Annotated in this window: 95 protein-coding genes and 1 riboswitch (1 of these 96 running past the window's edge); of the genes, 66 read left to right on the forward strand and 29 right to left on the reverse strand. The window is 69.8% G+C overall.

The genetic code is table 11. From position 1 onward, the window contains the following. The 9 genes from PXH83_RS23755 to PXH83_RS23795 form a co-directional block, all read left to right on the forward strand. Positions 1–2,374, forward strand: a 2,374-nt coding sequence (locus PXH83_RS23755) for an ATP-binding protein (RefSeq protein WP_274563024.1), incomplete at its 5' end; no start/stop codon positions are given. A gap of 244 nt (positions 2,375–2,618) precedes the next feature. Further along, the gene (locus PXH83_RS23760) at positions 2,619–3,305 is read left to right on the forward strand and encodes a response regulator (RefSeq protein WP_214929338.1); all 687 of its coding nucleotides are present in this window, start codon (positions 2,619–2,621) and stop codon (positions 3,303–3,305) included. Between the two features lie 194 nt (positions 3,306–3,499). Beyond that, a complete protein-coding gene (locus PXH83_RS23765; protein ID WP_274563025.1) occupies positions 3,500–6,262 on the forward strand; it encodes a DNA translocase FtsK in 2,763 nt (920 codons plus the stop codon). Positions 6,263–6,452: 190 nt separating this feature from the next. After that, complete coding sequence (locus PXH83_RS23770) at positions 6,453–7,283, forward strand: helix-turn-helix domain-containing protein (protein ID WP_274563027.1); 831 nt, start codon at positions 6,453–6,455, stop codon at positions 7,281–7,283. A gap of 176 nt (positions 7,284–7,459) precedes the next feature. Continuing rightward, positions 7,460–8,926, forward strand: a complete 1,467-nt coding sequence (rimO, locus tag PXH83_RS23775; protein WP_274563028.1) for a 30S ribosomal protein S12 methylthiotransferase RimO — start codon at positions 7,460–7,462, stop codon at positions 8,924–8,926. After that, positions 8,923–9,675 (forward strand): CDP-diacylglycerol--glycerol-3-phosphate 3-phosphatidyltransferase, encoded by a 753-nt coding sequence (gene pgsA / locus PXH83_RS23780; protein WP_274563029.1) that lies wholly within the window; start codon positions 8,923–8,925, stop codon positions 9,673–9,675. Before rimO ends, pgsA begins: the two co-directional genes overlap by 4 nt. Before the next feature lie 65 nt (positions 9,676–9,740). Further along, the gene (locus PXH83_RS23785) at positions 9,741–10,220 is read left to right on the forward strand and encodes a CinA family protein (protein ID WP_420803282.1); all 480 of its coding nucleotides are present in this window, start codon (positions 9,741–9,743) and stop codon (positions 10,218–10,220) included. A 109-nt stretch (positions 10,221–10,329) separates the two neighbouring features. Next, positions 10,330–10,710, forward strand: coding sequence for a helix-turn-helix domain-containing protein (locus PXH83_RS23790; protein WP_028814221.1), 381 nt, complete (start codon positions 10,330–10,332; stop codon positions 10,708–10,710). Between the two features lie 180 nt (positions 10,711–10,890). Further along, the gene (locus PXH83_RS23795) at positions 10,891–11,361 is read left to right on the forward strand and encodes a Dps family protein (RefSeq protein WP_274563033.1); all 471 of its coding nucleotides are present in this window, start codon (positions 10,891–10,893) and stop codon (positions 11,359–11,361) included. Positions 11,362–11,842: 481 nt separating this feature from the next. On the opposite strand, the gene PXH83_RS23805 is transcribed toward PXH83_RS23795, so the two are convergent. From PXH83_RS23805 to PXH83_RS23815, 3 genes are all read right to left on the reverse strand, one after another. Beyond that, entirely contained in the window at positions 11,843–12,607 is a 765-nt protein-coding gene (locus PXH83_RS23805) for an SDR family NAD(P)-dependent oxidoreductase (protein WP_274563034.1), read from the reverse strand. Positions 12,608–12,643: 36 nt separating this feature from the next. Continuing rightward, complete coding sequence (locus tag PXH83_RS23810; RefSeq protein ID WP_274563036.1) at positions 12,644–13,435, reverse strand: Fpg/Nei family DNA glycosylase; 792 nt, start codon at positions 13,433–13,435, stop codon at positions 12,644–12,646. Positions 13,436–13,987: 552 nt separating this feature from the next. Continuing rightward, complete coding sequence (locus tag PXH83_RS23815) at positions 13,988–18,622, reverse strand: ATP-dependent helicase (protein WP_274563038.1); 4,635 nt, start codon at positions 18,620–18,622, stop codon at positions 13,988–13,990. A 90-nt stretch (positions 18,623–18,712) separates the two neighbouring features. Here PXH83_RS23815 and PXH83_RS23820 point away from each other — a divergent pair, with 90 nt between their 5' ends. Genes PXH83_RS23820 through PXH83_RS23830 form a run of 3 tightly spaced genes read left to right on the forward strand, consistent with a single transcriptional unit; the run spans position 18,713 to position 20,656 of the window. Continuing rightward, on the forward strand, positions 18,713–19,585 hold the full coding sequence (locus tag PXH83_RS23820) for an AraC family transcriptional regulator (RefSeq protein WP_274563039.1): 873 nt from the start codon (positions 18,713–18,715) through the stop codon (positions 19,583–19,585). A gap of 49 nt (positions 19,586–19,634) precedes the next feature. Beyond that, positions 19,635–20,351 carry an AzlC family ABC transporter permease gene (locus tag PXH83_RS23825; protein ID WP_274565146.1) on the forward strand — a complete coding sequence of 239 codons (717 nt, stop codon included), beginning with the start codon at positions 19,635–19,637 and terminating at the stop codon, positions 20,349–20,351. Further along, positions 20,348–20,656, forward strand: coding sequence for an AzlD domain-containing protein (locus tag PXH83_RS23830; protein WP_274563040.1), 309 nt, complete (start codon positions 20,348–20,350; stop codon positions 20,654–20,656). The genes PXH83_RS23825 and PXH83_RS23830 overlap by 4 nt, the downstream gene beginning before the upstream one ends. A gap of 28 nt (positions 20,657–20,684) precedes the next feature. Here the strand turns inward: PXH83_RS23830 and PXH83_RS23835 are convergent, their stop codons facing one another. Next, on the reverse strand, positions 20,685–21,641 hold the full coding sequence (locus PXH83_RS23835) for a hypothetical protein (protein ID WP_274563041.1): 957 nt from the start codon (positions 21,639–21,641) through the stop codon (positions 20,685–20,687). Between the two features lie 79 nt (positions 21,642–21,720). On the opposite strand from PXH83_RS23835, the gene PXH83_RS23840 reads away from it, so the two are divergent. The 4 genes from PXH83_RS23840 (at position 21,721) to recX (ending at position 25,356) form a co-directional block, all read left to right on the forward strand. Next, entirely contained in the window at positions 21,721–21,915 is a 195-nt protein-coding gene (locus PXH83_RS23840; protein WP_274563043.1) for a DUF3046 domain-containing protein, read from the forward strand. Positions 21,916–22,054: 139 nt separating this feature from the next. Further along, on the forward strand, positions 22,055–23,161 hold the full coding sequence (locus tag PXH83_RS23845; protein WP_274565147.1) for an AI-2E family transporter: 1,107 nt from the start codon (positions 22,055–22,057) through the stop codon (positions 23,159–23,161). A 455-nt stretch (positions 23,162–23,616) separates the two neighbouring features. After that, entirely contained in the window at positions 23,617–24,756 is a 1,140-nt protein-coding gene (recA, locus tag PXH83_RS23850) for a recombinase RecA (RefSeq protein WP_274565148.1), read from the forward strand. 3 nt (positions 24,757–24,759) lie between these two features. Further along, positions 24,760–25,356 (forward strand): recombination regulator RecX, encoded by a 597-nt coding sequence (recX, locus tag PXH83_RS23855; RefSeq protein ID WP_274563044.1) that lies wholly within the window; start codon positions 24,760–24,762, stop codon positions 25,354–25,356. Positions 25,357–25,629: 273 nt separating this feature from the next. On the opposite strand, the gene PXH83_RS23860 is transcribed toward recX, so the two are convergent. The 8 genes from PXH83_RS23860 to PXH83_RS23890 all read right to left on the reverse strand — a co-directional run bounded on the left by PXH83_RS23860 (position 25,630) and on the right by PXH83_RS23890 (position 32,050). Continuing rightward, positions 25,630–26,031, reverse strand: a complete 402-nt coding sequence (locus PXH83_RS23860) for a rhodanese-like domain-containing protein (protein WP_338054757.1) — start codon at positions 26,029–26,031, stop codon at positions 25,630–25,632. Continuing rightward, a complete protein-coding gene (locus tag PXH83_RS23865; protein ID WP_274563046.1) occupies positions 26,028–26,558 on the reverse strand; it encodes a cupin domain-containing protein in 531 nt (176 codons plus the stop codon). Before PXH83_RS23865 ends, PXH83_RS23860 begins: the two co-directional genes overlap by 4 nt. Positions 26,559–26,663: 105 nt before the next feature. After that, positions 26,664–26,771, reverse strand: coding sequence for a putative leader peptide (locus tag PXH83_RS32550; protein WP_420803240.1), 108 nt, complete (start codon positions 26,769–26,771; stop codon positions 26,664–26,666). A gap of 11 nt (positions 26,772–26,782) precedes the next feature. Beyond that, positions 26,783–28,456, reverse strand: a complete 1,674-nt coding sequence (locus tag PXH83_RS23870; protein ID WP_274563047.1) for an FAD-dependent monooxygenase — start codon at positions 28,454–28,456, stop codon at positions 26,783–26,785. Between the two features lie 143 nt (positions 28,457–28,599). Continuing rightward, entirely contained in the window at positions 28,600–29,565 is a 966-nt protein-coding gene (locus PXH83_RS23875) for an amino acid ABC transporter permease (RefSeq protein WP_274563049.1), read from the reverse strand. Further along, positions 29,562–30,209 carry an amino acid ABC transporter permease gene (locus tag PXH83_RS23880; protein WP_274563050.1) on the reverse strand — a complete coding sequence of 216 codons (648 nt, stop codon included), beginning with the start codon at positions 30,207–30,209 and terminating at the stop codon, positions 29,562–29,564. The genes PXH83_RS23875 and PXH83_RS23880 overlap by 4 nt, the downstream gene beginning before the upstream one ends. Before the next feature lie 106 nt (positions 30,210–30,315). Continuing rightward, complete coding sequence (locus PXH83_RS23885) at positions 30,316–31,230, reverse strand: glutamate ABC transporter substrate-binding protein (protein WP_274565149.1); 915 nt, start codon at positions 31,228–31,230, stop codon at positions 30,316–30,318. Positions 31,231–31,264: 34 nt separating this feature from the next. Continuing rightward, positions 31,265–32,050 carry an amino acid ABC transporter ATP-binding protein gene (locus PXH83_RS23890; protein ID WP_214929313.1) on the reverse strand — a complete coding sequence of 262 codons (786 nt, stop codon included), beginning with the start codon at positions 32,048–32,050 and terminating at the stop codon, positions 31,265–31,267. Positions 32,051–32,310: 260 nt separating this feature from the next. Between PXH83_RS23890 and PXH83_RS23895 the strand changes: the two genes are divergently transcribed. Then, a complete protein-coding gene (locus PXH83_RS23895) occupies positions 32,311–33,015 on the forward strand; it encodes a response regulator transcription factor (protein ID WP_274563053.1) in 705 nt (234 codons plus the stop codon). A 6-nt stretch (positions 33,016–33,021) separates the two neighbouring features. Further along, entirely contained in the window at positions 33,022–34,419 is a 1,398-nt protein-coding gene (locus PXH83_RS23900) for a sensor histidine kinase (protein ID WP_274563054.1), read from the forward strand. A 10-nt stretch (positions 34,420–34,429) separates the two neighbouring features. Here PXH83_RS23900 and PXH83_RS23905 read toward each other — a convergent pair whose 3' ends face one another. Then, on the reverse strand, positions 34,430–35,425 hold the full coding sequence (locus PXH83_RS23905) for a TAXI family TRAP transporter solute-binding subunit (RefSeq protein WP_274563056.1): 996 nt from the start codon (positions 35,423–35,425) through the stop codon (positions 34,430–34,432). A 70-nt stretch (positions 35,426–35,495) separates the two neighbouring features. On the opposite strand from PXH83_RS23905, the gene miaB reads away from it, so the two are divergent. The 3 genes from miaB (at position 35,496) to PXH83_RS23920 (ending at position 38,088) form a co-directional block, all read left to right on the forward strand. Next, the gene (miaB, locus tag PXH83_RS23910) at positions 35,496–36,983 is read left to right on the forward strand and encodes a tRNA (N6-isopentenyl adenosine(37)-C2)-methylthiotransferase MiaB (RefSeq protein WP_274563058.1); all 1,488 of its coding nucleotides are present in this window, start codon (positions 35,496–35,498) and stop codon (positions 36,981–36,983) included. Between the two features lie 34 nt (positions 36,984–37,017). Continuing rightward, a complete protein-coding gene (locus PXH83_RS23915) occupies positions 37,018–37,242 on the forward strand; it encodes a hypothetical protein (protein WP_274563060.1) in 225 nt (74 codons plus the stop codon). 93 nt (positions 37,243–37,335) lie between these two features. Then, positions 37,336–38,088: a class III extradiol dioxygenase subunit B-like domain-containing protein gene (locus PXH83_RS23920; protein ID WP_274563061.1), complete on the forward strand. Its 753-nt coding sequence runs from the start codon at positions 37,336–37,338 to the stop codon at positions 38,086–38,088. 97 nt (positions 38,089–38,185) lie between these two features. Here PXH83_RS23920 and PXH83_RS23925 read toward each other — a convergent pair whose 3' ends face one another. Next, positions 38,186–38,440: an antitoxin gene (locus tag PXH83_RS23925; protein WP_274563062.1), complete on the reverse strand. Its 255-nt coding sequence runs from the start codon at positions 38,438–38,440 to the stop codon at positions 38,186–38,188. Between the two features lie 24 nt (positions 38,441–38,464). Then, complete coding sequence (locus PXH83_RS23930) at positions 38,465–38,725, reverse strand: hypothetical protein (protein ID WP_274563063.1); 261 nt, start codon at positions 38,723–38,725, stop codon at positions 38,465–38,467. A 183-nt stretch (positions 38,726–38,908) separates the two neighbouring features. Here PXH83_RS23930 and miaA point away from each other — a divergent pair, with 183 nt between their 5' ends. From miaA to hflX, 6 genes are all read left to right on the forward strand, one after another. Then, entirely contained in the window at positions 38,909–39,847 is a 939-nt protein-coding gene (gene miaA / locus PXH83_RS23935; RefSeq protein ID WP_274563064.1) for a tRNA (adenosine(37)-N6)-dimethylallyltransferase MiaA, read from the forward strand. Positions 39,848–39,954: 107 nt separating this feature from the next. After that, positions 39,955–40,392, forward strand: a complete 438-nt coding sequence (locus tag PXH83_RS23940; RefSeq protein ID WP_274565150.1) for a hypothetical protein — start codon at positions 39,955–39,957, stop codon at positions 40,390–40,392. Positions 40,393–40,474: 82 nt separating this feature from the next. Continuing rightward, a complete protein-coding gene (gene dapF, locus PXH83_RS23945; RefSeq protein ID WP_274563065.1) occupies positions 40,475–41,353 on the forward strand; it encodes a diaminopimelate epimerase in 879 nt (292 codons plus the stop codon). A 170-nt stretch (positions 41,354–41,523) separates the two neighbouring features. After that, positions 41,524–43,635 (forward strand): RelA/SpoT family protein, encoded by a 2,112-nt coding sequence (locus PXH83_RS23950; RefSeq protein WP_274563066.1) that lies wholly within the window; start codon positions 41,524–41,526, stop codon positions 43,633–43,635. 76 nt (positions 43,636–43,711) lie between these two features. Beyond that, on the forward strand, positions 43,712–45,172 hold the full coding sequence (locus PXH83_RS23955) for a M1 family metallopeptidase (RefSeq protein ID WP_274563068.1): 1,461 nt from the start codon (positions 43,712–43,714) through the stop codon (positions 45,170–45,172). A gap of 181 nt (positions 45,173–45,353) precedes the next feature. Further along, positions 45,354–46,853 (forward strand): GTPase HflX, encoded by a 1,500-nt coding sequence (gene hflX / locus PXH83_RS23960; protein WP_214929301.1) that lies wholly within the window; start codon positions 45,354–45,356, stop codon positions 46,851–46,853. Between the two features lie 84 nt (positions 46,854–46,937). On the opposite strand, the gene PXH83_RS23965 is transcribed toward hflX, so the two are convergent. Beyond that, the gene (locus tag PXH83_RS23965) at positions 46,938–48,116 is read right to left on the reverse strand and encodes a trypsin-like serine peptidase (RefSeq protein WP_274563070.1); all 1,179 of its coding nucleotides are present in this window, start codon (positions 48,114–48,116) and stop codon (positions 46,938–46,940) included. Between the two features lie 122 nt (positions 48,117–48,238). Beyond that, the gene (locus PXH83_RS23970; protein WP_274563071.1) at positions 48,239–49,456 is read right to left on the reverse strand and encodes a trypsin-like serine peptidase; all 1,218 of its coding nucleotides are present in this window, start codon (positions 49,454–49,456) and stop codon (positions 48,239–48,241) included. A 294-nt stretch (positions 49,457–49,750) separates the two neighbouring features. On the opposite strand from PXH83_RS23970, the gene PXH83_RS23975 reads away from it, so the two are divergent. The 5 genes from PXH83_RS23975 to PXH83_RS23995 are packed head-to-tail and all read left to right on the forward strand — an operon-like array spanning position 49,751 to position 57,774. After that, positions 49,751–51,163 carry a diaminobutyrate--2-oxoglutarate transaminase family protein gene (locus PXH83_RS23975; RefSeq protein WP_274563073.1) on the forward strand — a complete coding sequence of 471 codons (1,413 nt, stop codon included), beginning with the start codon at positions 49,751–49,753 and terminating at the stop codon, positions 51,161–51,163. Then, positions 51,160–53,061 (forward strand): IucA/IucC family protein, encoded by a 1,902-nt coding sequence (locus tag PXH83_RS23980; protein ID WP_274563074.1) that lies wholly within the window; start codon positions 51,160–51,162, stop codon positions 53,059–53,061. Before PXH83_RS23975 ends, PXH83_RS23980 begins: the two co-directional genes overlap by 4 nt. Positions 53,062–53,101: 40 nt before the next feature. After that, positions 53,102–53,827 carry a GNAT family N-acetyltransferase gene (locus PXH83_RS23985; protein ID WP_274563076.1) on the forward strand — a complete coding sequence of 242 codons (726 nt, stop codon included), beginning with the start codon at positions 53,102–53,104 and terminating at the stop codon, positions 53,825–53,827. Positions 53,828–53,887: 60 nt separating this feature from the next. After that, positions 53,888–55,747: an IucA/IucC family protein gene (locus PXH83_RS23990; protein ID WP_274563077.1), complete on the forward strand. Its 1,860-nt coding sequence runs from the start codon at positions 53,888–53,890 to the stop codon at positions 55,745–55,747. A 56-nt stretch (positions 55,748–55,803) separates the two neighbouring features. After that, positions 55,804–57,774, forward strand: a complete 1,971-nt coding sequence (locus tag PXH83_RS23995; RefSeq protein WP_274563079.1) for an ATP-dependent DNA helicase — start codon at positions 55,804–55,806, stop codon at positions 57,772–57,774. Between the two features lie 175 nt (positions 57,775–57,949). On the opposite strand, the gene lexA is transcribed toward PXH83_RS23995, so the two are convergent. Then, positions 57,950–58,735 carry a transcriptional repressor LexA gene (gene lexA, locus PXH83_RS24000; protein WP_274563081.1) on the reverse strand — a complete coding sequence of 262 codons (786 nt, stop codon included), beginning with the start codon at positions 58,733–58,735 and terminating at the stop codon, positions 57,950–57,952. 421 nt (positions 58,736–59,156) lie between these two features. On the opposite strand from lexA, the gene nrdR reads away from it, so the two are divergent. From nrdR to PXH83_RS24035, 7 genes are all read left to right on the forward strand, one after another. Further along, positions 59,157–59,675: a transcriptional regulator NrdR gene (gene nrdR, locus PXH83_RS24005; RefSeq protein WP_274563083.1), complete on the forward strand. Its 519-nt coding sequence runs from the start codon at positions 59,157–59,159 to the stop codon at positions 59,673–59,675. Positions 59,676–59,801: 126 nt separating this feature from the next. Then, positions 59,802–62,693, forward strand: a complete 2,892-nt coding sequence (locus PXH83_RS24010; protein WP_274563084.1) for a vitamin B12-dependent ribonucleotide reductase — start codon at positions 59,802–59,804, stop codon at positions 62,691–62,693. Between the two features lie 330 nt (positions 62,694–63,023). After that, positions 63,024–63,167: a hypothetical protein gene (locus PXH83_RS24015; RefSeq protein WP_274563086.1), complete on the forward strand. Its 144-nt coding sequence runs from the start codon at positions 63,024–63,026 to the stop codon at positions 63,165–63,167. A gap of 100 nt (positions 63,168–63,267) precedes the next feature. Beyond that, positions 63,268–64,395, forward strand: coding sequence for a tyrosine-type recombinase/integrase (locus PXH83_RS24020; protein WP_274563087.1), 1,128 nt, complete (start codon positions 63,268–63,270; stop codon positions 64,393–64,395). Continuing rightward, positions 64,392–64,718, forward strand: a complete 327-nt coding sequence (locus PXH83_RS24025) for a helix-turn-helix domain-containing protein (protein ID WP_274563088.1) — start codon at positions 64,392–64,394, stop codon at positions 64,716–64,718. The genes PXH83_RS24020 and PXH83_RS24025 overlap by 4 nt, the downstream gene beginning before the upstream one ends. Positions 64,719–65,635: 917 nt before the next feature. Then, positions 65,636–67,039, forward strand: coding sequence for a hypothetical protein (locus tag PXH83_RS24030; RefSeq protein WP_274563089.1), 1,404 nt, complete (start codon positions 65,636–65,638; stop codon positions 67,037–67,039). Positions 67,040–67,250: 211 nt separating this feature from the next. Then, positions 67,251–68,369: a hypothetical protein gene (locus PXH83_RS24035; RefSeq protein WP_274563090.1), complete on the forward strand. Its 1,119-nt coding sequence runs from the start codon at positions 67,251–67,253 to the stop codon at positions 68,367–68,369. Positions 68,370–68,480: 111 nt separating this feature from the next. On the opposite strand, the gene PXH83_RS24040 is transcribed toward PXH83_RS24035, so the two are convergent. Continuing rightward, on the reverse strand, positions 68,481–69,011 hold the full coding sequence (locus PXH83_RS24040) for a TerD family protein (RefSeq protein WP_274563091.1): 531 nt from the start codon (positions 69,009–69,011) through the stop codon (positions 68,481–68,483). Positions 69,012–69,193: 182 nt separating this feature from the next. On the opposite strand from PXH83_RS24040, the gene PXH83_RS24045 reads away from it, so the two are divergent. From PXH83_RS24045 to PXH83_RS24065, 5 genes are all read left to right on the forward strand, one after another. Then, a complete protein-coding gene (locus PXH83_RS24045; RefSeq protein WP_274563093.1) occupies positions 69,194–70,024 on the forward strand; it encodes an arylamine N-acetyltransferase family protein in 831 nt (276 codons plus the stop codon). A 67-nt stretch (positions 70,025–70,091) separates the two neighbouring features. After that, positions 70,092–70,697 carry a YdbC family protein gene (locus PXH83_RS24050; RefSeq protein ID WP_274563094.1) on the forward strand — a complete coding sequence of 202 codons (606 nt, stop codon included), beginning with the start codon at positions 70,092–70,094 and terminating at the stop codon, positions 70,695–70,697. 167 nt (positions 70,698–70,864) lie between these two features. Continuing rightward, positions 70,865–71,524: a histidine phosphatase family protein gene (locus tag PXH83_RS24055; RefSeq protein WP_274563095.1), complete on the forward strand. Its 660-nt coding sequence runs from the start codon at positions 70,865–70,867 to the stop codon at positions 71,522–71,524. 12 nt (positions 71,525–71,536) lie between these two features. Further along, positions 71,537–72,445: an ADP-ribosylglycohydrolase family protein gene (locus tag PXH83_RS24060; RefSeq protein ID WP_274563096.1), complete on the forward strand. Its 909-nt coding sequence runs from the start codon at positions 71,537–71,539 to the stop codon at positions 72,443–72,445. A gap of 176 nt (positions 72,446–72,621) precedes the next feature. Beyond that, the gene (locus PXH83_RS24065; RefSeq protein WP_274563097.1) at positions 72,622–74,337 is read left to right on the forward strand and encodes a DUF4153 domain-containing protein; all 1,716 of its coding nucleotides are present in this window, start codon (positions 72,622–72,624) and stop codon (positions 74,335–74,337) included. A gap of 101 nt (positions 74,338–74,438) precedes the next feature. Here the strand turns inward: PXH83_RS24065 and PXH83_RS24070 are convergent, their stop codons facing one another. Further along, positions 74,439–75,995, reverse strand: coding sequence for an MFS transporter (locus PXH83_RS24070; protein ID WP_274563098.1), 1,557 nt, complete (start codon positions 75,993–75,995; stop codon positions 74,439–74,441). A 121-nt stretch (positions 75,996–76,116) separates the two neighbouring features. Between PXH83_RS24070 and PXH83_RS24075 the strand changes: the two genes are divergently transcribed. The 3 genes from PXH83_RS24075 to PXH83_RS24085 all read left to right on the forward strand — a co-directional run bounded on the left by PXH83_RS24075 (position 76,117) and on the right by PXH83_RS24085 (position 78,213). Next, complete coding sequence (locus PXH83_RS24075) at positions 76,117–76,755, forward strand: TetR/AcrR family transcriptional regulator (protein ID WP_274563099.1); 639 nt, start codon at positions 76,117–76,119, stop codon at positions 76,753–76,755. A 49-nt stretch (positions 76,756–76,804) separates the two neighbouring features. Beyond that, entirely contained in the window at positions 76,805–77,515 is a 711-nt protein-coding gene (locus tag PXH83_RS24080) for a ribonuclease HII (RefSeq protein WP_274563100.1), read from the forward strand. 65 nt (positions 77,516–77,580) lie between these two features. Beyond that, positions 77,581–78,213, forward strand: coding sequence for a hypothetical protein (locus PXH83_RS24085; protein WP_274563101.1), 633 nt, complete (start codon positions 77,581–77,583; stop codon positions 78,211–78,213). 69 nt (positions 78,214–78,282) lie between these two features. Here the strand turns inward: PXH83_RS24085 and PXH83_RS24090 are convergent, their stop codons facing one another. Together PXH83_RS24090 and PXH83_RS24095 are read right to left on the reverse strand one after the other, a co-directional pair. Then, positions 78,283–78,912 carry a hypothetical protein gene (locus PXH83_RS24090; RefSeq protein WP_274563102.1) on the reverse strand — a complete coding sequence of 210 codons (630 nt, stop codon included), beginning with the start codon at positions 78,910–78,912 and terminating at the stop codon, positions 78,283–78,285. A gap of 215 nt (positions 78,913–79,127) precedes the next feature. Then, positions 79,128–81,287 carry a RecQ family ATP-dependent DNA helicase gene (locus tag PXH83_RS24095; protein WP_274563103.1) on the reverse strand — a complete coding sequence of 720 codons (2,160 nt, stop codon included), beginning with the start codon at positions 81,285–81,287 and terminating at the stop codon, positions 79,128–79,130. Between the two features lie 111 nt (positions 81,288–81,398). Between PXH83_RS24095 and PXH83_RS24100 the strand changes: the two genes are divergently transcribed. From PXH83_RS24100 to PXH83_RS24130, 7 genes are all read left to right on the forward strand, one after another. After that, positions 81,399–82,706, forward strand: coding sequence for a DUF4192 domain-containing protein (locus tag PXH83_RS24100; protein ID WP_274563104.1), 1,308 nt, complete (start codon positions 81,399–81,401; stop codon positions 82,704–82,706). A 107-nt stretch (positions 82,707–82,813) separates the two neighbouring features. Then, positions 82,814–84,820: a glycogen debranching N-terminal domain-containing protein gene (locus tag PXH83_RS24105; protein WP_274563105.1), complete on the forward strand. Its 2,007-nt coding sequence runs from the start codon at positions 82,814–82,816 to the stop codon at positions 84,818–84,820. Positions 84,821–84,918: 98 nt separating this feature from the next. Further along, positions 84,919–85,683, forward strand: coding sequence for an NUDIX hydrolase (locus PXH83_RS24110; protein ID WP_274563106.1), 765 nt, complete (start codon positions 84,919–84,921; stop codon positions 85,681–85,683). A 108-nt stretch (positions 85,684–85,791) separates the two neighbouring features. Then, positions 85,792–87,636, forward strand: a complete 1,845-nt coding sequence (locus PXH83_RS24115; protein ID WP_274563108.1) for an ATP-binding cassette domain-containing protein — start codon at positions 85,792–85,794, stop codon at positions 87,634–87,636. 120 nt (positions 87,637–87,756) lie between these two features. Next, positions 87,757–88,698, forward strand: a complete 942-nt coding sequence (locus PXH83_RS24120; protein WP_274563110.1) for a FadR/GntR family transcriptional regulator — start codon at positions 87,757–87,759, stop codon at positions 88,696–88,698. A 366-nt stretch (positions 88,699–89,064) separates the two neighbouring features. Then, positions 89,065–90,621: an RNA polymerase sigma factor gene (locus PXH83_RS24125; protein WP_274563112.1), complete on the forward strand. Its 1,557-nt coding sequence runs from the start codon at positions 89,065–89,067 to the stop codon at positions 90,619–90,621. 170 nt (positions 90,622–90,791) lie between these two features. Then, entirely contained in the window at positions 90,792–91,625 is an 834-nt protein-coding gene (locus PXH83_RS24130; protein WP_274563113.1) for a serine protease, read from the forward strand. 107 nt (positions 91,626–91,732) lie between these two features. On the opposite strand, the gene PXH83_RS24135 is transcribed toward PXH83_RS24130, so the two are convergent. After that, the gene (locus tag PXH83_RS24135) at positions 91,733–91,963 is read right to left on the reverse strand and encodes a DUF7455 domain-containing protein (RefSeq protein WP_214929404.1); all 231 of its coding nucleotides are present in this window, start codon (positions 91,961–91,963) and stop codon (positions 91,733–91,735) included. A gap of 432 nt (positions 91,964–92,395) precedes the next feature. Between PXH83_RS24135 and PXH83_RS24140 the strand changes: the two genes are divergently transcribed. The 3 genes from PXH83_RS24140 to PXH83_RS24150 all read left to right on the forward strand — a co-directional run bounded on the left by PXH83_RS24140 (position 92,396) and on the right by PXH83_RS24150 (position 96,750). Then, positions 92,396–94,516: a DNA gyrase/topoisomerase IV subunit B gene (locus PXH83_RS24140; protein WP_274563114.1), complete on the forward strand. Its 2,121-nt coding sequence runs from the start codon at positions 92,396–92,398 to the stop codon at positions 94,514–94,516. A gap of 141 nt (positions 94,517–94,657) precedes the next feature. Beyond that, positions 94,658–95,146 carry a DUF485 domain-containing protein gene (locus PXH83_RS24145; RefSeq protein WP_274563115.1) on the forward strand — a complete coding sequence of 163 codons (489 nt, stop codon included), beginning with the start codon at positions 94,658–94,660 and terminating at the stop codon, positions 95,144–95,146. An 11-nt stretch (positions 95,147–95,157) separates the two neighbouring features. Next, positions 95,158–96,750, forward strand: coding sequence for a solute symporter family protein (locus PXH83_RS24150; protein ID WP_274563117.1), 1,593 nt, complete (start codon positions 95,158–95,160; stop codon positions 96,748–96,750). Positions 96,751–96,793: 43 nt separating this feature from the next. Here PXH83_RS24150 and PXH83_RS24155 read toward each other — a convergent pair whose 3' ends face one another. The 3 genes from PXH83_RS24155 to PXH83_RS24165 form a co-directional block, all read right to left on the reverse strand. Then, positions 96,794–97,471: a response regulator gene (locus PXH83_RS24155; RefSeq protein ID WP_274563119.1), complete on the reverse strand. Its 678-nt coding sequence runs from the start codon at positions 97,469–97,471 to the stop codon at positions 96,794–96,796. After that, a complete protein-coding gene (locus PXH83_RS24160) occupies positions 97,468–99,144 on the reverse strand; it encodes a sensor histidine kinase (RefSeq protein ID WP_274563120.1) in 1,677 nt (558 codons plus the stop codon). The genes PXH83_RS24155 and PXH83_RS24160 overlap by 4 nt, the downstream gene beginning before the upstream one ends. Positions 99,145–99,212: 68 nt before the next feature. After that, on the reverse strand, positions 99,213–99,830 hold the full coding sequence (locus PXH83_RS24165; protein ID WP_274563121.1) for a DUF6082 family protein: 618 nt from the start codon (positions 99,828–99,830) through the stop codon (positions 99,213–99,215). A gap of 181 nt (positions 99,831–100,011) precedes the next feature. Between PXH83_RS24165 and PXH83_RS24170 the strand changes: the two genes are divergently transcribed. Continuing rightward, entirely contained in the window at positions 100,012–101,106 is a 1,095-nt protein-coding gene (locus PXH83_RS24170; RefSeq protein ID WP_274563123.1) for a CobW family GTP-binding protein, read from the forward strand. On the opposite strand, the gene PXH83_RS24175 is transcribed toward PXH83_RS24170, so the two are convergent. After that, positions 101,103–103,556: a DNA gyrase/topoisomerase IV subunit A gene (locus PXH83_RS24175; RefSeq protein ID WP_274563124.1), complete on the reverse strand. Its 2,454-nt coding sequence runs from the start codon at positions 103,554–103,556 to the stop codon at positions 101,103–101,105. The genes PXH83_RS24170 and PXH83_RS24175 overlap by 4 nt on opposite strands. 226 nt (positions 103,557–103,782) lie before the next feature. Here PXH83_RS24175 and PXH83_RS24180 point away from each other — a divergent pair, with 226 nt between their 5' ends. From PXH83_RS24180 to PXH83_RS24195, 4 genes are all read left to right on the forward strand, one after another. After that, positions 103,783–105,171, forward strand: coding sequence for a M16 family metallopeptidase (locus tag PXH83_RS24180; RefSeq protein WP_274563126.1), 1,389 nt, complete (start codon positions 103,783–103,785; stop codon positions 105,169–105,171). A 20-nt stretch (positions 105,172–105,191) separates the two neighbouring features. After that, positions 105,192–106,574: a M16 family metallopeptidase gene (locus PXH83_RS24185; RefSeq protein ID WP_274565151.1), complete on the forward strand. Its 1,383-nt coding sequence runs from the start codon at positions 105,192–105,194 to the stop codon at positions 106,572–106,574. A gap of 229 nt (positions 106,575–106,803) precedes the next feature. Then, a riboswitch (cyclic di-AMP (ydaO/yuaA leader) is annotated at positions 106,804–106,973 on the forward strand. 12 nt (positions 106,974–106,985) lie between these two features. Further along, a complete protein-coding gene (locus PXH83_RS24190) occupies positions 106,986–107,807 on the forward strand; it encodes a M23 family metallopeptidase (RefSeq protein ID WP_274563127.1) in 822 nt (273 codons plus the stop codon). Positions 107,808–108,003: 196 nt separating this feature from the next. Beyond that, a complete protein-coding gene (locus tag PXH83_RS24195; protein ID WP_274563128.1) occupies positions 108,004–108,693 on the forward strand; it encodes a GntR family transcriptional regulator in 690 nt (229 codons plus the stop codon). 154 nt (positions 108,694–108,847) lie between these two features. On the opposite strand, the gene PXH83_RS24200 is transcribed toward PXH83_RS24195, so the two are convergent. Then, the gene (locus tag PXH83_RS24200) at positions 108,848–109,129 is read right to left on the reverse strand and encodes an HPr family phosphocarrier protein (protein WP_214929412.1); all 282 of its coding nucleotides are present in this window, start codon (positions 109,127–109,129) and stop codon (positions 108,848–108,850) included. 158 nt (positions 109,130–109,287) lie between these two features. Here PXH83_RS24200 and PXH83_RS24205 point away from each other — a divergent pair, with 158 nt between their 5' ends. From PXH83_RS24205 to PXH83_RS24220, 4 genes are read left to right on the forward strand one after another with little or no spacing between them, the layout of a single operon-like run. Next, entirely contained in the window at positions 109,288–112,527 is a 3,240-nt protein-coding gene (locus PXH83_RS24205; protein WP_274563129.1) for a bifunctional acetate--CoA ligase family protein/GNAT family N-acetyltransferase, read from the forward strand. A 41-nt stretch (positions 112,528–112,568) separates the two neighbouring features. Next, positions 112,569–113,156: a DUF5998 family protein gene (locus tag PXH83_RS24210; RefSeq protein ID WP_214929394.1), complete on the forward strand. Its 588-nt coding sequence runs from the start codon at positions 112,569–112,571 to the stop codon at positions 113,154–113,156. After that, complete coding sequence (locus PXH83_RS24215; RefSeq protein ID WP_274563131.1) at positions 113,156–114,343, forward strand: alkaline phosphatase family protein; 1,188 nt, start codon at positions 113,156–113,158, stop codon at positions 114,341–114,343. The genes PXH83_RS24210 and PXH83_RS24215 overlap by 1 nt, the downstream gene beginning before the upstream one ends. 53 nt (positions 114,344–114,396) lie before the next feature. After that, positions 114,397–115,086: a thymidine kinase gene (locus PXH83_RS24220; protein WP_274563133.1), complete on the forward strand. Its 690-nt coding sequence runs from the start codon at positions 114,397–114,399 to the stop codon at positions 115,084–115,086. Here PXH83_RS24220 and PXH83_RS24225 read toward each other — a convergent pair. Next, positions 115,061–115,343 carry the end of a VOC family protein gene (locus tag PXH83_RS24225; RefSeq protein WP_274563135.1) on the reverse strand. 497 nt of this gene lie beyond the right edge of the window, so 283 of the gene's 780 nt are visible here — the last part of the coding sequence; the start codon falls outside the window, past its right edge; its stop codon occupies positions 115,061–115,063. The genes PXH83_RS24220 and PXH83_RS24225 overlap by 26 nt on opposite strands.

Raw genomic sequence — 115,343 nt, forward strand, 5'->3', positions numbered from 1 at the left:
GACCGAGTCCGTGAACGAGATGGCCGGGAACCTGACCCGGCAGGTGCGCGCGATCGCGGCCGTGGCGACCGCGGTCACCCGCGGCGACCTGAATCTCAAGATCGACGTCGATGCGGCGGGCGAGATCCAGGTCCTGCAGGACAACATCAACACGATGATCGCCAACCTGCGCGACACCACTCTCGCCAACAAGGAACAGGACTGGCTCAAGGGCAACCTGGCCCGTATCTCGGGTCTGATGCAGGGCCGCCGTGACCTCGACGACGTGGCCTCGCTGATCATGAGCGAGCTCACCCCGGTCGTCTCGGCCCAGCACGGCGCGTTCTTCCTCGCACTGACGACGCGCGGCAACTCCGAGGTGGGGGCGGACGAGGACAGCCCGTACGAGCTGCGCATGCGCGGCAGTTACGGCTACTCGGCGGGCTCGATGCCGACGTCCTTCAAGCCCGGTGAGACCCTCATCGGCACTGCCGCCGAGGAGAAGCGCACGATCCTGGTGGACAACGTGCCGCCGGGCTACCTCAAGATCTCCTCCGGTCTCGGCGAGGCTCCGCCGGCGCATGTGATCGTGCTGCCGGTGCTCTTCGAGGGGAAGGTCCTCGGTGTGATCGAGCTGGCGTCGTTCCAGCCTTTCACCCAGATCCAGAAGGACTTCCTGAACCAGATCGCCGAGATGATCGCGACGAGCGTCAACACCATCAGTGTCAACACGAAGACCGAGGTGCTGCTGGAGCAGTCGCAGGAACTGACCGAGCAACTGCGCGAGCGGTCGGAGGAGTTGGAGAACCGGCAGAAGGCCCTCCAGGCGTCCAATGCCGAACTGGAGGAGAAGGCCGAGCTGCTGGCCCAGCAGAACCGCGACATCGAAGTGAAGAACACCGAGATCGAAGAGGCCAGGCAGGTCCTGGAGGAGCGTGCCGAGCAGCTCGCGGTCTCGATGCGCTACAAGTCCGAGTTCCTGGCGAACATGTCGCACGAGCTGCGCACACCGCTCAACTCGCTGCTCATCCTGGCCAAGCTGCTCGCCGACAACGCGGAGGGCAATCTCTCCCCGAAGCAGGTGGAGTTCGCCGAGACGATCCACGGAGCGGGCTCCGACCTGCTCCAGCTGATCAACGACATCCTCGACCTGTCAAAGGTCGAGGCGGGCAAGATGGACGTCAGCCCGACCCGGATCGCGCTGGTCCAGCTCGTCGACTACGTCGAGGCGACCTTCCGGCCGCTCACCGCGGAGAAGGGGCTCGACTTCTCCGTACGAGTGTCTCCGGAACTGCCCGCGACGCTTCACACGGACGAGCAGCGGCTGTTGCAGGTGCTGCGCAATCTCCTGTCCAACGCGGTGAAGTTCACCGACACGGGGGCCGTCGAGCTCGTCATCCGGCCGGCCAGCGCCGACGTACCGAACGCGATCCGCGAGCAGCTTCTGGAGGCCGGTTCGCTGCGCGACCCGGACGGTGATCTCATCGCCTTCTCGGTGACCGACACCGGTATCGGGATCGCGGCGAGCAAGATGCGGGTGATCTTCGAGGCGTTCAAGCAGGCCGACGGGACGACCAGCAGGAAGTACGGCGGCACGGGCCTCGGCCTGTCCATCAGCCGGGAGATCGCCCGTCTCCTCGGCGGCGAGATCCACGCGGCGAGCGAGCCGGGCCGCGGATCGACCTTCACGCTCTATCTGCCGCTGAACCCGAGCGAACTGCCGCCCCAGGGTTACCCGCAGATCTCCCCCGGCGGTATGGAGCCGCTGCGCGGCAGCAGCTCCGACGACGCTGCGGCGCAGGGCGCGGTCCAGCAGACCGGCCCGGCCCCGCTGGCCTCCGACCCGCAGACCGGGCCCGCAGGGCTGTTCCGGCGGCGCCGCAAGGCGGTGGGCGGTACGGATCACCGGGCCGCGCTGCCGGGCCAGACGTCGGGGACGCCGTCGGCACAGGGCGGTCAGGAGTCCTGGACGCCGAACGGGCAGGAGACGGCGCCGGAGCCGCGTCGCGGCATCATGTTCAACAGTGAGAAGGTGCTGATCGTCGACGACGACATCCGCAATGTCTTCGCGCTCACCAGCGTGCTGGAGCAGCACGGGCTGTCCGTGCTGTACGCGGAGAACGGTCGGGAGGGCATCGAAGTCCTGGAGCAGCACGACGATGTGACGGTCGTACTGATGGACATCATGATGCCGGAAATGGACGGCTATGCGACGACCACGGCGATCCGCAGGATGCCGCAGTTCGCCGGGCTGCCGATCATCGCGCTGACGGCGAAGGCGATGAAGGGCGACCGGGAGAAGGCCATCGAGTCCGGCGCTTCCGACTACGTTACGAAGCCGGTCGATCCTGACCATCTGCTGACGGTGATGGATCAATGGATGCGTGGGGAGTGATCGTTGGCTGTACGTGTACCGGCGGGTTGCTGACTGACTGTGGCCGAAGGCGTGTGAGGCGGCGGGATACGGGGAACCTTCTGGTCTCCCACTGCGTTTCTGCTACGTGCACAGTGACATCGCGGTGACAGGGTGTGGCGACAGGCAGGGTGCGGCTACCATGACCGGCACAAGGACGGGCGACGCAAGAGAGTCGTCCCCTGGGGCGGCGCCCGGTGCACTTCCGGGGCGAGGAGGACGGGCCATGGTTCAGAAGGCCAAGATCCTCCTGGTCGATGACCGGCCGGAGAATCTGTTGGCGCTGGAGGCCATCCTCTCTGCGCTCGATCAGACACTGGTACGGGCATCGTCAGGGGAGGAAGCGCTCAAAGCGCTGCTGACGGACGACTTTGCGGTCATTCTGCTGGACGTCCAGATGCCGGGCATGGACGGTTTCGAGACCGCCGCGCACATCAAGCGGCGAGAACGGACCCGGGACATCCCGATCATCTTTCTCACCGCGATCAACCACGGTCCGCACCACACCTTCCGGGGTTATGCGGCCGGCGCCGTGGACTACATCTCGAAGCCCTTCGACCCGTGGGTGCTGCGCGCCAAGGTCTCGGTCTTCGTCGAGCTGTACATGAAGAACTGTCAGCTGCGTGAGCAGGCCGCGCTGCTGCGTCTCCAGCTGGAGGGCGGCGGCCAGGCGGGCGGCATGGGCGACGCGAAGGAGCCCGCGGGGCTCCTCGCCGAACTCTCCGCACGGCTCGCGGCGGTTGAGGAGCAGGCGGAGGCGCTCTCCAAGCAGCTCGACGACGACTCGGCCGATGCGGCGGCCGTCGCCACCGCGGCCCACCTGGAGCGGAAGCTGACCGGCCTGCGCCGGGCGCTGGATGCACTCGAACCGGGCACAAGCGGCAGCGCACCGCCTTTTCCGTCGCAGAACTGAGTTGCTGCGCCGAGTCGCAGGACTGAGGCGTAGAACCGAGCCGTAGAACTGAGCTATGGGACTGGGCCGTAGGACTGGGCGGGGCGTATGAGTCGCTGAGGGTGTGTCAGCTTGCGGCCCATGGTGCACGACACGAACGGGTGAAGCGGTGGGCACACGTGTCCACCCGGCCCCACACCGGTAACCTCACCACCATGGCCTCACGTACGTCCGGCAAGGGTTCCCAGGGCACGGCGGGCACCGCGAAGCCGCGCGCCGGCCGTACCACCGGCGCCGCGAAGAAAGCGGCGCCTGCCAAGAAGAGCACCGCGAAGAAGACCGCGCCCGCGAAAAAGGCGCCTGCGAAGAAGGCCGCCGCCAAGAAGGCGGCGGCCAGTTCCGCACCCAAGGCGGCGCCGTCCCCCACCGGGGGCGTGTACCGGCTTGTACGCGCCCTCTGGCTCGGCCTCGCGCACGGCGTGGGCGCGATGTTCCGGGGCATAGGCCGCGGCGCGAAGGGACTCGACCCCGCGCACCGCAAGGACGGCCTCGCACTGCTCCTGCTCGGTCTCGCACTGATCGTCGCGGCCGGCACCTGGGCCCAACTGCGCGGTCCCGTCGGCGACCTCGTCGAGATGCTCGTGACGGGTGCCTTCGGGCGGCTCGACCTGCTCGTGCCGATACTGCTCGGCGCCATCGCCGTACGGCTGATCCTGCATCCGGAGAAGCCCGAGGCCAACGGCCGGATCGTCATCGGGCTCTCCGCCCTCGTGATCGGCGTACTCGGCCAGGTGCACGTCGCCTGCGGGGCGCCCGGGCGCGGTGACGGCACCGAGGCGATGCAGGACGCCGGCGGGCTGATCGGCTGGGCCGCCTCCATGCCGCTGATCTTCACCATGGGCGACGTACTCGCCGTACCGCTTCTGCTGCTGCTCACGGTCTTCGGGCTGCTGGTGGTCACCGCGACGCCGGTCAATGCCATCCCGCAGCGGCTGCGGCAGCTCGGCGTCAAGCTGGGGATCGTGGCGCCGCCGCCCGGGGCGCAGGAGAGCGACGACGACCGGTACGACGAACAGTGGCGCGAAGCGCTGCCCGCGGGCGCGCGCCGTTCAACCGCGCGCCGCAGCCACGCGCCGGCGGACTATGACCCCGGTCAGGCCGAGGAGGAGGCGCTCGTCCAGCGCCGTCGGCCGCGCAGGCCCTCCGTGCAGCCCGCGCCCGCGCGCGCCATGGACGCCGTGGACGTGGCCGCGGCCGCAGCCGCCGCGCTGGACGGCGCGGTACTGAACGGGCTGCCGCCCTCGCCGCTCGTGGCGGACCTGACGCAGGGGGTCTCCGGGGAGCGGACGGCCGCCGTGCCCGGGGCACGGGAGGCGGACGGGGCGACGCCGACACCGGCCTCCGTGTCCGGGGCCCGGCTGCCCGTGGCGGATCTGACGAAGGCGCCCCCCGAGGAATCCCAGCCGCTGCCGCCCCGCGCCGAGCAGCTCCAGCTCGCCGGGGACATCACGTACGCCCTGCCCTCGCTGGACCTGCTGGAGCGGGGAGGCCCCGGCAAGACGCGCAGCGCCGCCAACGACATCGTCGTCGCCTCGCTGACGAACGTCTTCACCGAGTTCAAGGTCGACGCGGCCGTCACCGGCTTCACCCGTGGTCCGACGGTCACGCGCTACGAGGTGGAACTCGGCCCCGCCGTCAAGGTCGAGCGGATCACGGCACTGACCAAGAACATCGCGTACGCCGTCGCCAGTCCGGACGTACGCATCATCAGTCCCATCCCCGGCAAGTCCGCCGTCGGCATCGAGATCCCCAACACCGACCGCGAAATGGTCAACCTCGGCGACGTGCTGCGCCTCGCCGACGCGGCGGAGGACGACCATCCGATGCTCGTCGCGCTCGGCAAGGACGTCGAGGGCGGCTATGTGATGGCCAACCTCGCGAAGATGCCGCACGTCCTGGTCGCGGGCGCCACCGGCTCCGGAAAGTCGTCCTGCATCAACTGCCTGATCACCTCGGTGATGGTGCGGGCGACCCCCGACGACGTACGCATGGTGCTCGTCGACCCCAAGCGGGTCGAGCTCACCGCGTACGAGGGCATTCCGCACCTGATCACGCCGATCATCACCAACCCCAAGCGGGCCGCCGAGGCGCTCCAGTGGGTCGTACGGGAAATGGACCTGCGGTACGACGACCTGGCGGCGTACGGGTTCCGGCACATCGACGACTTCAACCAGGCGGTGAGGAACGGCAAGGTCAGCGCGCCCGCCGGCAGTGAGCGGGAGCTGTCGCCGTACCCGTATCTGCTGGTGATCGTCGACGAGCTGGCAGACCTGATGATGGTCGCGCCGCGCGACGTCGAGGACTCGATCGTGCGCATCACCCAATTGGCCCGCGCCGCCGGAATTCATCTGGTGCTCGCGACCCAGCGGCCGTCCGTGGACGTCGTCACGGGTCTCATCAAGGCGAATGTGCCCTCACGGCTGGCCTTCGCGACCTCGTCGCTCGCGGACAGCCGGGTCATTCTCGACCAGCCCGGCGCCGAAAAGCTGATCGGCAAGGGCGACGGTCTCTTCCTCCCGATGGGTGCGAACAAGCCGACTCGTATGCAGGGCGCGTTCGTGACGGAGGACGAGGTTTCGGCCATCGTCAGGCACTGCAAGGAGCAGATGGCGCCGGTCTTCAGGGAGGACGTCGTCGTAGGGACGGCGAAGAAGAAGGAAATCGACGAGGACATCGGCGACGACCTGGACCTTCTGTGCCAGGCGGCCGAGCTGGTGGTGTCCACTCAGTTCGGCTCGACCTCGATGCTTCAGCGGAAATTGCGTGTCGGTTTCGCAAAGGCGGGCAGGCTCATGGATCTGATGGAATCTCGGGGCATCGTCGGGCCGAGCGAGGGCTCCAAGGCGCGTGATGTCCTGGTGAAACCGGATGAACTGGATGGAATGCTCGCAGTGATCCGGGGGGAGTCTCACCCGTAAGAGAACGGCGAGCAACCGTTTCCCTTGTTCGTACGTCCAGTTGAGGGAAGGGAAGGACGCGATGGGCCCCACCATTGGGCCGTGTGGCGTTCTGATGGCGTACAAAGTCCGCCCTCCCGGTTGCCCCACCCTTTCGTACCCCCCCTAGACTGAACACCCAGCAGGTGGCTCACGCTCGAAAGGCGCCCCCGTGTCCATCGGCAACTCCCCAGAAGACGACCGGCCTTCGATTGAAATTGAAGACGACCGGCCTTCGATCGGTCGTGTCCTCCAGCAGGCTCGTATCGACGCAGGTCTGACGGTCGACGAGGTCAGCGCCTCGACCCGGGTGCGCATTCCCATCGTGCACGCGATCGAGGAGGACGACTTCAGTCGCTGCGGCGGCGACGTATACGCGCGTGGCCACATTCGTACGCTCGCGCGCGCCGTCGGAATCGAACCCGACGGACTGGTCGCTCAGTACGACGCGGCGCACGGCGGACGTCCTTCGCCGACGCCCGCGGCGCCTCTCTTCGAGGCGGAACGGATCCGTCCCGAGCGGCGTCGGCCGAACTGGACCGCGGCCATGGTCGCCGCGATCGTCGCCGTGGTCGGCTTCGTCGGCTTCACGCTCTTCAACGGCGGGGACGCCGGCACCGGCTCCAGTGTCGCGGAAGGGTCCACGCCCGCCGCCACCAAGCCGTCGACCAAGCCCTCGGCATCCAAGCCCGCCGACCCCAAGCCGGACCCGTCGGACAGCGCCATCGCGGCCGCCCCGCGGGACAAAGTGACCGTCGCGCTCACCGCGAAGGACGACAAGAGCTGGATCTCGGCGAAGGACCACAACGGGCGGCTGCTTTTCGACGGGCTCCTCCTCCAGGGCGAGTCCAAGACCTTCACGGACAAGGAGCAGATCGACCTCGTGCTCGGAAACGCCGGGGCGATGCAGCTCTTCGTGAACGGCAAGGAGGTCGCCGACGAGTTCCAGCCGGGACAGGTCGAGCGGCTTACGTACACGAAGGGTGACCCGGAGGTCGGCTGACCTCCGGGGCCCCGGACAAGGCTCTTTCTCAGGGAGCCCGCCCGAATTTTCCGGGCGGGCGCCCGCTGGGCGGTCGCTGGGGTCGCCCGCTGTCGGCAGGGCTCCGGGGCGAGGCGCCGGGCCGGGGCCAACCCTGGCGGCCGGGGTGCGCGCCGGGACAAAGTAGTCTTGAGCTCATGCCCGAACGCCGCACCGTCGCCCTTGTCACTCTTGGCTGCGCCCGTAACGAGGTGGACTCGGAGGAGCTGGCAGGCCGCTTGGCAGCGGACGGCTGGAAGCTCGTCGAGGACGCATCGGACGCGGACGTCGCCGTCGTCAACACCTGCGGATTCGTCGAAGCCGCCAAGAAGGACTCCGTCGACGCCCTGCTGGAAGCCAATGATCTGAAAGATCATGGCAGGACCCAGGCCGTCGTCGCCGTCGGCTGCATGGCCGAGCGGTACGGCAAGGAGCTCGCGGAAGCACTGCCCGAGGCCGACGGTGTGCTCGGATTCGACGACTACGCCGACATCTCCGACCGCCTTCAGACGATCCTGAACGGCGGCATCCACGCCTCCCACACCCCGCGCGACCGGCGCAAGCTGCTGCCCATCAGCCCCGCCGAGCGGCAGGACGCCTCGGACGTGGCGCTGCCCGGGCACGCGCAGGACACGCCTCCCGAGGACCTTCCCGACGGTGTCGCGCCCGCCTCGGGCCCGCGTGCGCCGCTGCGCCAGCGGCTCGGTAACAGCCCCGTCGCCTCCGTGAAGCTCGCGTCCGGGTGCGACCGGCGGTGCTCCTTCTGCGCCATCCCCTCGTTCCGCGGCTCGTTCATTTCGCGGCGCCCCTCGGACGTACTGGGAGAGACGCGCTGGCTGGCCGAGCAGGGCGTGAAGGAGGTCATGCTGGTCTCCGAGAACAACACGTCGTACGGCAAGGACCTCGGCGACATCCGGCTGCTGGAGACGCTGCTGCCCGAGCTGGCCGAGGTCGACGGCATCGAGCGGGTGCGGGTCAGCTACCTGCAGCCCGCCGAGATGCGGCCCGGACTCATCGACGTACTGACGTCCACGCCGAAGATCGCGCCGTACTTCGACCTGTCCTTCCAGCACTCGGCGGCCGGTGTGCTGCGCTCGATGCGGCGCTTCGGTGACACCGACCGCTTCCTGGAGCTGCTGGAGACCATTCGCAACAAGGCGCCGCAGGCCGGTGTGCGCTCCAACTTCATCGTGGGCTTCCCCGGCGAGAGCGAGGCCGACCTGGGCGAGCTGGAGCGCTTCCTGACGGGCGCCAGGCTCGACGCCATCGGCGTCTTCGGGTACTCCGACGAGGAGGGCACCGAGGCTGTCACGTACGACCACAAGCTCGACTCCGAGGTCATCGCGGAGCGGCTGGAGCACATCTCGCGGCTCTCCGACGAGCTCACCTCGCAGAGGGCCGAGGAGCGGCTCGGCGAGACGGTCGAGGTGCTGGTCGAGTCGGTCGACGGCGAGGACGGCGCGGTGGGCCGGGCGGCGCACCAGGCGCCCGAGACGGATGGCCAGGTGGTCTTCACCACGGGCCAGGGCCTGGCTGTCGGTCGTATGGTCGTGGCAAAGGTCGTCGGGACCGAGGGTGTGGACCTGGTGGCCGAACCGCTCGGTGCTGAGGAGGCGGCCAGATGACCGGAGTGCCGGCATCCGCGGCGGGCGGCTCCGGTAGGCCGGCGCCCGGCGGCAAGCTGGGCGCTGCGGCCGTCAATCAGGCCAGCCTGTGGAACATCGCGAACATACTGACCATGGTGCGGCTGGTGCTCGTGCCCGGCTTCGTCATGCTGATGCTGCAGGACGGCGGCTACGACCCGGCCTGGCGGGCCTGGGCATGGGCGGCGTTCGCCGTCGCCATGATCACCGACATCTTCGACGGCCATCTGGCGCGTACGTACAACCTGGTCACCGACTTCGGCAAGATCGCCGACCCGATCGCCGACAAGGCGATCATGGGTGCGGCGCTGCTCTGTCTGTCGGCGCTCGGGGATCTGCCGTGGTGGGTGACGGGCGTCATTCTCTTCCGGGAGCTCGGCATCACGGTGCTGCGCTTCTGGGTGATCAGGCACGGTGTGATTCCGGCCAGCCGCGGCGGCAAGATGAAGACGTTGCTGCAGGGCGTGGCGGTCGGGATGTACGTACTGGCGCTGACCGGGCCGCTTGCCACGGCGCGGTTCTGGGTCATGGCGGTGGCTGTGGCGCTGACTGTGCTGACCGGGCTCGACTATGTGCGGCAGGCAGTCGTGCTGCGGCGGGCAGGGCTCGCGGCGGAGCGGGCTGAGCAGGCGGAGCGCGCCGAGCAGGTCGAGCCGGCAGAGCGGGTTGCCGAGCGGACGGGCCAGGCTGAGCGGGCTGGGCAGGACTCTGCGGAGGAGTCGTCGCGGTGACTGCTGTTCCCGAGGTGGGGCCCGGGGCCGGGATCCGGGCCGTCGCGGCTGAGGTGCTTGAGCTGATGGCGGGGCGGGGCGAGACGCTCGCCGTCGCCGAATCGCTGACCGGTGGCCTGGTGGCCGCCGAGCTGACTTCCGTGCCCGGTGCCTCGCGGGTCTTCCGCGGATCGGTCACGGCGTACACGACCGAGCTGAAACGGGACGTACTCGGGGTCGACGGGGCACTTCTGGAGCAGCACGGCGCCGTGGACCCGGAGGTCGCGCGGCAGATGGCGGCCGGTGTACGGCGCGTGCTCGGGGCCGGCTGGGGTATCGCAACGACGGGCGTCGCCGGGCCGGACGGGCAGGACGGAAAGCCCGTCGGGACGGTGTTTGTGGCGGTTGCGGGGCCGGGCGGTACAGGGAATGTGGCCCCTTTGAGGTTGAACGGGGACCGGGCGGTAATCCGTATGGAGAGTGTACGAAGAGTGCTGACCCTGCTCTTCGGCGAACTGATCGAGAATGCGCGGGCACAGGATACGGAACAGAACGGGGGGAATTGATGTTTGCAGCCCTGAGTGAACACGACATCGCTCCCCGCACGGCCGCTGCGCAAGGCGGTACGGTGGGGCGTGAAGGATGCGGCTACGCGGTCCGAGGAGGGAGCCACCGATGATTCTGCTCCGTCGCCTGCTTGGTGACGTGCTGCGTCGGCAGCGCCAGCGCCAGGGCCGTACTCTGCGCGAAGTCTCCTCGTCCGCCCGAGTCTCACTCGGCTATCTATCCGAGGTGGAGCGGGGGCAGAAGGAGGCTTCCTCCGAGCTGCTCTCCGCTATCTGCGACGCGCTTGACGTACGGATGTCCGAGCTCATGCGCGAAGTGAGTGATGAGTTGTCGCTGGCTGAGCTGGCGGAGTCGGCGGCGAGCGAGCCGGTGCGTCCACCGGTACGCCCGATGCTCAATTCCGTGTCGGTGACGTCGGTGGCAGGAGTGCCACCGGAGCGGGTGACGATCAAGGCGCCCGCGGAAGCGGTGGACGTCGTCGCTGCGTGATCCGGCTTGAGAATTCTGAAGCTCTGAGGCTCTGAACTTTTGAGGTTCTGAGTTTAGGAAAGAGCCCCGATGGGTCCTCGTTAGGACTGTCGGGGCTCTTTCATGCCCTGGCATGACCGTTTTGCGTCATTTATGCCAAGGTGGTGGGAGCCGTGAAGCCGGACCCTGAGGAGGAAACGGATGTCTGTCGTGAAGAGCACCCTGCCCGAGGCGGATCTCAAGGTGGTGGGTGAGGCTCTGCAGGGGTCGCTCGTCGACCTCGTGGATCTCGCCCTTGTGGCCAAACAGGTCCACTGGAACGTGGTGGGCCCGCGCTTCCGGTCCGTACATCTGCAGCTGGACGAGGTGGTCGCCTCGGCGCGGCTGCACTCCGACACGGTGGCCGAGCGGGCCTCGGCGATCGGCGTAAACCCGGACGGGCGGTCCGCGAGTGTGGCGAGGTCGACCGCGATCCAGGAGGTGCCGCAGGGGTGGATCAAGGATGTCGATGCCGTACGGATCCTCGTGGACGCGCTCGGTGTTGTCGTCGGCCGCATGCGTGAGCGGATCGAGGCCACGGCCGACCCGGATCCGGTGACCCAGGACATCATCATCGGGCTGACCGCGGACCTTGAGAAGCACGCATGGATGTTCCAGGCCGAGAGCGTGTAGGGCGCGTGATGCGGCGGGACGCGCCGGTTGTGCTTCCGGCGCCCCTCCCGTCGGGTGATCGGGCCCGTCTAGCGTCGGCCGGAGGAGGCTGCCATGGCTTGGCGTGACTTCCGGGGACGTGGGGTGGTGCGGCGGGTGCGTCTGATGGGGTTTGTGTGGGTGCCTGCAAGGGAGCCTGTGCGAGTGCCTGTACGGGCGTCTCTACGGGTGCTTTTGCGGGTGCCTGTGCTTGTGGTGCTGCTTGTGGTGGGCGCGGTGTGGTGGTGGGCCGTGCTGCGGCTGGTGCTGGTGCCGGAGCGGGCGGGTGTCGTCGAGGGGGCGGTGGCGGCGGGGGGCTGGGGGCTGAGCCTGCTGCCGGTTCATGTGGTTTCGGCGGCTGGTGGTGGTGCTGGCGCTCCCGGTGCCTCCGGCGCTCTCGGTACCTCCGGTGCTTCTGGTGCGTCGGGTGCTTGCGGTGCCTCGGGTGCTCGCGGTGTTGGTGTTACCAGGGCATCGCGACGCCGCCGTTGGGGCGGAGGATCTGGCCCGTCGTGAAGAGGGATGCGTCCGAGGCCAGGTGGAGGACCGCGTGCGCGATGTCCTCGGGCTCTCCGACACGGCCGAGCGGGGACATGCGGACCATGGCGGCCTCGGCCTGGTGCTGGAGTGCCGCATCGTGGCGGTCGGTCATGGGGGTGCGGATCCAGCCGGGGGCTACGGCATTGACGCGGATGGAGTGCCGGCCGAGTTCGGTGGCGAGCGTCCTGGTGAGCTGGACGACGGCAGCCTTGGCCGCGCTGTAGCAGAGCAGGCCGGGGCTCGCGGCGTCGACGGCGCCCGATGCCATGGTGATGATGCTGCCGGGGGTTTTGGCGGCGATCATGGCGCGGGCCGCCTCCTGGCATGCGTACAGCACACCCTTGAAATTGACCGCCAGGACGCGGTCGAGGTCCTCGTCGCGGGTCTCCAGGACCGGGCTGGAGTGCATGATTCCGGCGATGGCCGCGAGGATGTCGAGCCGCCCTGCTGCGGCGACCGCCTCGGCGAGCCGGGCGCGGTCGGTGACGTCGAGGGGGTGGGGATGTGCGGTGCCGCCTGCCTTGGTGATCAGGGCGGTGGTCTCGTGGAGGCCGTTCTCGTCGCGGTCCGCGCAGTGGACGCTCGCACCGGCCTCCGCCAGGAGCAGCGCGCTCGCCCTGCCTATGCCGCTCGCGGCGCCGGTTACCAGTGCGGTGCGGCCGGTGAGGTCGTACGCCTTGAGGGGCATGGGGGGACGGTACGGCTGGACCTGACGGGGCGTCAACTATGGGGTAGGGCCCAACTGGCAGCGCGGGCACCAGTACGTGGGGCGGGCGCGGGTGCCGTCGCCCTGGTCGGCGACGCGGATCGGGGCGCCGCAGCGCAGGCAGGGGCGGCCTTCGCGGCCGTACACGTACAGGGGTGGGGTGAGGGCGCGGAGGGTGGTGCGGCGGCGGGGGCTGTCGCGGTTTGCCTCCAGGAGGCGCTTGGCGGCGGCGACGAGGCGGTCGGGGGCGGGGAGTTCGCCGATGGGGAGCCATGGGGTGGCGCGGGCGAAGAAGCAGAGCTCCGACTTATACACGTTGCCGATGCCGGCGAGGTTGCGCTGGTCGAGGAGGGCTTCGCCGAGGGGGCGGGCGGGGTCTTCCAGGAGGCGCCGGAGGGCTTCGTCGGCGTTCCAGTCGGGGCCGAGGAGGTCGGGGCCGAGGTGGCCGACGGCCTCTGCTTCGTCCTGGGTGCGGATGAGTTCCAGTACGGGGAGGCGGTAGCCGACGGCGGTGTGGTGGGCGGTGCCGAGGATGGCGCGGATCTGGTGGGCGGGGCCGCCGCGCCAGGGCTCTCCGGCGGCGTAGACCTTCCAGGCGCCGTCCATGCGGAGGTGGCTGTGGAGGGTGAGGCCGCCTTCGATACGGGCGAGGAGGTGCTTGCCGCGCGGGGTGACGTCCAGGACGGTGCGGCCGGTCAGGTCGGCGGTGGCGAATCGGGGGACGCGCAGGTCGAAGCGGGTGAGGGGGCGACCGGCCAGGGCGGTGTGCAGGCGATGGGCGGCCTGCCAGACGGAGTCTCCTTCGGGCATGGGTCCATGATGACCCCCTGGGATGCCAGACCCTGGGGCGCGGGCTTCCAGGTGCCTTGGGGAGGGCTCGGCGGGACTCCCTCGGGGTCTCCAGAGGCGCTCTTTGGGGCCGTTCTGGGGCGCCGGGAGACGCTCTGTGGTGGTGGGTGGGCTCGCGGGGTGGGGTGGCGGGCCCAGGGGCCCCAGGGAGGGCCCCGATGAGCGTTTGCGGGCGCCGCGGGAGTGCGCCGGGGCCTGGGTGGGCCCTGGCCGGCCCTGGAAACTCTCACCAGGCGGGCGGAGGCCTGGGAGGTCTCGGGTGGCCCGGGTGGCGAGCAGGGGCTAGAGCTGGCTACGGACTCGGGGCGGGCGCTGCACGGGTTCCGGCCGGGCGGGCACTCTTCCGGCTCTGGCCGGAGGCAGCTTTGGCTCCCGGCCACGGTCAGCGAGTGCCTGGGCTTTCGCCCCCGGTCAGGGCGGGCATTTGGTTCCAAGGCGAGTGCAGGGTGAGGCGCCGGATCCGGGCTCCTGGTAGTGGCGGTCGCTGGCTGGGCGTGTGTGGCGGGCGGGACGTTACGGGCGGAGGCGGAGGCCTCGGGGGGTGGCGTGGAAGCCGGCTGATTCCAGGGTTTGGCCCAGGGGGGACGTCAGGGCCGGGGTGCCGTTGGTGCGTTCTACCGTGATGGTGCCCAGGGCGCCTTCGCGGGCCGCCGTGGCCAGCGCTTCGGCCGCCGCGGTCATGCGGGGGTCCGGTGACGACGCGTCGTTCCGGTCGGTGGGCCAGGCCAGCAGCGTTTTGCCGCCGCGCTCCATGTACATGGTCAGTTCGCCGTCCACCAGGACAACCAGGGCTCCCGCCTTGCGGCCGGGCTTGTGGCCCGCTTCGGCGGGGGGATCGGGCCAGGGCAGGGCAGCGCCGTACGCATTGGCCGGGTCCGCCGCAGCGAGGACCACCGCGCGGTTCGGGGACTCCGCGTCTGCGCGCTCACGTGCGGTGGCGGCCGCGCGGAGGCGGTCGACCGCGCCGTCCATGGCGAACTGGGCGGCGCCGAGGCCCTCCACGACGTAACCGCGCCGAGCCTGCCCGCTGTCCTCGAAGGCCGCCAGGATGCGGTACGTCGCCGAGAAGCCACCCTCGACACCTTCGGCGGCGACCGCGCCTCGCGTGACCACGCCGTGCCGGTCCAGCAGCGTGCGGGCGAGGGCGTGGGCGCGGTGCGTCGGGTCCGGTTCGTGGGCGGGGAGCAGCGACCAGCGGCCGGAGACGGTGGGCGGGCCGGTGCGGGAGGCTGGGCGGGCGGCTGCGGTGAGCGTGCCGTAACGCCCGCGTGGCACCGCGCGCTTCGCCCGGTGGGCGGTGGAGCCCGCGGTACGACCGGAACCGAGGAGGGAGCGCAGTGGCGCGAGCGTGTCGTTGGTGAGCCGCCCCGACCACCCCAGGTCCCATATGACGTCGGCCAGTTGGGCGTCTGTGCAGTCGGGGTGAGTGGTGGCGCGGACCGTGTCGCCGATCTGGCGGAAGAAGAGTCCGTATCCCCCGGAGAGGGTGGTGAGAACCGATTCGTGGAGGGCGGTCAGTTCAAGAGGGTGCGGCTGGGACAGAAGCAGGGGCGCCGCGTCGGCGAGATAGAGGGAGATCCAGCCGTCCTTGCCGGGGAGAGCGCCCGATCCCGCCCACAGGACCTCGCCCGTGGTGGTGAGCTCGTCGAGCATGGAGGGCGTGTAGCCGACGACGCGGGACGGCAGAATCAGCTTTTCGAGCGCGGAAGCGGGAACGGAAGCTCCCTGCAGCTGCTCGATGACGCGCGCCAGCCCGTCGATGCCGCGCAGTCGATTGCTGCTGAAGTGCTGCCACTGGGGGAGGAACGTGGCGAGCGCTGCGGGCGGCACCGGCTCCAGCTCGTGGCGCAGGGCGGCGAGGGAGCGGCGCCGGAGGCGGCGCAGCACCGTCGCGTCGCACCACTCCTGGCCGATCCCGGCGGGGTGGAACTCGCCCTGAACGACACGGCTGTTCGCGGCAAGACGGTGCAGCGCACCGTCGGTGACCGCCGCGCCGAGGCCGAAGCGGGCGGCGGCGGTGGCTGTCGTGAAGGGGCCGTGGGTCCGGGCGAAACGGGCCAGGAGATCGCCGAGCGGGTCCTTGACCGGCTCGGTGAACGCTTCCGGTACGCCGACGGGCAGTGCGGTGCCCAGTGCGTCGCGCAGGCGGCCCGCGTCCTCGATGGCCGCCCAGTGGTCCGCCCCCGCGATACGGACACGGATCGCCCGGCGCGCGGAGGCCAGGGACTGCGCCCACTCGGGTTCGCCGCCGCGGGCCGTCAACTCGGCGTCTGTGAGCGGGCCCAGGACGCGCAGGGCGTCGGCCATGCCCTCAATATCCTTGATACGGCGGTCTTCGGTGAGCCACTGGAGTTCCTGCTCCAGCTCGGTCAGGACATCGGCGTCGAGCAGCTCGCGCAGCTCGGCCTGGCCGAGCAGCTCGGCGAGGAGCCGGGAGTCCAGCGACAGCGCGGCGGCTCGCCGCTCTGCGAGGGGCGAGTCACCCTCGTACAGGAACTGGGCGACGTAACCGAAGAGAAGGGACCGGGCGAAGGGCGACGGTTCGGTGGTGGTGACCTCGACGAGGCGGACGCGGCGGGATTCGATGTCGCCCATGAGCTCGGTCAGGCCCGGCACGTCGAAGACGTCCTGCAGGCATTCCCGTACGGCTTCAAGGACGATCGGGAACGAGCCGAACTCGGACGCCACCTGGAGCAGCTGCGAGGCACGCTGGCGCTGCTGCCACAGGGGCGTTCGCTTGCCCGGGCTGCGGCGGGGCAGCAGCAGGGCCCGGGCGGCGCACTCACGGAAGCGGGCGGCGAAGAGGGCGGAACCGCCTACCTGGTCAGTGACGATCTGGCTGATCTCGCCTTTGTCGAAAGCGACGTCCGCAGCGCCGAGCGGAGCCTGCTCACTGTCGAATTCCGTGCCCTGCCTGGACGGTTCTTCGTCGAGCAGGTCGAAGCCCATGAGGTCCGCATCGGGCAGGCGCAGCACGATGCCGTCGTCGGCGTGCATGACCTGGGCGTCCATGCCGTACCGCTCTCCCAGGCGGGTCCCGAGGGCCAGCGCCCAAGGGGCATGCACCTGGGCGCCGAAGGGGGAGTGGATGACGACGCGCCAGTCACCGAGCTCGTCGCGGAAACGCTCGACGACGATGGTGCGGTCGTCCGGGATGTGACCGGCGGCCCGGCGCTGCTCGTCGAGGTAGGCGAGGACATTGTCGGCGGCCCAGGCGTCGAGCCCGGCGGCGAACAGGCGCAGCCGCGCGTCGTCGGCGGTGAGCGAGCCGACCTCGCGGAGGAACGCGCCGAGCGCGCGGCCCAGTTCGAGGGGACGGCCCAGCTGGTCGCCCTTCCAGAACGGCAGCCGCCCCGGCACGCCAGGTGCGGGGGAGACCAGCACGCGGTCGCGGGTGATGTCCTCGATGCGCCACGAGGTGGTGCCGAGGGTGAAGACGTCGCCGACCCGCGACTCGTAGACCATCTCCTCGTCGAGCTCCCCGACGCGGCCGCCGCCCTTCTTCGGGTCGGCCCCTGCCAGGAAGACGCCGAAGAGCCCGCGATCGGGAATGGTGCCCCCGGAAGTCACGGCGAGGCGCTGTGCGCCCGGGCGGCCCGTGACCGTACCGGCGATACGGTCCCACACCACACGCGGGCGGAGCTCGGCGAAGGCGTCGGACGGGTAGCGGCCGGCGAGCATGTCGAGGACTGCCGTGAAGGCGGACTCGGGGAGCGAGGCGAAGGGGGCCGCTCGACGGACGACCGTAAGGAGGTCGTCCATCTGCCAGGTGTCCATGGCGACCATGGCGACGAGCTGCTGCGCCAGTACGTCGAGAGGGTTGGCGGGGACGCGCAGGGCCTCGATGGAGCCGCTGCGCATGCGCTCCGTGACGACCGCCGACTGCACCAGGTCGCCCCGGTACTTGGGGAACACCACGCCCGTGGAGACCGCGCCGACCTGGTGCCCGGCGCGGCCGACGCGCTGGAGGCCGGATGCGACGGAGGGCGGCGACTCGACCTGGACGACGAGGTCCACCGCGCCCATGTCGATGCCCAGTTCAAGGCTGGAAGTGGCGACGACGGCCGGCAGTCGGCCCGCCTTGAGGTCCTCCTCGACGAGGGCCCGCTGTTCCTTGGAGACCGAACCGTGGTGGGCACGGGCCAGCAGTGGTGGCGCACCCTTGGCGGCGCCCGACTCGGCCATGATCGAGGCAGGGGAGTGCGCTTCGGGCAGTGGCTCACCGGTGGCACGCTCGTACGCGATCTCATTGAGCCGGTTGCACAGGCGCTCCGCGAGGCGGCGGGAGTTGGCGAAGACGATCGTCGAGCGGTGGGCCTGGACGAGGTCGGCGATGCGCTCCTCGACATGAGGCCAGATCGACGGCGTGTCGCCCGCGTCGTCCCCCTTGGCGGGGGCGCCGCCCAGCTCGCTCAGGTCCTGCACGGGGACGACCACCGACAGGTCGAATTCCTTGCTCGACGGTGGCTGGACGATCGACACCTTGCGCTTCGGGGAGAGGAAGCGGGCCACCTCGTCCACCGGCCGGACCGTCGCCGACAGGCCGATCCGGCGGGCGGGCCGTGGCAGCAGCTCGTCCAGCCGCTCCAGGGACACGGCGAGATGCGCCCCTCGCTTGGTCCCCGCGACGGCGTGCACCTCGTCGAGGATGACCGTCTCGATGCCGGCGAGGGCGTCGCGCGCCGCGGATGTGAGCATCAGGAACAGCGACTCGGGCGTGGTGATGAGAATGTCCGGCGGCTTGGTCGCCATGGACCGCCGCTCGGCGGCCGGGGTGTCGCCCGAGCGGATGCCGACCCGCACCTCGGGCTCCGGCATCCCGAGCCGTACGGCCTCTTGGCGGATGCCGGTGAGCGGGCTGCGGAGGTTGCGCTCGACGTCGACCGCGAGGGCCTTGAGCGGTGATACGTACAGCACGCGGCAGCGCCGCCTGGCGTCGGCGGGCGGGGGCGTGGACGCCAGATCGTCGAGGGCGGCGAGGAAGGCGGCCAGCGTCTTGCCGGAACCCGTCGGGGCCACGACCAGGACGTCGGAGCCCTCGGAAATCGCCTGCCACGCGCCTTCCTGCGCCGCGGTGGGCGCGCTGAAGGCCCCCGTGAACCAGCTGCGGGTCGCGGGGGAGAAGGAGTCGAGCGCTGTCCTGGCCATGCCCCCCATCGTGCACCCGACCACTGACAACGGGTGTCCAGGACATGGACGCGCAGGTCAGCGGTGCTTGGGCGGGAGCAGAATGGCTCCATGGCTGACTCGGCGGCGGCAGACGGGAAGGACGAGTGGGCGCGGCACTGGCAGTACCCGGGCGTGCCCGGCCTCGACCTGCTGCGGGCCCGCTACGTGAGCCATTTTTTCTCGCGCCACAGTCATGAGGGATTCGTCCTGGGCGCGGTCTTCCGGGGAATCGAGGACGTGATCATGCCGCAGGGCACGATCCAGGCCCGTCCCGGCACCGTAGTCATGATCAACCCGGAGGTGCCGCACTCCGCCCGCGCCGGGGTTCCCGAAGGCTGGTCGTACGCCACGCTGTACCCGTCGGCGCACGTCATCGCAGGCATCGCCGAGGAGATGACCACGCTTCGCGGTACGGCAGGTTTCGCCGAGACCATCGTCGAGGACCCGGACACCGCGCAGCTCATCCGCGCGGTGCACCAGGCGGCCGAGGAAGGCAACGCCCTCGCCGCCGACAGCCTGCTGCGTATCGCAGTGGCCCGGCTCCTGCGCCGGCACGGCCAGTCGCTGCCCGCCCGTACGCCGGTCGCCACCGGAGCGCGCACAGCGTCCCTGGCCAAGAGCCTCCTCCAGGAGCGCATGGCCGAGCCGCCGTCCCTGGAGCAGCTGGCCCGGGAGCTCGGCACGGGCCCCTTCTCGCTGCTGCGCGCCTTCAAGGCGGCGTACGGCATGCCGCCGCACACCTGGCTCACCAATGCGCGCGTGCGCACCGCCCGCCGGCTCCTGGAGGCCGGGATCGCGCCCGCCCAGGCCGCGGCCGCAGTCGGATTCACCGACCAGCCGCACCTGAACCGGCACTTCACCCGCATCGTCGGGGTGCCTCCGGGCGCCTACCAGCGGGAGCGTGCAAGAACGTACAAGACCGGCGACGACGGTCGGCCGTAGTGTCCGGGCCGTGCCAGAAAAGACAGCATCCGCATCCACATCCGCAGGGATACGTGCAGAACCCGAACCCGAACCCAAGCCGGACAGTGCCGTCGTACGCGACGCACTGGGCGTGGGCGTCGCCGTCGGACTCTCCGGCTTCGCCTTCGGCGTGACCTCCGCGGGCGCGGGCCTCACTGTCCTCCAGACGTGTGCGCTCAGCCTCCTCGTCTTCACCGGCGCCTCGCAGTTCGCCCTGGTCGGCGCCCTCGCTGCGGGCGGCAATCCCCTCACCGCGGCAGCCGGCGCCTTCTTCCTGGGCGTACGCAATGCCTTCTACGGCCTGCGCCTGTCCCAGCTGCTTGCCCTCCCGCGCTTTGTACGCCCCTTCGCCGCGCACTGGGTGATCGACGAGACCACTGCCGTAACCCTCGCGCAGCCCACCCGCCGTAGCGCCCGGCTCGGCTTCACCGTCACCGGACTGTCCCTGTACGTGCTGTGGAACCTCACCACGTTGCTCGGGGGCCTGGGTGCGGAGGCGATCGGTGACACCGACGTGTGGGGGCTGGACGCCGCCAGTCCCGCCGTCTTCCTCGCCCTCCTCGCGCCCATGCTCCGTACCACCATGGAGCGGGCTGTCGGGGGCCTCGCAGTCGTCCTGGCCCTCGGGCTGCTGCCGGTCCTCCCTGCCGGAGTGCCGGTGCTGGTCGCTGCACTCGCCGCTCCGGCCGTCCTGTACGTCCAGGGCCGCAGGACACGCAACACCGTCACGGAGGAGGCACGATGAGCGTCTGGATCGCGATCGGCGCGACCGCCGTCGGGTGTTACCTCGTCAAGCTGCTCGGTCTGCTGGTACCCGCCGGGGCACTGGAGCGACCGCTCGTGAAGCGGCTCGCCGCGCTCCTGCCCGTCGCCCTGCTGGCGGCGCTCACCGCCCAGCAGACCTTCAGCACCGGCCAGGAGCTGATGCTGGACGCCAGGGGCGCAGGGCTCGCGGCCGCCGCCCTCGCTCTTGTCCTGCGCGCCCCTTTCCTCGTCGTCGTAGGGGCGGCCGTGATCGTCACTGCGGGGGTACGGGCGATCGGCGGCTGAAGCTCGGCAGCCGAAGGGGGCCGATGGATCAGCCGATAGGGCGCCCGTGAGCCCGCAGCGTCAGCAGCGCGTCGAGCGTCGCGATGGGCCGCGACTCCAGCGCGGTTCCCGGCGCCCACTCCCGCTGGGGGTGCCTCCCCTGCCGGGCTCCATGGGGGACGATCGGCCAGCCTCCGTCCTCCTGCTGCTCGGCCGCGAGGAAGTCGAGCGAGCGGTCCATCTCCTCGTCCGTGAACCAGCGGCGGGCCAGCGAGTGGGGCGTACGGACGTAGTCGTGCGGGAAGTCGTGCCTGCCCGGCGCGCACCCCGGCTCGTACCCTGGCGCGACCCGCCGGTCCCCGTCCCGCGCCGGATCCAGCACGGCGAGGCGCTGCTGCCGCACCAGCCGCCCCAGCCGGTCCGCCGCGGCCTCCGCCCGCGCCCGGTCGGGCACTCCGTCGAGGAAGGCGACCGCGGCCTGGACTTCGTACGGATGAGACTTCTCCAGGGCGTCGACTGCGGCCCAGCAGAAGTCCGTGGCCCTGAAGAGCCAGGCATGCCACACCTCGCTGCGGTGCAGCAGCCCCACCACGGGTCCCGTTGCCAGAAGTTCGCTGGGAGGGTCGTCGACGACCGGGAGGAAGGGCGCCGTCGGCCGGCCGCGCTGGGAGGGGTGCACGATGGGCAGCGCCCCGTCCTTCGTCGAGACGTCCGAAAGGTAGCGGCACATCCGCTCCACCCGCAGGCCCTCGCAGCGGCCGATGGAGTCGAGGACGCGCATCGCATGCACAGTGTGCAGCGGCTGGCTGACCGGTCCGCGCAGATCGGGTTCGAGCGCGTGACCGTAGCCGCCGTCCGCGCCCTGATAGGCAGCGAGCGCCGCTTCCACCGCGTCGGCGTCGCCGTCCAGGAAGTGGAACGCGAACCGCCGCTGTTCCAGCACGCGGGCCGTCAGCCAGATGAACTGCTCGGCGCGGGCGAGAGGGGATGCTCCAGATCCAGCCATGGGACGACCGTAGGGCGGAAAGCGCTGTCGGCAAGGTCTACGGACAGGGCTGCACTCTCAGGGGCGCGATACTGGAGTCATGCGGTTGACGATTTTCTGGGAGCGGATGGCGGACCACTTCGGTGCGGCGTACGCCGATTCCTTCGCCCGTGACCATGTGATGGCCGAACTCGGCGGCCGCACCGTGCACCAGGCCCTGGCGGCGGGATGGGAAGCCAGGGACGTGTGGCGCGGGGTCTGTTCCGCGATGAACATCCCCGCCGACAAGCGCTGACGCACAGGGCGCCCGGTCCGATGACACAGGCATGGGCCAGACTTACCCCGTGGCACCCACCGACGAGTCCGCCAAGGACGCAGCTTCCCTGACCGCGCCCCCGCCCTCGGCCCCCACGGCGGGCGCCGGCCCGGCTCGTATGCCCCGGTGGCTGCCGCGGGCCATGGTGATCGCCCTCGCCCTCTACGCCTGCTTCCAGCTCGGCAGCTGGGCCTTCCACCAGCTCGTCGGTCTGCTGATCAACATTCTGATCTCCTTCTTCCTGGCGCTCGCGATCGAGCCGGCCGTCGGCCGCATGGCAGCCCGCGGCATGCGCCGCGGGCTGGCCACCTTCCTGGTTTTCATGGGGGTGCTGGTCGCGGGGGCCGGCTTTGTCGTGCTGCTCGGCTCGATGCTGGCCGGCCAGATCATCGAGATGGTCGAGGACTTCCCCAAGTACCTCGACTCGGTGATCAGATGGATCAACGAGACCTTCCAGACGGAGCTTTCCCGGGTCGAGGTCCAGGACAGCCTGCTGAACTCCGACTGGCTGCGGAAGTACGTACAGAACAGCGCGACCGGTGTCCTGGACGTATCGGCGACCGTCCTCGGTGGGCTGTTCAAGCTGCTGACTATCTTCCTGTTCTCGTTCTACTTCGCCGCCGACGGGCCGCGACTGCGCCGCGCCCTGTGCTCCGTACTGCCGCCGTCCCGCCAGACCGAGGTGCTGCGCGCCTGGGAGATCGCGGTCGACAAGACGGGCGGCTACATCTACTCGCGCGGTCTGATGGCGCTCATCTCCGGAGTCGCGCACTACGTCCTGCTGGAAGCCCTCGACGTGCCGTACGCGCCCGCGCTCGCGGTGTGGGTGGGCCTGGTCTCGCAGTTCATCCCGACCATCGGTACGTATCTGGCCGGCGCCCTGCCGATGCTGATCGCCTTCACGGTCAACCCCTGGTACGCGCTGTGGGTACTCGGATTCGTCGTGGTCTACCAGCAGTTCGAGAACTACGTGCTGCAGCCGAAGCTGACCGCCAAGACCGTCGACATCCACCCGGCGGTGGCCTTCGGCTCGGTCGTCGCCGGAACCGCGCTGATGGGCGCTGTCGGCGCGCTGATCGCGATTCCGGCGATCGCGACGCTGCAGGCATTTCTGGGCGCGTATGTGAAGCGGTACGACGTGACGGACGACCCGCGGGTGCACGGCAGGCGCACGCCACGACGCGGCGCCTCTCTCCTCACACGTCTGCGGCGCCGTGAGCCGTAGGCCAGGAGCAGCACCGGCAGGTCGACGCTGCTGACCGGGAAGTACGCCGCGCAGCACAGCAGGGTGACAACCGCGACGGGGACCGGCCACCGACGCCGCCACAGGAGGGCGGAGCATCCGACGGCGATGGGTCCCAGCCGCGCAGGAGCTGGCCGGGTGACTCGTACGCGTCCCGGTCGCGTACCAGGGTTCCGACGACCGTGACCAGGGCGACACCGGCCCCGACGGCGAGGGTCACGGTGCGCTGGGGGAGGGCCATGACCCGAAGGATAGGTGGGAGCGAAGGCCTGGGCCGGTGGGCGTGGTGCGCTTGACACCGAAATCGAACATCCATTCTCATGGGTTCCGGCCCTGAAACCCCAAGGGTTTTCCACAGGCCAGACGGCCGCCGGGACGCATTGTCAGTGGCAGGGGTTAGCGTCATTGACGTGAAGCGATCGACTCAAGCAAATCGGGTGGAACCCATGGCAGCAGGCACCGACCGCGAGAAGGCGCTCGACGCCGCGCTCGCACAAATTGAACGGCAATTCGGCAAGGGCGCCGTGATGCGCCTCGGCGACCGGCCGAACGACCCCATCGAGGTCATCTCCACCGGGTCGACCGCTCTGGACATCGCGCTCGGCGTCGGCGGACTGCCGCGCGGTCGTGTGGTGGAGGTGTACGGACCGGAATCCTCCGGTAAGACGACACTGACGCTGCACGCCGTGGCCAACGCGCAGAAGGCCGGTGGCACCGTCGCCTTCGTGGATGCCGAGCACGCGCTCGACCCCGAATACGCCAAGGCACTCGGCGTCGACACGGACAATCTGATCCTCTCCCAGCCGGACACCGGCGAGCAGGCCCTCGAGATCGTGGACATGCTGGTCCGCTCGGGCGCCATCGACCTCATCGTCATTGACTCCGTCGCCGCCCTGGTGCCGCGCGCGGAGATTGAGGGTGAGATGGGCGACTCGCACGTCGGCCTCCAGGCCCGGCTGATGAGCCAGGCGCTGCGCAAGATCACTGGCGCGCTGCACCAGTCCCAGACCACAGCGATCTTCATCAACCAGCTCCGCGAGAAGATCGGTGTGATGTTCGGCTCCCCGGAGACCACGACAGGTGGCCGGGCGCTGAAGTTCTACGCCTCCGTGCGGCTCGACATCCGCCGTATCGAGACCCTCAAGGACGGCACGGACGCGGTCGGCAACCGCACCCGCGTCAAGGTCGTCAAAAACAAGGTCGCGCCGCCGTTCAAGCAGGCCGAGTTCGACATCCTCTACGGCCAAGGCATCAGCCGCGAGGGTGGCCTGATCGACATGGGAGTGGAGCACGGCTTCGTCCGCAAGGCCGGAGCCTGGTACACGTACGAGGGCGACCAGCTGGGCCAGGGCAAGGAGAACGCCCGTAACTTCCTGAAGGACAACCCCGATCTCGCCGACGAGATCGAGAAGAAGATCAAGGAAAAGCTGGGCGTCGGCGTCAAGCCGGTGGCCCCCGGAGCCGAGCCCGGCGCGGACGCGGCGGTCAGCACCACGGCCCCGGCCGACGAGGCGAAGTCCGTACCGGCCCCGGCGAGCAAGGCCAAGACGGCCAAGGCCGCGGCAGCCAAGAGCTAGATCGTGACCCGGAGAACGGACTGGCCGGGAAGCGAAAGCGCGGACGCAGAGGACAGCGGCAGCCCCGCCCCGTCGAGGGCCGGGAAGGGGTTGCCGCCTCAGGATCCGGCTGAGCAGGCGCGGGCGATCTGTCTGCGCCTGCTCACCGGGACCGCGCGCACCCGCAAACAGCTCGCGGACGCCCTCCAGAAGCGGGGCATCCCCGAAGACGTGTCGGACGAGGTGCTGTCCCGCTTCGAAGAGGTCGGGCTCATCAACGACGCGGCTTTCGCGGATGCCTGGGTGGAGTCCCGCCACCACGGCCGCGGTCTGGCCCGACGGGCGCTCGCGCGGGAATTGCGAACCAAGGGCGTGGACTCGGCCCTGATCGACGATGCGGTCGGGCAGCTCGACTCCGACCAGGAGGAAGAGAGAGCCCGGGAGCTCGTGGCCCGCAAACTGCGCTCCACCCGCGGCCTGGAGCGCGACCGCCGACTGCGCCGCCTGGCCGGCATGCTGGCCCGCAAGGGCTATCCCGAGGGCCTGGCCCTGCGGGTGGTCAGACGAGCCCTGGAGGAAGAGGGCGAGGAAACGGACGACTTGGGCTACGACCCGCTCTAGCGCGTGCGGCGGACCTCTTCTGCTTTTCAATCTTCCCCGAACTTCGTCCAGGGAAGCCCCAGGGGGCTGGAGGTGTCCAGTCTCTCCGGCGTTTGAGAACCCACCTGTAGGGCGTCCGGGGGCCGGTCCTGGGTGGGGCTAACCCCCGGTCGAAGACGCAGGTCCGCTCCAGTGCACAGCACCTTGTGCACAGGAGATTGCGTGCGCATGGCACAGGAACCCGGCAGTGACCACGCACGGCGGTAAGGGGTGTCCTTCCAGGGAGGGCACCCCTTACCGCATCTCCCATGGAGCCACCGGCAGCCCCGCCGCACGCCAGGCCTGGAAACCGCCGTCGAGGTCCGTCGCCCGGCGCAGGCCCAACTGCCGCAGTGACGCGGCCGCGAGGCTCGATGCGTAGCCCTCGTTGCAGATCACCACGACCCGCAAATCATGGCTGGTTGCCTCCGGGGCCCGGTGGCTGCCTCGCGGATCGAGGCGCCACTCCAGCTCATTGCGCTCGACGACCAGCGCGCCCGGAATCAGCCCGTCCCGCTCGCGCAGGGCGGCGTACCGGATGTCCACCAGCAGGGCACCGGCCTCGGCCGCGTCGTGGGCCTCCTGCGGCCCGATGCGGTCGAGGCCCTCGCGGACCCGCTCCAGGAGTTCGTCAATGCCTACAGGTTCGCCGCTCACTGCCACTCCTCCGGATGCTCGACGTGCTCCAGGCGGAGTACGGCGCCCGTACGGCTGTAGCGCCGCATCATCGGCAGCGGCGGGTAGTACGCGTGCACCGAGACGGCGTGCTCGTCCGTCGACTCGTTCAGTACCTGGTGCACGTGGTGGGCGCCGAAAGCCCGGCCCCGGCCGGCGGTCAAGTGGCGTTCCCGGTCCACCCCGTCGGCCAGTTCGAGCGTTTTCCAGCCCTCCGTCGGGATGCGCGCCGCGAGGGACTCCTCGCGCAGTGAGCCCGCCGCAGTGGCGAACGCACCCTGCGAGCCGCCGTGGTCGTGCCAGCCGGTGCCCGTGCCGGGCGGCCAGCCGATCAGCCAGGCCTCGCTCCCACCCGGGCCTTCCAGACGCGACCATGTGCGCCCCTGGGGATCGAGCGGAAGGGAGGCCACGAGCGCGGCGTCCGCTGCGGTACGGCGCACGAATTCGAGCAGTTCAGCGGCAGAGGGTGGCGCACTTCGGGCCGCACTTCGGGCCGCGGTTCGGGGCACGGCAGATGTACGTACGGGAGAAGACACAGGGGACCGTCCTGAGGCAGTTCGCAGGAACGCGCGGCCGGAAAACGGCACGGCACAGCGCGGGGAGAAAAGGGCGAATCAGCAGGACGGACGACACACGCAGCCCGCATAGCGGACGAGGTCCATATGGACCCTCCGCCACAGGCGCACATTGGTGTCGGTCACGCTCCGGAGTACACCATGCACGCCCGTGACGGTCAATTGATGTCCGCAGTCCGGTCGGTCCGGTCGGTCTGGTCCATTCGGTCCATTTGGTCGGAGGGCGTCGACTGCTCGGGCAGCCCCGTGCGCGGCGGAGCCTGTGCCGACGGCGCCGGTGAGCCCCCGCGCGCCGCGTCCGCCGCCGCGTACAGCTCGGCGGGCCGCACCCCGTGGAACGCCGCGACCAGATGCCCGTCGGGCCGTACGAGCAGCACCGTGTGCGCCGACGCCCCCGGGTAGCTCTCGGTCACCAGAAGCTCCGCCCGCACGGGCAGCGCCGTCACCGCCGCGGCCAGCCGGGGCATGACCCCCGCCGTCATCCAGTGCCGCCGGTCCCATACGCCCGTGCCCGGCGCGACCAGCGTCACCAGCAGTCGCCCGCGCCCCAGCCGGTCCCGCAGCCGCACCGTAGTGCCGTCGGGAGCCGTCGCCCGTACATCCGCTACGGGAGCCCCCAGGGGCGTGCCGACCAGCGTCTGCGCTTCGGCGTGCGGGGGTGCCAGAGGGGAGCGTGTGTACTCGGGGGGCGCACCCAGAGCGCCGCGCCCCAGGTGTCCGTCCGTCAGCAGGGAGTCGTGCCCCCGCGCCGTACCCGGTAGGTACGTTCGCAGGCCTCCGCTCCGTCGCAGGATCGGCAGCGCCTGGTCGGCGGCGCGCAGGCGTGAGGCGACCGATGTGCGCCGCTCCGCCTGGTAACTGTCGAGCAGCGTTTCCGACGCGCCCAGGTGCCAGGCCTGCGCCAGCTTCCAGGCCAGGTTGTCGATGTCCCGCAGCCCCTCGTCGAGCCCCTGCGTACCGAGCGCGCCGAGCAGATGGGCGGCGTCCCCGGCGAGGAACGCCCGGCCCACGCGCCAGCGGCGGGCCAGCCGGTGGTGGAGCGTGTACACGCCGGTGTCGATCAAGTCGTACGGAGGTGTCTCGCCGCACCAGCCGCCCAGCGTGTCCCGCACCCGCGTCACCAGGGCTTCGGGCGTGACGAGTTCGCCACGGGCGGGCAGCAGCCAGTCCAGCCGCCACACACCGTCCGGCAGGGGACGGGCACTGATTTCCTGGCCGCCCGTGCGCCACGGCGGCAGCCGGTGCAGCAACGCTTCGTCGGGCCAGGGCAGTTCCGTACGCAGTGCGGCTACGGCATGCCGTTCCACCGCCGTACGCCCGGGGAAACGGATGTCGAGGAGCTTGCGCACCGTCGACCTCGCCCCGTCGCACCCGACCAGGAAGCTGCCGCGCCACCAGGTCGCCCCGGGCTCGCGGGTGTGCGCGGTGACGCCGCTGCCGTCCTGCTCGATGGTGTCGAGGCGGCCCTGCGGCACGATCTGCACGAGCTCCTGCACCGCGGCAGCGGCGCGCAGCCCGCGCGTCAGGTCGTGCTGTGGCAGATGCAGGGGTGAGGGCTCGCCGCCCTCGCCAAATTCCACCTGTCTGACGTCCTGATTGCGCCGCATGGACCGCCATCCGGCCCAGCGCGCCCCGCCGTCACGGACAGTGGTGCAGCCGAGCCGCTCGACGAGGTCCGCCGTATCCGGCCGCAGGACGGCCGTACGGGCGGTACGCGGCTCCTCCTTGCCGGGCCCCTCGTCGAGGACCACAGAGGGCACACCCTGGGCGGCGAGGGCCAGGGACAGTGCCAGTCCGACGGGACCGGCACCAACGACGATCACCGGGTCCACGGCGCGTCCCCTCCTGTCCGTACGGACATCTGGGAAGTGGCAGGTGGAACCCGGTGCACGATCACAGAACGTATGCAACCCACTGCGGGTGCGTGCGTCAAGTGACAGAGGCAGCGGCGCGGTGGCCGCTGCCTCACATTTCGTCAGTTCTTCTTGCCGACAGGCCCGTCGGTCCCTTCGGGCCCGCCCTCGACGCGCGGTCCGAGCGGACCACCGCCGGCGTCGAGCACTCCAGGAGCCTCCAGCGGTTCGGCGGCCGCGGCCGGCGTGATGCCGGTCTTGGCACGGCGGCCGCGCTTCTCGATCCAGGTGGCGAGCGAGGACAGCGCCATGCACATCGCGACGTAGATGATGCCGACCACGATGACCACGGGCACGTACGGGTTTTCGTCGTTGACGATGGTGTTGTTGGCCAGCATCCGGGCCGCGAACAGCAGCTCCGCGTACGTGATGATGTAGCCCAGCGAGGTGTCCTTGAGGGTCACCACGAGCTGGCTGATGATCGTCGGCAGCATCGAGCGGACGGCCTGCGGGATGAGCAGCATCGTCATGACCTGCGACTTGCGCAGACCCAGCGCGTACGCCGCCTCGACCTGCCCCTTGGGCACGGCGTTGACACCGGCCCTGAGCACCTCGGCCTGGACGCACGCGTTGTAGACCGTCAGACCGATGACCAGCGCCCAGTACGCCGAACTCTCACCGATGAAACCGAGATCGTCCTTGTACGTGAGGAACAGGACCCACAGCGCGTAAATCGTGATCAGCAGCGGGATGGCCCGGAACAGTTCGATGAATCCGGTGGCCACCGCCTTCACCGGGCGGTGGTCGGAGAGCCGCGCCACAGCCAGCAGCGCGCCCAGGATCAGCGACAGCACCGCCGCCACCGCGAAGACCAGAAGGGTGGAGAGGATGCCGTCGCGGATCTTCGTCCGGACGCCGGCGTAGTTGAAGATGTCCCACATCTCGGGTGCGAAGTAACCCCGGTCCGCGAGCCGGAAGACCGCGAACCCGATCAGCCCCAGAACCAGCAGGGAGCCGACCACGGTGTAGATGCGGTTGCGTACCCGGGCGTTGGGACCCGGGGCGTCGTACAGGACGCTCGAACTCATCGTGCGACCTCCAGGCGCCGCTCGAGCAGCCGGAAGAGACCGCTGATGGTGAAGGTGACGACCAGGTAGCCGAGGGCTACCCAGAGGAAGATGGGGGCGATGGCGAAGCCCTTGTCGCTCAGCAGCTTCTGGACACCGAAGAGCTCGGTGACGCTGAAGGCGCCCGCGATGGCCGAGTTCTTGGTCAGGGCGATGAAGATGCTGCTCAGCGGCGGGATCACGGTGCGGGTTGCCTGCGGCAGGACGATCATGCGCAGCGTCTGGAAGAAGGTCATGCCCAGCGAGCGGGCGGCCTCGGCCTGGCCGAGCGGCACCGTACTGACACCGGACCTGACGGCCTCGCAGACGAACGCGGAGGTGTAGAAGCCGAGCGCCAGCAGAGCCTTGGTCCACGGGTTCATGCCGGAGCCGAAGACGGCGGGCACCACGAACCAGGCGACGAGGAACAGCAGCGTCAGCGGGGTGTTGCGGAAGAGCGTGACCCAGGCGGCGCCGAAGAACCGCAGAGGCGGTACGGGAGAGACGCGGAAGCCGGCCATCACGATGCCGAGCACCATCGCGAGCAGCGCACTGGCGGCGGTCAGCAGCACGGTTCCTATGAAACCGTCACGGAACTCCGGCAAGTGGTCGAGCAATACATTCACGGGGAAGTCCTCGTGGGCGGCAGCGGACGGGCAGGGGACACCGCGCCCCGTACGCTCCCCTCAAGCGCGTACGGGGCCCGGTAGGTCACCACCGAAGTCGGCGGTATCAGTAGCGCTCGAGCGCCGGCGGCTCGGTGAACGCGGAGCCGGACAGGCCGAGCGTCGCGTCGTACGCCTTCTTGTAGTCGCCGTTCTTGATGTGCGCCTCGAGGGCCTTGACGACCGCCTCGCGCAGCACCTTGTCGTCCTTGCTCATGCCGATGCCGTACGGCTCCTTGGTGAACGGCTTGCCGACCACCTTGAGCTTCGTCGGACGCTGGGCGGCGTAGCCCTTGAGGATCGCGTCGTCGGTCGTGACGGCGTCGACCTCGTTGTTGATGAGCTGCTGCACGCACTCGGAGTACTTCGACAGCTCGGTGGTCTTCGCGCCGTACTTCGGCTTCTTGATCTCCTGGAGCGGAGTGGAGCCGACGATCGAGCAGACCTTCTTGCCCTTGAGGGAATCGGGTCCGGTGATCGTCTTCTCGTCCTTGCGGACCAGGAGGTCGGCGCCCGCCATGAAGTACGGACCGGCGAAGCCGACCTGCTTCTTGCGCTCGTCGTTGATCGTGTACGTACCGACGTACAGGTCGACGTCACCCTTCGAGATGGTCGTCTCACGGACACCGGAGTCGACCGTCTTGAAGCTGATCTGGTCGGCCGAGAAGCCGAGGTCGGCGGCGACCATCTTGGCGATCTCGATGTCGAAGCCGGAGCGCTTGCCGTCGGTGTCCTCGAAGCCGAGGTACGGCTGGTCGTTCTTCGCGCCGAAGGTGATCTTGCCGGCCTTCTGGGCCTTCTTGAGGGTCGGCGAGTCGAGCTTGACGTCCTTGGCGACCGTGTAAGTCGGCAGCTTGGGGGCGTCCTTGCCGCCGGTCGGGTCCTTCGGCTTGTCACCGGCCGTACCGGACTCGCCGCCACAGGCGGTCGCGGTCAGCGCGAGCACAGCAATGGCAACAGCGGCGGTCTTGCGGAGCTTCATCGTGAACATCCCTTTTGTCGTAGGTCGTTGGTCGTCAGTGGTGAAGGATCTTCGACAGGAAGTCCTTGGCCCGGTCGCTGCGCGGGTTGCTGAAGAACTGGTCCGGCGTGGCTTCTTCGACGATCTTGCCGTCCGCCATGAAGACGACACGGTTGGCGGCCGAGCGTGCGAAGCCCATCTCGTGGGTGACGACCACCATCGTCATTCCGTCGCGCGCCAGCTGCTGCATGGCTTCCAGCACCTCGTTGATCATCTCCGGGTCGAGCGCCGAAGTGGGCTCGTCGAAGAGCATGACCTTGGGGTCCATGGCCAACGCCCGTGCGATCGCCACACGTTGCTGCTGGCCGCCCGAGAGCTGTGCCGGGTACTTGTCCGCCTGTGAGCCGACACCCACCCGGTCGAGCAGGGCGCGTGCCTTCTCCTCGGCCGCCTTCTTGTCCGTCTTGCGGACCTTTATCTGGCCCAGCGTGACGTTCTCCAGCACCGTCTTGTGTGCGAAGAGGTTGAACGACTGGAAGACCATGCCGACGTCGGCACGCAGCCGGGCGAGCTCCTTGCCCTCCTGGGGCAGCGGCTTCCCGTCGATCGATATCGCGCCCGAGTCGATCGTCTCCAGGCGGTTGATGGTGCGGCACAGCGTGGACTTTCCGGACCCGGAGGGTCCGATGACGACCACGACCTCGCCACTGGCGATGGTCAGATCGATGTCCTGGAGCACATGCAGCGCGCCGAAGTGCTTGTTGACGTTGCTCAGCACGACCAGGTCGTCGGCTGCGGGGGCAGCGTCCTCGGCGGCCTTGGTCACTGAAACTCCGCTCATCGGCTTCTTGCTCCGTCCTCCTCGGTTGGGGAGGACCCTAGTCAGCCGTTACGACCAGCGTCATTACATCTGAGCGGAAATTGAGCATAACGATCCGGCTGCAACCGGACACTCCGCGTGAACAGGACTCCCGCCGGGGATACGGCTCCATAACGGAACATGCCCGTAACGGGAAGGGCCTTGACTGGGCCGTGATGGATCGGCGTGGATGCCTTGAGAGCATTCACGAACAGTTCATCAACTTCACCGAAGGGGGGCTCTTGAGACTGCTGCTCGTCGAGGACGACAACCACGTCGCCGCGGCCCTCTCTGCCATCCTCGCCAGACACGGCTTCCAGGTCGTCCACGCCCGCAGCGGCGAGGAGGCCCTCCAGGCGCTGCTGCCTGCCGAGAAGGAACCGTTCGGCGTCGTACTGCTCGATCTCGGGCTGCCCGACCAGGACGGCTACGAGGTGTGCGGCAAGATCCGTAAGCGCACCGACACCCCCGTGATCATGGTGACCGCGCGGGCGGACGTACGCTCCCGCATCCACGGCCTCAACCTCGGCGCCGACGACTACGTCGTCAAGCCGTACGACACCGGTGAGCTGCTCGCCCGGATCCACGCTGTCAGCCGCCGCAAGACGACGGGCGACGTACCCGCGCCCGCCGCCGACCCTGCCGTGCGGCTCGGGTCCGTACACATCGAACTGCCCACGCGCCGCGTCAGCGTCGGAGGCAGCGAGGTCCAGCTGACCCGCAAGGAATTCGACCTGCTCGCCCTCCTCGCCCAGCGACCCGGCGTCGTTTTCCGCCGGGAACAGATCATCAGCGAGGTGTGGCGCACGAGTTGGGAAGGCACGGGACGCACGCTGGAGGTGCATGTGGCCTCCTTGCGGTCCAAGCTGCGGATGCCCGCGCTCATAGAGACGGTGCGCGGCGTCGGCTACCGGCTCGTCGCCCCGGCCGCGGTACAAGGCCCGTAACGGCACGTGCGCACCCGCCTTCTCCCCCTGCTCATCGTCCTCCTCGCGGGGATGCTCCTTGCTCTGGGCTTCCCGCTCGCGGTGAGCGTGGCCGCGGCCCAGCAGCAGCGGGTGGTCGTCGACCGGATCGACGACACCGCGCGCTTCGCGGCGCTCGCCCAGTTCGTCACCGAACGCAAGAAGAGCAGCCAGGACGAGCGTCGCAGGACGCTGGAGACCGAACTCGCCAGCTACAGCGAGGTGTACGGGATCAATGCGGGAGTCTTCTACCGCGACCGTCATGCCATGGCCAGCGCCCCCGTGAGCTGGACCGTCCCCAAGACCGGCGAGGGGGGCGACGCCTTCCAGGAGGCTCTCTACAAGCGCCGCAGCCACGATCCCGCACAGGTCTGGCCCTGGCAGGACGGACGCCTGATCGTTGCCTCACCGGTCGTACGGGACGGCGATGTGGTCGCGGTCGTGGTCACCGATTCGCCGACCGGGCAGATGCGCGAGCGGATCCTGCGTGGCTGGCTGGTGATCGCCGCGGGCGAGTTCGCGGCGATGCTGGTCGCGGTCGGCGCCGCGTTCCGGCTGACCGGCTGGGTGCTCAGGCCCGTACGCGTCCTGGACGCGGCCACCCACGACATCGCGACCGGACTGATGAACTCACGGGTGGCAGCCGGGAGCGGTCCACCGGAACTCCGACGCCTGGCCCGGTCGTTCAACGAGATGGCGGACAACGTCGAGGACGTGCTGGAGCAGCAGCGCGCCTTCGTCGCCGACGCCTCCCACCAGCTGCGCAATCCACTGGCCGCCCTGCTCCTGCGTATCGAGCTCCTCTCCCTCGAACTCCCCGAGGGGAACGAGGAGATCGCCTCCGTCCGTACGGAGGGCATGCGCCTCGCCCAGGTTCTCGACAGCCTCCTGGACCTGGCGCTGGCCGAGCACGCCCCCGCCCACCTCCAGCTCATCGACATCGGCGAGCTGGCCTGTGAACGGGTCGCCGCCTGGCGCCCTCTCGCGGACGACAAGGGCGTACGCCTCACACGCGAGGGCCCGGCGGCCGTCACCGCCTGGGGCGACCTCGTCGCGCTCTCCAGCGCCCTGGACGCGGTGATCGACAACGCTCTGAAGTTCACGCCGCAGGGCGAGGAGGTCACGGTCGCAGTCGCGTCGAACGGCGAGACCTGCACCATCACCGTCGCCGACGGCGGCCCCGGCCTGACCGAGGACGAACTGGAGCGCGTCGGAGACCGCTTCTGGCGCAGTACCCGTCACCAGAACGTCAAGGGATCGGGCCTCGGCCTCTCCATCTCGCGGGCCCTGCTCCTCGCGGTCGGCGGCACCATGTCGTACGCCCCGAACGAGCCCCACGGCCTGCGCGTCACTGTGACGGTCCCGCGCACGTCCCCTACGGCCTGACCGACTGCCCCTACGGCTTGACCGACTGGTAGTAGCGCTGAGCCCCTTCGTGCAGCGACAAGGGGTCCGTATAGATGGCGGTCCGCAGGTCCACCAGCTGCGCCGCGTGTACCTCATTGCCGATGCGGTCCCGGTTCTTTATGACGGTACGGGTGAGCTCCTCGGTGAGCTCCTCGTCCGTACGGTCCGTGGTCACCAGCAGATTGGCGACCGCCACCGTCGGCACAGCCTCCTTGTCCTGCGCCTTGTCATAGGCGTCGGCGGGCATCATGGCCGACCGGTAGTGGCGTGCCGTACCGCCCGCCGCATGCAGCTCGTCTATCAGGCCGCCCAGCGGTACGAGCCGGATCGCGAAGCGCTCGGACAGCTCCCTGACGGCGGTGGTGGGCAGGCCACCCGACCAGAAGAAGGCGTCGATCTCCTTCCTCTCCAGCAGCCCCGGCATGGTGTCGATGCCGACCGACACGGGGGTGATGTCCTTCCCGGGATCCAGGCCGGCAGCCGTGAGCAGCCGGTTCGACACCAGTCGTACGCCGGAACCGGCCTGGCCCACGGCCACCCGCTTGCCGCGCAGACCGGCGGCGGACCGCACCTTGGAGCTCTTGGGCACGACGAGCTGCACGTAGTCGTCGTACAGCCGCGCACAGCCGCGCAACCGGTCCGCGCTTTCCATGCCGTCCTGCTTGTACTGCGCGACGGCGTCCGTAGTGGCGATGGTGAAATCGGCCTCACCGTTCGCCACGCGAGCGAGGTTCTCCCGCGAGCCCTGGCTGGAGCGCAGCCGCATGCTCACGCCGGGCAGATCGACTGCCACCGCCTCGTCGAGCAGCTCGCCGTAGCGCTGGTAGACCCCGGTCGTCACGCCCGTACTGAAGGTGATCTTTCCGCGCGGCGATGACTCCCCCATCGGCACGAGCCACCACATCAGCAGCCCGGACAGCACAAGTGCCGCGACCGAGCCCTTGAGGGCGCGTCGGCGGCTGATACGGGGGAGGGCTTGGGGCATGCGCGCGATCCTGCCAGTTCACTCCCCTCGGAGACCAGGGGGTGCCGGGCCCCGTACCCTGGTGAGCGAGATGAGCGAGAAGACATACGAGGTGCGCACTTACGGGTGCCAGATGAACGTCCACGACTCCGAGCGGCTGTCGGGCCTCCTGGAGGGCGCGGGATATGTACGGGCGCCCGAGGGCGCCGACGGTGACGCCGATGTCGTCGTCTTCAACACCTGCGCGGTGCGGGAGAACGCCGACAACAAGCTGTACGGCAACCTCGGCCGGCTCGCCCCGATGAAGACGAAGCGGCCCGGCATGCAGATCGCCGTCGGCGGCTGCCTCGCCCAGAAGGACCGCGACACCATCGTCAAGAAGGCCCCCTGGGTCGACGTGGTCTTCGGTACGCACAACATCGGCAAGCTGCCGGTGCTGCTGGAGCGCGCCCGCATCCAGGAAGAGGCGCAGGTCGAGATCGCCGAGTCGCTGGAGGCCTTCCCCTCCACGCTGCCGACGCGGCGCGAGAGCGCGTACGCCGCCTGGGTGTCCATCTCCGTCGGCTGCAACAACACCTGCACCTTCTGCATCGTCCCCGCCCTGCGCGGCAAGGAGAAGGACCGCAGGACCGGCGACATCCTCGCCGAGATCGAGGCACTGGTCGCCGAGGGCGTCTCCGAGATCACCCTGCTCGGCCAGAACGTCAACGCGTACGGGTCCGACATCGGCGACCGCGAGGCCTTCAGCAAGCTGCTGCGCGCCTGCGGGAAGATCGAAGGCCTGGAGCGCGTCCGCTTCACCTCGCCGCACCCCCGCGACTTCACGGACGACGTGATCGCGGCGATGGCCGAGACGCCGAATGTCATGCCGCAGCTGCACATGCCGCTCCAGTCCGGCTCGGACACGGTGCTCAAGGCGATGCGCCGCTCGTACCGGCAGGACCGCTTCCTCGGCATCATCGACAAGGTGCGTGCCGCGATGCCGCACGCCGCCATCTCCACCGACATCATCGTGGGCTTCCCCGGCGAGACCGAGGAGGACTTCGAGCAGACGATGCACGTGGTCCGCGAGGCGCGTTTCGCGCAGGCCTTCACCTTCCAGTACTCCAAGCGCCCCGGGACCCCGGCGGCCACCATGGAGGACCAGATCCCCAAGGAAGTCGTCCAGGAGCGCTACATGCGCCTGGTCGCCCTCCAGGAGGAGATCTCCTGGGAGGAGAACAAGAAGCAGATCGGCCGGACCCTGGACGTCATGGTCGCCGAGGGCGAGGGCCGCAAGGACGGCGCCACGCACCGCCTCTCGGGCCGCGCCCGCGACAACCGACTCGTTCACTTCACGAAGCCGGACGAGGACGTGCGCCCCGGCGATGTGGTGACGGTCGAGATCACCTACGCCGCGCCGCACCACCTGCTGGCCGAAGGCCCGTCGAAGGCCGTACGTCGCACCCGCGCCGGCGACGCCTGGGAGAAGCGCAACACGGCCGCCGCCGCCAAGCCGGCCGGCGTCATGCTGGGCCTGCCGTCGATCGGCGCACCGGCGCCGCAGCCCGCGGCCACGGGTGGCTGCGGCTGCGACTGACCGTCGCGACAACCACACCACGGGGGGACTGGGCGTGGCCCGATGGGGACTGCTGCTGGACAAGCCGGCGCGGCACGGCGAGTACATACCGCTGGAGCTGCTGGCCACGGTTGACGGCACTCGGGAGGATGCCGAGGCGCACCTGCGTGAGCTGGTGCGCCTCTACCGGCCCAAGCATCCGATGCAGCCGAAGCGGACCCGGATATACCGCACGGTGGACGGCTGGGTGCTGATCGGCGACGGGGCCTCGGGCCAGTAGTTCCCGTACCGCTTCATGGCCTGTGAGCTGGAGTGGGACTCCGGCGCCACGGACTGACGGGCGTACGGACCGACGGGCGTTAGGCTGCCGGGCATGCTTGTCGCCGCCGCCGTATGCCCCTGTCCGCCGCTCCTCGTTCCCGAGGTGGCCGCCGGCGCCGCACCGGAACTCGACGCCGCACGGACCGCATGCGCCGACGCCCTGGGGGTGCTGGCAGCGTCCCGTCCGGACCTGCTCGTCGTGGTAGGGCCCGCTGGACAGGACGGCAGGGGGATCTACCCGCAGGGCGCTGCAGGCAGCTTCAAGGGCCTCGGTGTGGACCTCGCTGTGCGCCTCGGTACGGCGGCTCCGGAGCGCACGCGGCAGAGCGCCGGGGAGGGTGCCCCGGGGAGTGCCACGGAGCGCGAGCTTCCGCAGTCGCTGGCAGTGGGCTCCTGGCTGCTCGCCCGTACGGAACGGTTCGACGTCCCCGTCGAGGGGCTGGGCGTCGGAGAGCCCCTGGCGGGCGACCGGCGTGCGGAGACCGGGCGGGAGCTTGCCGGTCGCGCCGACCGGGTCGCCCTCCTTGTGATGGGCGACGGCACCGCCTGCCGGACGGTCAAGGCGCCCGGTTATCTGGACGAGAGGGCCGCCGGCTTCGACGCAGAGGTGGCCCGCGCGCTGGGCGCTGCCGACACGGCTGCCCTGATGGCGCTGGACGAGCAGCTGGCGTACGAGCTCAAGGTCGCAGGTCTTGGACCCTGGCAGGTCCTGGCGGGCGCCGCGGAGGGCGCGGGGCTGGCCGGACAGCTGCTGTACGAGGACGCCCCGTACGGGGTCGGGTATTTCGTGGCCGTCTGGTCGTAAGGACCGGCGTCTGGCCATAAGGCAGCAGCCCGGCACACGAGCAACGGCGGACGGCTGTGGAGCGACGTTGCTCCACAGCCGTCCGCCGTTGCTGCACTTACGGGGCAGGAGGAGGCGGCGGCGGTGGGGTGCCGCTGCCGTCGCCCTTGTGCGCGATGCGGTCCAGGGCGTGCTTGGCCTTGTCCGTACCGGACTCGATCCGACTGCTGTACTTGCCCTTGGTCCTGCTGTCGACCGCCTTGGCGGCCTTGTCCAGGCCGTGTTCAATCTTGCCCTCGTGTTGCTGGGCGAGGTTCGAGACCTTGTCCGTAGCAGGGGCAAGCTTGGCCTTCAACGAATCCAGGAAGCCCATGGAACACCTTCGCTCTTCGGAGGACTACTTACGGGCGCTCTCTCCGGCCTCACTGTCCGCCACTTCCTCCGCAGACTGCTGCTTCGGAATCTCCACACCCTCGGCGGCAGCGGAAGCGTCATCGGAGTCCTCGGCGGCGGCCTTTTCGGCTGCTTCTGCGGCTTCCGGTCCTTCCACTTCCGCTTCCTCGGCGGACTCGGCCGTCAGCGTGGCGGCCTGTGCCTCCTCGGTTGACGCCTCAGCGGCGTCCTTGGACTTGCGGCGAAACCTTGAAAAAACGCCCATATCTACTCCATTACCTTACTCGTGTGGGCGAAGTCCGCGCCTGTCCGGAGCGGCTCATTGCGTCGCCCGGGGGCACCGGTCCGTAAACCGGCGGTCGGAACCTCGCAACAGGCAACGAACCCGGACGCGTGCCGTCACGTCGCTCGTTCGGGGAGGGGCCCCGGGGTTTGCGAGACTGGGGCAGTGAGAACTGCAGCTCCCGCACCGCGGGTCATCGCCGTTGTCGGCCCCACGGCAGCCGGAAAGTCCGATCTGGGCGTCGCCCTTGCCCAGCATTTCGGCGGCGAAGTCGTCAACGCCGATTCCATGCAGCTCTACCGGGGGATGGATATTGGCACCGCCAAGCTGACGCCCGAAGAGCGCGGCGGCATCCCGCACCACCTCCTCGACATCTGGGACGTCACCGAGGCGGCGAGCGTCGCGGAGTACCAGAGGCTCGCCCGCGCGGAGATCGACCGGCTGCTCGCCGAAGGCCGTACGCCTGTCCTTGTCGGCGGCTCGGGGCTGTACGTACGAGGGGCCATCGACGCTCTCGAATTCCCCGGCACCGACCCCGCCGTACGGGCCCGCCTGGAGGACGAGCTGACGCTGCGCGGCCCCGGCGTGCTGCACGCCCGGCTCGCCGTCGCCGACCCCGACGCCGGCCGCGCCATCCTGCCGAGCAACGGCCGCCGTATCGTCCGCGCACTCGAAGTGATTGAAATCACCGGTAAGCCATTTACGGCCAATCTTCCCGGCCCCGACCCGGTGTACGACACCGTCCAGATCGGCGTCGACGTGGCCCGCCCCGAGCTCGACGAGCGCATCACCGTGCGCGTCGACCGCATGTGGGAGGCGGGGCTCGTGGACGAGGTGCGGACGCTGGAGGCACAGGGGCTGCGGGACGGGCGTACAGCGGCGCGCGCACTCGGGTATCAGCAGGTGCTGGCCGCTCTGGCGGGCGAGTGCACCGAGGAGGAGGCGCGCGCCGAGACCGTACGCGCCACCAAGCGATTCGCACGCCGTCAGGATTCCTGGTTCCGCCGGGACCCCCGTGTGCACTGGCTGAGCGGCGCGGCCGAGGACCGCGCGGAACTCCCGCATCGGGCGCTGGCGTTGGTCGAACGAGCGGTTACAGCCTGATCACGTGATGGCATCGGGACGCTCCGCCCGTCATCAGGGTGCCTGGGCCCGTGCCATCATCAAGCTTCGATCGACCAGTGGAGTCCAAGTTGGGAGGGCGCGTGGCGATGGAAGCCGGCCCTCGTGACAGAGCACAGGAAGATCCGGACCGGTTGAGCCCCGACGGGCCGGACGAGCAGGAAGTGGCGGCCGGGACCGATCCGGGTGCCGAGGTCGAGGTCGAACTGCGACCGCAGCGACGCCTGCGGATCTGGCAGCTCGCGCCGATCGTGGGGCTCGCCGCGATGGGCTCCCTGATGTTCGCCTTCCCGCTCGCCTTCGAATTCGGCGACGGCGGAGCGGTCGTCGCCATGCTGGGACTGCTGATCAGTTGCTGTGCCGCCGGCTGGGGCATGATGGCCGCCCGCCGCGTCGGACACACCTGGCCGGGCCTGCCGTCCAAGGACTCGGGCAAGCGCTCCGACTGGCGGATGATCGCGCTGTACGTCGCCGTGGGCGCGGGGCTTGTCGCGCTGGCCGTCTGGCGCGTGGCGCGGCTCCGCTGACCGGCTGCCCCGCGCACCGGCTGCCCCCCTGACGGCCTCACCGGCCGTCCGGCTGTCGTACCCGCCCCGTACGATTGACGCCGTGAGCACCTCGCCGATCGCCTTCCTCAAGGGCCACGGGACCGAGAACGACTTCGTGATCGTCCCGGACCCGGACAACACCGTCGACCTGCCCGCGTCTCTCGTCGCGAGACTCTGCGACCGCAGGGCCGGCATCGGCGGCGACGGTCTGCTGCATGTCGTACGGTCCGCCGCGCACCCCGAGGCGCGGTCGATGGCCGACGCGGCCGAGTGGTTCATGGACTACCGCAACGCCGACGGCTCGATCGCCGAGATGTGCGGCAACGGCGTCCGCGTCTTCGCCCACTACCTGCAGCGCGCAGGTCTCGTCGGTGAGGGCGACCTGGCGGTCGCGACCAGAGGCGGCGTCAAGCGGGTCCACATCGCCAAGCCGGACGCGGGCGGCGAGATCACCGTTTCCATGGGCCGGGCCGTGCTCCCGGAAGGCGACGTCACGGTCTCTGTCGGAGCCCGCGAGTGGCCCGCCCTCAACGTGAACATGGGCAATCCGCACGCTGTTGCCTTCGTCGACGACCTGGAGCACGCGGGCGACCTGCTCACCGCACCGCCCTTCACCCCCGCCTCGGCCTACCCGGAGGGTGTCAACGTCGAGTTCGTCGTCGACCGTGGCCCCCGCCACGTCGCGATGCGCGTGCACGAGCGCGGCTCCGGCGAAACTCGCTCCTGCGGTACGGGCGCCTGCGCCGTCGCCGTCGCGGCCGCCCGCAGGGACGGCGCCGACCCCTCCGCCACCGGTGCCCCCGTGGCGTACACCGTGGACCTCCCCGGAGGGCGCCTGGTGATCACCGAGCACCCCGACGGAGCGATCGAGATGACCGGCCCGGCCGTGATCGTGGCCGAGGGCACGATCGACCCCGACTGGCTCGCCCCCGCCCGGTAGGAAACACCTCAGGAAACGGGTGTCGCATAGAGCTTCGCTCGAATGGGTGATCCGGTTCACGCTGAGCAAGAGCGGGACTGCAGCGCGTGGTGGGCTCGGTAGCATCAAGCACCGGCTGGGGACGCGGGTCCACCCGTCCGCCACCGGTCGACGCCGCCCGGAGGTGCCCCATGAGTGCAGAGGCCACCAATCCTGGTGCCCCCAGCCGCATGCGCGCTCGCGCCAGGATCGACATCCGCAGACTCGGCCGTGTCGCCCTCGGCCCCACATCGCGGGACCGGCTGCCCGACGCCATCGGCCATGTCGCGGAGGCCCACCGCGCCCACCACCCCGACGCCGATCTCACCATCCTGCGCAGGGCGTACGTACTGGCGGAGTCCTCGCACCGGGGACAGATGCGCAAGAGCGGCGAGCCGTACATCACGCACCCGCTTGCCGTGACGCTGATCCTCGCCGAACTCGGCGCCGAGACCACGACGCTGACCGCGGCGCTCCTCCACGACACCGTCGAAGACACCGATGTGACGCTCGATCAAGTGCGGACGCAGTTCGGCGAAGAGGTCTGCTTCCTCGTCGACGGCGTGACGAAACTCGAAAAGGTCGACTACGGTGCCGCCGCCGAGCCCGAGACCTTCCGCAAGATGCTCGTGGCGACCGGCAACGACGTCCGGGTCATGTCCATCAAACTCGCCGACCGCCTGCACAACATGCGCACCCTCGGCGTCATGCGCCCCGAGAAGCAGGCCCGCATCGCCAAGGTCACCCGCGACGTCCTGATCCCCCTCGCCGAGCGCCTCGGAGTACAGGCCCTCAAGACCGAGCTGGAAGATTTGGTCTTCGCGATCCTCCACCCCGAGGAGTACGAGAACACCCGCGCCCTCATCGCCGCCGACGCCACCGCGGGGGACCCCCTGGGCGTCATCGCGGAGGAGGTCAGAGAGGTACTGCGGGATGCGGACCTGGCGGCCGAAGTGCTCGTCAGGCCACGGCACTTCGTCTCCGTGCACCGCGTCAGGCTCAAACGCGGTGAACTGCGCGGCACGGACTTCGGCCGCCTGCTGGTCCTCGTCGGAGAGGACGCCGACTGCTACGGCGTGCTCGGCGAACTGCACACCTGCTTCACACCGGTGATCTCCGAATTCAAGGACTTCATCGCGACGCCCAAATTCAACCTCTACCAGTCGCTGCACACAGCGGTCGCGAGCCCGGACGGCCAGGTCGCCGAAATCCTCATCCGTACGCACCAGATGCACAAGGTGGCGGAGGCGGGCGTCGTAGCCCTCGGCAATCCGTACGCGCCGACCGAGGGCCCCGAGCCCACTGTCGAAGGTGAGCGCGCCGACCCCACCCGTCCCGGCTGGCTCTCCCGGCTGCTGGAGTGGCAGGAGTCCACACCCGACCCGGACACCTTCTGGACATCGCTGCGGGCGGACCTGGCGCAGGACGGGGAGATCACCGTGTTCCGCTCGGACGGCGGCACGCTGGGGCTGCCGGCCGGCGCCAGCTGTGTGGACGCTGCGTACGCGCAGTACGGCGAGGCGGCGCACGGCTGCATCGGCGCGCGCGTCAACGGCCGCCTGGCGACGCTCAGCACCGTCCTCGGCGACGGTGACACGGTGCAACTGCTGCTCGCCCACGACAGCGGCTCAGGGCCCTCGCCCGACTGGCTCGACCACGCCCGTACGCCCGCCGCGCGAATCCCCATCACCGGCTGGCTCGCCGCCCACCCGGAGAGCGAATTCCGCACCTCTGGCGGGCAGCCGACGGCGCCCCGGACCGCGGGAGAGGCCGCTGCGACTGCGCCCCCCGTCGCCCATTCGGGGCGCCCGGCCGTCGAGAACGCCGTCGTGGACCTGCCGGACGCGACCGTACGGCTCGCGGGCTGCTGTACGCCCGTACCGCCCGACGCCGTCACCGGCTTCGCCGTGCGCGGCGGCGTCGTCACCGTGCACCGCGAGGAGTGCCCGGCGGTGGGCCGGATGGAGGCCCGGGGGCGGGAGCGTGTCGGGGTGCGCTGGCTGGCCACGGGCGACTGCCGCGTCACCCTGGTCGCCGAGTCGTTCGGGAGGCCCCGGCTCCTCGCCGATCTGACCGAGGCCATCGCCACGGCCGGCGCGGCCGTTGTCTCGGCCACCGTCGAGCCGCCGAGCGAGCAGCGCGTCAGGCACACCTACACCCTTCAACTCCCGGACGCGGGAGGCCTCCCGGGGCTTATGCGCGCGATGCGAGAGGTGCCCGGCGTGTACGACGTGAGCCGCGCTCAGCATCCCGCGACGGCTTGATCGAACGCGCCGCTCTTTCGGGTGGGTGCGATGAACGCCTCGCGTTCTGTGCGGCGCAAGTTGGTAGCGGTAATTCATGCTACTTACATCCCGGCGCCTGCGCGCCGCCCTGCTGACCGGCGCATCGGCCACCCTCATCGCCGCGACCCTGCCCCCGCCTGTGCCGCTCGGCATCGGCGATCCGCTCTTCCCTCACCTGGGAAACCCCGGCTATGACGTCCTCTCGTACGACATTGCCTTCACGTACGGCGGCAGCAACAGCAAGCCGCTGGACGCCGTCACGAAAATCGACGCCCTTGCCAAGGAACGCCTCGACCGGTTCAACCTCGACTTCGCGCGCGGCACAGTCACGTCGGTCGAGGTGAACGGAGACCGCGCAGACTTCAGCTCCACGGGCGAGGACCTGGTCGTCACACCCGCCGAGCCGGTGCGGCGGTCCGGGCCCCTGTCGATCACCGTGAAGCACACCAGTGACCCGGCAGCCAAGGCGGGCGGGGACAGCGGCTGGGTGCGCACCCGCGACGGTCTGGCCATGGCCAACCAGGCCGACGCCGCCCACCGCGTCTTTCCGTGCAATGACCACCCGGCCGACAAGGCGTACTTCACCTTCCGTGTCACCGCCCCCGAGGGCATGACGGCAGTGGCCAACGGCCTGCCGGCAGGGGAGCCCGTAAGCGCGTCCGGCCATACCACCTGGGCGTACCGGACAGGCCACCCCATGGCCACCGAACTCGCCCAGGTCTCTCTCGGCCGCTCGACCGTGGTGCACAGGAAGGGGCCGCACGGGCTGCCCGTACGGGATGTGGTGCCAACGGCGGACCGCGAGCTGCTCGAACCGTGGCTGAAGAAGACGCCGGGACAGGTGGAGTGGATGGAGCGGCAGGTCGGCCGCTACCCGTTCGAGACGTACGGCCTGCTCGTGGCCGACGCGGAGACCGGGTTCGAGCTGGAGACACAGACGCTGTCGCTGTTCGAACGGTCACTGTTCACGCGGCGCAGGTTCCCTGCCTGGTACGTCGACTCGATCATGGTGCACGAGCTGGCGCACCAGTGGTTCGGCAACAGTGTCACGCCGCGCACCTGGTCCGACCTGTGGCTCAACGAAGGACACGCCTCCTGGTACGAGGCCCTGTACTCCCAGGAGCATGCGGGGCGGTCACTGGAGGCGAGGATGCGCAGCGCGTACATGCAGTCGGACGGGTGGCGGGCGGACGCCGGCCCGCCCGCCGCGCCCAAGCCCCCCGCCCCCGGCCAGAAGATCAGCCTCTTCCGGCCGATCGTCTACGACGGCAGCGCCTTGGTGCTCTACGCACTGCGCCAGGAGATCGGGGAGGACGCCTTCGGGAAGCTGGAGCGGCAGTGGGTCCGTGACCATCGTGACGCCACCGCGACAACGCGCGACTTCACGGGGCTGGCCTCCCGGCTCGCGGGACGGGACCTGTCCGGGTTCTTCCAGAAGTGGCTGTACGGAGAGAAGACGCCGCCGATGCCGGGGCACCCGGAATGGCGGAGCGGGCAGGCGCCCGCGAAGGGCTGATGCCGCAGGGGAAAACCGGAGTGACGGCCCGGGGCGCACCGTGCCACTATCAACGGGTCGGCAGCGCGGCCGGGACGGTGGTGCGGGAGACCTCGGAGATCTTCGGGAATCTTCCGGGACCGTCACGCGTTGTGACTGCTGTAACGGACTTTTCTATTGACCCTATCGACGTAAGGATCCAATGACCTCCTCTTCTTCCCCTTCCAAGGACGCGCAGAGCTTCACGGAGAACCTGACCGAGAGCCTTCGGGCCGATGCCCTGATGGAAGAGGACGTCGCCTGGAGCCACGAGATCGACGGGGAGCGGGACGGCGAGCAGTACGAGCGCTCGGAGCGCGCCGCGCTGCGACGTGTGGCCGGCCTCTCCACCGAGCTCGAGGACGTCACAGAGGTCGAGTACCGGCAGCTGCGCCTGGAGCGTGTGGTGCTGGTCGGCGTCTGGACCTCGGGGACCGTGCAGGACGCGGACAACTCCCTCGCGGAGCTGGCCGCGCTCGCCGAGACGGCGGGTGCCCTGGTGCTCGACGGTGTGATCCAGCGCCGTGACAAGCCGGACCCGGCCACGTACATCGGCTCGGGCAAGGCACAGGAGCTGCGCGACATCGTCCTCGAAACCGGGGCCGACACCGTCGTCTGCGACGGTGAGCTCAGCCCCGGCCAGCTCATTCACCTCGAAGACGTCGTCAAGGTCAAGGTGGTCGACCGCACCGCCCTGATCCTGGACATCTTTGCCCAGCACGCCAAGTCCCGAGAGGGCAAGGCGCAGGTCGCGCTCGCGCAGATGCAGTACATGCTGCCGCGGCTGCGCGGCTGGGGTCAGTCGCTGTCCCGTCAGATGGGTGGCGCCGGCTCCGGCGGCGGTGGCGGCATGGCGACCCGTGGTCCCGGTGAGACCAAGATCGAGACGGACCGTCGGCGTATCCGCGAGAAGATGGCGAAGATGCGCCGGGAGATCGCGGAGATGAAGACCGGCCGCGACATCAAGCGGCAGGAGCGCAAGCGCAACAAGGTGCCCTCGGTCGCGATCGCCGGATACACGAACGCGGGCAAGTCCTCGCTGCTCAACCGGCTTACGGGCGCGGGTGTACTGGTGGAGAACGCGCTGTTCGCCACCCTCGACCCGACCGTGCGCCGCGCGGAGACGCCGAGCGGGCGGATCTACACGCTCGCGGACACCGTCGGGTTCGTACGGCACCTGCCGCACCATCTCGTCGAGGCGTTCCGCTCCACGATGGAGGAGGTCGGCGACTCCGACCTCATCCTGCACGTGGTGGACGGTTCGCACCCGGCGCCGGACGAGCAGCTGGCGGCCGTACGGGAAGTGATCCGTGATGTCGGTGCGACGGACGTGCCCGAGATCGTCGTGATCAACAAGGCGGACGCGGCGGATCCGCTCGTACTGCAGCGACTGCTGCGCATCGAGCGGCACGCGATCGCGGTATCGGCCCGTACGGGCGCGGGCATGGCGGAGCTGCTGGCTCTCATCGACTCCGAACTGCCCAGGCCCGAGGTCGAGATCGAGGCACTCGTGCCGTACACGCGCGGCGGTCTTGTCTCGCGGGCGCACGCCGAAGGCGAGATGATCTCCGAGGAGCACACCCCGGAGGGCACGCTGGTCAAGGTGCGCGTGCATGAGGAGCTGGCGGCAGAGCTGGCGCCGTATGTGCCAGTGGCCGGCTGAGAACTGAGCAAGGCCGAAGGCCCGCCCCCTCGTTGTGAGGGGGGCGGGCCTTCGGGCTGTGCGGCGCGCGATGCGTTGCGGCGGCTACTTGCTGCCGTACTTCTCGCTCATCGCGGTGAAGATCTGCTCGGCGCCCTTGCCCAGGCGCGGGCCTGCGAGCCAGCCCGAAGTGACCGGGCCGATCGAGGTGTTGGAGACCAGTGCCAGCTTGCCGTCCGGCTGAGTGGCGAACCAGCCGCCGCCCGAGGAGCCACCGGTCATGCTGCAGCCGATGCGGTGCATCGTGGGCGTGGCAGGACTGATCGACAGGCGGGTCGGACGGTCCACGCACTTGTGCATGATCAGGCCGTCGTACGGGGGCGCGGCCGGGTAGCCCCAGGCGCCCATCGCGCTGATCCGCTTGGTGTCGGGAGCGGCGAAGTTGACCGGCAGGGCGTTGCCGACGGTCTCCTCGAGGGACTTGCCGCCCTTCTCCGGCTTCACGTGCATCACGGCGTAGTCGTACGGAGCGCCCTCGCCGCCCGTCGGACCGCCGTCGTTGATCCACTCACCGGAGGTGGAGACCCAGTCGGCCCAGTAGATGCCGTACGGGGAGATCTCGTGCTGCTGGGCATTTTTCAGCGCGGCAGGTGACTTGCCCAGGTCGTTGTACGACGGGACGAAGGCGATGTTGCGGTACCAGCCGCCGCCCTGGCCTGCGTGGACGCAGTGACCGGCGGTCCACACGAGGTTGGACTTGCCCGGGTTCTTCGGGTCCTTGATGACGGTCGCGGAGCAGACCATCGAGCCCTTGGGGGAGTCGAAGAAGACCTTGCCGACCGGGGCCGCATGGTCGTGGTACGGGGTCTTCTCCCGCTCGGCCTTCACAGGGCGGGGCTCCGGGTCGGAGACGCCCTGACCGCCGGAGGCGTCACCGGCGGCCATCGTCTTGGCAGGGTCCTTCGCCGTCTTCATCCGCTCGGGCTTCCAGAGGCCCTCGATGACCGGATTGACGAAGTCCTTGGCCTCGCGCAGCCACTCCTTCTTGTCCCAGTTCTTCCAGCCGCCGTCCTTCCACTTGTCGATGTCGACGCCCTGTTCCTTGAGCCTGTCGGCCAGGTCCGCGGGAATGGCACCGTCGTTGTCCCCGGCGGGCGTTGAGGCGGCGGGCTTGTCGGCGGCGGCGCCCGCCGCCTTGTCCTCGCCGGGACCGCAGGCAGTGGCCGTCAGCGCGAGGGCCGCGGCGATGCCGGTTGCGGCCAGCAGCGGACGTATCGATCGCATGGAAATTGTCTCCTTGTAGTGCACAAATGATGTCTTGAACATGCCATGTTGACCGCCAAGGTGAGGGCCTCCGGCGCGTATGCCGAAGGCCCCTGACCCAGGGTCACTCTCCAGGCGATTTCCTAGCGGTTGGCGAACTTGTCGCTGACCGAGTCGTAGATCCCCTTGGCTTCTTTGCCCAGTCGCGGACCGGCCAGCCAGCCGGCCTCCACGGGGCCGATCGAGGTGTTGGACACCAGGGCAGGCTTGCCGTCCTGGCCCAGAGCCGTCCAGCCGCCGCCGGAAGAACCGCCGGTCATGGTGCAGCCGATGCGGTGCATCGTCGGGTCTCCGGCCTTGATGGACAGGCGGCCCGGCTTGTCGGCGCACTGGAACTTCTTCTGCCCGTCGAAGGGCGGGGCGGCCGGGTAGCCGGTCGCCGTCATGCCGTCGATCTCCGTGGCGGCCGGGGCGTTGAATTCCACCGGAAGCGCCGAACCGACCGTCTCCTCAAGAGACTTGCCATTGCCCTTCTCCGGGGTGACGTGCAGCACCGCGAAGTCGTACGGCGCACCCTCGCCGCCTGTCGGGCCGCCCTGGGCGATCCACTGATCGGACGTCTGCGCCCAGTCGCCCCACCACACGCCGTGCGGAGTGATCTCGTTCTTGGGTGCGCCCTCGATCTCCGCGGCCGCCTTCCCGTTGTCGTTGTACGACGGGACGAAGGCGATGTTGCGGTACCAGCCGCCCTTCTTGCCGGCGTGCACACAATGCCCGGCGGTCCACACCATGTTGGACTTGCCAGGATGCGCCGGGTCCTTGATGACGGTCGCCGAGCAGACCATCGAGCCCTCGGGGCCGTCGAAGAAGACCTTCCCGGACTCGGGAGCGTTCTCGCGGTACGGGGTCTTCACAGGCTGCGCCCGGACGGGAGCCGGTGTCGGGTCGGTGACGCCCTCGTCACCGGAAATGTCGTTGTCCACCGGCTTGTCCGGCTGCTCCGCGTCCCGCATCCGGTCCTTGTCCCACAGGTCCTCGATGATCGGGTTGATGTAGTCCTCGGCCTCGCGGAGCCAGTCGTCCTTGCTCCAGTCCTTCCAGGCGCCGTTCTTCCACTTGTCCAGGTCGACGCCGTGCTCCTTGAGCCGGTCCTTCAGATCGTCCGGGATGGTGATCTTGTTGTCGGCGGACTGGCTCGCGGAGGCGGTCGGCTCGCCGCCCGCGTTGTCCTCGCTCGGACCGCACGCGGTGGCGGTCAGCGCAAGGGCGGCGGTGAGGCCGACAGCAGCCAGCACAGGAGAGGTTCGGCGACGCGCACTCCTCCCACCACGTGCTGCGAAGGTCGGGCGAATGGGTCGCATGTCGTGATCCCCCTGGGACTTCGAAAACTTTTTCAGCGAACTCTTTGAACACGGCTTTGCGGCCCGGCGGCAGAGCTCCGGGCCGAAGGCCGGACCCCACTATGCCGGTGCCGATGGGGACGGCATGCGGCAGGGCCGTGGTTCCCCCGACGTAAGGATCTTCTGATTGCCCGTGATCCTCCGCCGTCGGCGTCGTTGGTACGTACGGGGGGCACAGGCTCAGTGTTCGCCCGGCAGGGCAACGGACTTACAACGAACTGCAACGGAACCGTCACCGCGGGAGGACCAGAAGACGTGGCCGTGACCGAACCTGGCGCTGCGGTGCTGCCCGCTGCTCACGAGGGCATCCTGCGGCGCCAGTCGCTGCGCGAATCCGCGGCCCGTACGTACGCACGCTCGCTGCCCATCGTGCCCGTGCGCGCGCGGGGCCTGACGATCGAGGGAGCAGACGGGCGGCGCTACCTCGACTGCCTCTCGGGGGCGGGCACTCTGGCCCTCGGGCACAACCATCCGGTGGTCCTGGAGGCGATCAAGAAGGTCATCGATTCCGGGGCGCCACTGCATGTGCTTGACCTCGCCACACCGGTCAAGGACGCCTTCACCACCGAGCTCTTCGCGACACTTCCCCGCCAACTCGCGGACAACGCAAGGGTGCAGTTCTGCGGCCCCGCCGGAACGGACGCGGTGGAGGCGGCGCTCAAGCTCGTGCGCACCGCGACCGGGCGCAGCGGACTGCTGTCCTTCACCGGGGCGTACCACGGCATGACGGCAGGCGCGCTCGACGCCTCGGGCGGTGCGCAGGACGTACGGGTGACGCGCCTGCCCTATCCGTACGACTACCGGTGCCCCTATGGGGTGGGCGGCGAACGCGGCGCCGAACTGTCCGCCCGCTGGACCGAGAATCTCCTCGACGATCCGAAGGGCGGGGTGCCCTCCCCGGCCGGGATGATCCTCGAACCGGTACAGGGAGAGGGCGGCGTGATCCCCGCACCGGACGCCTGGATGCGGAGGATGCGCGAGATCACGGCTCAACGCTCCATCCCGCTGATCGCCGACGAGGTACAGACCGGGGTCGGCAGGACCGGCGCCTTCTGGGCGGTGGAGCACAGCGGCGTCGTGCCCGACGTGATGGTCCTGTCCAAGGCCATCGGCGGGAGCCTCCCGCTGGCGGTGGTGGTCTACCGCTCCGACCTCGACGCTTGGAAACCGGGCGCCCACGCCGGTACGTTCCGCGGCAACCAGCTCGCCATGGCGGCCGGCGCCGCCACCCTGGCGTACGTACGCGAGAACCGGCTCGCGGAGCGCGCCGCCCTCCTCGGCGCGCGCATGCTGGGCCAGCTGCAGGGCCTGGCCGCCGACCATCCCTCCATCGGAAACGTACGCGGCCGGGGACTGATGATCGGTATCGAACTCGTCGACCCCGATGCGCAGGAGCCCTCGTGCACGGGCGTACCGCCGGCCGCACCCGCACTCGCCGCCGCCGTCCAGCAGGAGTGTCTGGACCGCGGACTCATCGTCGAACTCGGCGGGCGCCACGCCGCCGTTGTACGTCTGCTGCCTCCCCTCACCCTCACCGATGAACAGGCCACGGCGGTCATCGACCGCCTGGCCGACGCCCTGTCGGCCGCCGAGCGCTCCCTGCGCCACCGGCCGGCGGACCGGACTGCCGCACTGACCCCGGACACCATCACAAGGAAGACCCCGTGAACCCCACTCCCGCATCCGATGCGTCCGAGGCCGACGACCGTCTCACCGCCCACGACCTGGAGCCGGGCGGTACGCACGGCTGCCTCGCCGTCGAGCAGGTCACCGTCCCCCGCCAGGGCGGGGCAGGCCACGCGGAGCGTGCCCCGGGTCCCGGCACACGACCCTCGGCCACCACAGCGGACCTCCTCGGGCACCCCGACCCGCACACCGCGGCGGACGCGGCAGCCGTCGAAAATCTGCTGCGCTGCTGGGTCCGGGAGAACGACCTCGCCAAACCCGAAGGCACGACCCTGCGCATCCCGCTCGACGCCAGCGGCACCGCACTGCTCGTACCCGTCACCTACTGGTCGGCCACCGGATGGCATCGCTTGGGCATGCCGGCTCTCGAAGGCGGGCCGCACGGCGCACCCCCCGCCGACGCCGTCACGGTCGCAGCCCTCCTCGGCCGTGAAGGAGGGACGCGGGAAGGAGCGGACCTGGTCGGCCGGGTAGCCGACTCGGTGCGACGCACCGCCGAATTCATCGCCGACCGCCGCCGCCGCCGACCCGGCCCCGCCGAAAAGGCAGACCTCTTCCTCAGCGCGGAGCAGTCCCTCGTCCTCGGACACCCGCTGCATCCCACGCCCAAGAGCCGTGAAGGACTCTCGGAGTCCGAAGCGCGTCTCTACTCACCCGAGTTGTACGGCTCCTTCCCGCTGCACTGGATGGCTGTCGACCGGTCCGTACTCGCCAAGGACTCGGCCTGGACCGAGCGCGGCCGCACCATCCCGGTCGAGCAGCTCACGGTCCGCCTGGCCGAGGGGCTCCAACTGCCCGACGACACCGTGCCTCTGCCCCTCCACCCCTGGCAGGCCCGCGAACTCACCCACCGTCCGGCAGTCGCTGCGCTCCTGGAGGAAGGCCTCCTCCACGACCTCGGCCCTCACGGTGCCCCCTGGCACCCCACCTCCTCCGTCCGAACCGTGCACCGCCCCGGCTCGCCCGCCATGCTCAAGCTCTCGCTCGGCGTACGCATCACCAACTCCCGTCGTGAAAACCTCCGCAAGGAACTCCACCGCGGCGTCGAGGTCCACCGGCTGCTGCGCGGCGGACTCGCCGAGCAGTGGCAGGCCGCCCACCCCGGCTTCGACATCGTCCGCGACCCTGCCTGGCTCGCCGTCGACACGGCGGACGGCGAACCGGTACCCGGCCTCGATGCCCTGCTGCGCCACAACCCGTTCGGTCCCGGCGACGACGCCGTCTGCATCGCCGCCCTCACCGCCCCGAGGCCCTGGCCGGGTCGCACCGGCATGCACTCCCGCCTCGCCGATCTGGTCGCCAGACTCGCGGCCCGCACCGGCCGACCCACCGGAGCCGTCGCCGCCGAGTGGTTCCTGCGCTACCTCGACCACGTCGTACGTCCCGTGCTCTGGCTGGACGGCACGGCCGGGATCGCGCTGGAGGCCCATCAGCAGAACACCCTGGTCCTCCTCGACACGGACGGCTGGCCCATGGGCGGCCGCTACCGCGACAACCAGGGCTACTACTTCCGCGAGTCCCACCGCGCCGATCTCGAACGCCGCCTTCCCGGCCTCGGCGCCACCAGCGACACCTTCGTCACCGACGCCGTCACCGACGAACGCTTCGCCTACTACCTCGGCATCAACAACATTCTCGGCCTGATCGGAGCGTTCGGCGCCCAGCGCCTGGCCGACGAACGCGTCCTGATCGCCGCACTCCGCCAGTTCCTCGGGAAGAACACCGGCCTCGGATCCTCACTGCCCGCACAACTCCTGGAGACCCCCACCCTTCGCTGCAAGGCCAACCTGCTGACCCGGCTGCACGGCCTCGACGAGCTGGTCGGCCCGGTCGACACCCAGTCCGTCTACGTCACCATCGCCAACCCCCTTCGTAACTGAAGGAACATGACCCGCCCGAACTGCTGAGAGGAGCGTCGCCGTGCCTCCCACCGATGCGAGCACCGACGCCGGAACGAACTCCGCTCCTGGCGCCGGATCAGGCGCCGAGGACACCCTGGACCTGCGGCTGCCCGACGAGCTCGTCGCGCTGCTCGGCGACGACGGCCCGGAGACCGGTCCCGGGCCCGACTGCGACGACCTCCTCGACGCCCCCGCCGACTGGGGCCCCGTCACGACCCCGGTCGGCGTCTTCCAGCTGGTGCCTGTACGCATCGGGCGGGACCTGCCGCTCATCACCCGGTGGATGAACGACCCGGCAGTCGCGGCGTTCTGGGAGCTTGAAGGCCCCGAGGACGTCACCGCCGCCCATCTGCGCCTCCAGCTCGACGGCGACGGGCGCAGCGCACCCTGCCTGGGGGTGCTGGGCGGCGTACCCATGAGCTATTGGGAGATCTACCGGGCCGACCTCGACCCGCTGGCCCGCCACTATCCGGCCCGCCCCCACGACACCGGTATCCACCTGCTCCTCGGCGGCGTCCTGGACCGCGGCCGCGGTGTCGGCACCACCCTCCTCAGAGCCGTCGCCGACCTTGTACTCGACAGTCGTCCCACCTGCGCACGCGTCGTCGCGGAGCCCGACATCCGCAACACCCCCTCCGTATCCGCCTTCCTCAGGGCCGGCTTCCGCTTCTCCGCAGAACTCGACCTCCCCGACAAGCGAGCCGCGCTCATGGTCCGCGACCGAGCCCTCCGTAATCTGCTGTGAACGACCCGCTACTTCTCATACACCGTTCGCCCCGAACGGGTTCCACCCCAAGGAGTCCCCGTGCAGAAGCCCGCCGCCAATGACTTCGAGGATTCGCTGCCCCTGCTCGACCCGCCCGAGCTGAACCAGGGCACCTGGGACCTGGCCGCACGCCGCCTCCTCGCCAAGATGCTCGGCGAGTTCGCGTACGAGGAGATCATCGATCCGGTCGCACAACCCGCTGAGCCGGACGCGCCCGCATCGGAAGACGCCGCTGCGGAGCACTACACCCTCCCGCTCGACGACGACAGCACCCTCTCCTTCCGCGCCAGGCGCACCGCCTACGGCAGCTGGCACGTAGCCCCCGACACGATCGAGCTCCGCGACAACTCCGCCGACGGCACCGCCCACCCCTTCGGCGACCCGCTCGGCTTCCTCGTCCGCGCCCGCCGCCTCCTCGGCCTCGACGGCGCAACCCTCGGGCACCTCATCCGCGAGCTGACCGCCACCCTGGCCGCCGACGCGCGCCTCGACCACACCGCCCTCTCGTCAGCGCGCCTCGCCGACCTGGGCTACGCGGAACTCGAAGGCCACCAGACCGGCCACCCCTGGCTCGTCCTCAGTAAGGGCCGCCAGGGCTTCTCCGCCACCGACACCGCCCGCTGGGCCCCCGAGGCCCGTACGCCCACCACGCTCCCGTGGATCGCGGTCAGCACCGACCTCGCCGCCTACCGTGGGGTTCCCTTACTTGCCAAGCCCGAGCGCCTCTACGCGCGCGAGCTCGACGCCCCTACCCGCGAGTCGTTCGCCGCCGCCCTGCGTGCCCGCGGCCTGGCCCCCGAGCAGTATCTCTACCTCCCGGTGCACCCCTGGCAGTGGGACGAGGTGATCCTGCCGCTCTTCACGCCCGCTGTCGCACAGGGCGCGATCGTCCCGCTCCCCACCGACGGCGACGTGCGGCTGCCGCAACAGTCCATCCGCACGTTCCTCAACACGAGCCGGCCCGACCGGCACACGGTCAAGCTGCCGCTCGCCATCCTCAACACGCTGGTCTGGCGCGGCCTGCCGACCGAGCGCACCCTGGCCGCGCCCGCCGTCACCGCGTGGGTGCACGCAGTGCGCGACGGTGACTCCTTCCTCCGTGACGAATGCAGAGTGATCCTCCTCGGCGAAGTCGCGTCCGTCACCGTCGAGCACCCCCTGTACGACGGCCTTCCCGAGGTTCCGTACCAGTACAAGGAACTACTGGGCGCGATCTGGCGCGAACCGCTCACGGGGCGCCTGGCCCCCGACGAGCGCGCCCGCACCCTGGCCTCCCTGCTTCACACGGACCCCGAAGGGCGTGCCTTCACCACGGAACTCGTCTCCCGCTCGGGCCTTCCGCCCGCCGTCTGGCTACGCCATCTCTTCGCCGCCCTGCTGCCCCCGCTGCTGCACTTCCTCTACCGCTACGGGACCGTCTTCTCGCCGCACGGCGAGAACGCCATCGTCGTCTTCGACGACAAAGACGTCCCCGTGCGCCTCGCCATCAAGGACTTCGTCGACGACGTCAACGTCAGCGCGCACAAGCTGCCCGAGCACGACTCCATGCCCGACGACGTAAGGGAAATCCTGCTCACCGAGCCCCCCGCCTTCCTCACACAGTTCATCCATTCCGGTCTGTTCGTCGGCGTCTTCCGCTATCTCGCGCCCCTCTGCGACGAGCAAATCGGAGTACCGGAAAGCGAATTCTGGTCCCTGGTACGGGCCGAAATCCTGCGGCACCAGGCGCGCTTCCCGGAGCTCAAGGACCGTTACGAGATCTTCGACCTGCTCACCCCGCGGATCGAGCGCCTCTGCCTCAACCGCAACCGGCTGCACCTCGACGGCTACCGTGACCGCCCCAATCGCCCGCACGCCGCGGTGCACGGCACGGTCGCCAACCCCCTCCACCTCTCCTGATGCGCTCCCCGGTTGTGATCCGCGTTGTCAGTGGGGCCCCGTAGGCTGGTCGAGCTATGACGAAGCCCTCTCTCCCCGAGCTCCTCCATGCCGCCGTCACCGCAGTCGGCGGCACGGAGCGGCCCGGCCAGGTCAGCATGACCGAGGCCGTGGCCGGAGCCATCGACGACAACGCCCACCTGCTCGTCCAGGCCGGCACGGGCACCGGAAAGTCTCTCGGCTATCTGGTGCCCGCCCTGGCGCACGGCGAGCGCGTCGTGGTGGCGACTGCGACCCTGGCCCTGCAGCGTCAGCTCGTGGAGCGTGATCTTCCGCGTACGGTCGACGCGCTGCATCCGCTGCTGCGTCGGCGCCCGCAGTTCGCCATGCTCAAGGGGCGTTCCAATTACCTCTGCCTGCACCGGCTCCACGAGGGCGTGCCGCAGGAAGAGGAGGACGGCCTGTTCGACCAGTTCGAAGCGGCGGCGCCGACGAGCAAGCTCGGCAAGGACCTGCTGCGCATGCGGGAGTGGGCGGACGAGACCGAGACGGGCGACCGCGACGACCTCACCCCCGGCGTCTCCGACCGGGCCTGGGGCCAGGTCTCCGTCTCCTCCCGCGAGTGCCTCGGCGCGACGAAATGTGCGTACGGGGCGGAGTGCTTCGCCGAGGCGGCCCGGGAGCGGGCCAAGCTCGCCGATGTCGTCGTCACCAACCACGCCCTCCTCGCGATCGACGCCATCGAGGGCGCTCCGGTGCTCCCGCAGCACGAGGTACTGATCGTCGACGAGGCGCACGAACTGGTCTCCAGGGTCACCGGCGTCGCGACCGGCGAGCTCACCCCCGGCCAGGTCAACCGTGCCGTCCGCCGGGCGGCCAAGCTCGTCAACGAAAAAGCCGCCGACGCCCTGCAGACAGCCGCGGAGTCCTTCGAGCGGCTGATGGAGCTCGCCCTCCCCGGCCGCCTCGAGGAGATCCCGGAGGACCTCGGGTACGCCCTTATGTCGCTCCGCGACGCGGCCCGCAACGTCATCTCGGCCCTCGGGTCGACCCGCGACAAGTCCGTCCAGGACGAGGACGCCGTGCGAAAGCAGGCCATCGCCGCCGTCGAGACCATTCACGGCGTCGCCGAGCGGATCTCCAACGGTTCCGAGTACGACGTCGTCTGGTACGAGCGTCACGACCGTTTCGGCGCTTCCCTGCGGGTCGCTCCGCTGTCCGTGTCGGGTCTGCTGCGCGAGAAGCTCTTCAGCGACCGTTCCGTCGTCCTCACCTCTGCGACGCTCAAGCTCGGCGGGGACTTCAACGGGGTGGGCGCCTCGCTCGGTCTCGCCCCGGAAGGCACCGAAGGGGAGGACATCCCGGTCTGGAAGGGCCTGGACGTCGGCTCCCCCTTCGACTACCCCAAGCAGGGAATCCTCTACGTCGCCCGGCAGCTGGCCACACCCGGCCGCGAGGGTTCACGAGGCGACATGATGGACGAACTCGCCGAACTCGTCGAGGCCGCCGGAGGGCGCACGCTGGGCCTGTTCTCCTCCATGCGGGCCGCCCAGGCGGCGGCCGAGGAGCTGCGTGGCAGGCTCGACATGCCGATCCTGCTCCAGGGCGAGGAGACTCTCGGCGAGCTGATCAAGTCCTTCGCCGCCGACCCGAAGACCTGCCTGTTCGGCACGCTCTCCCTCTGGCAGGGCGTCGATGTTCCGGGGCCGAGCTGCCAGCTCGTCGTCATGGACCGGATCCCGTTCCCCCGGCCCGACGACCCGCTGATGAGCGCCCGCCAGAAGGCGGTCGAGGAGGCCGGTGGCAATGGCTTCATGGCTGTCGCCGCGACGCACGCGGCGCTGCTGATGGCCCAGGGTGCGGGTCGGCTCGTACGGGCCACGGGCGACCGCGGCGTCGTCGCAGTGCTCGACCCGAGGCTGGCCAATGCCCGCTACGGCAGCTACCTGCGGGCTTCGCTGCCCGACTTCTGGTACACCACGGACCGTAACCAGGTACGCCGCTCACTGGCCTCAATCGACGCTGCGGCCGACGCCGAGGGCCGTTGAGCCCCGGCCCTCTTGAACCCGAGCCATCAATTGAGCAACCCCGACGGAGAGCGACCACCTCCGCGAGAGCGGCTGGGGGCACCTCCCAGCCCGCCAGGGGGAGGTTTAGCCGCAAAAAGCAGAGCCCCGGGACCGGCGCAGAGGTCCCGGGGCTCGGTCCTTGACCGGCGGCACGTCACACCCGCCGCAGCACCGCCACCACCTTGCCGAGGATGGTTGCCTCGTCGCCGGGGATCGGCTGGTAGGCGGCGTTGTGCGGGAGCAGCCATACATGGCCGTCCTCGCGCTTGAACCGCTTCACCGTTGCCTCGCCGTCCAGCATCGCGGCCACGATGTCGCCGTTCTCCGCGACCGGCTGACGGCGTACCGTCACCCAGTCGCCGTCGCAGATCGCCGCCTCGATCATCGAGTCACCGACGACCTTGAGGACGAACAGTTCGCCGTCGCCCACGAGCTGCCGGGGGAGCGGAAAGACGTCCTCGACCGACTCCTCGGCGAGGATCGGACCGCCGGCCGCGATCCGGCCGACCAGCGGGACGTACGACGCCGCAGGCTTGCCCGCCGTGTCGGTGGGCTGTGCGCTCGGCTGGTCCGAGCCCCGCACCTCGTACGCCCGGGGGCGGTGCGGGTCACGGCGCAGGAAACCCTTGCGTTCGAGGGCCATCAGCTGATGGGCCACGGAAGAGGTGCTGGAGAGGCCCACCGCCTGACCGATCTCGCGCATGGACGGCGGGTAACCCCGCCGTTGCACAGAGTCCCTGATGACCTCGATGACCCGGCGTTGCCGATCGGTGAGGCCGGAGCTGTCCGCCCGGATCCCTGGAGGCCGGCCGGGCAGCGAGCGTGAGGGCTTGGGGCCCTCCGGGCTTGTAGCTGCTTCATTCATTGCATGCACCGGCTCGAGTCGGCTCTGGGAGCGGTTCTGGGCAGCGATAGTTGCACTGTCAGCGGTGGTGGTCACGTCGGCCCCTCTCGAGATGTTCTCTCCCTGGTTGGACAACGGTAGTTGCTTTCGAAAGGTTGCGCCAAACACACGTTCGAGTGAAAAAGCGCAGAATGCCTTTCCGGAACGCTGGGCGAGGTGTATGAGGGGCTGTTTTGGGCCAATGGCAATTCGGGCCATTACGGTAACCTTCGCGGCCGGCCGAGGGTTGGCGGGGGTGTCGTCAGCGTGTCGCCCGCGCGGCGGGCGCCGCGACACGCGCGGAGAGTTAAAAGCACGCAAACCCAAGATCTAGTGGTCACATGGCCGCAGTCGCCTACATGTGGCCCCCAGCGGGATCGGGAGCCCCACGATCGCCTATGCTTGGGGCTGCTTCGGAGGGGCCCCTGATGGGGCTGCCGAGGCTATTCAGTCGTGCTGTGAAGGAGGGTTGGGATCCATGCACTGCCTCTTCTGCAGGCACCCCGACAGTCGCGTCGTCGACAGTCGCACCACCGACGACGGAACGTCGATCCGCAGGCGCCGTCAGTGCCCCGACTGCTCCCGCCGTTTCACCACGGTGGAAACCGCCTCACTGATGGTGATCAAGCGCAGCGGAGTCACCGAGCCCTTCAGCCGTACCAAGGTCATCTCCGGCGTGCGCAAGGCATGCCAGGGGCGGCCGGTCACCGAGGACGCCCTCGCCAAGCTCGGCCAGCGGGTCGAGGAGGCGGTGCGCGCCACCGGCAGCGCCGAGCTGACCACCCACGACGTGGGACTGGCCATACTCGGCCCGCTGCAGGAACTCGACCTTGTCGCGTACCTGCGCTTCGCATCCGTGTACCGGGCGTTCGATTCGCTCGAAGACTTTGAGGCCGCCATCGCGGAGCTCCGCGAAGAGCGGCCACCCGCAAGTGATTGTGGCTGCGGGCCCGGCGTGACCCCTGAGGTCCCCGTGCCCGCCGCTGCCGCCGACTGACCGATCGGCGGAAACCAGGCCTGTTCCGGCCGCTGTTGTTCGGGCGTCCGGAACATCAGACACACAACGTGCCCTTGGGAAGAACTGGGCACGTCAGAGCGTTTTTGTATGTATATGGGAGGCGGCATGACAGAGACGGCGAGCGGCCCGGCTCGAGGTTCCCGTACCAAGGGGACCAAGGCGAGCAAGGGTCTGCGTATCGAGCGCATCCACACCACGCCCGGCGTGCATCCGTACGACGAGGTGGTCTGGGAGCGTCGTGACGTCGTCATGACCAATTGGCGCGACGGCTCGGTCAATTTCGAGCAGCGTGGCGTCGAGTTCCCCGACTTCTGGTCGGTGAACGCGGTCAACATCGTCACCAGCAAGTATTTCCGCGGGGCCGTCGGTACTCCCCAGCGCGAGACCGGTCTGCGGCAGCTGATCGACCGGATCGTGAAGACGTACCGGAAGGCCGGTGAGGACTACAACTACTTCGCCTCTCCCGCGGACGCCGAGATCTTCGAGCACGAGCTGGCCTACGCCCTCCTGCACCAGATCTTCAGCTTCAACTCGCCGGTCTGGTTCAACGTCGGTACGCCCCAGCCGCAGCAGGTTTCGGCCTGCTTCATCCTGGCCGTCGACGACTCCATGGAGTCGATCCTCGACTGGTACAAGGAAGAGGGCATGATCTTCAAGGGCGGCTCCGGCGCCGGCCTGAACCTCTCCCGTATCCGCTCCTCCAAGGAGCTCCTCTCCTCCGGCGGCAACGCCTCGGGCCCGGTCTCCTTCATGCGCGGCGCCGACGCCTCCGCAGGAACGATCAAGTCGGGTGGCGCCACCCGCCGCGCCGCCAAGATGGTCATCCTCGACGTCGACCACCCCGACATCGAGAACTTCATCGAGACCAAGGTGAAGGAAGAGGAGAAGATCCGCGCCCTGCGCGACGCGGGCTTTGACATGGACCTGGGCGGCGACGACATCACGTCCGTCCAGTACCAGAACGCCAATAACTCGGTCCGCGTGAACGACGAGTTCATGAAGGCCGTGGAGTCCGGCGGCAAGTTCGGGCTGCGCGCCCGGATGACCGGCGAGGTCATCGAAGAGGTCGAGGCCAAGTCCCTCTTCCGCAAGATGGCCGAGGCCGCCTGGGCGTGCGCCGACCCGGGCATCCAGTACGACGACACGATCAACCACTGGCACACCTGCCCGGAGTCCGGCCGGATCAACGGCTCGAACCCGTGCAGTGAGTACATGCACCTGGACAACACCTCGTGCAACCTGGCCTCGCTGAACCTGATGAAGTTCCTCAAGGACGACGGCAAGGGCAACCAGTCCTTCGAGTCCGAGCGCTTCGCCAAGGTCGTCGAGCTGGTCATCACCGCGATGGACATCTCCATCTGCTTCGCGGACTTCCCGACCCAGAAGATCGGCGAGAACACCCGCGCCTACCGTCAGCTGGGCATCGGTTACGCCAACCTGGGCGCCCTGCTGATGGCGACCGGCCACGCGTACGACAGCGACGGGGGCCGCGCACTCGCCGGCGCCATCACCTCGCTGATGACGGCCACGTCGTACAAGCGCTCCGCCGAACTGGCCGCGGTCGTCGGCCCGTACGACGGCTACGCCCGCAATGCCGAGCCGCACCAGCGCGTCATGAAGCAGCACGCCGACGCCAACGCCGTGGCCGTCCACATGGACGACCTGGACAACCCGGTCTGGGCGGCGGCCACGGAAGCCTGGCAGGACGTCATCCGCCTCGGTGCGAAGAACGGCTTCCGCAACTCGCAGGCGTCGGTCATCGCGCCCACCGGCACCATCGGTCTCGCGATGTCCTGCGACACCACCGGTCTTGAGCCCGACCTCGCGCTGGTCAAGTTCAAGAAGCTCGTCGGCGGCGGCTCGATGCAGATCGTCAACGGCACCGTCCCGCAGGCCCTGCGCCGCCTGGGCTACCAGGAGGAGCAGATCGAGGCGATCGTCGCCCACATCGCCGATCACGGCAATGTGATTGACGCTCCCGGCCTGAAGACCGAGCACTACGAGGTCTTCGACTGCGCGATGGGAGAGCGTTCCATCTCCGCGATGGGTCACGTCCGCATGATGGCGGCCATCCAGCCGTGGATCTCCGGCGCGCTCTCCAAGACGGTGAACCTGCCGGAGACGGCCACCGTCGAGGACGTCGAAGAGGTCTACTTCGAGGCGTGGAAGATGGGCGTCAAGGCGCTCGCGATCTACCGCGACAACTGCAAGGTCGGCCAGCCCCTCTCCGCCAAGAAGAAGGACGTCAAGGCGGAGGTCACGGAGAAGGCCGAGGAGACGATCCGGGCCGCGGTCGAGAAGGTCGTCGAGTACCGCCCGGTCCGCAAGCGCCTTCCGAAGGGCCGTCCGGGGATCACCACCTCGTTCACGGTGGGTGGCGCCGAGGGCTACATGACCGCCAACTCCTACCCGGACGACGGTCTCGGCGAGGTCTTCCTGAAGATGTCCAAGCAGGGCTCGACCCTCGCGGGCATGATGGACGCCTTCTCGATCGCCGTCTCGGTCGGTCTGCAGTACGGCGTTCCGCTGGAGACGTACGTCTCGAAGTTCACCAACATGCGCTTCGAGCCGGCCGGCATGACGGACGACCCGGACGTGCGGATGGCGCAGTCGATCGTCGACTACATCTTCCGTCGCCTGGCGCTCGACTTCCTGCCGTTCGAGACGCGTTCGGCGCTCGGCATCCACTCGGCCGAGGAGCGTCAGCGTCACCTGGACACCGGCTCGTACGAGCCGTCCATGGATGACGACGACATGGACGTCGAGGGCCTGGCCCAGTCCGCCCCGCGCCAGACCGAGACGCCGAAGGCGGTCCCCGCTCCCAAGGTGGAGGCCGTCCCGGAGCTGAAGCAGGCGCACACCTCGGCGGAGCTCGTCGAGATGCAGCTCGGCATCAGCGCGGACGCGCCGCTGTGCTTCTCGTGCGGCACGAAGATGCAGCGGGCCGGTAGCTGCTACATCTGTGAGGGCTGCGGCTCGACCAGCGGCTGCAGCTGATACCGGGCGGAATTGCGTCGGATGCAACATCCGACGTAGCTGAACCCGAAGCGGGATCTCTGTGAGGGAGGGGCGTCAGCCCTGGGCTGATGCCCCCTCCCTTTCTGCGGTTGGTACACCACGACTGCGTTCGGGGAGTGGGTGTCGCGCCCAAGGCGCGAGAAGAGATCGTTCCGGGGGCGCGAGCCCCTGGAATGACGAACGCCCAGCCTTGTAGGAGGCCGGGCGGTCGTTGCAGTCAGGAACGTAATGTCCTGCGCGTGTAGGAACCTGCATGACATCACGTTCCTGGGCTGCGATGCAAAAGCAACCAGGAAGGGAGTGATGAATATGACTAACAAGCGTCAGACCAGCAAGAAGGTCGCCTCGAAGGCCAGCAAGCAGCTGAACAGCCCGAAGGCGACCCCGGCGCAGAAGTCTGTGGCGGCCAGCGCGTTGTCGCAGACGAAGTCCGGCAAGACCAAGAAGAAGTGATACCTGGCCGCCCCGGGCCTACACCCGGGGCGGCCAGCCCCGTTTCTGCTGGCCAGGCGCGCGACCGTAACCGATTCAACGATGTTGCGTTGAATGCATCGTGAGTCGAGGGGTGGATCTGCCGGGTGCCGCGCACCTGGTGCTGGCCGACGGCGTCGTGCATCTGGAACCGGAGCCGGCGGTCTTCGGCGCGATGCTGGACGGCTGGGCCCGGCAACAGAGGACCCGTTTCCTGGACGAGGACGGGACGATCAAGCCGCGCTTGTCGGTGGTACGGCGGTTCGCGGAGTTCACCAACCAGTACCCGTGGCAGTGGGAGCCCGCCGAGGTCGAGGCGTTCATCAACCACCTGCGGTCGCGGCGGAAGAAGTTCGCCGTGTCCACCGGGCGGAACTACCAGAACGCACTCCGGATGTTCTGTGAGTACATCACCGACGCTCGCTACGGCTGGCCCGTGCGCTGCCTGGAACGCTTCGGCCAGGCGCCTGTGCAGATCCTGCACGAGTGGAACACGGTTACCCACAGCAGCGAATACGAGGGCGACCCCGGCCGGCGCCCTCTGACCTACGACGAGGTCCAAGCCCTCTTCGACGCGGCGGACGCACGAGTCGACGAAATCCGGGCCCGGCGCCGCAAGGGCTCGCTTGCCGCCCTTCGGGACGCGATCCTCCTCAAGACCGTCTACGCCTACGGGCTCCGCCGCCAGGAAGCCTGCGGACTGGACCTGGCGGACCTGCGGCGGAACCCGAAGATGCCGCAGTACGGCCAGTTCGGCGGCTTGTTCGTACGCTATGGAAAATCCTCCAAGGGCGGCCCACCCAAGCGCCGTACCGTCTTGACCGTCCCCGAACTGGACTGGAGCGTCGACCTCCTCGACCAGTACCTGGAGGAGGTCCGCCCGGCCTTCTCCCCGGGAAAGCACCCCGCCCTCTGGATCACTGAACGCCGTGGTCGGATGTCCACCCGACGCTTGGACGAAGCCTTCGAGGCCGCCCGCAAAGCCGCGGACCTGCCCGACGAAATCGACTTGCACGGGCTCCGCCACAGCTACGTCACGCATCTCGTCGAGTTCGGCTACCCCGAGCGGTTCGTCCAGGATCAGGTCGGCCACGCCTACGCCAGCACCACCGCGATCTACACCGGAGTCTCGGACGAGTACCGCAACCGACTGATGCAGCGGGTGTTGAAGGAACGCCACGGTGATCTCTGGGAGGACAACGAGACGTGATCAAGAAGATGGGCTACCGCTGGCACTTGCGGCAGATCATGGCCACACGGCAGATGTTCCAGACCACCGACTTGGTCGGGCCGCTCGCCGAACGAGGCATCACCCTCTCCCGCGAACAGGTCTTCCGCCTGGTCACCCAGCCTCCGCAGAGGCTGTCGATGGACACCCTCGCAGCGCTCTGCGACATCCTCGACTGCCAGCCCGGCGACCTCATCGAGGTCCAGGTCGTGAACGAGGAGATCCGCAAAACTGCGGATGACGCACCGGTCCGACCGCTGCCGGCTGCCCGTCGGACCACTATCCGCCGCCCCGAGGGACTATGACTGGCACCCGAGACCGTGAGCGAGCTGAATTGCGGCAGGCCGCCTTGGATCGCGTGATCACTGCCCTGACCGCTTCGCTGGCCGAACTCCACCAGGCGGAAGCCCTCCAGGCTGTCACCGAAGCAGGGGCCGCCCGGGGCATCTCGCTCCGTGACCTCGACCAGCACCTAGCCAACCACCCAGATGCCTTGATCTCCGGGGAAGCCCATTGCCCGCCCGTGATCGTGCGCCTCGCCAAAATCCTCCACGCGGCCGGACATACCGCCGTGATCCGCCCGTCCTGCACCGACTGCGGCCGATCCGACGTGGACCTCCCACGACGCGGCCCACGGGGACGCCTCTGCGTCAACTGCGCTACCCGCAGTAGCAAGGGCACCTGCGACAGATGCGGCCGCATCGGCACTCGGCTCGCCGCCCGGAGAGCCGAGGGGGTCATCTGCTACTCCTGCTACCGCGTCGACCCGAATGTCGTCGAGGAATGTGCTGCCTGCGGGCAGTTCCGCATGCCCGTCACCCGGCTTCCGGACAACTCGCCGCTCTGCACGAGCTGTTGGATTGCCCCTCAGCGCACCTGCACGAGGTGCGGATACGTTGGCCCGGCCGGGTCGAACGGCCCCAACGGGCCGCTCTGCGTTCCCTGTCACCACCGACAGCAGAGGCCCGTCCGAGAGTGCGGCCGCTGCGGTCAAGTGCAACGCATCGCCCGCCGGGCCAGCGGATCACGGCCGGATATCTGCGAGGACTGCTACAACGGGCCTACCAAGACCTGCTCTGTCTGCGGAAACGTCCGTCCCTGCCAGCGTGGGACTGGCGGCTCATGGGCCTGCCGAAGCTGCCGCCCGGGGCTAACTCAGGAGTGCTGCCGCTGCGGACAGTCCTGCCCCGTTCACACCTACTGGCCGATCGGACCGGTCTGCTTGACCTGTTACACGGCCGTACTGGACGCGGCCGCGACCTGCTCGGGTTGCAGCCGCCACCAGCCGCTGATCGGCATCACCGAGGACGGCACCGGGATCTGCGGCGCTTGCTCGGGCACTGCCTTTGACTACACCTGCCGCACCTGCGGCCTTGGCGGCCGCGCCTACGCCGACTCCCAGTGCGCCCGTTGCGTGCTTGTTGAACGCGTCCAGCAAGTGTTGTCCGGCCCCGACGGGTACGTCCCGGCACAGCTACAGCCGCTGCGGGATGCGCTGGCCCATGTGGACCGTCCCCGCAGCATCCTGGGCTGGCTCAAGCACAGCCCCAACGCCGCCTTGTTCGCCAGCCTGGCTGCCACCGGTGAACCAATCACCCACCAGCAGCTCGACCAGCTCCTGCCCAGCCGCCACCTTCACTACGTCCGGCACACTCTCGTCCACCTCGGTGTTCTCTCCGAGCGCGATGAGGAACTCGACCGCATCCCTGCCTGGCTGGACACGATCCTCGCCGACCGCTCCGCGAGACACGTCCAGCTGATCTGTCCCTACGTGCACTGGTACTTGCTGCGAAGGGCCCGGCGTCGTGCCGCCCAGAGACGCCGCCCGGCCGAGCCGGGCTCGTTCCTCCGCACCCGTGTCCTGGTGGCCCTGGAGTTCCTCACCTGGCTGGACGAACACGGCATCGCGCTGGGCGAGCTCACGCAAGGTGACCTCGACCGCTGGCTGGACACGGGCAACACCCGTATCTACACGATCCGCTACTTCCTGTCCTGGACCACCGACCGCGGCCTCACCGACAAGCTCAAGGTGCCCTCCATGCCACGGCAGCAGCCCAGCCAACTGATGGACGAAGACGAACGTTGGCAACTGTTGAAACGGTGCCTGACAGACTCGGCCATGGCCCTAGACACCCGGGTCGCCGGCGCTCTGATCCTGCTCTTTGGCCTGCACGCCTCCCACGTCCGGCACCTGACCGCGACCCAACTCACCGGCCGCGCCGACAACAGCTACCTCACTCTCGACCGGCACCCGATCCTGCTGCCGCCCTGCCTCGCTAAGCTCCTGCACCAACTGGCCGAGGCACCGCACACCCGTGCCGCCCTTACTCGCGTCGACCGCGGTGAGCCCTGGCTCTTCCCTGGACTGGTCCCCGGCCGCCCCACATCGCAGACGGGACTCAGCACGAAGCTCCTGGCTTATGGCATCAACACCCGGCCCGCCCGCAATGCCGCCCTGGTTGCACTCGCCGGAGATCTGCCTGCACCGGTCCTCGCGAGCATCCTCGGTCTCCATCTTGAAACCGCTGTCCGCTGGGCCGCGTTCGCCAAGGCCTCCTGGGCCGACTACCTTGCCGCTCGTGCCGCGGACCTCCGCCAGCAGACGAATACGACGCCTCAGGAATAAGTGGTCTCCGCCAGTACACCGAGGGCCTTGAGGGCGTGAAGTAGCTGGTCAGGGCGGTGGAGCCGATCTCGCGGCTTCACTGCCCTGACACGCGTGACGCTTGGCTGTTGCGTTTGATGCAACCCGCCGCCGAGTCGAGGGCTTGTCCCGGCGATTGCTGTCGTGGCATGCTCCGAGCCATGATCAAGAGAATCGAGTCCTCCGTCCGCCGATGAGCGAGACGACCGGGACAGGACTGCCCGGGTCACCGACATCGCTGTTCGATCACGCACTCCAGCTACATCAGTTGGCTCCAGGGGAGCCGCTTCCGCGCGACGGGGAACCATATCCCGACGACGAGTTGCACCGTCGTCGGCGAGGCCCGAAGGCACCTGAGGACCGGCACTCGGCCGGCAAGGACGTTGCCCTCGTCCTGGACACGCATTTTGCCAGGGCTTCTGCCCTGCCCAGCGAATTGGCCGATGCCTTCCACGACGTCTACGTCCCGATTCACCAGAACGGGCACATCGCCGCCGCGGCTGAGCGGGCGGGCAGAGAACGCGTTCGCCAAACGGGCCGCTGGTTGGTCCGATACGGGACCGATCGATGCGCGGTCACCGTTGGACTTGCCCTGCTGGCTGCCGTGGGCACAGCCGACGACATCCCGCTGATTCAAACGATCGGGCTGCTTTCCAACCGCTTCGGGCCACTCGCGGCGCACGCATTCGAGCGGCAGACAGGGGGAGTCGAGGCCCTGCTTTGGCTGGCCGAGCGCGTCACCGGCTGGGGACGCGTCTATGTCGTTGAAGCGCTCTGCAGACTCGACGACCCGACTGCCCGACCTTGGCTGCTTCGCAGAGCCTGTGACGGCGATTTCCTTAATGGATACTTCGCCGGCAACGTCGCCACAGTTACCAAACTCCATGAGGCACTGGCAGACCTCGACACTGACAGCGAGATGGTCGACCACGTCGGTCGCCTACTCCATCAGATGAGTGACTGCGGGGGGATGGGACTCACCCTCGCTCACTACCCCCATTCGGGAGCGGTCCTGGAAGCTCATGCTCGCCATGTGGGTCTGCTCAGCCCGACGATCGAGCGCTATTTCACGCTCGCGGTGCTCGCCCAGCACCTGACTACAGAGCCTCCCGAGGCTGAGGGATGCACTGCGGCGCAGCAGGAAGCGCTCCGGGCGACCTACCTTGAGGTGCTCGACCGAGAAGAGTGGACCCAGGCCGCACGCGCCGGGCTCGCGACGGATGACAACCGGATGCGATGGCTCGCCGATCACCGGGCGCCCCAGTTGAGGCTGCGTGTGTTTCCCGATCGTGGATCAGATGCCGAGGAATAGCGCACGCCAGGAATAAGTGGTCTCCGCCAGTACCCCAGCCGCACGGAGTAATCCGGCAAACGAAGAGATCGCTCCTTGCGGGGCGGTCTCTTCGTGCATTTCGTACTCGTGTCAGGAGAGGCTGTTTCCCATGAAACCGGCGAAAGAGTTCGGGTCGGCGTCGAACCCCCTTACGGCGGCACGGAATTCCCATCCGCCGGCGGTGTCCCGGGTGAATTCGGCGACGGTCGCCGCGGTGGAATCGGAGATGGCGGCGAAGTCGTCCTCCGCCAGCACCGTGTAGCCCTCGCAGATCCGGATCGCTGTGTTGGCGATCTCGCCAAAAGTCTTCCTGCCCTCTCCCTGCTGAATGACTATGCCCACCACCACACGGGCGTAGGCGGGCGCCAGCCGGTCCAGCTCCAGGGTCATTGCCTCGTCGAAGCCGAAGCCCTGGCCGGTGCGGCTCTCCCGCTTGAGCGTGATGGTGCCGTCCGGCGACCGGCTGTCGAAGTGCACGAGGTACGCCGGGGCGCCGTGCGGGTCGTCCGCTGTGTACGTCGCGGCGATTATGTCGAGATCGTGGGGCGGCGCGCCCATGGGACTCGGGTCCCACTTGAGCGTCACGTCGACCTTGCTGACCCCTTTGTTGAGACTGCCCACCGGTCTTCCCTTCCTCGGAACCCGGTACCCGGCTGCCACCGGCCCGAGTTCTGCGAATGTGCCCCGCAGCCAGGCTAGCCCCGGACACGGACAACTCGATGCGAGATCATGCCTGTCTGGGTGATCATTGTGCCGGGCAGGGACTCGAGGCATGGGCCGAATGGTGAACGGGGTGGGAGATCATGACCTGGAGCGGTGAAGAGATAGACCTCGACGCGTACTTGGCGCGTATCGGCTACCAGGGGGACAAGGGCGACCTGTCGCCGACCATCGGGACACTGCGGGCGCTGCAGAGGGCCCATGTGGCGTCGATTCCGTTCGAGAATCTTGAAGTGGCGCTCAGCAGGCCGGTGTTGCTGGACCCCAAGAGTGTCCAGGCGAAACTGGTGGGTCTGCCGCGCGGCGGCTACTGCTACGAGCAGAACTCGCTGTTCGCCGCCGTCCTGGAGCGGCTGGGATTCCAGGTCGCCGGGCGCGGAGCCAGGAACCGTACGAGGGGGAGCGATCTCACTCCGGTGACGCACGGGATGCTCGTGGTGAGCGTCGACGGCGAACGGTGGCTGGTGGACACCGGGTTCGGGTACCTGGGGCCGCTGGAGCCGGTGCCGCTCCTCGACGGTGCGACGGTCGAACAGGGCGGCTGGACCTTCGGCATCCGCGTCGAGGCGGAGGGCATTCACGTACTGCGGTCGTTGCGGGCCGAGGGGTGGATCGACCTGTACGCCTTCGCGCCGCAGGCGCTCTATCCGGCCGACTTCGAGGTCATGAACCACTACAGCTCGTCCCATCCGCAGTCGAAGTTCGTCGGACAGGTCGTCGCGCAGCTGCCTGGACCGGGGGAGCGGCATGCGCTCGTACGCGACCAGCTGACGACCCTGCGCACAGACGGTTCGAGCAGCCGGCGGCAGGTGCCCGCCGGGGAGCTCGGGCGTGTGCTGGCGGACGTCTTCGGCATCGCAATGGGCACGGCGGACCTGGAGCAACTGGCCGCCCTTACAGACGGATCGCAGTGAGCTTGTCGTTTCGGTGATGTGCGGCGGAGAGTGACCGGCGCCGCGTTGATGGCCGTACGATGGCGCGGTGCTGGTCAAGTGGATTCGCTGCACAGTGATCGACCGTCGAGGTTTTGAGCGGGGGCAGCGAAAGTGGGCGGGGCTGTTGGGGGAACCGGGTTTCCGGGGACAGGGCGGCGGCTGGAGCCGGGAGCGGCCAGGTGTGGCGCACGTCTTCGCCTTCTGGGAGAGCCGCGCGTTCTACGACTCGTTCATGGCCCGCTCGCACGACCGGCTCGCTGCGGCGCAGTCCGGCACGTACAAGAACATCAAGGTCGGTCTCTTCGACTACCGGTTCGACATCAAGACGGGCTTCGAACCGCGGTTCACGGACGCAGATGTGGTGCGGGTCGCGCACTGCAAGGTGAATGAGGGCCGGGTCGAGCACTTCTCGCTGATGCAGGAGAAGGTGTGGAATCCGGCGATGGCAGGGTCGCCTGGGATGCTGCGCGGGTTGTTCGGTGAGGCGCCGGGCAATGAGTTCCTGGTGCTGTCGATGTGGCAGTCCGCCGCCGAGCACGGCAAGTACCGTGCCGAGCGGGTGGAGCGCCTCTCGCTTCGCGCGCAGACAGCGGTCGATGTCGCGGAACTCGGGGGCGCGGTCGTTGAGCTGGATCCGTCCTGGACGGTGTGATCACCCGCTTCCGTACAGGACGGTGTGATGGCACTGTGCCGCTGTCGGCACAGCTGTCCCGCACGACCCGCTGCTGCGCCGTCCTTTCCCGGCCGCATACGCTGGACAGAGAGTCGGGACAGCCGCCCGGCTGAGCCGCATCCGATCTCACGTTCTAGGGTTTCGGCATGGCACGACCGCGGCGCATCGTCCTTCTCCGGCACGGGGAGTCGGAGGGGAATGCCGATGACACGGTGTACGAACGGGAGCCCGACCATGCGCTGAGGCTCACCGAGACCGGGCTGCGCCAGGCCCGGGAAGCCGGGGTGCGGCTCCGTGCCCTCTTCGGCGAGGAACGGGTCAGCGCCTACGTATCGCCGTACCGCCGTACGCACCAGACCTTCGCGGCACTGGGGCTCGCCCAGGACCGGGTACGGGTCAGGGAAGAGCCGCGGCTGCGGGAGCAGGACTGGGGGAACTGGCAGGACAGGGAAGACGTACGGCTGCAGAGGGCGTACCGGGACGCGTACGGGCACTTCTTCTACCGCTTCGCGCAGGGCGAGTCCGGGGCCGATGTGTACGACCGGGTCGGGGCGTTCCTGGAGAGCCTCTACCGGAGCTTCGAGGCGCCCGACCACCCGCCGAATGTACTGCTGGTCACTCACGGGCTGACCATGCGCCTGTTCTGTATGCGCTGGTTTCACTGGTCGGTGGCCGAATTCGAGTCACTGTCCAACCCGGGAAACGCCGAGATGCGGATGCTGCTGCTCGGCGAGAACGGGCGCTACAGCCTGGACCGGCCGTTCGAACGCTGGCGGACCCCCGAACCGTACGGCCGCACCGGATAGAGTGGCAGAGCGATGACCGCTGACTCCTTCACCGTCCGGCGCTTCGAACGCGCCCTGGCCAGCCTGCGTGGGCTGTCCCTGGGAGACGCCCTGGGCTCCCAATTCTTCGTACCTGCGAACTATCCGCTGCTCAAGCGGCGCGCGCTGCCTCCCGGCCCCTGGCAGTGGACCGACGACACCGAGATGGCCTGTTCGGTCCTGGCGGTGCTCGTCGAGCACGGCCGAGTCGACCAGGACGCCCTCGCCCGCTCCTTCGCCGAGCACCACGACTTCGACCGCGGCTACGGCCCCGCCGTCAACCGGATGCTCCGGCTGATCAGGGAGGGCGGCGACTGGCGCGAGCTCGCCGCCGCGCTCTTCAACGGTCAGGGCTCCTGGGGCAACGGCGCGGCGATGCGCATCGCGCCGCTGGGCGCCTGGTACGCCGACGACCCCGAGCAGGCCACCCACCAGGCCGAGATCTCGGCATACGTCACGCATCAGCACCGTGAGGCCGTGGTCGGCGCCATGGCCGTGGCGGCCGCCGCCGCACTCGCCGCGGATCCGGCGGGCCCGCCGCAGGCGGCCGATCTGCTCGACGGCGTGATCGCGCTCGTACCGCGCAGCGCCGTGGGCGCCGGGCTCCGACGAGCCCGCGACATGCTCGACTACGGCGACGCCGGCACCGTGGCCGCGGTTCTGGGCTGCGGACGGCGTACGAGCGCGCACGACACCGTGCCGTTCGCTCTCTGGTCGGCGGCTCGGGCGCTCGGCGACTTCGAGCAGGCGTTCTGGACCACTGCCCAGGTGGGCGGCGACGTCGACACGACCTGCGCCATCGTCGGCGGAGTGGTCGGCGCGGGCAAGGCCGGGGCGCCGCCGGTCTCCTGGCTGGAGCAGACCGAAGAGCTGCCGGACTGGATCCCTTCACGCACGCTCTGACCCGGTACGACTGTCACGGTCCTGCCACATCCGGGCCCTGGCAGGGCCGTGCCGCCAGGCCAGGGCTACTCTGACGGCCACGCCGCCCCCTTGATCATGACGGGCGCGTGCCGACGAGACACCGGGCCCCGGACGCTGCTTCCTGCCGCGCACGTGCCCGGTCGGGAGGGGGTCCCGTGCCCGATACACCAGTCACACCGCCCACGGAGTCAGGGTCCGGCCAAGGACCGGGCCCCGCGCCGCAGGACGCCGTCCCGCAGCCGTCGGCCACGTCGTCGGTCATGCCGTCGGCCCTGCCGTCTGCCGAGCCGCCTGCCATGCCGTCGTACCGGGAGCAGCACCGGAGGGCGACGCAGCCTCAGCGCAGCCAGCCGTGGCCGCCACCGCCGCCTGCGCCGCCCAAGTGGCTGACCGACGTACGTCCCGGCCCACCGGCCGCCGTCCGCCCCGCCACGCTCTGGGCGGTACTGGCCACCGCCCTGCTGAGCGCGCTGCTGCTCGGCGAAGGTCTGGGCCTGAACCTGCTGGTCGTGGCCGCGCCGGCCGCGCTCGCCGCGTACTTCGCAGCCCAGGCGGCAGGCCGTCGCCTGCGCCCGTGGACGCTCCTGTGGGCCGTCGGCGGTCTTGCCCTGCTGGTCGTACCCGCGCTGCGTGACGCGGGCTGGCCGACTTTCCTCGCCGTAGTCTCCGCGCTCGCGCTGGGCTCGCTCGCGCTGCACGGCAACCGGACCTGGGCGGGCGTACTCGCTGGTTCCCTCGGTGTCGTGGGCTCGCTCGGTTCCGGCGCGGCCTGGGCCTTGCGGGGGCTGCGCGAGCGCGCGGAAGTGTCGCGCGGCCGCTGGGCGCCCGTCGTGCGTACGGTCTCCGTCGCCGTCGTGCTGCTGGTCGTTTTCGGCGCGCTCTTCGCCGGAGCCGACGCTGCCTTCGCCGATCTGCTCGGTGGCCTCACGCCGGACGTCTCCATCGCCGACGGACCCTGGCGGATCTTCCTCTTCGCGCTCGGTCTCTTCGGTGCCCTTGCCGCCGCCCGCACCGCCGCCGCGCCGATGCGCTGGGACCGCCTCGACATACGTCCCGCACGCGCCCGGGGGCGTGCGGAATGGGCACTTCCGCTGATCGTCCTCAACCTCCTCTTCGCCGCCTTTATCGCCGTCCAGCTCGCCGTGCTTTTCGGCGGCTACGACAAGGTGCTGAGCGAGACCGGACTTTCCTATTCCGAGTACGCCCGGCAGGGCTTCTGGCAGCTCCTCTGGGCCACGCTCCTGACCCTCCTTGTCATCGCACTCGCACTGCGCTGGGCACCGCGCGGAGGAGCCCGCGACCGGACCCTGATCCGCTCGGTTCTCGGCACTCTGTGCGTACTCACGCTGGTCGTCGTCGCATCCGCGCTGCGCCGCATGGACCTGTACGTCGATGCGTACGGCCTGACACGGCTGCGTATCTCGGTGGCGGCTGTGGAGCTGTGGCTGGGCCTTGTGATCGTACTGATCATGGCGGCGGGGGTACTGGGCTCCCGCTGGCTGCCGCGCGCGGTGGCAGCGAGCGCGGGCGCCGCCGTGCTGGCCTTCGGGCTGGTCTCGCCGGACGGGCTCGTCGCGGAACAGAACGTGGCGCGGTACCGCGCCACCGAGAAGCTCGACGTGGGTTACTTCCAGGACCTGTCGGCCGACGCCGTACCGGCACTGGACACGCTGCCCGAGCCCCAGCGTTCCTGCGCCCTCGTAGGCATCGCGGCACGGCTCGACGACGAGAGCGAGCCCTGGTACGCGACGAGCCTGGGCTCGGCCCGGGCTCGCGAGATCCTCGAAAAGCGGCCCCTGGCGCTGGACGACAGCGGGTGCCAGAAACTCGGAATGTACGGCGATGGGCGCGGGCTCTACGACGAGTACTGACGGTAGGGGAGGGGCCCCCAACCGGGCAGGGAGGGCGGGGCGCAGTGCGGCGCCTCCTCCCTGCCCCTCCCCGGTCCGAGTGGCGACCGCGGGCGAACCGCTCAGGCCGCCCCCGGCCCCCCGGCGCCGGCTGTCCCGCTGAGCGCCTCCAGGTCGCTCTTGCGTACCCGGATGACGAACAGTGCGACGAGCAAGGCGAGTCCGACCAGGCCCACGCCTGCCCAGAACGCCGTCGAAATGCCCTCGGCAAGCACCTGGTGCCCCCAAGGGGCGGGCAGCTCGTGGGACTTGGCGAAGGCCGCCTGCTGGGCGGGTGTCGCCTCCGTGAGGAACGACGGAATCTGCCGCGCGGCCTCGTCGCGGCTGGCCGTTCCGAAGACGGTCATGAGAATCGACAGCCCCAGGGAACCACCCACCATCTGTGTGGCGTTGAGAAGACTGGAGGCCGCTCCCGATTCGTGCTGAGCCACACCGGACACCGCTGTCAGTGTCGCCGTTACGAACACCAGGCCCATGCCGAAGCCGAAGAGCAGCATGGGGCCCAGCACGCCTCCCAGGTACGAACTGTCCGGATCGATCGCGGTCAGCCAGGCCATGCCCGCTCCGGTGAACACCGCCCCCGAGACAAGGAACGGCTTCGGGCCCAGAACCGGGAGCAGCCGCGACGACAGGCCGGCCGCCGTCACGATCATCACCGTGACCGGCAGGAACGCGAGCCCGGAGGAGATCGGACTGTAGCCGAGCACGTTCTGCACGAAGAGGACGATGAAGAAGAACATGCCGAACATCGCCGCGGCGAGGCTCATCATGATCGCGTACGTCCCTGACCTGTTGCGGTCGGCGAACATCCGCAGAGGGGTGATCGGGTCCGGCGCCCGTCGCTCGTTGAACACGAAGGCGACCAGCAGGACGAGAGCCAGGCCGAACGCGCCCAGGGTGAGACCGTCCCGCCAGCCGTCGTCGGCGGCGCGGATGAACCCGTACACCAGAGAAGCCATGCCCACGGTCGAGGTGAGCGCGCCGGTGAGGTCGAAACGGCCGGGGTGGCGCTCGGACTCATTGATGAACACGGGGGAGAGGACGGCTATCAGGATGCCGATCGGCAGGTTGACGTAGAACACCCAGCGCCAGTCGAGCCACTCGGTGAGCATCCCACCCGCCAGCAGCCCGATCGCCGCGCCGCTGGCGGAGACCGCCGCGAAGATGCCGAACGCCCGGTTGCGCTCGGGGCCTTCGCGGAACGTCGTGGTGATGAGCGCGAGCGCGGTGGGCGAGGCGATGGCGCCGCCCACGCCCTGGAGCGCACGCGCCGCAAGTATCTGCCATGGCTCCTGCGCGATGCCGCACAGCAGTGAGGCGAAGGTGAAGAGCAGAACGCCGAAGACGAAGACCCGCCTGCGGCCGAGGATGTCGCCCGCCCGTCCGCCGAGCAGCAACAGACCGCCGAAGGTGAGGGTGTAGGCGTTGATCACCCAGGAGAGGTCGGTCGTACTGAAGGAGAGAGCGGTCTGGATGTGCGGGAGCGCGATATTCACAATGGTGGTGTCGAGGACCACCATGAGTTGAAGAGCCGCGATGACGGTAAGGGCGATTCCTGGACGCCCCTGCCGACGGGCTGCGCCCGGGTTGTGTGGTGCAGCTAACTGAGAGGTAGTCACTATGGATCCCCCACAAGTGAGTTAGTGAACGGGTGCGTTCACTGTCATGCCAACGGTAGGGATTCCCCCTCAGTGAACGCAAGCGTTCACTGAAGCCCTCGTCCCCAACGGAGAGAAAAAGATGGCCACTTCGCGCTGGACTGCCGCCGCCGAGGCGCAGCCGGTCTCACTGCGCCGCCGCGGGCTCGTACTGGAACGAGCGATCCTCGATTCCGCGCTGGAGCAGTTGAGTACGGTCGGCTGGAACGGCCTCACCATGGAAGGTGTTGCCGCCGGCGCGCAGACGGGGAAGGCGGCGGTCTACCGCCGCTGGCCGTCCAAGGAGGACCTCGTCGCGGACGCCCTGAAGGCCGGGCTGCCGGATCTCGCCGACGCGCCGGACCGGGGCAGCATCCGGGAAGACCTCTATGAGCTCTGCCGCCGTATGCGCGGAGCGATGTATTCCAGGCCCGGATTCGCACTGCGTTCCGTACTTCACGAATGCGACAAGGGGGTGGCCGAGCGGTTCCACGCGGTGATTCTCCGCCAGGTGATCGAGCCCTCGAACCGGCTCTTCCGCGAGGTGGTGAGCCGCGGGATCGAGCGCGGCGACGTGCGTCCCGATGCCACGAGTGACCTGGTGTTCGACGTGATCCCGGGCCTGATGATGTACCGCTCGAAGGTGTGCGGAAGCGAATGGCCGGACGAGGAGATCACTGAAGTGGTGGACAGGATCATGGTGCCCCTGCTGCGCCCGGTGCCGACTCCGGCCGCCGACTGACGCCCGGGGTGTCGCCGGCGGTGTCCGGCGGCGTAACCTGGCAGGCGCCATGCCGTACGAACCACCCACCCACGCCGTCGAGCGCTCCCTACGCGCCACCACCGGCGCCAAGATCATTGCCGGTGTCGACGAGGTCGGGCGCGGAGCGTGGGCCGGACCCGTCACCGTGTGCGCAGCCGTCACCGGCCTGCGCCGGGCACCCGACGGCCTCACCGACTCCAAGCTGATCACCCCAAAGCGCCGCACCGAGCTGGCCGTAGTGCTGGAGGGGTGGGTTACGTCGTACGCCCTGGGGCACTCCACGCCCGAGGAGATCGACGAGCTGGGGATGACCGCCGCGCTGCGGCTCGCCGCCGTACGCGCCCTGGACGCGCTGCCGGTGCAGCCGGACGCGGTGATCCTCGACGGGAAGCACGACTACCTCGGGCTGCCCTGGAAGGTACGTACGGTGATCAAGGGGGACCAGTCCTGCATCGCGGTCGCGGCCGCCTCGGTGATCGCCAAGGTGAGGCGCGACGCGATGATGGCCGGACTGGAGGCCCAGTTCCCAGAGTTCGCCGACTTCGCTTTCGCGGACAACGCGGGCTATCCCTCGCCCGTGCACAAGGCGGCGCTGGCCGAGCGGGGGCCCACCCCGTACCACCGACTGTCCTGGTCGTATCTCGATGCGCTGCCCAGGTGGCGGCACCTCAAGAAGATCCGGCTGTCGGCGGAGGCCGCCGCTCTGGAAGACGGGGGCCAACTCGGCTTCGATTTCTGATCCGATCGCACTTATGTACCAACCCGCTGCTGCGCGTCGCGGCGGCATTTGATAGAAATCCACTCATGCCTCTCTCCCCCGAGGAGCCTCAGATTCACGAGAGCGCCCAGGGTCCCCGCGTCACTACGGCCACCGGCCGCCCCGCGTCGACCCCCCGTCCCGTACCTGGTCCGCGTACCGCGGCCACACCGCGTCCCGGACGCCCTGTCCCAGGCCCTGCCAGGGGCCCTGCCAGGCCCGCGCCTCCGGTGCAGCGGACGCAGACGTCCGGCGGCAAAGCCCCGGCCGCGCGGCAGGAGAATCGTTCCGCGCCGCAGGTCCAGCTGATCCCCGCTTCGACGGACGGCGCACTCGACGCCGCCGGCGAGGCCGTCGACCTGCTGCTCGACTCCGGACGCGCGCCGGGCGACGTCCTGGTGCTCACCACTGGTGAACAGCACCCCTGGGCCGCCCACGAGCTGTCCTTCGGCGAAGCCTCGTACTGGGCCCAGCACGAGGCCCGCGACGACGTCTTCTACGCGGACGCCGATGTCGCGGAGCGGGCCGCTGCCCGGCCGGTGGTGGTCGTCGCGGTCAACGGCGGAGGCGACGACGTCCTGACCCGTGCGCTGCCCGTCGCCAGGGAACGCGCAGGCGCGCTGCTGATCGTGTGCGGAGACCCGAACCGGGTCAACGCCGTGCTCGGCGCGGGCGTCTGACCCGTACGCCACTTTCTGCTCGCGCCGCGCGTGTGTCAGCGCGCGGTGCGAGCCGGTCGGCGTGCCGCCTCAGCGGGCCGCTGCCCGACGCAGGGCGTCCGCCGCCCCTCCACCTGTGCGCAGTGGGGAGGGGGCGGCCTCGGCCGCGGCTTCAGCGAGGCCGCTGGGGCGTGATCCGGTGCTCGGGCGACGGCCGCCACGGCCCTCGCCGAGCACCTGCCAGCCGCCGTTCGTCAGCGTGATGTACGCGCCGCAGCGCAGCCCGTGCAAGGTGCAGGCGTCCCGCAGGCCCCACATCCATGCCCCGTCCTCCTCGGTCCAACGCTCGTCGCCTTCACGGCAGTAGAGCAGCACCGCGGTCCGTACGGGAGTACGGCGGCGCAGGTCGTGCGGGATGACCCGGCGCAGGTGCGCGAGCAGGGCGTTGCGGAACTCCCAGCCGTCGGCGGGGACGGGGCGCCGGGCGAACGAGGCGCTGGCGGTGAGCCGTTCCTCGGAGTCGAGGACGGCGACAACAGCCGTCGACGGTGTCGGCCGGTGCCTGGCGTGCAGCCCGCTGACCACGTCACGCGGATTGCGCAGCAGCGGGATGCCCGCCGCTGCCCACTCGGACGGTTCGAGCATCCGGCCCAGGCGGTTGACAGTGTCGGCGGACGCGGGGCTCAACGAGGCTGCGGACGGAGCGAATCCGAAGGTCACGGTCCTCCCTTCGCATACGCGCCCACAGTGCGGGCAGGGTCGGTTGGGGGCGCACCGCGACACAGCCCATCCGGTCCGCGGCGGGCCGTGCGGGGAGCACTTCAATTCTCGCTGCCCCGTGAGGATGCGGCAACGAGCAATTGGCCCGGCTGACGGGAATCTGCGGGTATGACGTGGATATCCCTGCCCAAGCTGTCCACGGACGAAGCATCCCGTCACGTCTGAACGGCGAGGACCAGCGGAAACACCCCTTGCGCTCCGGCTCGGCGCAACAGCCTGGCCGCAACCGCGAGCGTCCAGCCGGTGTCCGAGCGGTCGTCCACCAGGAGCACTGGGCCACCGGCCCCGGCCAACGCGTCCGCCAGCTCCGGCGGCACCGTCAGCGCCTGGTGAAGTGCCCTCACCCGCTGGGCACTGTTGGTGTTCGGCATCCGCCCCGGCGCCTCGGGGGTGTACGCGACGGAACCGAGCAGCGGCATCCTGCCGACCTCCGCGATCCGGCTGCCGAGCGACTGGATGAGTTCCGGTCTGCTGTGCGAGGCGACCGTGACCACTCCGACCGGACGGGCAGGGGCGTTCGCTTCGCCTGACGCCCAACCGCCGGGCCCCTTCGCCCAGTCGGCCAGCACACTCACGACGGCGCTCGCCACATCGTCGGGCACGGGGCCGTCCTGTGACTGCGCCGCGAGCAGCGGGCGGAGCCGGTTGCCCCAGCCGATGTCCGAAAGCCGCCCCAACGCCCGTCCTGGGAAGGCCTGTTCCCCTTGCGAGATGCGGCCCTTGAGGTCCACTCCGACCGCCACGAGGCCCGTCGGCCACATCTTGCGCGGCTCGACCTCGACACCGGGCCGGCCGAGTTCGCCGCGCGCCGCATCCAGGGCGCCGGTGGACACCGCGTCGGTGAACCTGGCACCCGCACAGTTGTCACAGCGGCCGCACGGCGCTGCCTCCTCGTCGTCCAACTGCCGCCGCAGGAACTCCATCCGGCACCCCGTTGCCGACGCGTAGTCCCGCATGGCCTGCTGTTCGGCCGCACGCTGGCGCGCAACCCAGGCATAGCGATCGGCGTCGTACACCCACGGCTGCCCCGTGGCGGTCCAGCCGCCCTTCACCCTGTGCACAGCTCCGTCGACGTCGAGAACCTTGAGCATCGCCTCCAGGCGCGTACGCCTCAGGTCGACGATCGGCTCCAGGGCGGGCAGTGAGAGCGGGCGCTCGGACCGGGCCAGCGTGTCGAGTGTGCGGCGTACCTGCTCTTCCGGCGGGAAGGCGACCGAGGCGAAGTACTGCCAGATCGCCTCGTCCTCGCGGCCCGGCAGAAGCAGCACTTCGGCATGCTCCACACCTCGGCCGGCGCGACCCACCTGCTGGTAATAGGCAATGGGCGACGAGGGCGACCCCAGGTGCACCACGAAACCGAGATCGGGCTTGTCGAAGCCCATGCCCAGCGCGGAGGTGGCGACGAGAGCCTTGACCCGGTTGGCGAGCAGATCCTCCTCGGCCTGCATCCGCTCCGCGTTCTCGGTTCTGCCGGTGTACGAGGCGACGGTGTGCCCGCACTGCCGCAAGTACGCCGTGACCTCCTCGGCGGCTGCGACCGTGAGGGTGTAGATGATCCCGGAGCCGGGGAGCTCGCCGAGGTGATCTGCCAGCCAGGCCAGCCGGTGTGCCGCGTCCGGGAGTTGGAGCACGCCCAGGCTCAGGCTCTCCCGGTCCAGCGGGCCACGCAGTACGAGTGCGTCGGTGTCCGCACCCGTCCCCAGCTGCTCGGCGACGTCGGCGGTCACCCGGGCGTTCGCCGTTGCCGTAGTGGCCAGCACCGGAACGCCCGGCGGGAGCTCCGCCAGCATGGTGCGCAGACGCCGGTAGTCGGGCCGGAAGTCGTGACCCCAGTCGGAGATGCAATGGGCCTCGTCCACCACCAGCAGTCCGGTGGCGGCGGAAAGCTTCGGCAGTACCTGGTCGCGGAAATCGGGGTTGTTGAGCCGCTCGGGGCTGACCAGCAGCACGTCCACCTCGCCCGCCGAGACCTCGCCCTGGACCGTGTCCCACTCCTCCGTGTTGGACGAGTTGATGGTCCGGGCGCGGATGCCTGCCCGCGCCGCCGCCTCGACCTGGTTGCGCATGAGCGCGAGCAGCGGGGAAACAATCACGGTGGGGCCACTGCCGCGCTCACGCAGCAGGGAAGTGGCGACGAAGTACACGGCGGACTTGCCCCAGCCGGTTCGCTGCACGACCAGGGCCCGGCGCTTGTCGGCGACGAGCGCCTCAATGGCCCGCCACTGGTCCTCGCGCAGCCTGGCGGTGCCGGTGGTGTCTCCGACGAGGCGGGCGAGTACGGAATCGGCCGAGGACCTGAGATCTGCGTTGGTCATGCCCCCATGCAACCTGATGCATCGGACATTGTGCGAATGCGGCCTCAACCCTGTGAATAAAGTTATCCACAGGGTTGGCGGCGCTGGCGGTGTCTGCGGGACCGTCGAGCCATGAACAAGCACCACGAACCCACAGGGCCCTCCGCCGGCGACCAGATCACCCTCCGAGGCCCCGCCGAACTGGCCGACGCGCTTCCCTACCTCATGGGCTTCCATCCGACAGACAGCGTGGTCATGGTCGCGCTGCACGGCCGCCGGGGCCGGTTCGGCGGGCGGCTCAGGCTCGGTATCCCGGGCTCGCCGAAGGAATGGGCGCCCGTCTCCGACCAGCTTGCCGAGTGTCTGGTGACGGGCAGCGAGCGTCGTGGGGACCGTCCCGAAGGCATCGTCGTCTTCCTCTGCCAGGACCCGGCCGAGGGCGAGACGAGCAGGCAGGTGATGGAGCGGCTGCGCCCCTTCGCGCAACGGCTGCGCACCGCGTGCGGCGCGCTCGACGTCCCCGTGTTCGAAGCACTGTGCATCTCCGACGGCAGGTACTGGTCGTACTGCTGCCCCGACGCGCGCTGCTGCCCGCCCGAGGGCAACGTTCTGGCCCTGCCCGGCACCTCGGTCATGGCCGCGGCCGCCGCCTACGCCGGTATCCAAGTCCGTGGATCGCTACGGGAGATGGAGGCTCGGCTGGCGCCCCGGCCGGAGTCTCCTGCCGCTCAGGAGCAGGTGCGGGCACTGGACGCGGCGGGTCTCGCCCTGGTGCCCAGAATCCTGAGCGGAGCCCAGCGGGAGCAGGTCGGAGCCGAGACTCTCGACCTGGCGCGGCGGCTCATGAAGCGCCTCGGGGACAGCCGGCCTGCCACGACGCGCTGGCCGGAGGCGGATGCCGCGGACGACGGACTCATCGGCCATGACGAGGCTGCCGCAGTCATTCTCGGGCTGCAGGACCGCGAGACCAGGGACCGGGCGGCGGAGTGGATGGAGGGCCCCGACGCGGAGCCGGCGCTGCGGCTGTGGCGGGCGCTCGCCCGCCGCTGCACCGGACCGTACGACACTCATGCCGCCGCCCCGCTCACCCTTGCCGGATGGGTTGCCTGGTCGACCGGTGACGAACCGGGCGCGAGGGTCGCCCTCGGCCTCGCCCTTCGGTTCGATCCCGATTACCAGTTCGCCCAGCTCCTGCACCAGGCGTGCAATGAAGGCCTCGATCCGGAGGCGCTGAGGCGTTGCCTCCGCCAGGAACGCGCGGAGCGCACGCACCCCAGCCCTCGCCCCCGCGCCGTACGCAGGCAGGCCACGGCGCGTTCCGCCCGGCCGTCAGTGACCAGGAAGGGGAACCGGCCCACCAAGGCGCGTCCCGGCGCAGCCGCCGCACGGGGGCGCGTCCGGAGGCGGGACGGGCAGCGTGGGGGCAGGAGCGGGCGATGACGGCCGTGACCCGGACGCCCGTGCGGCCGTTCCCCTGTGTGGCGGTACCGCGAACGTCCCGCGCCGCTCCGGCCGGCGCCGCTGTCCCCGCGCAGAGGAGGCATCGTATGACCCTCACTGTCCCGTCCTTTGCCATCGAACGAAGGCCCCTGGCCGGGTCCGCACGGCCTCCCGGTGAGCTGCCCTCCGTCCACGGGCTGCTGATCTGTGCGGACCTGCCGGGGCTCGCAGTCTCCGCGGAACACGGACAGCTCACCGGCCAAGGGCTCGAGGGCTTCTACCAGTCGGGCCGCCGGCTCCTCTCCCGCTGCCAGCTGAGGGTGGCGGGACGGGAACCGGTCGCCGTGCAGGGCAGGCTGCTCTCGGCCGGCCGTGCCCGGTTCGTCTCCGTCGTGCGTACGCCGGCCGACGGCGGTCCGGACCCCGAGATCGCGGTGGAGCGGCTCCGGCACGCCGAAGGCACAGAGCGGATCACCTTACGCAGCTCGGCGGGCCGCACCCTGCGGCTCCGTGTGGAGATCGGACTCGGCACCGACCTCGCGGACCTGGGCGCCGTCGCCGCCGGCCGCTCCGGCCCGGAGCTGCCTGCCAGCGTTCACGCCTCGGGGATGCGCTGGACGGCTGCCGGAGCCCAGGCGGTGGTCACCGCTGATCCACCTCCGGAGGACGCGCTCGCATCCGCCGGTCTGCTGCGATGGGAGATCGAGCTGCTGCCCGGCACATCGCGCACGATCGAGCTGCGCATCCGTACGGACCGGGGAGTCCGGCCTGTCGCGAAAGCGGGGTCAGGTCTGCTCCCCGACGCGACGGCGGAGGGGGACGACCCACGGGTGCGAGAGCTGCTGCGAACCAGCCTCGACGATCTGCGGGCCCTGCTGATGCGCGACCCGCGTCGGCCCACGGATGTGTATCTGGCGGCGGGAGTGCCCTGGCGTTGCGGGCTTGCGCCCGCCGAGGCGCTGTGGGCGGCGCGCATGACGCTGCCACTCGGTACCCGGCTCGCCGCAGCCACACTGCGCACTGTCGCTCGTACGCAGCTACGGAACCCAGGGCCCGACCAGGGGCGCATCCCGGGACCGCTGAGGGACGCGGGCCCGTACCTCCCGCCCAGTTGTACGGGCGTAGAGGCGACACTGGCCTTCCCCGTGGTGCTCGCCGAGGCGAGGCGATGGGGGATGGCGGCGCAGGACCTGGAGGAGCTGCTGCCCGTGGCGGAGGGCTGCCTCCTCTGGTTGCGCAGGGCGGCCGGAGACGACGGCTGCCTACGGGAACGGGATCCAGCCGGACACCGGCGCAGCGAGACGCAGGCTCACGCCCACCGGGCGGCGCTGCTCGGCGCCGATCTGCTCGCGGCGTACAACCGCCCAGGTGCCGAATGGTGGCGCGAGTGGGCCAGGGCACTGCGCCGCACCTTCCAGGAGAACTTCTGGATCGACGACCGGGCGGGCGGCCGCCCGGCAGCGGCCCGCTCGGCTGCGGGACGGCTCGTGCCGCACCTCGGTTGCGGCGCCGCCCACCTCCTGGACACCGGCCTCCTCGGAGCGGGCCGGCTCGCGCCCGGCCTGCTGGACAAGGTGCAGACCGAGCAAGTGGCGAGGCTGCTGGGCAGTCCCGCCATGGACTCCGGCTGGGGGCTGCGCAGCCTCGGGGCCAGGGAGAGCGGTCACAACCCCTTCGGCCACCGCGGCGGCGCCGTGCGGGTCCATGAGACCGCCGTCGCCGTGGCGGGACTCGCGGCGGCCGGATACGAGAAAGAGACGGCGTCCCTGCTGCGTGGCGTCCTCGACGCGGCGGAAACCTTCGGCAACCGGCTGCCCGAGATGTACGCGGGAGAGCAGCGCACCGCGGGCAGTCATCCCGTACCGCACCCGGCCGCGTGCAGGCCTGCGGCCGTGGCGGCCGCCGCCGGGATCCATCTGCTCACCGCTCTCGCCGGCATCCGCCCCGACGCCCCGGCGGGCACGGTGGCACTGTCGCCCGTGCACTGCGCGCCGCTCGGAGCGGTGCAGTTCTCGGGACTGCGCGTCGCGGGGGAGCCCTTCGCCGTACGGATCAGCAGGCTGGGCCTCGGCATGATCGAGGAAGCCGCCGACAAGCTCCAGTTGGGGGTGTGACCGTGAATGCCGACGGGTGGCGCCGAGAGGGCGAAACCGACATCAGCAGCCCCGGCGCAGGGACTGTTTATCGTCAAGCAGACGACTATGATCGCGGCATGTCGCCCTACGACCCATCCGCCTTTCCTCCCTTTGCCGTCACCGTGGATCTGGTCGTACTGACCGTGCGCCGTCACGCGCTCTGCGCACTGGTCGTACGCCGCGGCGAGCCGCCGTACCAGGGCCGGTGGGCGCTGCCCGGCGGCTTTGTACGGGCGGAGGAGGATCTCGGGGCTGCGGCGGCACGGGAACTCGCCGAGGAAACCGGACTGTGCGCGCACGAACCGGGAACCCCGGCGCTCGGAAACGGGGCCCACCTCGAACAGCTCGCCACCTACGGCGACCCCAAGCGGGACCCCCGCATGCGTGTGGTCAGCGTGGCCTATTTGGTGCTCGCACCGGACCTTCCCGCGCCCCGGGCGGGCGGCGACGCGAACAGCGTGCGCTGGGCGACGGTCGAGGCCCTGCTCAACCAGGAGAGGGCCTTCGGCCGTGAGGAGGAGCAGTCGGCCCCCCTCGCTTTTGATCATGCGCAGATCCTCGGAGACGGCGTGGAGCGCGCCCGCTCCAAGATCGAGTACTCGTCGCTCGCCACCGCCTTCTGCCCTCCGGAGTTCACGGTGGGTGAACTGCGCCGGGTGTACGAAGCCGTGTGGGGCGTCGCTCTCGACCCTCGCAACTTCCATCGCAAGGTCACCGGCACCCCGGGCTTCCTCGTCCCCGCGGGCGGCACCACGACCCGGCAGGGCGGCCGCCCCGCCCAGCTCTTCCGGGCGGGCGGAGCGACGCTGCTCAATCCGCCGATGCTGCGCCCCGAGGTCTGACACCCGCACACCCGCAGTTCCCGCGCTGCACGAAAAGTCGGAAATGTCGCGTTATCTTGCTGCGGTACGCCCTGCCGCCGAGCGGTCTCACCTTCCGCGAGAGAAGCGATGCTCCAGGCCATCGGACTCACCAGCGCCCCCCGTCGGGAACTCCCGCCCGTCGTGAACGATATGACCTTCGAGGCCGGGCCGGGCCAGGTCACCGCCCTCCTCGGTGCCGCCGGATCCGGCAAGACCACGGCGCTCCGCCTGATGCTCGAACTCGAACCCGGACGGGGCGTCACATACTTCCGCGGCCGCCCCCTGCACCGGATCGCCAACCCCGCCCGCGAAGTCGGAGCGCTCCTCGGCGACGTGCCGGGCCACCCCGCACGTACCGCCATCGGCCAGCTCCGCATGCTCTGCGCCGCAGCCGGCGCGCCCGCGGCCCGCGCCGTTGAAATGCTCGAATTCGTCGGCCTGGCCGGGCTCGGCGACCAGCGCCTCGGCGCGCTCTCGGTCGGAATGGACCGCCGACTCGGCCTGGCCTCAGCCCTCTTGGGCGACCCGCACACGCTCGTCCTCGACGAACCGGCCAAGGGCCTCTCTCCGCTTGAGCACAACTGGCTCTTCGGGCTGCTGCGCAGTCACGCCGCCCGCGGCGGCGCCGTGCTGTACACGACGAGCGATGCCAAAGAGGCCGCCCGTACCGCCGACCGGGTCGTCACCATCGACGGCGGCCGCCTGATGGCGGATCAGGAGGCCGCCGAGTTTGCCCGGACCAGGCTCCGCCCCCGCGTCGCCGTCAGGACGCCGCACGCAGCCCGCCTCGGCGTCCTCGTCAGCCGGGAAGCCCGCGCCGCCCAGCAGTCCGTCGAGGTGGTCGCCGAGGGCGGCAGCCGCCTCTGCGTCTACGGCAGTGACTGTGCCCGGATCGGCGAGACCGCCTTCCGGCACGGCATCCTGATCCACGGCCTGGCCGACGAGATCGGCGATACGGGCCCGGCCCCCGGCCCGGAGGCGCCGCCCCGGCCCGCCCGGGCGGAATCCGGGACCGGGGCTGTGGCGGAAGCCGGGACCCGGGCGGAAGGGGCGACCGGGGCGGCGGCGGAAGCCGGGACCGGCGCACGGTGGCCGGCTTCCCGCGCCGGCGCACCCGCCAGGGAGCGCGCACCGCTTCCGTCGCCGATGCCTCTGCGCCCGGCCCGCAGCCCCGTCCACGCCCTGCGCTACGAACTGCGCCGCCTCCTCGGCACGAGGTCGACGTTCCTGGTCGTGACGGCTGCTCTGGCCGCTTCCGTCGCGCTTTCCGTACTCCTCGCGCACACGGGCAGTACCCCGCTGCCGGACGTCCTCGCCGCCTGGCCGGACATCCTTCCGCTGCCGCCGGCCGCGTTCGGTGCGGGACTGCTCGGCGCCCTCGCCTTCGGCGACGAGTACCGGTACCCGGCCCTGGCCGCCGCGCGCGGCACCGTGCCCCGCCGCCTCGGCCTGCTCCTCGCCAAGCTGACCGTCTCCGCGGCCGCCGCACTGCTTCTCGCCCTCCTTGCCGTGGCGGCCGACGCGGAAGCCCTCCGGCTTCTGTACGGCCCGGACTTGATGCACGTACCGGAAAAATGGCCCTCGATGGCAGCCAGTTGGGGAGGCCTGACGGTCGGCTGCGCCTGGGCCGGACTGCTCGGCGCCGGAGTCTTCCGCGCCACGGCTCCCGGCGTGGCGGCGGTACTCGCCGTTCCGGTCGTCGTCACCCCGGTCGCGCAGCAGGTGATCGTGGCCCCGTCCGCACGTTCGGTGGCCGGACTCCCGGCCAGACTGCGCGAAGTTGCCTGGCTGGAGTGGCCGTACGAGGTCGACCGATGGATGGTGGCGGCGATGCGACTCGTGGCCGAACCGGTCGGTACGGCCCTGGCATTGTCGCTGTGTGCCCTGCTCTGCGCGTATTTGCTCACCGGCCTTCGCCGGAAAGCCCATTGATGACCGGCTCGGACACGAAGGGCGCGGGCCGCCCGCAACTTCCCCGAGAGCGTCCGTTTCTTCGTCCGTTTCTTTCCGATAAGTCGTCAATTGCAGGGCGGGCGGCGATCACCCTTTCGTGTGCTTTTCACCAAAGACCTCAAGGGTCGTGTGAGTCCCGCCGACAAAGGATCCGTGAGTACCCTTGCGCACACCATGATGACCGCCGCCCGCCCCGTCGAGACCGGCCTCGCAGGCCCGGGCGAACTCGACCGCTACCCCTACGGAGAGGCGTCGGCCGCCGACCGCGTCGGCGTGCCCTCCTGGGACAGCGCCGACACGGACCTGGGCCGGATGGGCCGCCGCTCGGCGGGCAGCCGTGGCCGCGGGCTCCACGGCCAACTCGTCCAGCAGCTCGGCCAGATGATCGTCTCGGGCGATCTCGGCGCCGACCGCCCGCTCGTCCCCGAAGAGATCGGCCAGCGCTTCGAGGTGTCCCGTACCGTCGTACGGGAATCCCTGCGCGTGCTGGAGGCGAAGGGCCTGGTCAGTGCCCGTCCCAACGTCGGCACCCGGGTCCGCCCCGTCAGCGACTGGAATCTGCTGGATCCGGACATTATCGAATGGCGGGCATTCGGCCCTCAGCGCGACGACCAGCGCCGCGAACTGGGCGAGCTGCGGTGGATGATTGAGCCGCTCGCGGCGCGACTCGCGGCCGGCCACGGACGCGAGGACGTCCAGCAGCGCCTCGCCGACATGGTCGAGATCATGGGCCACGCCCTCGCTCAGGGTGATTCCCTGACGTTCTCCAGGGCCGACGCCGAATTCCACTCCCTGCTCATCCAGCTCGCGGGCAACCGCATGCTGGAGCACCTCTCCGGCATTGTTTCCGCCGCGCTCCAGGTCTCCGGCGGCCCCGTCACCGGCTGTGACCGCCCCACCGAGAGCGCGCTCGTCCACCACTCCTGCATTGTCGACTCGCTCGCCGCCGGCGACGCGATGGCCGCAGAGAACGCCATGCGCCAACTGCTCACCGTCCACCCCGAGGTGGAGCGTGTGGTGCCCGCGCCGCGCGAGCACTGACAGCGGAGCACGGCCAGGGTGTGCGCTTTGCGGCATTGCTGCGCTGACGAATCTCGTGTCGCCGGGCCCGTCGGGTCCGGCGACACGATTGTTGGGCCGCATGATGGTGGGATGATGTCCCGTTCTGTTCCTCGCCGCCTCCGAGGGGTGTGACTCGGGCCACGAAGATTGGGCGTAACACTCCTCGGAACTCTGCGATGACCTAAGAGGTGACAGCCGAAGAGGGAATACAGCCGCCATGGTCGGCGCTGTAACAAGTCCGAGGTTCAACCTGCGCCGTCGGTACATCCCCAGCCGATGTCGTCGGCCGAGGCCCGCACTCAGGGCGAGGCCGGAAGCCGTTCCCATCGTTCCGAGAGGTTGTTCGTGTCGGCCAGCACATCCCGTACGCTCCCGCCGGAGATCGCCGAGTCCGAGTCTGTGATGGCGCTCATCGAGCGGGGAAAGGCTGATGGGCAGATCGCCGGCGATGACGTGCGCCAGGCATTCTTGGCCGACCAGATTCCGTCGGCCCAGTGGAAGAACGTTCTGCGCAGCCTCAACCAGATCCTCGAGGAAGAGGGTGTGACGCTGATGGTCAGTGCCGCGGAGGAGCCCAAGCGCCCCCGCAAGAGCGTCGCAGCGAAGAGCCCGGCCAAGCGGACCGCCACCAAGACCGTCGGAGACAGGGCGACCCCGGCGAAGACTGTGGCGGCCACGGCCGCTCCCGCATCCGAAACGGTGGAGGCCGTGGCGGACGACGCCGCGGCGCCCGCACCGGTGAAGAAGGCCGCCGCCAAGAAGACGGCGGCCAAGAAGACCGCCACGAAGAAGACCGCGGCCAAGAAGACGGCCGCGAAGAAGACCTCGGCCAAGAAGGACGGCGACGAGGTCTCCGAGGGTGAAGAGACCACCGAGGAGACCACTGACAAGGCCGTCGGCGAGGAAGAGGAAGAGAGCGGCGAGAACAAGGGCTTCGTTCTCTCCGACGAGGACGAGGACGACGCACCCGCGCAGCAGGTCGCTGTCGCCGGTGCCACGGCCGACCCGGTCAAGGATTACCTCAAGCAGATCGGCAAGGTCCCGCTCCTCAACGCCGAACAGGAGGTCGAGCTCGCCAAGCGCATCGAGGCGGGTCTGTTCGCCGAGGACAAGCTGGCCAACAGCGACAAGCTGGCGCCGAAGCTCAAGCGCGAGCTGGAGATCATCGCCGAGGACGGCCGCCGCGCCAAGAACCACCTCCTGGAGGCCAACCTCCGGCTCGTGGTCTCGCTGGCCAAGCGCTACACCGGCCGCGGCATGCTCTTCCTGGACCTCATCCAGGAGGGCAACCTCGGTCTGATCCGCGCGGTCGAGAAGTTCGACTACACCAAGGGCTACAAGTTCTCGACGTACGCCACCTGGTGGATCAGGCAGGCGATCACCCGCGCGATGGCCGACCAGGCCCGCACCATCCGCATCCCGGTGCACATGGTCGAGGTCATCAACAAGCTCGCCCGCGTGCAGCGTCAGATGCTCCAGGACCTGGGCCGCGAGCCCACCCCGGAGGAGCTGGCCAAGGAACTCGACATGACCCCCGAGAAGGTCATCGAGGTCCAGAAGTACGGCCGAGAGCCCATCTCCCTGCACACCCCCCTGGGCGAGGACGGCGACAGCGAGTTCGGTGACCTCATCGAGGACTCCGAGGCGGTCGTCCCGGCCGACGCCGTCAGCTTCACGCTCCTGCAGGAGCAGCTGCACTCGGTGCTCGACACTCTGTCCGAGCGCGAGGCGGGAGTCGTTTCCATGCGCTTCGGCCTCACCGACGGCCAGCCGAAGACGCTGGACGAGATCGGCAAGGTCTACGGCGTGACGCGTGAGCGCATCCGCCAGATCGAGTCGAAGACGATGTCGAAGCTGCGTCACCCGTCGCGCTCGCAGGTCCTGCGCGACTACCTCGACTAGGTCGCGACTGCCTCGACCAGGTCGCGCGCCCAAGTCGTCATTCACCGCTCGGGCCGATGGCCCGGAGTCCCCTCCACGGGACTCCGGGCCATCGGCTTTCGCGGGTGCGGCCCGCCGCTGTCCGGCTGACCCTGTGTGTGCAATGTGGAGCACCGAGTACAGGAGGCCGTATGCGTCGTTCTTTTGCCGGATCACTGACGGGGGTGCTGGCCCTGACGGCCACGGCCGTTGTGGCGCCTACCGCCTCGGGTGGTTCCGCCGCCGCGGACAGTGTGGTGATAGGCGGGCAGCCCGTACGAATCTCGGAGACGCCCTGGGTCGTGGCACTGTCCAGCCGTGACCGGTTCGGAGGTACGCGGGCGGGTCAGTTCTGCGGGGGAGTGGTGGTGGCGCCGGAGAAGGTGGTGACAGCGGCGCACTGCATGAGCTCACAGGTACTCGGCGTGCCGCTGAATCAGGTGCGTGACCTGGAGGTCATCGCGGGGCGCGGCGATCTGCTCGGGCAGGGGGGCAGGGAGATCCCGGTGCGCGGGATACGCATCAATCCGGAGTACGACGCAGCCACGAACTCCGGAGACCTCGCTGTGCTGACACTGTCGAGCGCTCTGCCGACGCGCCATGTCATCCGGACCGCACGCCCGCGGCACATGGCGGACCAGCCCGGTACGCCCGCCGCCGTCTACGGCTGGGGCGATACGACGGGCGACGGGGCGTACCCGCTCGGCCTGCGCGCGGCACGCGTCAGCGTGCTCCCCGACAGAGCCTGCACGCGTGCCTATCCCGGCCGCGGGGAGCCCGCGTACCAGGCAGACACCATGCTGTGTGCCGGGGACCCTGAGGGCGGCCACGACGCCTGCCAGGGGGACAGCGGCGGGCCGCTGGTCGCGGAGGGCCGGCTGATCGGCGTTGTCTCCTGGGGGAACGGCTGCGGCCAGGCCGGGAGCCCCGGGGTGTACACACGGCTGTCGGCCGTCCCGGAGGATCTCTGGCCTGCAAGCGACTGATTACGCTTGCAGCGTACGAGAACGGGCGGCCCACCCTGAGTTACCAGGGGAGGCCGCCCGTCGACCGGTGGGTAACCGGCCCTTCGCTCGTCGTGATCGCGAGGTGTTCAGCGTTCCTCGTCTTCTGTGGACGCAGGCACGGCGGTCAGCCGGTCTGTCTCGTCCTGTATTTCAGCGGCGATCTTCTTGAGTTCCGGCTCGAACTTGCGACCGTGGTGGGCGCAAAAGAGCAGTTCGCCGCCGCTGGCCAGGACGACACGCAGGTAGGCCTGGGCGCCGCAGCGGTCGCATCGGTCAGCGGCCGTCAGCGGGCTCGCGGGGGTCAGAACAGTAGTCACGTCGCCTCTTCTCTAGCTCGACGAGCTGTCGTACCAGGGTCAACATCCAACCAGGCCGAAAACGTTCCCGCTCGTGGCTTTTCCTTGAAACTTCTTCCGAAGGTGGCTGTCTGCTGCCGGTTAGCGGCGAAGGAGCCGTATTGCGTCGCTTTACGGTTTCGCGTCGATTGTCTTGGTTTGCCCTCCCGGCTGGGTTGCCGGTTGTTGAGGAGGACGTGCCCGGAGCCTAAATGGTTCATGCGCCAAAGGGAACGTGACCTGTGCGTCACCCCATCGAGGGATCGAACGTTCATGCGACTCTGGACTAGCATGAGTTTTCCCGAGGGTGGCGTTACATCGGCTCTACCAGGCCTCGGTACCCTCTGACCGGCGACCGACGCCGGACCCGTACCCCATCGGGACACATGTGAAATTCAGCGAGGAGCGAACCGCGTGACCGCCGAGACGTCCGTGCCGTCCACTGCGCTTCTGACCGGTGCAGACCGTGACGGCTCCAACTACACCGCGCGGCACCTTCTCGTACTGGAGGGGCTTGAGGCCGTCCGCAAGCGTCCTGGCATGTACATCGGGTCCACCGACAGCCGCGGCCTCATGCATTGCCTCTGGGAGATCATCGACAACTCCGTCGACGAAGCCCTCGGTGGCTACTGCGACCACATCGAGGTCATCCTCCACGAGGACGGCTCCGTCGAGGTCCGGGACAACGGCCGCGGCATCCCGGTCGACGTCGAGCCCAAGACGGGCCTGACCGGCGTCGAGGTCGTCATGACCAAGCTGCACGCCGGCGGCAAGTTCGGCGGCGGCTCCTACGCGGCCTCCGGCGGTCTGCACGGTGTGGGCGCCTCCGTCGTCAACGCCCTCTCCGCCCGCCTCGACGTCGAGGTCGACCGCAACAGTGCCACGCACTCCATCAGCTTCCGCCGAGGCGTCCCCGGCATCTTCACCGAGTCGGGCCCCGACGCCCCCTTCGACCCGGCGAACGGGCTGCTCAAGGGCAAGCGGGTGCCCAAGGCGCGCACCGGTACGCGCGTGCGCTTCTGGGCGGACCGGCAGATCTTCCTCAAGGACGCCAAGCTCAACCTGGAGACGCTGTACCAGCGCGCCCGCCAGACCGCCTTCCTCGTGCCCGGCCTGACCATCATCGTGCGCGACGAGCGGGCCCTGGGGGGCGAGGGCAAGACCGAGGAGATCTTCCGCTTCGACGGAGGCATCAGCGAGTTCTGCGAGTACCTCGCGCAGGACAAGGCGATCTGTGACGTCCTGCGGCTGACCGGGCACGGCACCTTCAAGGAGACCGTGCCGGTCCTCGACGACCGCGGCCACATGACGGCCACCGAGGTCACCCGTGAGCTGGCTGTGGACATCGCGCTGCGCTGGGGGACGGGCTACGACACCACCGTCAAGTCCTTCGTCAACATCATCGCCACGCCCAAGGGCGGCACCCACATCTCCGGCTTCGAGCGGTCCCTCACCAGGACCGTCAACGAGGCTCTGCGCTCCGCCAAGCTACTGCGGGTCGCCGAGGACGACGTCGTCAAGGACGACGCCATGGAGGGCCTCACGGCCGTGGTGACCGTGCGCCTGGCAGAGCCGCAGTTCGAGGGCCAGACCAAGGAGGTCCTTGGTACGTCGGCGGCCACGCGGATCGTCGCCAATGTGGTCGCCAAGGAGCTCAAGGCGTTCCTGACCTCCACCAAGCGGGACGCGAAGCAGCAGTCGCGCTCGGTCATGGAGAAGATCGTCGCCGCCGCGCGGACGCGCATCGCAGCCCGCCAGCACAAGGAGGCGCAGCGCCGTAAGACCGCGCTGGAGTCCTCCTCGCTGCCGGCGAAGCTCGCCGACTGCCGCAGTGACGACGTGGAGCGCAGCGAGCTCTTCATCGTCGAGGGAGACTCCGCGCTCGGTACGGCCAAGCTCGCCCGGAATTCAGAATTCCAGGCGCTGCTGCCGATCCGCGGCAAGATCCTCAACGTACAGAAGTCGTCCGTCTCGGACATGCTCAAGAACGCCGAGTGCGGCGCGATCATCCAGGTCATAGGAGCCGGATCGGGGCGGACCTTCGACCTCGACGCCGCCCGCTACGGCAAGATCGTGCTGCTCGTCGACGCCGATGTCGACGGCGCGCACATCCGCTGTCTGCTGCTCACGCTCTTCCAGCGCTACATGCGGCCCATGGTGGAGGCGGGACGCGTCTTCGCCGCCGTGCCCCCGCTGCACCGGATCGAGCTGGTCCAGCCCAAGAAGGGCCAGGACAAGTACGTCTACACGTACTCGGACAGCGAGCTGCGGCAGACGCTGCTGGAGTACCAGCGCAAGAACGTGCGTTTCAAGGACTCCATCCAGCGCTACAAGGGCCTCGGTGAGATGGACGCCGACCAGCTGGCGGAGACCACGATGGACCCGCGCCACCGCACGCTGCGCCGAATCAACATCGGTGACCTGGAATCCTCCGAGCAGGTCTTCGATCTGCTGATGGGCAACGAAGTAGCGCCCCGCAAGGAGTTCATCACCAGCTCGGCGGCGACGCTGGACCGCTCGCGCATCGACGCCTGAGTCACCCGTGGGTGACTCCCGGGTTGGGGACATCCGTCACCTAATGGGGTGAAGAGCGGGAATTGAAGAGTCCGGGATCTTCCCACTCTGTCCATCCTTGGGCACGCGAACAATGCGTTCGCGGACAAGGAGAGTTGTTCGGTGGAGAAGCCCGAAGGGTGCGAAGCCGCAGCGGTGCGGCTCGATGATCCCTGGTACGACGCGCTCGCCTCCGGGTGGGGCGAACTGGACGGTACGGGTGCCCCCGCGCCCGTACCGTCGCCCGCTCCCGCCGGCGGTGCGACCCGCGGGGCCGGCCACAGTGCGGCCGAGATCTATCTGGAGGTGCAGCGCAGCGCCGCCTTCCAGGAAGTGCGCAGCCGATACCGGCGGTTCGTCGTCCCGGCGGCCCTCGCCTTCTTCGCCTGGTACGTCATCTACGTCGTCGCGGCGACCACCGCACACGACCTGATGGCCCGGCCCGTCGTCGGCGCGGTGAACGTCGCGATGGTCGCCGGGCTCGGCCAGTTCCTCTCCACCTTCCTGCTGACCTGGGCGTACGCACGGCATGCGCGGCTGCGCAGGGACCGCGCGGCGCTCGAACTCCGGTGGTACACCCAGGAACTGACGCGGCGGGGGAGCAAGCGTTGACCGGTCACACCATGACAACGCAGCACCAGACCCTGGCACTGCTGCTGTTCAGCGCGTTCGTCGCCGCCACGCTCGCCATCACGACATGGGCGAGCCGCAACCGGCGCGGCTCGGCGGAGGAGTTCTACGCGGGCGGACGGCTCTTCTCCCCCATGGAGAATGGTTTCGCCATCGCGGGCGACTACATGTCCGCGGCCTCCTTCCTCGGCATCTCGGGACTGATCGCCCTCTTCGGCTACGACGGCATGCTCTACTCCGTCGGCTTCCTCGTCGCATGGCTCGTCGTCCTGCTGCTGGTCGCCGAACTGGTCCGCAACTGCGGCCGGTTCACCCTCGCCGACGTCATCGCCGCCCGGATGGCCGAGCGCCCGGTGCGTATCGCCGCGGGAACTTCTTCGGTCACCGTGTCCGTTCTCTATCTGGTGGCGCAGATGGTGGGGGCGGGCAGCCTGGTCGCGCTGCTGCTGGGCGGGAGCAGCGAGGCCGCGCGCTCCTGGACGGTCATCGGCGTGGGCGCGCTGATGGTGATCTACGTGTCGTTGGGAGGGATGCGGGCCACCACCTGGATCCAGATCGTCAAGGCAGTGCTGCTGATGGCGGGCGCGGTCGCGCTCACCGTGCTCGTACTGGTGCGCTTCCACGGCGACTTCAACCAGCTGCTCGTCACCGCCGCGGAACGCAGTGGCCACGGCAAGGACTTCCTGTCGCCCGGTCTCAAGTACGGCGGGGACGTGACGGCTCGTTTGGACTTCATCAGCCTCGGCCTCGCGCTCGTCCTCGGCACAGCGGGCCTGCCGCACATCCTGTCCCGCTTCTACACCGTGCCGACCGCGCGCGCCGCCCGCCGCTCGGTCGTCTGGTCCATCGGCCTCATCGGCAGCTTCTACCTGATGACGATCGTGCTCGGGTTCGGAGCGGCGGCAGTGGTCGGATCCGATGCGGTACGGACGTCGAATGCCGCAGGGAACACGGCAGTTCCGCTTCTGGCGCTCGATCTGGGCGGGGGCGCGGGTTCCACAGGAGGAACGGTTCTCTTCGCCGTGGTCGCGGCCATCGCCTTCGCCACCATCCTCGCGGTCGTCGCGGGCATCACTCTGGCTTCCTCCGCCTCCGTCGCGCACGATCTGTACGCCTCGCTCAGGCGCAGGCACGCCAAGAAGCACAGCGAGGTGGCGGTGGCCCGTATCGCCGCAGCAGGGATCGGAGCCGTGGCCATCGCCCTCGGCCTGCTCGCCCGCGACCTCAACGTCGCGTTCCTGGTCGGCCTCGCCTTCGCGGTCGCCGCCTCCGCCAATCTGCCGGTGCTGCTCTACTCGCTGTTCTGGCGGAGCTTCACCACCAGGGGCGCGGTCTGGTCGGTGTACGGCGGCCTGCTCCCGGCCGTACTGCTCGTGCTGCTCTCGCCGGTTGTCTCCGGCAGCCCCGAAGCGCTCTTCCCCGGCGTCGACTTCCAGCTCTTCCCGCTCCAGAACCCGGGCCTTGTCTCCATTCCGCTGGGCTTCTTCGCGGGCTGGCTGGGTACGGTTCTGTCGCCCGAACCGCCGGACGCGGCCAAGCACGCCGAGACGGAAGTGCGCTCGCTGACGGGCGCGGGCGCGGTCTGACCAGCCCGCAAAGTGGGGGTGGCGTCGCCTCTCACTCTCGACCTCAGCGGCCGGACGTCCACGCGTAGCGGTGCTCCGGGCGGCCCGTCTCGCCGTACTTGAGGCTGAGCCGCACCCGCCCCGACCGCTCCAGCAACTTCAGGTAGCGCTGCGCGGTCTGTCGGCTCATGCCGGCGCGCTCGGAGATCTCCTGGGCGGACAGCGGCCCGTCAGCGGCCAGCAGCACCTGCCGGACCAGCTCCGCGGTGGTCGTCGAGTGCCCCTTGGGGAGGCCGGGAGAGCCTGCCACGGACAGGGCGCCGAAAATCCGGTCCACCTCGGCCTGCTCCGCCTCGCCGCCCCCGTCGAGCGTGCGGCGCAGGGCGGCGTACGCCTCCAGCTTGGTGCGCAGGCCGGCGAAGTTGAAGGGCTTCACCAGGTACTGGAGCGCGCCCTGGCGCATCGCGGCCTGCACGGTCGCGATGTCGCGCGCCGCCGTCACCATGATCACGTCGGTCTGGAGGCCGAGGCCGCGCAGTTCCTGTACGAGCGCGAGGCCGTTCCTGTCCGGCAGATAGTGGTCGAGGAGGACCAGGTCGACGTGATGCGCCCGCAGCGCGGCGAGCGCCTCGGCGGCGGTGTGCGCCCGGCCGACGACGCGGAAGCCCGCCACCTTGGCCACATAGGCGGCGTTGATCTCCGCGACGCGGACGTCGTCGTCCACCACCAGTACGTCGATCATCGCGCCTCTCCTGCCGTATCAAGCTCCGCCGTGTACAGCTCCTCCGTGCTCGGTGGCTCATCGGCCAGCGCCTCCGGCAGTACGACGCTGAACTCGGCGCCGCCCTCCGCGCCTTCGCCGGCCCGCGCGCTGCCGCCCTGCCGTTCCGCGAGCCTGCGCACCATCGCCAGGCCGAGGCCGCGCTTGCCGTGCGCGGGCAGCTCCTTGGTCGACCACCCCTCCGTGAAGATCAGCTCGCGCTGCTCGGCCGGAACGCCGGGCCCGCTGTCGGCCACCCGAAGTACGGCCGTACGCCCCTCGGCACGCAGCTCGACCTCGATCCGGGCATCGGGTGAGCCGGCCGAGGCGTCCAGCGCGTTGTCCACCAGATTGCCGACCACGGTGACCAGGCCACGCGGGTCCACGAGCCGGTCCGGCAGCAGCGTCGCGCCGGAGAGCCGCAGCGAGACACCCCGCTCGGCCGCCACCGTCGCCTTTCCGACCAGCAGCGCCGCCAGCAGCGGGTCGTGGATCTTCTCGGTGATCTGCTCGGCGGTGGCACGGTGCACCCCGGCGACCTCCGTCACGAACTGCACCGCCTCCTCGTGCATGCCCAGTTCCAGCAGCCCCAGGAGCGTATGCATCCGGTTGGCGTGCTCATGGTCCTGGGCGCGCAGGGCGTCGATCAGGCCACGCGTCGAATCCAGCTCGCGGCCGAGCTGCTCCAGCTCGGTGCGGTCGCGAAGGGTCGCCACCGCACCGCCGTCGTCCGTCGGCATCCGATTAGTGACCAGTACGCGGTGCCCGCGCACCGTCAGCAGATCGTCGCCGGTCACCCGCCCCGCCAGCACATCGGCGGTACGGCCCTCGCCCAGCACCTCGTCGAGCGGCCGCCCTGTGGCCTCCGCGCCAAGCCCGAGCAGCCGCTGCGCCTCGTCGTTCATCAGCCGGATCCTGCCTGTGGCGTCGAGGGCGACGACGCCCTCCCTGATGCCGTGCAGCATCGCCTCGCGCTCGGCGAGCAGCGCGGAGATGTCCGAGAAGGCCAGGTCGTGCGTCTGCCGCTGGAGCCTGCGGGAGATGAGATACGCCGCGAGCGCGCCGACGGCCAGGGCCCCGCCGGCGTACGCGAGCAGCCCCGGGATCGCCGCCAGCAGCCGGGCGCGGACGCTGTCGTACTCGATACCGACCGACACGGCGCCGACGATCTCCCTGTCGGCGTCGCGCAGCGGGACCTTGCCGCGGGCGGAGCGGCCGAGCGTACCCTCGTCGATCCCCATGACCTCCCGCCCGGCGAGCGGCTCGCTGGGGTCGGTGGAGACCACCCTGCCGATCTGGCGGCTGTCGGTGTGGGACCACCGCACGCCGCGCTTGTCCATGATCACGACGTATTCGGCGCCGGTGGATCGCCGGATGCGCTCCGCCTCGGTCTGTACGGGCCCTCCGGCGGTGGGCCTGGACCCGGTCACCGCGTCGGCGAGCTGCGGCTGGGCCGCCGTGGTCTGCGCGATGGCGAGCGCGCGCCGCATGGCCTCCTGGTCGAGCTGGGCGCTGAGCGGGGCGAGGAAGAGGCCGGTGGCCAGCACGGTGACGCCTGTGGCGATGGCCAGCTGCATCAGCAGGACCTGCGAGAAGACGCGCTGGGGCCAGCCCAGGCGCAGACGTCTGCCGGAGGCGGTCGTTTCGGCGGTCATGCTGATGAACGGTAAAGCGCCGGGCACACCTTTCCGAAATTCCTGCTCCCGCGAGTGGAGCCCGGGCATCACCGCGCGTGAGCGGAATCCGGGTCGTCCGGGGGCGTTCCATGATCGGCCTCGGCCATGGCCCGTTCGAAGATCAGGAACATCCGCCTCTCGTCGCTGTCCGGCGGCAGGGACGCTTTCATGTCACGTGAGGCAGCCCAGTACCGGCGAAATGCGGGGGAGCGGATGAGGTCTCTGGCATGGACGAGCATCTCGTCCTCAGAAACGCTTTCCCATTTCAGAAGCAGCAAATAGTGACAGAAAGTGAGGTTGGCGAAAAGGTTCTGCCGGATCGCGAGTTCCGTCTCGCCGGGGTAATCGTTCCAGACGTCTGCGAGTGAGAGATCTTGCATCTGCATCTGGGTCAGCTGCATGTGCAGGCTGCGGAGGTCTGCCTCGGCGCTCCGGCGCAGCTCCTTGCGCGAGGCGGTCAGCTCCTGGCGCTGGAGCCGCAATTCGTGCTGCTGGATCACCAGCGTTATGACCAGGAGAATCAGGGCGATTCCGGAGAAGACCGAGTTGACTCCGCCGAAGTAGTCGCCGATGCCGCTTCGTTCGGCTGCTTTTTCTGTATCGCTGTTGGCCCGGACCACTGCGTCTATCAGCCAGCCGCTGAGAATGACGGATGCCGCGGCCACCAGCGCTATACCGAGGACGCACAGAGCCGCCCAACCGCCGAACCGTGCTGTGCTCCGCCACGCTCGCCCCATGCGCCCCGCCCCTCAAAGTGTCGAGGCAACTTGCCCGTGAGACTGGGAGAGGAAACGCAGCCCCCGGGGCGCACACGGTCATGTCCGCGCGCTCGCATACGATCGGCCCATGGTCAGGCAACCCATTCCGGTCATCATCCTCGCGGGCTTCCTGGGATCCGGTAAGACCACCCTGCTCAACCATCTGTTGCGGCAGAGCAGAGGCACCAGGATCGGTGCGATCGTCAATGACTTCGGGTCCATCGAGATCGACGCCATGGCCGTGGCCGGTCAGCTCGGTGACTCCACGGTCTCGCTCGGCAACGGGTGCCTGTGCTGCGCCGTCGACGCGAGCGAGCTCGACGAGTATCTGGAGAAGCTGACCCGGCCCGCCGCCCGGCTCGACGTGATCGTCATCGAGGCGAGCGGTCTCGCCGAGCCGCAGGAGCTGGTCCGGATGATCCTGGCCAGCGAGAACGAGCGGATCGTTTACGGAGGGCTGGCCGAGGTCGTCGACGCCGCCGAGTTCGACGCGACCCGCGAGCGCCATCCGGAGATCGACCGGCACCTCGCCATCGCCGATCTCGTCGTCCTGAACAAAACCGACCGGGTGGGGGACGGGCAGCTCGGCCGCATCCTCGACACCGTCGGCGGCCTCAGTGGCGGCACCGCCGTGGTCCGTGCGTCGTACGGGCGGATCGAGCCTGAGCTGCTCTTCGACCCCGCGGCGCGGCCGGACGACACGGCGGAGAAAGTCCGGCAGCTGTCGTTCGACGATCTGCGGGCCGAGGACGACCAGCACGACCACGACGACCGGCACGATCACGACAGCAAGCACCACCACGACAGCCATCTGCACGCGGCGTACGAGAGCGTCTCCTTCACCTCCGAAGAGCCCATGAACCCGCGCCGGCTCATGGACTTCCTCGACACGAGGCCGGAGGGGCTCTACCGGATCAAGGGTTACGTCGACTTCGGCGCGGCCGACGCCCGCAACCGGTACGCGCTGCACGCCGTCGGCCGGTTTCTGCGCTTCTACCCCGAGACCTGGGGGCGCGACGAGCCGAGGATCACGCAGCTCGTGCTGATCGGTTCGAGGATTGACGGCGAAGCGCTGGGCAAGGAGCTGGCGGCCTGCCGCGCGGACGGGCCGCAGGACGCCCCCGCCGCTGCCGATGAGCGCAGCATGTGGGGCGTCCTGCGGTACGTACAGGGCGAGGGCTAGACCGGGCCCGCCAGCGCCGCCACCGCCGTCGTCAGCGGTGTGCCCGAGCCGTCGCGGCGCGGGTCCGGCTCCGGCAGCTCCACCGGTGTGCCGTTCTTCGCCGCCGCCCGGGGCGGAGCCGCGCCCGCCCAGGCCAGGATGAGGATGTCCTCGCCCTTGAGGAACCGGTGGCAGCGCACGCCGCCCGTGGCCCGCCCCTTGCGCGGGTACTGGTCGAACGGCGTCAGCTTCGCCGATGTCTCCGAATCGCCGAGCAAAGTGCCCGCCGCTCCGGCCACCGTGAAGACCATGGCGTCCGCCGCTGGATCCACCGCGGTGAACGAGATCACCTTGGCGCCGTCGGCGAGCTTGATGCCCGCCATGCCGCCCGCCGGACGGCCCTGCGGCCTGACCTGGCCCGCCGGGTAGCGCAGCAGCTGGGCGTCGTCCGTGATGAAGATCAGGTCCTCATCGCCGGTGCGCAGCTCGGCCGCGCCGACGATCCGGTCACCGTCCTTGAGGGTGATGACCTCCAACTCGTCCTTGTTGGCGGGGTAGTCGGGCACGACCCGCTTGACCACACCCTGCTCGGTGCCGAGCGCGAGACCCGGCGAGGACTCGTCGAGCGTGGTGAGACAGACCAGCGTCTCGCCCTCCTCCAGCGACAGGAACTCCGAGACCAGCGCCCCGCCCGACAGGGTCGGCGCGGAGGCCGTGTACGGCAGCTGGGGTAGGTCGATCACGGCGAGCCGCAGCAACCGCCCGGCCGACGTCACCGCGCCCACATCGCCACGCGCCGTGGCCGGCACGGCCGAGACGATCACATCGTGCTTGGCACGCCGGGCATCGTCCATGGCGAGAGGCTCGCCGGTGACCGTACGGGCGAGCAGCCCGGTCGACGACAGGAGCACACGGCAGGGATCGTCCGCGACCTCCAGCGGCACCGCCGCGACCGGCGAAGCGCCCGACTCCAGCAGCACCGTGCGCCGGTCGGTGCCGAACTTCTTCGCGACCGCGGCCAGTTCGGAGGAGACCAGCTTGCGCAGCTCCGCGTCCGACTCCAGGATCCCGGTCAGCTCGTCGATCTCCCCGTTCAGCCGGTCGCGCTCGCTCTCCAGCTCGATCCGGTCGAACTTGGTGAGCCGGCGCAGCGGGGTGTCCAGGATGTACTGCGTCTGGATCTCGCTCAGCGAGAAGTGCTCGATCAGCCGCTCCTTCGCCTGCGCCGAATTGTCGCTGGAGCGGATGAGCCGGATGACCTCGTCGATGTCGAGCAGGGCGACGAGCAGGCCCTCGACCAGGTGGAGCCGGTCGCGCCGCTTGGTGCGGCGGAACTCGCTGCGGCGCCGTACGACCTCGAAGCGGTGGTCGAGGTAGACCTCCAGCAGCTCCTTCAGGCCCAGCGTCAGCGGCTGACCGTCCACCAGCGCCACATTGTTGATGCCGAAGGACTCCTCCATCGGCGTCAGCTTGTAGAGCTGCTCAAGCACCGCCTCGGGGACGAAACCGTTCTTGATCTCGATGACCAGACGCAGCCCGTGCATGCGGTCGGTGAGGTCCTTGACGTCCGCGATGCCCTGGAGCTTCTTCGACGAGACCAGGTCCTTGATCTTGGCGATCACCTTCTCCGGGCCGACGGTGAAGGGCAGTTCCGTGACGACCAGGCCCTTCCGGCGTGCCGTGACGTTCTCCACGGTGGCCGTCGAGCGGATCTTGAAGGTGCCGCGCCCCTTCTCGTACGCGTCCTTGATGCCGCCGAGGCCCACGATCCGGCCACCGGTCGGCAGGTCCGGGCCGGGGACGAAACGCATCAGCGTGTCGAGGTCGGCGCCGGGGTGCTTGATCAGATGGCGGGCGGCGGCGATGACCTCGCCCAGGTTGTGCGGCGGCATGTTCGTCGCCATGCCGACGGCGATTCCGGACGCACCGTTGACCAGCAGGTTCGGATACGCCGCGGGAAGCGCGACCGGCTCCCGCTCCTGGCCGTCGTAGTTCGGCGAGAAATCGACCGTGTCCTCGTCGATCGACTCGGTCATCAGCGAGGTGGCGTCGGCCATCCGGCATTCCGTGTACCGCATGGCGGCCGGCGGGTCGTCGTTGCCGAGGGAGCCGAAGTTGCCGTGGCCGTCGACCAGCGGCAGGCGCATCGAGAAGGGCTGTGCCATCCGCACGAGCGCGTCGTAGATCGACGCGTCGCCGTGCGGGTGCAACTTACCCATCACCTCGCCGACGACGCGGGCGCACTTCACATAGCCGCGGTCGGGCCGCAGCCCCATCTCGTTCATCTGGTAGACGATGCGGCGGTGCACCGGCTTCATGCCGTCGCGGGCGTCGGGCAGCGCTCGCGAGTAGATCACCGAGTACGCGTACTCGAGGAAGGAGCCCTGCATTTCGTCGACGACGTCGACATCGAGGATCTTCTCCTCGAACGCATCGTCCGGCGGCGGGGTCTTCGTGCTGCGGCGGGCCATCGCGGCTGCGGCTCCTTCGCGGTTCTGTCGGGGCAAGTTCTGGACCTGATGCGGACCATTGTGGACCTGCGCACTGACAACGCCGACCTCGACCCGTCCGTAGCGCTCTCCCGGGGCGCTCCACGGGCGTTCCCTGAGGGCGTACGCGGCCCGGGAACTTCGCCAGGTGTCAGCGCGCTTGCATACAGTGGCAGGACTTCTCCATATCGCGATCGAAGGGACGTACATGCCCATGGGTCACACGGCCACAGCGCAGGCCGGTTCCGGCGGCCTGACAGCGACTGAGCACCGGCTGGCCAATGGCCTGCGCGTGGTGCTTTCCGAGGACCACCTGACCCCGGTCGCCGCGGTCTGCCTCTGGTACGACGTCGGTTCGCGCCACGAGGTCAAGGGCCGTACCGGTCTTGCTCACCTCTTCGAGCACCTGATGTTCCAGGGCTCGGCGCAAGTCAAGGGCAATGGCCACTTCGAGCTGGTGCAGGGTGCGGGCGGTTCGCTCAACGGCACGACCAGCTTCGAGCGCACCAACTATTTCGAGACGATGCCCACCCACCAGGTGGAGCTGGCCCTGTGGCTGGAGGCCGACCGGATGGGCTCGCTGCTCTCCGCGCTCGACGAAGAGTCCATGGAGAACCAGCGCGACGTCGTCAAGAACGAGCGCCGCCAGCGGTACGACAACGTGCCGTACGGCACGGCGTTCGAGAAGCTGACCGCCCTCTCCTACCCCGAGGGTCACCCGTATCACCACACGCCGATCGGCTCGATGGCCGACCTGGACGCCGCGACCCTCGAAGACGCGCGCGCCTTTTTCCGTACCTACTACGCACCCAACAACGCGGTGCTCTCGGTCGTCGGCGACATCGACCCGGAGCAGACGCTCGCCTGGATCGAGAAGTACTTCGGCTCCATCCCGTCCCACGACGGAAAGCAGCCGCCGCGCGACGGCACCCTGCCCGACATCATCGGCGAAGAGCTGCGTGAGGAGATCCACGAGGAGGTCCCGGCCCGCGCGCTGATGGCCGCCTACCGGCTGCCCCACGACGGCACCCGCGAGGCCGACGCCGCGGACCTGGCGCTCACCATCCTCGGCGGCGGCGAGTCCTCCCGGCTGCACAACCGCCTCGTGCGCCGCGACCAGACGGCCGTCGCGGCCGGCTTCGGACTGCTGCGCCTGACCGGCGCACCCTCGCTCGGCTGGCTGGACGTCAAGACGTCGGCCGGTGTCGAGGTGCCCGACATCGAGCGTGCCGTCGACGAAGAGCTGGCCAAGTTCGCCGCCGAGGGCCCCACGCCCGAGGAGATGGAGCGCGCGCAGGCCCAGTTGGAGCGCGAGTGGCTGGACCGGCTCGGTACGGTCGCGGGCCGCGCCGACGAACTGTGCCGGTACGCCGTCCTGTTCGGCGACCCGCAGCTCGCCCTGACCGCGGTCCAGCGCGTCCTCGACATCACGGCGGACGAGGTCAAGGCCGCGGCGAAGGCCCGGCTGCGCCCGGACAACAGGGCGGTGCTGGTGTACGAGCCCACACATGCCGACGACACCGCCGACACCGCCGGCACGGCCGACGCCGATGCCGCCGCCGACGAGACCGACGCGCAGGAAGGGGCGGACAAGTGACCGACACCGCAGCCGTGAGCATGACGTTCCACCCGCAGCCGAAGGCGGGCACCGCCCAGCCGTGGGCCTTCCCCGCCCCCGAGCGCGGCGCCCTGCCCAACGGTCTGACCGTGCTGCGCTGCCACCGCCCCGGCCAGCAGGTCGTGGCCGTGGAGATCTTCCTCGCCGCCCCGCTGGAGGCGGAGCCCGAGGGCCTCGACGGCGTCGCCACGATCATGGCGCGGGCGTTCTCCGAGGGCACCGACAAGCACTCCGCCGAGGAGTTCGCCGCCGAGCTGGAGCGCTGCGGCGCCACGCTCGACGCGTACGCCGATCACCCCGGCGTACGGGTCTCCCTGGAGGTCCCGGTCTCCCGGCTGCCCAAGGCGCTCGGCCTGCTCGCCGACGCGCTGCGCGCGCCCGCCTTCGCGGACAGCGAGATCGACCGGCTGGTGCGCAACCGGCTCGACGAGATCCCGCACGAGACGGCCAACCCGTCCCGTCGGGCCGCCAAGCAGCTCTCCAAGGAGCTCTTCCCCGCCGGTTCGCGCATGTCGCGGCCGCGCCAGGGCTCGGAGGAGACGGTGGAGCGTATCGACTCCGCCGCAGTGAGGGGCTTCTACGAGGCGCACGTGCGTCCCGCGACCGCCACCGCCGTGGTCGTCGGCGACCTCGAAGGCACGGATCTCGATGCCGTGCTGGCCGACACCCTGGGCGCCTGGACGGGCAACACCGCCGAGCCCCGCCCCGTCCCGGTGGTGACGGCGGACGACACGGGCCGCGTGGTCATCGTCGACCGCCCCGGCGCGGTCCAGACGCAGCTGCTCATCGGCCGCACCGGCCCGGACAGGCACGACCGTGTCTGGCCGGCCCAGGTCCTCGGTACGTACTGCCTGGGCGGCACGCTCACCTCCCGCCTGGACCGTGTCCTGCGCGAGGAGAAGGGCTACACGTACGGCGTGCGCGCCTATGGCCAGGTGTTGCGCTCCGCCGCTCCCTCCGGTCCGGAAGGGGCCCCGGGCGCCGCGATGCTCGCGATCAGCGGCTCCGTGGACACCGAGTCCACGGGTCCGGCGCTGGAGGACCTCTGGAAGGTGCTGCGCACCCTCGCAGAGGAAGGCCTGACCGACGCCGAGCGCGACGTCGCCGTACAGAACCTGGTGGGCGTCGCCCCGCTGAAGTACGAGACGGCCGCGGCCGTCGCCGGCACGCTCGCCGACCAGGTCGAGCAGCAGCTGCCGGACGACTTCCAGGCCCAGCTGTACGCGCGCCTCGTCGAGACCGGCACGGTGGAGGCCACCGCAGCGGCCGTCAGCGCCTTCCCTGCCGACCGTCTGGTCACGATCCTCGTCGGGGACGCGTCCCAGATCGAGGAGCCGGTCAGGGCGCTCGGCATCGGCGAGGTGAAGGTGGTGGCCGGCTGATAAGCCGCGCACCAAATGCCCCTGTAATGGGGCATAGGGGGACGGAATAGAGGGACCCCGGTGACCGACAGGCCGCCGGGGTCCTTCCTGTATGTCCCTTTTGTTGTGGAGGTTGCCTGTCTGGCCTGTGGGGTGCGTTACAAAACCTCGTGTCTGTTTGGTGATTGACAGATGTCCCGTTTAGCGTCTGTCCGGCTGTTCGTCAGCAATGCGCCGCATCCGCGGCGCCGGACAGTCATCGCCGAGTCCCCGTCAGGCGCGAGCCTGGGGAGCCGGGGACCCATTCAGTCCCTGGGGTGAATCGGACGGCCTCTGTGCGCGTACGTACGGAGGGGTCCGTAGGAGACCTTCCTGCTCCGAACCCGTCAGCTAACCCGGTAGGCGAGAAGGAAGGAAAGGATCAGCCACTCCATGGCGTTCACCCGTGCCACCGGGAAGCACCGTCGTCCGAGCCGTCTGACGCGCAAGAGCGCGAACATGGCGGGTGTTGCCGCCCTCGCGACGACCGGCGTCATCGGAGGCCTGGCCTCTCCCGCCCTCGCCGCCCACGACGACACCAGCGCCGAAGCGGCGCGCTCCGTCGCGGACACCGGCCTGACCCAGGCCCTCGTCATCGGCGACTCCCTCGCCGACCAGATCGCGGCCCAGGCCGAGTCCCAGCGACAGGCCGCCGTCAAGGCGGAGGCCGCCCGCAAGGCCGAGGCCGAGCGGAAGGCCGAGGCCGAGCGCAAGGCCAGGGCCGCCGCTGCGGCGAAGGTCAAGAGGGAGCGGGAGGAGCGCGCGGCCAGGGAGCGTGCCGCCCGCGCCGCCGAGCGCAAGCGCCTCAACAGCTACACCCTTCCCATCGCCGGTTCCGTGGTGACCACCGGCTACAACGCCGGCGGCTCGCTCTGGTCCTCCGGCAGCCACTCCGGTGTCGACTTCCGTGCACCGTCCGGCAGTTCCGTCGTGTCCGTCGGCCGCGGCACCGTCGTCGAGGCCGGCTGGGGCGGCGCGTACGGCAACAACATCGTCATCAGGATGAACGACGGCACGTACACGCAGTACGGCCACCTGTCGTCCATCCGCGTCTCCGTCGGCCAGGCCGTCACCACCGGCCAGCAGATAGGCCTCTCGGGTTCGACCGGCAACTCGACCGGCCCGCACCTGCACTTCGAGGCCCGTACGACGCCCGACTACGGCTCCGACATGGACCCGACCGCGTACCTGCGCGCGCACGGCGTCAGTATCTGACCCCGACTCCGACGACGCGGTCCGACGCACCTCCGCTTTCCCCGAAGGCCCCGGCTTCCCCGCCGGGGCCTTCGGCTTGGCCAAAAGATATCCATGGATTCCGGCCTCCCTTCGGAAATTCCCCGCCTCTGCAATAGAGTCGCTGAACAAGCGTCAATCGACCGCGTTTCGCGGGGATTAAGGCGGAGGTCAGGTCATGCGCATTCCCGCGCAATCGGTATGCACGGCGATCCGTGACGACATCGTCTCCGGTGTCTTCCAGCGCGGCAGCCGGCTCACCGAAGAGCTGCTTGCGCGTCGTTACGGTGTCTCGCGCGTCCCGGTGCGCGAAGCCCTGCGCACCCTGGAATCCGAGGGGTTCGTCACCACCCGCCGGCACGCCGGCGCCTGCGTCGCCGAGCCGACCGAGCAGGAGGCCGCCGACCTCCTGGAGGTCAGGACGCTGCTGGAGCCGCTGAGCGCGGCCCGCGCCGCCCAGCGGCGCACCGAGGCGCACCTCAAGGTGCTGCGTGGGCTGGTCAGGCTGGGGCAGGAGCGGGCCCGCCGGGGCGAGGGCGAGGACCTGCGCTCACTCGGCGGCTGGTTCCACGAGACGCTCGCCCAGGCCTCCGGCAGCCCCGGCCTGACGGCGCTGCTCACCCAGCTCAGGCACAAGATCGCCTGGATGTACGCCGTCGAGCAGCACGCACGCCCCGTCGAGTCGTGGGCCGAACACGGCGCGATCGTCGACGCCGTGGCGCGCGGTGACGCGGAGCGTGCCAGGTCGCTCATGGCGCTGCACGCCGAACGGGCGGTCGCGGTGCACCGGTTGCGGCAGCCGGACCGGGACCGGGAGCGTGTGAGGACTTCGCAACATGCCGTAAACACGGCGAGTGGGCGTCATTAACAGGTGCGCCGTATACAAAGAGGGTGAATTGGCGGGGGGCCAATTCGCGCTGCCCGCATTCTTCGGCGTATCGCGCCGCGCAAAAAGAAGGAGCCGCATCCCCCGAGGAATTCGGGGGATGCGGCTCCTTCTCAAGAATTCGCCCGTCCAGGGTTCAGACGGTCTCGGGAAGCTCGTCCAGGCCCTCGGAGACCAGCTTCGCCAGGCGGTCGAGGGCGGCGTCGGAGCCGTCGGCCTCGGAGGCGAGCACGATCTCTTCGCCACCCGCCGCACCCAGGCCGAGCACCGCGAGCATGGAGGCGGCGTTGACCGGGTTGCCTTCGGCCTTGGCGATCGTCACGGGGACGCCCGAGGCGGTCGCTGCGCGGACGAAGATGGAGGCGGGCCGGGCGTGCAGGCCCTCGGCCCAGCCGACGGTGACGCGGCGCTCAACCATGGTGTTGCCCTTCATGTTCTAACGGTTGTCTAGACCACTATCTCATGGCGGGCGGTCGGCGGGTGACCCGCCTTCGGCCCCTTTTCCACAGCCGTCCGGCCGCCCCCAGCCTGCCTCGCCCGGCGCGCTGACGCGACCCCGCCCCGTAGGCTTTCGTCATGCAGCACCCGCCGGAGCAGACCCCGCAGGAGCAGACCGAGCCGGATCACCGCATGCGCCATGCCTACCCGGCCCACTGGGAAGCCGATGTCGTGCTGCGCGACGGAGGTACGGCGCGGATCCGCCCGATCACCGCCGCCGACGCGCAGCGCCTGGTCAGCTTCTACGAGCAGGTGTCGGACGAGTCGAAGTACTACCGCTTCTTCGCTCCGTACCCCCGCCTCTCGGACAAGGACGTCCACCGCTTCACCCACCACGACTACGTGGACCGCGTGGGGCTCGCCGTCACGGTCGGCGGCGAGTTCATCGCCACCGTCCGGTACGACCGCATCAACGCCCAGGGCCGCCCCGCCTCGGGCCCCGACGCCGACCAGGCGGAAGTCGCCTTCCTCGTCCAGGACGCGCACCAGGGCCGCGGCGTTGCCTCCGCCCTCCTCGAACACATCGGCGCCGTCGCCCGCGAGCGCGGCATCCGGCGCTTCGTGGCGGAAGTACTGCCTGCCAACGCCAAGATGATCAAGGTCTTCACGGACGCGGGCTACACCCAGAAGCGCAGCTTCGAGGACGGCGTCGTACACCTCGAATTCGACCTGGAGCCGACCGACCGCTCCCTCGCCGTCCAGCGCGCCCGCGAGCAGCGCGCCGAGTCCCGCTCCGTGCAGCGCCTCCTCGCCCCCGGCGCTGTCGCCGTGATCGGCGCCGGGCGCGCGCCGGGCGGTGTGGGCCGAACGGTCCTGCGGAACCTGCTCGCCGCCGGGTTCACCGGGCGTACGTACGCCGTGAACCGCGCCTTCCCCGACGGCCTCACCGAGCTCGACGGCGTCCCTGCGCACCGCTCCGTCGCCGGGATCGACGAGGCCGTCGACCTCGCCGTCGTCGCCGTTCCGGCCGAGCGGGTGCCGGAGGTCGTCGCCGACTGCGGGGAGCACGGCGTCCAGGGTCTCGTCGTCCTGTCCGCCGGGTACGCCGAGAGCGGTGCGGCGGGCCGGGAGCGGCAGCGGGAACTCGTGCGCCAGGCCCGCTCGTACGGCATGCGCATCATCGGCCCCAACGCCTTCGGCATCATCAACACCTCCGACGCCGTACGCCTCAACGCCTCCCTCGCGCCGGAGCCGCCCGAGCGCGGCCGCATCGGCCTGTTCACGCAGTCCGGTGCGATCGGCATCGCGCTGCTCTCCGGGCTCTACCGGCGTGGCGCGGGCCTGGCGTCGTTCATCTCGGCAGGGAACCGCGCGGACGTCTCCGGCAACGACTACCTCCAGTACTGCTACGAGGACCCGGACACCGACATCGTCCTGCTCTACCTCGAATCGATCGGCAACCCGCGCAAGTTCACCCGCCTCGCGCGACGGACCTCGGCCGCGAAGCCGGTCGTCGTAGTGAAGGGCGCGCGGCACAGTGGCAGCACGCCGCCGGGGCACGCGGTGCCGGCCACGCGGATCCCGGACGCGACGGTCTCGGCGCTGTTCCGCCAGGCGGGGGTCATCCGCGTCGACACGGTCACGGAGCTCGTCGACGCGGGGCTGCTGCTGGCCTCCCAGCCGCTGCCCATGGGGCCGCGCGTCGCGATCCTCGGCAACTCCGAGTCCCTCGGCCTCCTCTCGTACGACGCCTGCCTCGCCGAAGGGCTGCGCCCGTTGCCGCCCCGCGACCTGACGACTGCCGCGACCCCGGCGGACTTCCGGGCGGCCTTGGCGGCCGCTCTCGCGGACGCGGCGTGCGATGCGGTCGTCGTGACCGCGATTCCCTGGGTGGGGGAGAACGGCGCCATGGAATCGGGCGACGGCGAGGTCCTGGCCGATGCGCTGCGCGCGGCGGCGGCCACGGGGCCGGCGAAGCCGGTGGCGGTGGTCCACGTGGAGATCGGCGGGCTGGCCGAAGCCCTGGCCGCCGCGACCAGCACGGCTCCCCCTGCGACGCCGACCGCGCCGCCGGGGGAGCGTGGCCCGGTGGCGGGGCATGCCGCCCCCGGGACCGACCCGGTGGGGGCTGACCCTGCCGGGGCCGGTCCGGCGCCGGGGTCGGGGTCGGGGCTGTTTTCTCCCCCGCCCCGTCCCTTCCCGGCCGTGACATTTGCGGCTCCGCCGCGTGAGGGGGAAAGCCCCCAGCCCGCCGGACCAGGCGCCCCGCCCCCACAGCCCGATGTCGACGCCGACACCGCAGCCCCGGCCCCGGGCGACGGGCCCGCCGTGCCGCCCGGCGAAGCCGCCCCTTCCGGAGCGGCACAGGGCACGGATACGGGTACCGGACCACTGGCCGGCGGTACGACCCCCTCGGGTCCGAGTGATGGGCCCGCTGTATCGCTGGGCGAGGCTGCCCCTTCCGTCAGTGGCTCTGACGGGCAGGGCGGTGGCAATGGGGCTGCCCGCCGGGGTATCCCCGCCTATCCCGCCGCCGAGCGTGCCGTGCGGGCGCTTGCCGAGGCCGTCAGGTACGCGCAGTGGCGACGGCAGGCCGCCGACCCGGGGCGCGTGCCGCAGTACGACGACATCGACGAAGCCGGCGCCGCCGCGCAGATCGATGCCCTCCTGAGGGAAGGTGCCGACCCCCGCGGCATGCCCCTGACCGGCGAAGCCGCCCGCGAGCTCCTCGGCCGGTACGGCATCGACGTACGGCCGATCCTCCCCGCCCCGGGCCCCGACGCCGCTGCCACGGCCGCTCAGCGGCTCGGCTACCCCGTCGCCCTCAAGACCACCGCCGCGCACCTCCGCCACCGCCCGGACCTCGGCGGCGTACGGCTCGATCTCGCCAATGAAAGGGAACTGCGTCGGGCCTTCGCCGAGTTGACCGACGTCCTGGGCAAGCCCGAGGAGCTCCAGCCCGTCGTCCAGGCCATGGCCCCCCGCGGCGTCGACACCGTCGTACGGGCCACCATCGACGCCGCCGCCGGAGCCGTGTTGTCCTTCGGGCTCGCGGGGGCCGCCTCCGAACTGCTCGGCGACACCGCGCACCGGCTCGTCCCGGCGACCGACCGGGACGCCGCCGAACTGATCAGGTCGATCCGGACCGCCCCACTCCTCTTCGGCTGGCGAGGCTCCGCGCCCGTCGACACCGCCGCCCTCGAAGAGCTCCTGCTGCGCGTATCGCGACTGGTCGACGATCACCCCGAGGTCGTCGGAGTCGCTCTCGAACCCGTGGTCGTCGCCCCGCGCGGCCTGTCCGTACTCGGCGCGGCCGTACGTCTCGCACCACCACCCGCACGCGACGACGTCGGCCCCCGTCGCCTCCCCAGTTACTGACCCGCATTCCCGCCCCCCCAGAGCCCCGTAGGATGGAGGGCATGGCGAAGACCGGTACGACGACCCAGGGGCTGCGCGCGGCGATCGAGCGCAGCGGCTACTACCCGGCCCTTGTGGCCGAAGCGGTGGAGGCCGCTGTCGGCGGCGAGCCGGTCTCTTCATACCTCGTGCACCAGGAGACGACTTTCGACTCCAACGAGGTACGCCGTCACGTCACCGTCCTCGTCCTCACCGGCAACCGCTTCATCGTGAGCCACACCGACGAGCAGGCGGCCGACACCACGTCCCCGACGCCGTACGCCACCACCTCCACCGAGTCGGTCAAGCTCGACCGGATCTCGTCGGTCGTGGTGAGCCGCGTCGTGGCCAACCCCGAGAAGTACGTGCCGGGCACGCTGCCCCGCGAGGTCGTCCTGACCATCGGCTGGGGCGCCGTCTCCCGCATCGACCTGGAGCCCGCCGCCTGCGGCGACCCCAACTGCGAGGCGGACCACGGCTACACCGGCAACAGCACCGCCGACGACCTGAGCCTGCGCGTCAGCGAGGCCGGCGACGGCCCGGACGCCGTCCGCCAGACCCTCGCCTTCGCCCAGTCGCTCTCCGAAGCGACCGCCGCGGCCGACCGCTGATGGCACTGCCCGCCTGGTCCGACCCGGTTCCGCTCGCGCTCGACTCCGCGCCCGCCCCCGATTACGGCAGCGGTTCGCTCGCCGACCTGCTGCCCACCCTCGCGGCAGGCATGGGCGTACCCGGTACGAGCGCCATGATCCCCGAGCTCACGCCCGCCGACCGGAACTGCGTGTTCCTGATCGACGGTCTCGGCTGGGAGCAGATAAAGAGCCACCCGGACGAGGCGCCGTACCTGTACTCACTCCTCGGCAGCTCGCGCGGCGGCACGGGGCGTCCGCTCACCGCGGGCTTCCCCGCGACCACCGCGACCTCCCTCGCCTCCGTCGGCACAGGCCTGCCACCGGGCGCGCACGGCCTGCCCGGCTACACCGTCCGCGACCCGGACACCGGCGCGCTGATGAACCAGCTGCGCTGGAAGCCGTGGACCGACCCGCACGTCTGGCAGCCGTACCCCACGGTCTTCCAGCTCGCGGACGCCGCGGGCGTACACACCGCGCAGGTCTCGTCACCGGACTTCCAGCACACCCCGCTCACCAAGGTCGCGCTGAGCGGCGGCACCTTCCGCGGCAAGCTCACCGGCGAGGACCGGATGGACCTCGCCGCCGATCAACTGGCCGCCGGCGACCGCTCGCTGGTCTACACGTACTACAGCGAGGTCGACGGCAAGGGCCACCGCTTCGGCGTCGACTCCGACGCCTGGCGCGGCCAGCTGATGTACGTCGACCGGCTCGCCCAGCGCCTCGCCGAGCAGCTGCCGCCCCGCTCCGCCCTGTACATCACCGCCGACCACGGCATGATCGACATCCCCTTCGACGAGCAGTCGCGCATCGACTTCGACGAGGACTGGGAGCTGAGCGCGGGCGTCGCCCTTCTTGGCGGCGAGGGCCGGGCCCGTCATGTGTACGCCGTCCCGGGCGCCGCCGCCGACGTGCTCACGGTCTGGCGCGAGGTGCTCGGAGAGCAGTTCTGGGTGGCGAGCAGGGACGAGGCGATCGCGGCGGGCTGGTTCGGCCCGGCGATCGACGAGCGGGTGTACGGACGCATCGGCGACGTCGTCGCGGCGGCCCACGACGACGTCGTGATCATCGCTTCGCGGCGGGAGCCGCACGAGTCCGCGATGGTGGGCATGCACGGCTCCATGACCGCCGTGGAGCAGCTCGTCCCGCTCATCGAAGTACGTTCGTAAGCCCTCCCCGCCCCCACGCAGACCGCACAGATCTGAAAGGTCTTCAACTCCTCATGCCTGAGCTGGTGTTCTTCTCCGGAACGATGGACTGCGGAAAGAGCACCCTCGCTCTTCAGATCGAGCACAACCGGTCGGCACGCGGCCTCCAGGGCATGATCTTCACTCGCGACGACCGTGCGGGCGAGGGCAAGCTGTCCTCCCGCCTCGGGCTGGTCACCGACGCCGTCGAGGCCGCCGACGGCTTCGACTTCTACGCGTACCTCGTCGCCCACCTCTCCCAGGGCAACCGCGCCGACTATGTGATCGTGGACGAGGCCCAGTTCCTCGCCCCCGAGCAGATCGACCAGCTGGCCCGTATCGTCGACGACCTGGAACTCGACGTCTTCGCCTTCGGTATCACGACCGACTTCCGCTCCAAGCTCTTCCCCGGCTCGCAGCGCCTGGTCGAGCTCGCCGACCGCGTGGAGGTGCTCCAGGTCGAGGCGCTCTGCTGGTGCGGCGCGCGGGCCACGCACAACGCCCGCACCACAGGCGGCCAGATGGTGGTCGAGGGCGCCCAGGTCGTCGTCGGCGACGTCAACCAGTCGCCCGACGAGATCGGTTATGAGGTGCTGTGCCGCCGGCACCACAGGCGCCGGATGACGGCCGCGTCCGCGCGGGCCGGAGCACTGTCGCCCGATGTGCTGCCCGTGGACGCCCTCACTCCCGGCTCCGCCTTCAACGGGTCGACCGTACGATCGTGAAGACCGCGCCCTCCGGGTCCGCGACGGTCGCCACCCGGCCGTTGGCGCCCTCCCGGGGGGCCTGCAGGACATGCCCGCCGAGTTCCTGGACCGTACGGGCCGATTCGTCGGTGTCCTCCACTTCGAAGTACGTCATCCAGTGCGGGCCCCTGTCGCGCGGCAGGGCCTTGCCCACGCCGCGCAGGGCGGCCACGGGGCGGCCTTCGAGGCGCAGCGTCAGATAATCATCGGGGTCGGCAGAGCCGTCCGGTTCCACC

The organism is Streptomyces spiramyceticus (genome assembly GCF_028807635.1).
Lineage (GTDB): Bacteria > Actinomycetota > Actinomycetes > Streptomycetales > Streptomycetaceae > Streptomyces > Streptomyces spiramyceticus.

What these genes read in the sequence shown, in the direction of transcription:
- PXH83_RS24180 (WP_274563126.1), top strand. Translation starts at nt 103,783, where the DNA reads ATGCCCATGGGTCACACGGCCACAGCGCAGGCCGGTTCCGGCGGCCTG.
- PXH83_RS23995 (WP_274563079.1), top strand. Translation starts at nt 55,804, where the DNA reads ATGACGAAGCCCTCTCTCCCCGAGCTCCTCCATGCCGCCGTCACCGCA.
- PXH83_RS23765 (WP_274563025.1), top strand. Translation starts at nt 3,500, where the DNA reads ATGGCCTCACGTACGTCCGGCAAGGGTTCCCAGGGCACGGCGGGCACC.
- PXH83_RS24185 (WP_274565151.1), top strand. Translation starts at nt 105,192, where the DNA reads ATGACGTTCCACCCGCAGCCGAAGGCGGGCACCGCCCAGCCGTGGGCC.
- PXH83_RS24210 (WP_214929394.1), top strand. Translation starts at nt 112,569, where the DNA reads ATGGCGAAGACCGGTACGACGACCCAGGGGCTGCGCGCGGCGATCGAG.
- PXH83_RS23885 (WP_274565149.1), bottom strand. Translation starts at nt 31,230, where the DNA reads ATGAAGCTCCGCAAGACCGCCGCTGTTGCCATTGCTGTGCTCGCGCTG.
- PXH83_RS24130 (WP_274563113.1), top strand. Translation starts at nt 90,792, where the DNA reads ATGCGTCGTTCTTTTGCCGGATCACTGACGGGGGTGCTGGCCCTGACG.
- PXH83_RS24220 (WP_274563133.1), top strand. Translation starts at nt 114,397, where the DNA reads ATGCCTGAGCTGGTGTTCTTCTCCGGAACGATGGACTGCGGAAAGAGC.
- PXH83_RS24105 (WP_274563105.1), top strand. Translation starts at nt 82,814, where the DNA reads ATGACCCTCACTGTCCCGTCCTTTGCCATCGAACGAAGGCCCCTGGCC.
- PXH83_RS24035 (WP_274563090.1), top strand. Translation starts at nt 67,251, where the DNA reads ATGAGCGAGACGACCGGGACAGGACTGCCCGGGTCACCGACATCGCTG.
- PXH83_RS24085 (WP_274563101.1), top strand. Translation starts at nt 77,581, where the DNA reads ATGCCTCTCTCCCCCGAGGAGCCTCAGATTCACGAGAGCGCCCAGGGT.
- PXH83_RS24175 (WP_274563124.1), bottom strand. Translation starts at nt 103,556, where the DNA reads ATGGCCCGCCGCAGCACGAAGACCCCGCCGCCGGACGATGCGTTCGAG.
- PXH83_RS24150 (WP_274563117.1), top strand. Translation starts at nt 95,158, where the DNA reads ATGACAACGCAGCACCAGACCCTGGCACTGCTGCTGTTCAGCGCGTTC.
- PXH83_RS23940 (WP_274565150.1), top strand. Translation starts at nt 39,955, where the DNA reads ATGGAAGCCGGCCCTCGTGACAGAGCACAGGAAGATCCGGACCGGTTG.
- PXH83_RS24170 (WP_274563123.1), top strand. Translation starts at nt 100,012, where the DNA reads ATGGTCAGGCAACCCATTCCGGTCATCATCCTCGCGGGCTTCCTGGGA.
- PXH83_RS23965 (WP_274563070.1), bottom strand. Translation starts at nt 48,116, where the DNA reads ATGCGATCGATACGTCCGCTGCTGGCCGCAACCGGCATCGCCGCGGCC.
- PXH83_RS24060 (WP_274563096.1), top strand. Translation starts at nt 71,537, where the DNA reads ATGACCGCTGACTCCTTCACCGTCCGGCGCTTCGAACGCGCCCTGGCC.
- miaB (WP_274563058.1), top strand. Translation starts at nt 35,496, where the DNA reads ATGAGCGAGAAGACATACGAGGTGCGCACTTACGGGTGCCAGATGAAC.
- PXH83_RS24200 (WP_214929412.1), bottom strand. Translation starts at nt 109,129, where the DNA reads ATGGTTGAGCGCCGCGTCACCGTCGGCTGGGCCGAGGGCCTGCACGCC.
- PXH83_RS23920 (WP_274563061.1), top strand. Translation starts at nt 37,336, where the DNA reads ATGCTTGTCGCCGCCGCCGTATGCCCCTGTCCGCCGCTCCTCGTTCCC.
- PXH83_RS24015 (WP_274563086.1), top strand. Translation starts at nt 63,024, where the DNA reads ATGACTAACAAGCGTCAGACCAGCAAGAAGGTCGCCTCGAAGGCCAGC.
- PXH83_RS24115 (WP_274563108.1), top strand. Translation starts at nt 85,792, where the DNA reads ATGCTCCAGGCCATCGGACTCACCAGCGCCCCCCGTCGGGAACTCCCG.
- PXH83_RS23950 (WP_274563066.1), top strand. Translation starts at nt 41,524, where the DNA reads ATGAGTGCAGAGGCCACCAATCCTGGTGCCCCCAGCCGCATGCGCGCT.
- PXH83_RS23835 (WP_274563041.1), bottom strand. Translation starts at nt 21,641, where the DNA reads ATGGCTGGATCTGGAGCATCCCCTCTCGCCCGCGCCGAGCAGTTCATC.
- PXH83_RS23840 (WP_274563043.1), top strand. Translation starts at nt 21,721, where the DNA reads ATGCGGTTGACGATTTTCTGGGAGCGGATGGCGGACCACTTCGGTGCG.
- PXH83_RS23875 (WP_274563049.1), bottom strand. Translation starts at nt 29,565, where the DNA reads ATGAGTTCGAGCGTCCTGTACGACGCCCCGGGTCCCAACGCCCGGGTA.
- PXH83_RS23795 (WP_274563033.1), top strand. Translation starts at nt 10,891, where the DNA reads ATGTCTGTCGTGAAGAGCACCCTGCCCGAGGCGGATCTCAAGGTGGTG.
- PXH83_RS23820 (WP_274563039.1), top strand. Translation starts at nt 18,713, where the DNA reads ATGGCTGACTCGGCGGCGGCAGACGGGAAGGACGAGTGGGCGCGGCAC.
- PXH83_RS23970 (WP_274563071.1), bottom strand. Translation starts at nt 49,456, where the DNA reads ATGCGACCCATTCGCCCGACCTTCGCAGCACGTGGTGGGAGGAGTGCG.
- PXH83_RS23785 (WP_420803282.1), top strand. Translation starts at nt 9,741, where the DNA reads ATGGCGGGGCGGGGCGAGACGCTCGCCGTCGCCGAATCGCTGACCGGT.
- PXH83_RS24080 (WP_274563100.1), top strand. Translation starts at nt 76,805, where the DNA reads ATGCCGTACGAACCACCCACCCACGCCGTCGAGCGCTCCCTACGCGCC.
- PXH83_RS24215 (WP_274563131.1), top strand. Translation starts at nt 113,156, where the DNA reads ATGGCACTGCCCGCCTGGTCCGACCCGGTTCCGCTCGCGCTCGACTCC.
- PXH83_RS23955 (WP_274563068.1), top strand. Translation starts at nt 43,712, where the DNA reads ATGCTACTTACATCCCGGCGCCTGCGCGCCGCCCTGCTGACCGGCGCA.
- PXH83_RS23805 (WP_274563034.1), bottom strand. Translation starts at nt 12,607, where the DNA reads ATGCCCCTCAAGGCGTACGACCTCACCGGCCGCACCGCACTGGTAACC.
- PXH83_RS24160 (WP_274563120.1), bottom strand. Translation starts at nt 99,144, where the DNA reads ATGACCGCCGAAACGACCGCCTCCGGCAGACGTCTGCGCCTGGGCTGG.
- PXH83_RS23810 (WP_274563036.1), bottom strand. Translation starts at nt 13,435, where the DNA reads ATGCCCGAAGGAGACTCCGTCTGGCAGGCCGCCCATCGCCTGCACACC.
- PXH83_RS23890 (WP_214929313.1), bottom strand. Translation starts at nt 32,050, where the DNA reads ATGAGCGGAGTTTCAGTGACCAAGGCCGCCGAGGACGCTGCCCCCGCA.
- nrdR (WP_274563083.1), top strand. Translation starts at nt 59,157, where the DNA reads ATGCACTGCCTCTTCTGCAGGCACCCCGACAGTCGCGTCGTCGACAGT.
- PXH83_RS23790 (WP_028814221.1), top strand. Translation starts at nt 10,330, where the DNA reads ATGATTCTGCTCCGTCGCCTGCTTGGTGACGTGCTGCGTCGGCAGCGC.
- PXH83_RS24190 (WP_274563127.1), top strand. Translation starts at nt 106,986, where the DNA reads ATGGCGTTCACCCGTGCCACCGGGAAGCACCGTCGTCCGAGCCGTCTG.
- PXH83_RS24155 (WP_274563119.1), bottom strand. Translation starts at nt 97,471, where the DNA reads ATGATCGACGTACTGGTGGTGGACGACGACGTCCGCGTCGCGGAGATC.
- PXH83_RS24100 (WP_274563104.1), top strand. Translation starts at nt 81,399, where the DNA reads ATGAACAAGCACCACGAACCCACAGGGCCCTCCGCCGGCGACCAGATC.
- PXH83_RS24195 (WP_274563128.1), top strand. Translation starts at nt 108,004, where the DNA reads ATGCGCATTCCCGCGCAATCGGTATGCACGGCGATCCGTGACGACATC.
- PXH83_RS23930 (WP_274563063.1), bottom strand. Translation starts at nt 38,725, where the DNA reads ATGGGCGTTTTTTCAAGGTTTCGCCGCAAGTCCAAGGACGCCGCTGAG.
- PXH83_RS24110 (WP_274563106.1), top strand. Translation starts at nt 84,919, where the DNA reads ATGTCGCCCTACGACCCATCCGCCTTTCCTCCCTTTGCCGTCACCGTG.
- PXH83_RS23760 (WP_214929338.1), top strand. Translation starts at nt 2,619, where the DNA reads ATGGTTCAGAAGGCCAAGATCCTCCTGGTCGATGACCGGCCGGAGAAT.
- PXH83_RS23830 (WP_274563040.1), top strand. Translation starts at nt 20,348, where the DNA reads ATGAGCGTCTGGATCGCGATCGGCGCGACCGCCGTCGGGTGTTACCTC.
- PXH83_RS24010 (WP_274563084.1), top strand. Translation starts at nt 59,802, where the DNA reads ATGACAGAGACGGCGAGCGGCCCGGCTCGAGGTTCCCGTACCAAGGGG.
- pgsA (WP_274563029.1), top strand. Translation starts at nt 8,923, where the DNA reads ATGACCGGAGTGCCGGCATCCGCGGCGGGCGGCTCCGGTAGGCCGGCG.
- rimO (WP_274563028.1), top strand. Translation starts at nt 7,460, where the DNA reads ATGCCCGAACGCCGCACCGTCGCCCTTGTCACTCTTGGCTGCGCCCGT.
- PXH83_RS23925 (WP_274563062.1), bottom strand. Translation starts at nt 38,440, where the DNA reads ATGGGCTTCCTGGATTCGTTGAAGGCCAAGCTTGCCCCTGCTACGGAC.
- PXH83_RS23815 (WP_274563038.1), bottom strand. Translation starts at nt 18,622, where the DNA reads ATGGCCAGGACAGCGCTCGACTCCTTCTCCCCCGCGACCCGCAGCTGG.
- PXH83_RS24205 (WP_274563129.1), top strand. Translation starts at nt 109,288, where the DNA reads ATGCAGCACCCGCCGGAGCAGACCCCGCAGGAGCAGACCGAGCCGGAT.
- PXH83_RS23905 (WP_274563056.1), bottom strand. Translation starts at nt 35,425, where the DNA reads ATGCCCCAAGCCCTCCCCCGTATCAGCCGCCGACGCGCCCTCAAGGGC.
- hflX (WP_214929301.1), top strand. Translation starts at nt 45,354, where the DNA reads ATGACCTCCTCTTCTTCCCCTTCCAAGGACGCGCAGAGCTTCACGGAG.
- PXH83_RS24095 (WP_274563103.1), bottom strand. Translation starts at nt 81,287, where the DNA reads ATGACCAACGCAGATCTCAGGTCCTCGGCCGATTCCGTACTCGCCCGC.
- PXH83_RS24055 (WP_274563095.1), top strand. Translation starts at nt 70,865, where the DNA reads ATGGCACGACCGCGGCGCATCGTCCTTCTCCGGCACGGGGAGTCGGAG.
- PXH83_RS23845 (WP_274565147.1), top strand. Translation starts at nt 22,055, where the DNA reads ATGCCCCGGTGGCTGCCGCGGGCCATGGTGATCGCCCTCGCCCTCTAC.
- PXH83_RS24075 (WP_274563099.1), top strand. Translation starts at nt 76,117, where the DNA reads ATGGCCACTTCGCGCTGGACTGCCGCCGCCGAGGCGCAGCCGGTCTCA.
- PXH83_RS24045 (WP_274563093.1), top strand. Translation starts at nt 69,194, where the DNA reads ATGACCTGGAGCGGTGAAGAGATAGACCTCGACGCGTACTTGGCGCGT.